The following is a 114,168-nucleotide window of genomic DNA, read 5'->3' as shown; positions in this document are numbered from 1 at the left end:
CTCGCGCACCGTGCCCTTCGTCGCCAAGACCATCGGCGCGCCGATCGCCAAGATCGCCGCCCGCGTCATGACCGGCGAAGCGCTCGACGTTGCGATTGCCGCCTATGGCGAAAAGCCGGATCCGCGCAACCTCAAGCACATCGCGGTCAAGGAAGCGGTCTTCCCGTTTGCGCGCTTCCCCGGCGTCGACACTCTGCTCGGCCCGGAAATGCGTTCGACCGGCGAAGTCATCGGCCTCGACACCGACTATGCGCTGGCCTTCGCCAAGTCGCAGCTCGGCGCCGGCGTCGACCTGCCGCGCGATGGAACGGTGTTCGTTTCGGTGCGCGACGAGGACAAGACCCGCGTGCTTCCGGCGATCCGCATCCTTGTCGACATCGGCTTCAAGGTGATGGCGACGGGCGGCACGGCTCGCTTCCTCGGTGAACACGGCATTGCCGCCACCAAGATCAACAAGGTCCAGGAAGGCCGTCCGCATGTCGAGGACGCGATCCGTAACCGTCACGTCCAGCTCGTCTTCAACACCACCGACAGCAACAAGGCGATCTCGGACTCCAAGTCGCTACGCCGCGCGACGCTGATGCAGAAGGTGCCCTACTACACGACCATGTCGGGTGCGGAAGCGGCTGCCCATGCCATCAAGGCTCTGAAGGCCGGCAGCCTCGAAGTGCGCCCGCTGCAGAGCTACTTCAAGGCCTAAGAACGAGAGCGGCGCGCGAAACCTTCGCGCGCCGCCGCCATGCTCGAGGACTGTTGCGCTTCAACAGCCCGCTCGCCGCTGAACGCCGCATGAACGACCGGTTCAGCCTGCATTCCCGCAGCACATGTTTCTATGACCCTGCGCACAGAGAGATCGGCGGCTTCGCCGGCGGGCGCGACATGGGGCAAGATCGTGCAACTCTATTTCTTTGATTTGTTGTGGGGCGACGAGCACTTCGTCGACGAAGACGGTATCAGCCATTTCGACGAGGGATCGGCCCTCTATTACGGCCAGCGCATCGCAGACAAGATCGGCCGCGATGCCGACTATGGTTCGCTGAAGGTCCATGTCCTCTCCAGCAACCGCAAGCTGCTGGCAACGATCGTGCCTTCCATCGGCCGGGGCATCGAACAGCGAGCGCTGCTTGGCCGCTGCCACGTCGGGGCGTCGCTCCGCGCTGCTGCCTGAGTGATCTAATCCGCCGCAAACACCTCGACCGCGCTTCCGCCCCGACCGCGCCGCGGGCTCTTGGATGCGAGCCGCACGGTTCTGAGGCCAAGATAGAGGGACGCCGTCGAGATCACGCAGGCGACGACGAAGACGGTGAACAGGGCGCCATGCATGGTCGCGATGTCGGCATTTTCATCGAACCCGCGAAGATTTGCAGTCAGTCCACAGATCGCGGCGCCGATCGCATAACCCGCCGATTGCAATGTCGGCAGAAATGCCGAGGTCTTGTCCCGCTCGCCACGCGGCGAGACGTCCATCATCAACTGGCTGAGCGTTCCCCAGGACAGGCCGAAACCGGTCCCGACCGCGATCTGGCTCGGGAAGACAAGCCGAAACTCGTCGATCGCGAAGGCGATCATCAGGCCTGCAAGCCCAAGGCTGAGGAGTGCTGGCCCCACCGGGATGAGCTTCACGCGCAGGTCATGCGAGCGAAGGCTTGCGACGAGAATAGCGGCCGTGCTCCAGGAGATCGCCATCAGCGCACCGGAAAAGCCGGCGGCCGTGGGGCTGAAGCTCCAGACATGCTGCAGGCCATAGATGAGGTAGATCGAGCCGGACGCCTGTGCCAGTGGCATCAGCATGACAACCCATAGACCGGTGCCGAGTGGCTTCGCCAGCGCGAAGGCGCCGGTCGGCAGGATCGGATGTTCTGCCCGCCGGTCGGTGGCGAAGGCCGCCCACAGGATCGTCAGCGCCGTTGCAAGCGCGGCGATCATCAGGGGCATGGTGGTTGCCGTATTTGACAGCGATATCAGCAGGATGCCGGTTCCGACGACGATCAGGCGCAAGAGCGGGATCGGGCGCGGCTTTTCAGTGGGCGCCGCCTTCTGCCGCGGCACGATCGCCAGTACGAGCGCGACGAAGATGGCTGTTGCGGGAATGTTGACAGCGAACGCCGCGCGCCAGGACCAATGCTCGGTCAGGAAGCCGGACACCAATGGACCGCCGAAAGCCGCTGTTGCCCAGACGATCGCCTCGGCTCCGAAGATCTTCGGGACCAGCCGGGCAGGAAAGAGTTCCGGGATGAGCGCGTAACAGACCGCGGCAATGATCCCCTCGCCGAACCCCTGGAACACGCGACCCGCAAGGACCTGAGGCATGCTGCCGGCAGTCGTTGCGATCATCGTTCCGACGACAAAGACAAGCGCGGCCGTAATCAACGTGCCGCGCGCGCCGAACCGTGCCTTGAGCGTGGCAGCAACGGCGCCACCGAGGATGGCAAAGATGAGATAGAGCGTGACAGCCCAGGACAAAAGCGTGGCGCCGCCGATCTCCTCGACCGCGGTGGGCAACGCCGTCGCCACGAAGAACTCATTGAAGGCAAACAGCGCGACGCCGAGACAGAGGGCGGCGGTCGTTGCCAGATAGTCCGGCCGAAGCAATTCGCTCCAACGGCCGTCCTCCTCGGGCGCCGTCTTGCTTTCGCTTGCCTTGGTATCGTCGTTCGTCGGGACCACGTGGAATGTTCCGTCATCGTTAGCTGGGACAGGCACCTGTGTACGACCTCAACCGCAGTTGAGGTAAAGCGCTTTTTTCTCAGCTTGCCAGCCATCCGCCTCCCCCACAAGTTGCAGCGGCATTTCAGGGTTCGGTGGACGACGGCGAAATATCTGGCTTTCGCGCTTCCGTTTCTGCTATAACGAGGGTTCGAAGTTTCGGACGGTTCCGGCGTTTGCGCGCCGGAGACCGTTTTCTTTTGCGTTGGCGCCGCCCAAAGGGCGGCGCCTCGTGCTTGATGAAGGACATTGAAATGGTCGAAAAAGTGCCGATGACCCAGGGCGGATTCGTCAACCTGCAGGAGGAGCTGCGCTGGCGCCAGCAGGAAGAACGACCGCGAATCATCGAGGCGATTGCCGAAGCCCGTGCACATGGCGACCTGTCGGAAAATGCCGAGTACCACGCTGCCAAGGAAGCGCAGAGCCACAACGAAGGCCGCATCACCGAGCTCGAAGACTTGATCGCCCGCGCGGAAGTCATTGATCTCTCGAAGATGTCCGGCTCCAAGATCAAGTTCGGCGCCAAGGTGAAGCTCGTCGACGAAGACACCGAAGAGGAAAAGACCTACCAGATCGTTGGCGACCAGGAAGCCGACGTGAAGGCCGGCCGCATCTCGATCTCGTCGCCGATCGCCCGCGCGCTGATCGGCAAGGAAGTTGGCGATTCCATCGAAGTGAACGCCCCCGGCGGCTCCAAGGCCTACGAGATTCTCGCCGTCAACTGGGGCTGATCAGCCCCAGTAGGGGCGAAGTCTCCCTTCGCCCCATTTCTCTTTCTCCCAAAGACGATCATTGCTCGCGCAAGGAGTGCGCTTTCGTGGCCGATATCCGGAACGTCGAGGTCATCGCTCCCAATTTCAAGCGCCGTCTCTCGGGCGTGACGTCCACCATCATCCAGTTGATTCCGATCCAGCACGCGCTCGGCGAAAAGATCGCCGTGCTTGGTCCGGGCCTGCCTGACACCCTGCCCTCGATCCGCTTCCGCGATCTTCTGCGTCTGTGGAGTGCTCCGGACGGCCGGCCTTGCCGCGTCTGGCATGCGCGCCGCAATGTCGAGATGCTGCCGGCGATCGTGCTGCGCGACCTGCTTGGCATGAAGCTGAAGATTGTCTTCACCTCCGCTTCGCAGCGCCGCCACACCGGCTGGAGCCAGTTCCTGATTTCGCGCATGGACGCGGTGATCGCGACGAGCGGCAAGACCTCCGCCTATCTGCAGGTGCCGAACACGGTCATCCTTCACGGCATCGACACCAAGCGCTTCCAGCCACCGACCGACGCAAGTGCGGCAAAGGCCGCGCTCGGGCTGGATCCGGCGCAAAAATATGTCGGCTGCTTCGGGCGGGTGCGTAAGCAAAAGGGTACGGATCTCTTCGTCGACAGCATGATTGCGCTTTTGCCCTGCCGGCCCGGCTGGAGCGCCATCGTCGCCGGTCGCGCGACCGGCCCGCATTTCGCATTCGAGAACGAGCTGAAAGAGCGGGTCGCAAAGGCCGGGCTTACCGACCGCATCCGTTTCGTTGGTGAACATACCAACATTCCGGACTGGTACCGCGCGCTCGACCTTTTCGTTGCGCCGCAGCGCTGGGAAGGTTTCGGGCTGACGCCGCTCGAAGCGATGGCAACAGGCGTTCCTGTTATCGCGACCGACGTCGGCGCATTTTCGGAACTGGTCGTCGTCGGCGAGCAGGAAACCGGCACGGTGATCGCCGCCAACGATCTGCAGGCCATGGTCGAGGCGACTGCTGGCTTCATGGACGATGATCACCGCCGGGCCTTGGCTGGCGCCAACGGTCTGGGCCTAACCCGCGCATCCTTTGCGATCGAGGGCGAGGCCCGCGCGATCAATGCCGTCTATGAACGCCTGATGCGTACCTGACAGGCTGCCACCGCGTGGCAGCCTCGCACTAAACTCTCTTAGCGCTTCGAAGCGAAGAGCTTCAGATAGGCGTCGGTGATCGCCTGCTTCGAGAACTGGTTCATCAGCGTCTCATGGCCGCGTTCGGCAAGACGTTCGCCCAGCGAGGGATCGCCCGCGATGCTGTCGATCGCCTGGGCAAAGCCGTCGGTGTCACCGATATCGACCATCAAGCCGTTTTCGCCGTCGCGCATGAACCATTGCGGTCCTTCCGACCGGCTGGACACGACTGGCGTACCTTGCGCCCAAGCTTCGAGGATAACGTTGCCGAGCGGCTCATGGCTCGATGCCATGACGAAGATATCCGAAGCAGCAAGGAAAGGCCGCGTGTCCTTCTGCCAACCGGCAAAGCGCACGCGCTTCGACACGCCGAGGTCGGCAGCGAGCTTTTCCAGGTTTTCCCGCTCTTCGCCGTCGCCCACCAGCCAGAGATAGGCATCCGGCACCTTGGCGATCGCCTGGATCAGGGTGTGGAAGCCCTTGCGCGGGACGAAGCGCCCCATCGACATGACGACAGGCACGTTTTCAGGCGTGTCGAGCGTGGCGCGGCTGATCGGAGCGACCCGCTCGGTTCCGGTGAAGTTGGAAATCACCTCGACGTCACGCTTCCAGCCGATCTTGCGCACATGCTCGGCAATACCCGGCGTGTTGCAGACGAGGCAATCGGTGTTGCGGAAGTAGTCAAGCCGTAGCGGATAGTCGCCGAGACGCGAGATCTTGATGCAGCCCTTGTAGTTGGGCATCAGGCGGCTGGCGCGCGGCATCCAGGCAAAGAGCGCGTCGGGCTTCTCGCGCCGCGCCATGCTGCTGACCTTCATCGGCAAAAGAATGCGGTCGAGCGACAGGTTGCGGAAGTTGCTTTCGATGATGCGCGTCGCGCCCTCAATGTCCTTCCGCCAGATGCGACCCGGCCGGATAACCGAGGTCTGCTCGACGCCGCGCTCGCCGAGCGCGTTGACCAGGTGGACGAAAAAGCGCTCAGCGCCGCCGTCCTTGCCGAAGTGAAAATGCATGACTTTCATGGAAACCTCACCGCTGGTTCTGCCGCCGATCCATGTCGTCATGGTTCGGGTGGCGTTTCAGCGCGTGCCTCTGATAGATCTTGGCGGCAGTCAGGAAAGCGTAGACCGCCCCCGTCATCGCCTCGATGAAGCCTGGAAAGCCGCAGCGCCACAGGCCGTTACGGAAATAGAGCCGGAGGAAATAGAGCGGCGGGCTGAACAGCATCTTGTAGGGCCTCGCCGACTTGCCGGCGGCGAATTGCTGGTCGGCCTTCAGCGTCGAGTACTTGTTTTCCTTGAGGATCTGCTCGTCGATGATCAGCGGCCGGTAGTGCAGCAGGCTGCCCTTGGGGGCGGCGCCGACCGCGCCATCCGGCACGATGCCTTCGTGGACCTTCTGGTTAAGGTCGTAGCGGCCCCTGCCCTGGCGGATAAGCCGCAGGTTCCGTCGCTCGTGCGCGCGCTCCGGCGTGTAGCCGTAGCCGATCAGATAAGGCCTGCGCGCGACGCGCCAGCCAACCGTCTCCGGTGGCGCATCGAGCAGCGACGGCAGCAGCGCCTTCAGCGGTTCGTCTAGGCGTTCGTCGGAATCGATGTTGAAGCACCAAGGCTGCGTGCATTGATCAAGCGCGAACTGCTTCTGGCCGGCATAGCCCCGCCACGGCTCACGCAGGAAGCGGATCGGCCAGCCCTTGTCGATGTAGGACTGCACGAGTGCTGCCGTTCCGTCGGTCGAGCCGGAATCGACGATGACGATTTCTGAGCATTGCTCGAGGCTCTCGATGCAATTGCCGAGATAGGCTTCTTCGTTCTGGCAGATGATGAAGGCGGACAGCGGAAGCTTGTTCATGGGCGGGCCTTAGATCTGGACGAGGCCGATATCCTTGACCTGGCGAATGGTCAGCATCGTGCGCACCGTGTCGACGCGTTCGTTGGCCGTCAGCACTTCGATGACGAAATCCTGGAAAGTCGTGAGGTTTTCGGCGACACAATGCAGCAGGAAATCGCTTTCGCCGGAAACCGTCCAGGCCTGCCGGACGATCTGCCATTCGGCGGTGGCGGCGGCGAAGGCCTTCAGATCGGCTTCTGACTGGCGCTTCAGGCCCACCATGCAGAAGGCGACGAGATCAAAGCCGAGTGCCGGAGCGTTCAGCAGCGCGTGATAGCCCTTGATGACGCCCGTCTCTTCGAGCTTGCGCACGCGCCGCAGGCACGGCGGCGCAGAGATGCCGACCCTTTGCGCGAGATCGACATTGGTCATCCGGCCATCACGCTGGAGCTCGCGAAGGATCTTGAGATCGATAGCGTCGAGCTCGACTTGTTTCGTCATGAACGTTCGTCCTTTTCGTGGTGACTTTGAGCGCGAGGCAAAGTCGAAAACTTGTGTCTGCCGATGGTGAGGTTGCCCCGATCGTGGGCGACGTCGACTGATGCGTCCCTATCCCGGCGCTGCCGCGATCGTCTCGGTCGAGATTTTCGGCAAGGCGCGCTCGTCAAGGGCAAGGTCGTCTCGAGTCGGTGCGTGGCCGAGCGCAGCGCGTTCGCAGTGCAACCATGCACGGCCGGCATTCAACCCCATATGCTTCTCCAGCAAAGTGAATCCGCGTGAAATATCGTCAAACCCGCTGGACAACAAGGAGCCCGGCCGACTATTCGCGGGAAAATGGCGTTGGCGATGCCGGCAGATGTGCAAATAGAGGTGGACATCGTCAGAAGCGACACGAAGTGCGCTCCACTGCCGTCGCGCGCCCCGGCGCGAGACGCGGATCGATGCCGGGCCGACGCCTGTGCCTTAAGCGCGTCATCTGGTGGCAAAACCGGGCTTCAGGCTCAAGCACTTGTGTGTATCAGGCTGTGCGCTCTTGAAAGTCATGGTGGGGAATACCTAAAGTATGGAACGATTTCCCATTGACGCAATGGAATCGGATGGGGACGCAATCCTCTCCGATGAACGAAGGACAAGATTATGACTGCCCGTCACGTGAAAGTGCTGATCATCGGCTCCGGCCCGGCTGGCTACACCGCCGCCATCTATACGGCGCGCGCCATGCTCGAGCCCGTGTTGATCGCCGGCATGGAACAGGGCGGCCAGTTGATGATCACGACGGACGTCGAAAACTACCCGGGCTATGCCGATCCGGTCCAGGGCCCGTGGATGATGGAGCAGATGCTGAAGCAGGCGACCCATGTCGGCGCCGAGATCGTCAACGATCTCGTGACCGATGTCGACCTGTCGGTTCGTCCGTTCCGCATCAAGACCGACAGCGGCAACGACTGGACGGCGGACGCGCTGATCATCGCCACCGGCGCCAAGGCAAAGTGGCTCGGCATCGAGAGCGAACCGACCTTCATGGGCTTCGGCGTCTCGGCCTGCGCCACCTGCGACGGCTTCTTCTATCGCAACAAGGACGTGATCGTCGTCGGCGGCGGCAACTCGGCCGTCGAGGAAGCGCTCTACCTGTCGAACCTCGCCAAGACCGTGACCGTCGTTCACCGCCGTGATTCCTTCCGCGCCGAAAAGATCCTGCAGGAGCGCCTGTTCGCCAAGCCGAACGTCAAGGTGATCTGGGATCACGAGGTCGTCGAATATTTGGGTGCGCCGGCCAAGCCGCCGATGCCCGCTTCCGTCAACGGCGTGAAGCTGCGCAACACCAAGACCGGCGAAACCTCCGACATGGTCACCGACGGCGTGTTCGTCGCGATCGGTCATGCACCTGCGGTCGAACTTTTCAAAGGCAAGCTTCGGCAGAAGTCCAACGGCTATCTCTGGACCGCAGCCGATTCGACGGCGACCGACGTGCCCGGCGTTTTTGCCGCAGGCGACGTTACGGACGACATTTACCGTCAGGCGGTTACGGCGGCCGGCATGGGCTGCATGGCAGCACTTGAGGCCGAGAAATACCTGGCGGGTCATATGCCCGTCGCAATTGCAGCCGAATAGAAGCTGCGAATCGGGGTGGTGTCGCTGAGGCACCTCGCCCGTGTGGGAACAGATGCATCAGCCACGCCCGGAAGACAGGACCCCGTCTTCCGGAGTGGTTTCTTATGGGGGACTTCATGTCGCTGGACTGGGACAAACTGCGCATTTTTCACGCGGCGGCCGAGGCTGGGTCGTTCACCCATGCGGCAGACAAGCTTCATCTTTCGCAGTCCGCGATCAGCCGGCAGGTCAGCTCGCTGGAGCAGGATGTCGGCATCAAGCTGTTCCACCGTCATGCGCGCGGCCTGATCCTCACCGAACAGGGCGAGATCCTCTATCGCACCGCGCATGAAGTGCTGATGAAGCTCGAAAGCGTCAAGGTCCAGCTGAGCGAGACCACCGACAAGCCGAGCGGCAAGCTGCGCATCACCACCACCGTCGGTCTCGGCCAGGGCTGGCTCACCGACAAGATCCAGGAATTCATGTCGCTGCACCCGGAGGTGCAGGTTCAGCTCATCCTCGACAACGAGGAACTGGACGTGAACATGCGCCATGCGGACTGTGCCATCCGCCTGCGTCAGCCGCAGCAGTCGGATCTCATCCAGCGCAAGCTCTTCACCGTGCACATGCACGTCTATGCAGCTCCGTCCTACATCAACAAGTATGGCGAGCCGCAGTCGGTCGAGGATCTCGACAACCACCGCATCATCACCTTCGGCGAGCCGGCGCCGAACTATCTGCTCGACGTCAACTGGCTCGAGATCGCTGGCCGCGATTCCGACAATCCGCGCGTGTCGCATTTGCAGATCAACAGCCAGACCTCGATCAAGCGCGCCTGCCTGCTCGGCATCGGCGTCGCCATGCTGCCCGACTACATCGTCGGCCGCGACCCTGGCCTCATCCAGCTGCCGATCAGCGCCGACATCCCGTCCTTCGATACCTATTTCTGCTATCCGGACGAGATGAAGAACGCGGCCAAGCTCAAGGTCTTCCGCGACTACATCGTCGCCAAGGCCCGCAACTGGAACTTTTAGCGCGCTCCGCGCGAATGCTCATTTTCCGAGCATTTTCGCGAAAGACTGCCAACCTTCTGTTTTTACGTCGATATTACCAATGCGCCGGCTAAATTGTGCGGCGCATTTTTATTGTGCGCCGCAGAAATAGGCAGGGATGCGTGCATGACATGGCTGTCATGCACAGAAAATGATTGTTGCGCGCCCAAAAAAGCAGCATACCAAACTCAGCTGATGCATCTTTGGTGGCTTCTCCTCCCAGTGCCACCGCAGCAGCTGTTCCCCTCTGGAGGTTTAATTACCTTCACAACTTATAAGGGCCCAAGTCATCTTGTGGCCCTCTTTTTTTGTCTACTGTTAGATACAGGCGAACCGTGATGAAAATCACAGCCGGCTATTGAAAGCCGATACTTCGCTTCCCATATCAAAATGCAGCTGATGCATTCTTGGTGGCTTCTCCTCCCCGCCACCGCATTAGCTGTTCCCCTCTGGAGGTTCTTATTACCTTCACAACTACAAGGGCCCAAGTTTTCTTGAGGCCCTCTTTTTTTGCCTGCACCACGCTCACGGTCTTGTGATTTGAATATCGTGTTTTAGCGATACATTTATCGATAAAACACGATACGGCGATATACAATGGACCGAGACGAAATCCTCAAGGCGCTTGCCCATCCCGTGCGGGTCAACATCCTCGCCTGGCTGAAGGAGCCGCAGCACCATTTTCCGAGCCAGGAGCATCCGCTCGATCTCGGCGTATGTGCTGGCCAGTTCGAACGCTGCGGCCTGTCGCAGTCGACCGTTTCCTCGCATCTCGCTGTGCTTCAGCGCGCCGGCCTGGTGACCACCCGCAAGGTTGGCCAATGGATTTTCTACCGCCGCGATGAAGAGACGATCGCCGCCTTCCTCAAGAGCCTCGGCGATCTCTAAGACGCACCTTCTCCCCAAGCAGACCTCCTCCCTGAAAGGACCTCCCATGGCCTCGCTTTTCGACCCCATCACCATCGGCGACATCGCGCTGAAGAACCGCGTCGTGATGGCGCCGCTGACCCGCAACCGGTCGCCGGGCGCTGTTCCGAACACCCTGAACGTGACCTATTACGAGCAGCGTGCGACGGCCGGCCTGTTGATCACGGAGGGAACGGCAATCACCCAGCAAGGCCAGGGCTATGCCGACGTGCCGGGCCTCTATACGCCGGAAGCGCTCGACGGCTGGCGCAAGGTGACGGACGCAGTGCATGCCAAGGGCGGCCGGATCGTCGTCCAGATGTGGCATGTCGGCCGCATTTCGCACGATTCTCTGCAGCCGGGCGGCGGCAAGCCCGTGGCGCCGTCGGCCATTCGCGCCAAGTCCAAGACCTATCTGGTCAATGCCGACGGTACCGGTTCCTTTGCCGAAACCTCCGAGCCGCATGCGCTGGAGATCGCCGAGATCAAGGCGATCGTCGAGGACTACCGCAAGGCCGCACGCGCCGCGATCGACGCCGGCTTCGACGGCATCGAGATCCACGCGGCCAACGGCTATCTCGTTGACCAGTTCGTGCGTTCGGGTTCGAACCACCGCACGGACGCCTATGGCGGCTCGATCGAGAACCGCGCCCGCTTCCTGTTCGAGGTCATGGATGCCGTGACGAATGAAATCGGCGCCGGCCGGGTCGGCATCCGCCTTTCACCCGTCACCCCTGCCAACGATGCCTTTGATCCGCAACCGCAGCAGGTCTTCGGCCATGTAGTCAAGAATCTCGCTCGATATCCCCTCGCCTATATCCACATCATCGAAGGCGCGACCGGCGGCCCGCGCGACCACCAGCAGGGCGACCAGCCATTCGACTACGACGCGCTGCGTTCGACCTATGTGGCCGCTGGCGGCAAGGCTGCCTGGATGACCAACAATGGCTATGACAGGGCGCTCGCGGTGAAGACGGTCAAGGACGGCGAAGCCGACCTCGTCGCTTTCGGTAAACCGTTCATCGCCAATCCGGATCTCGTCGAGCGGTTGAAGCGCGATGCGCCGCTCAACACGCCGGATCAGGCAACCTTCTATGGCGGTGGCGCCAAGGGCTATACCGACTATCCGGCCCTTGAACAGGTCGCCTGACACTCCCACATGGCAATGCTCCGCCTCCTTGGCGGAGCATTTGTCCTTGGGAATGAAGAGCTTATGTTTTCGCTATATTCAGAAAAATGGTCATTGCATCCTGACGGCGACGTCATCGTAACCCCCTCCAGCCGTCTTTACCCCGTCCGCTATCGCGGCCATCAGGCGATGCTCAAGGTCGCCGAGGACCCGGAAGAGAAGTATGGCCGCCTGCCGCTGCTCTACTGGAACGGGCAAGGCGCTGCAAAGGTCTTTGAAGCCGATGGCGACGCGGTGCTGATGGAGCGCACCGACAGCCGGCGCAACCTCTTCCACATGGCAATGACCGGAAGCGACGAGGACGTGACACGCATCATCTGCCGCACCGTCGCCGCGCTTCATGCGCCGCGCCTAACACCGGTTCCTGGCGATCTCGTGCCGCTCGACAGGTGGTTCGCCTCTCTGGAAACGGCTGCTCCCGCTCAAGGCGGGCTCTTTGCCCGCGCGCTCGAGGCGGCGAAAAGCCTGTTTGCCGATCCCGAACCGCCGGTCGTGCTGCATGCCGACGTCCACCACGCCAACATCCTCGATTTCGGCGACCGCGGCTGGCTGGCGATCGACCCGAAACGCGTGCTCGGCGATCGCGGCTACGACTACGCCAACCTCTTCTGCAATCCGGAACTGCCCCTGGTTACCGCTCCGGGCCGGCTGCAGCAGCATCTGCCCATCGTCGCCAAGGAGACCGGGCTTCACCCACACCGTATCCTCAACTGGGTGCTTGCCTATGCCGGGCTTTCCGCAGCCTGGTTCCTGGAAGACAACGACGAATTCGGTGTCGAGAACGACCTCGCAATGGCGCGGATCGCCATCGCCGAACTCGACCGCTAAACTCAACCCGTCCGCAACAGGACAACGGCGTAGATACAGGCATCTGCGCCGGCGTTGCGGAAGACGCAATCCTGCGGCGGGCCGAGCTCCAGGCAATCCCCGATGCCAAGCGTATGGGTCTCCAGCCCTTCCACGAAGGTCAGGCGCCCTGCACTTACCCATATCCACCGGCGATGAAGCGCATAGGCGGATGCCGGGATCGGCACCTCGGCGCCGGCCGGAAGCTCGACCTCGACAAGCTCGAGCGGCAGATCCGACATCGGCGAGACGTGGCGCCGGAGGTAGCCGGTTTGCGGATCGCGCCACACCGCCTGATCCTGGCGTCGCGACAGCCTGCCCTGGCTCATCTCGGCCCGCGCGATCAGGCTGGACATGGTGAGCCCGAACGCACCGGCGAGCTTTGCCAGCAGCGTCGCCGTCGGGCTGCTGTCGCCCCGCTCGACCTTGTGGATCATCGCGCGCGAGACGCCCGAGCGTTCCGAAAGCTCGCTCAGCGACCAGCCGCGCGCCTGTCTTTCCAGACGAATTCGTTCACTGAGCCGTTGATCCAGACTGGCTACTTTAGTATCCATTTCGTAGTCATATAGTGAACGAATGCGAGGAGCAAGCATGCTGATCCGGGCGGCCATTCAAGACGATCTGCCAATCATCTGCGACATCTACAACGACGCCGTGGCGAACACGACGGCGATCTGGAACGATACCCTGGTCGATGTCGCCAATCGAACGGCCTGGCTGAAGGCGCGCACGGACGCGGGCTATCCGGTGCTGGTGGCGGTCTCGGACGAAGGCGATGTCATAGGCTATGCGTCCTTCGGCGATTGGCGCGCCTTCGATGGCTACCGCCACACGGTCGAGCATTCCGTCTATGTTCACAAGGATCGGCGCGGTGGCGGCATTGGCCGGAAACTCATGGAAGCGCTGATCGCCGAGGCCGAGCGGCTGGGCAAGCATGTGATGATCGCCGGGATCGAGTCGGAGAACGCAGCCTCGATCCGCCTTCATGCCCAACTGGGTTTCGAGGATACCGGCCGACTGCGCGAGGTCGGCACGAAGTTCAGCCGCTGGCTCGACCTGACATTCATGCAACTGGTGCTCCAGACGGGCTCGCCGCGCTAAGCCGCGGCGCCGCCTCGACAATGGTGGTTTGTCGAGCCGGCACGAGATGCTATGAACCTTCAAGGACTGTTTCTGGAAACATTTTGACGTGGGTCTTCGGCAGCAGGTCAGATCGGGCGCCTGGGCACGTGTCGCGAAAGCGGCACTGGCGCTGGCTGTCAGCATCCCGTCGTTGAGCGCCTTCCCCGCGGCGGCCCGTATCGATGATCTCGCCCCACAGCCCAAATGCGTCTATTCCGGCCCGTCGGCCACCGACCCTGCCAAGTCGCTCTGCATCAGCAAGGAAAACTTCGCTCGCGATATCTGCGGCGTGATCGACCACTATGCGGCCGTCAACGACCTGCCCGCGGCTTTCTTCGCCCGCCTGATCTGGCGCGAAAGCCTGTTTCGGCCCAATGCCGTCAGCCCCAAGGGCGCTGAAGGCATCGCGCAATTCATGCCGGGAACGGCGAAGATGCGAGGGCTCAACAACAGCTTCGATGTGGTCGAGGCGCTCGGCAAGTCGGCGGAGTATCTGAACGAACTCAAGTCGCGCTACGGCAATCTCGGCTATGCGGCTGCCGCTTACAATGCCGGCGAGAACGGGCTCGAACGTTTTCTCGAGGTCGATTGGCTGCCGGCGGAAACACGCAACTACGTGCTTGCGATCACCGCCTACAGCGTCGAGGACTGGCGCGACAATCCACCAAAGATCCTCGACCTGACGCTCGACAAGAACAAGAACTTCATCGACGGTTGCGTGGCACTCGCCAGCACCCGCAACCTGCGCGACATCGAGGTGATCGACGAGGCGGAATGGGCGCCCTGGGGCGTGCAGCTTGCCGCGCATTTCCAGAAGTCGGTGGCGCAGCGATTGTTCGTCAGCGCCGTCAAGCGCCTGCCGGAGCCGATCCGCAGTGAGAAGGCGCTTCTCCTGCGCGAGCGCAATGCCAGCTTTGGCCTCAGAATCCGCTACGCCGCACGCATCGGCCGCGAGACCCAAGCGGACGCAAACAAGCTTTGCGCCACGATTCGCAAGAGCGGCGGTGCTTGCCTCGTCTTCCGGAACTGACCGGTATCAGAGCCCAGCCGAAATCGATCCTGGACATGGGCGCGCCCTAGCCTGCGGCACCCCCTTGTAGAAGCGCCGGCCGGTCGTTCAGGCAACCAAGCCCGCGGAGCGTCGTTGCGACTGCCTCGTCGATCGGCGTGTGCGGCTCTTCGCCGAGCACCGCGAGCAGCCGTTCGTTCGGCATTCTCAAGGGTTCACGCCAGAGATAACGCATCTTGCGCAACTCCCTGAAGAGCGGAACGAAGGGCGACGCCAGGTCGATCAGCCACCACGGAAAGGCGCGAACGGGAAGCGCGGGCTTGCCAACGACCCGGCGGATCGCCGCGATCATCTCGGTTCCATTGCGATCCAGGAAGCCACGCATGTGATAAACGGCGAAAAGCGGCAGGTCCTCGGCGCGCTCGACAAGGCGGATCATGGTTTCGGCCACATCGGGCAGATAGGCCCATTGGTGGCCGATGCCTTCGCGGCCCGGGTAGGAAATTGCGCCCAACTGTTTGCCCGGTTTCACCAGCCCTTGCGAAAACCAGTTATTGGCCGCACCGGGACCGAAGAAGTCGCCTGCCCTGACGATGACGACGTCGACACCCGCCTCCGACGCATCCTTCAAGCGACGCTCCATCTCCTTGCGAATCTGGCCCTTGTCGGTGTCCGGGTTCTGCGGTGCGTCCTCCGTCAGGACGGGAAAGGCGTCGCGGCCGAAATTGTAGATCGTTCCTGGCAAAAGAATAAGTGCGCCGGTGGCCTTGGCGGCGGCGATCGTATTGTCGAGCATCGGCAGCACCAGGGTGCCCCAATTGCGGTAGCCGGGCGGATTGACCGCATGCACGATCAGATCGACGCCTTCGGCAGCAGTGCGAACGTCGCTCGCGTTCATGGCATCGCCTTGCCGCCAGTCGAACGCCGGCTCGGTCTGCACCGCCGTCGCAGCGTTTCGGTTCAAGGCACGCACCTGCCAGCCACGCCTTTTGAGCCCGCGCGCGACGGCGCTGCCGATACCGCCCGTCGCACCGAGCACCAGCGCGCGTCTTGTTTTCTGCTGCATCTCGGTCATGTCACGCTCCATCCGTTTCGATGAAGGGAAGATCACGCTTTCACGGGTTAAACGCAATTGCCGAACAATATTGCACCGCTATACTGAAATGCATGAGCAAGATGGATTTGAGCTGGGATTTCTATCGTACGTTCCTCGCGGTTCTTGACGAGGGATCGCTGTCGGCCGCTGCTCGCGAGCTTGGCTTGACGCAGCCAACCGTTGGCCGGCACGTGGACGCCATGGAAGCCGCGCTCGGCTATCCGCTCTTCGTGCGCTCCCCGCACGGCCTGTTGCCGACCGATGCCGCGCTGGCGCTCAAGCCCTATGCCGAGACGCTCGCTGCGACATCGGCCGCGCTCTTGCGCGCCGCGTCGAGCCAGCGCGATACAGTCAGCGGCACAGTCCGCATCAGCGCCAGCGAAGTCATCGGCATCGAGGTGCTGCCGCCCATCCTCACAGAACTGCACGAGACCTATCCGGAGCTGACAATCGAACTTTCCGCTTCGGACACGGTCGAAGACCTCTTGCGGCAGGAGGCGGATATCGCCGTGCGCATGGTGGCGCCCGTTCAGGATGCGCTGATCGCCCGCCATCTCGGCGCGGTTCCCTTAAGCTTTCACGCCCATCGCCGCTATATCGAGAGACACGGCATGCCGCAGACATTGGCCGAGCTTAGCGATCACAGCCTGATCGGTTTCGACCGCGAGACGGCGGCGATCCGAGCGATCATCGCCCGCTCGCCGGAACTGCCGGCGACACGTTTTACGCTGAAGGCCGACAGCAACCTTGCCCAACTGGCTGCAATCCGCGCCGGCTTCGGCATCGGTATCTGCCAGAACGGGCTTGCGGCGCGCGATCCCGATCTTCTCCCGGTGCTGCCGGAACTGTTCGAGATGAAGCTCGACACCTGGCTGGCGATGCACGAGAACCTGAAGACGGCGCCCCGCTGTCGCGTCACTTTCGACGCACTTGCCGCGGGGCTGCGGGCCTATATTCGTGGCACTGCGCTCGCAGACGCGAATACCGAAATCTGATTTCAGGCACCTCCCGCTAACGGCTCTATACTGGTGCCGACCCACGAAAAAGCCCGCCAAAATGGCGGGCTTTCTGTTTACTTGGCACTTCAAGTGGAGCGCTTAATCCTCGGATTCGACTGGCGTTTCCGGCGCACCGTTCTCGACGACTGCCTCTTCGCCTTCCTCTTCATCGCTCTCCGGCTCGCTGATGCGCTCGACCGACACGACCTTCTCATCCTTGGCGGTCGAGAAGATGGTGACACCCTTGGTCGCGCGGCTCGCTAGCCGGACGCCATTGATCGGCACGCGGATCAGCTGGCCGCCATCGGAGACGAGCATGATCTGGTCGTTGTCTTCGATCGGGAAGGCAGCAACAAGAACGCCGATTTCCGTCGTCTTCGAGGTGTCGGTGGCACGGATGCCCTTGCCGCCACGGCCCGAGGTGCGGAAATCGTAGGACGACGAGCGCTTGCCGAAGCCCTTCTCCGAGACCGTCAGCACGAACTGTTCGCGTGCCTTCAGCTCCTCGAAGCGTTCGTTCGACAGCTCTCCGCCGTCAGCGACTTCCTCGCCGACCAGAGCGATTTCTTCCTCGTCGCCATTCGTCGCCCGACGTTCCGCCGCGGCGCGCTTGAGATAGGCTGCACGCTCCCACGGTTCGGCCTCGACATGGCCAAGGATCGCCATCGAGATGATGCGGTCGCCGTCGCCGAGGTTGATACCACGAACGCCGATCGAGTTACGGCCGGCAAATACGCGCACGTCGTCGACCGGGAACCGGATGCACTGGCCGAGCGCTGTCGTCAGCATGACGTCGTCACGCTCCGTGCAGGTGTCGACGGAGAGGATCTCGTCACCCTCTTCCTCGAGCTTCATCGCGATCTTGCCGTTGCGGTTGACCTGGACGAAGTCCGACAGCTTGTTGCGGCGAACCGTGCCGCGGGTCGTCGAGAACATGACGTCGAGGTTTTCCCAGGTCGCCTCGTCCTCAGGCAGGGGCATGATCGTCGTGATGCGTTCGCCGGGTTCCAGCGGCAGCATGTTGATCAGAGCCTTGCCGCGCGATTGCGGCGTGCCGATCGGCAGGCGCCAGACCTTCTCCTTGTAGACGATGCCACGCGAGGAGAAGAACAGAACCGGCGTGTGGGTATTGGCAACGAATAGCCGGGTAACGAAATCCTCGTCCCGGGTCGCCATGCCCGAGCGGCCCTTGCCGCCACGGCGCTGCGCGCGATAGGTCGTCAGCGGCACGCGCTTGATGTAGCCGAGATGCGAGACGGTCACGACCATGTCTTCACGGGCGATGAGATCCTCATCGTCCATGTCGGGGCCGCCCTCCATGATCTCGGACCGGCGCGGAGTGCCGAACTCGTCCCGGATGGCGACGAGCTCGTCCTTGACGATGCTCATGATGCGCAGGCGCGACGACAGGATGTCGAGGTAATCCTTGATTTCCTCGCCGATCTTGTTGAGTTCGTCGCCGATTTCGTCGCGGCCGAGCGCTGTCAGGCGCTGCAGGCGCAGGTCGAGAATGGCGCGGGCCTGCTCTTCCGAGAGGTTGTAGGTGCCGTCCTCGTTGATGCGGTGACGCGGGTCGTCGATCAAGCGGATGAGGCTCTCGACGTCATGGGCCGGCCAGCGGCGCTCCATCAACTGCTCGCGCGCCGTCTGCGGGTCCGGCGCATGGCGGATGAGCTTGATGATTTCGTCGATGTTGGCAACCGCGATGGCAAGGCCGACGAGCACATGGGCGCGGTCGCGTGCCTTGCGCAGCAGGTACTTCGTGCGCCGGCTAACGACTTCCTCGCGGAACGAGACGAAGGCGCGCAGCATGTCGAGCAGCGTCATGTGCTCCGGCTTGCCGCCGTTCAACGCCACCATGTTGCAGCCAAACGAGGTCTGCAGCGGCGTGTAGCGGTAAAGCTGGTTCAGGATGACGTCGGCATTGGCGTCACGCTTGAGTTCGATGACGACGCGGTAGCCCTGGCGGTCCGATTCGTCGCGCAGGTCCGAGATGCCCTCGATACGCTTCTCGCGCACCAGCTCGGCCATCTTTTCGATCATCGTCGCCTTGTTCACCTGGAACGGGATCTCGGTGATGATGATCTGCTCGCGGTCGCCGCGCATCGGCTCGATATGGGCGCGGCCGCGCATGATGACGGAGCCGCGGCCGGTCTCGTAGGCCGAGCGGATGCCCGAGCGGCCAAGGATCAGCGCGCCAGTCGGGAAATCCGGGCCGGGGATGATTTCCATCAGTTCCGGCAGTTCGATCGCCGGATTGTCGATCAGCGCCATGCAGCCGTTGATGACTTCGACCAGGTTGTGCGGCGGAATGTTCGTCGCCATGCCGACGGCGATGCCGCCGGCGCCGTTGACGAGCAGGTTCGGGAACTTCGCGGGAACGACTGCCGGCTCCTGCAGGGTGCCGTCATAGTTGTCGCGGAAGTCGACCGTTTCCTTGTCGAGGTCGTCGAGCAGCGAATGGGCGGCCTTCTGCAGGCGGCATTCGGTGTAGCGCTCGGCTGCCGGCGGGTCGCCGTCGACGGAGCCGAAGTTGCCCTGGCCGTCGATCAGCGGCAGGCGGAGCGACCAGTCCTGCGCCATGCGCGCCAGCGCGTCGTAGATCGCGGCGTTGCCGTGCGGGTGGTACTTACCCATCACGTCCCCGGTCACGCGGGCGCATTTGACGTATTTCTTGTTCCAGTCGATGCCGAGCTCGCTCATCCCGTAGAGGATGCGGCGGTGCACGGGTTTCAGACCGTCACGCACGTCGGGAAGCGCGCGGCTGACGATAACGCTCATCGCGTAATCGAGATAGGACCGCTGCATTTCCTCGATGATGGAAATCGGCTCGATGCCTGGCGGAGTTTTTCCGCCGCCGGGGGTGCTTTGCTCAGTCAATGGTGATCACGATCTTTGTTCAGAATCAGTCGGATATTTATAGCGGATTGCCATCGGAAGCGCCAATTTGCGGCCTTTGGCGCCACTTGCCCGCCGGACTGTGAAGATGTCCTTGTAATGCCTTGATTCGCTGTGCGATTCACGCGGTTATCCCAGCAGGAACCGATGAGCCGCACGGCAGTTGTGAACAGTCTTTTGCCGCCGGAGCAGGCTTTTGTAGGGCATGGCGCGCGAAATCGGAAGAGCCTGGCCGCCAATGACGTCCACGGCGCCCGTTTGCGCCCCACCTGGGCGCAGCGATTGCTCATTAAGCCCTTGCTGAGACTTTGTTTGTCGCCCCCTTCCCAAGCCAGCGCCGCTTGCCTAACAATACCTCATGCCACCGGGAAAACCCGGGGCGAAATCCGGAAGGGGAACTTGCCTAACAATACCTCATGCCACCGGGAAAACCCGGGGCGAAATCCGGAAGGGGAAACGGATGTTCAATGTCGATCTGCTGGTCAATGCGCTTACAACGCTTCTCGTCACGCTCGATCCGCCCGGCCTTGCGCCGATCTTCCTAAGCCTCACGGTCGGGCTCAGCCGCCAGGAGCGCTTTCAGGTGGCCACGCGCGGCTCGCTGATCGCCTTCTTCATTCTCGCGGCCTTCGCACTCTTCGGCAACAGTATCCTCGGCCTGCTCGGCATCTCGATCGGCGCCTTCCGCATCGCCGGCGGCCTGCTGCTCTTCTGGATCTCGTTCGAGATGATTTTCGAGAAGCGGCAGGAGCGCAAGGAAAAGACCGGCGAGAACGCGACGGTCAAGGATCACATCCACAACATCGCGGTCTTCCCGCTCGCCCTGCCACTGATTGCCGGTCCCGGTGCGATCTCGGCGACCATCCTGCTTGCCGGATCGTTCCCGACCGCCGTCGAGCGTACCCAGCTCATCATCGTCATCGCGCTGTCGATCGTCAGCCTATTCCTGGCGCTCGTCATCGCCGAGCGCATCGACCGCTTTCTCGGCGTCACCGGTCGCGCCATTCTCACCCGCCTGCTCGGCGTGATCCTGGCGGCACTCGCCGTGCAGTTCGTCGTCGACGGCGTCAAATCCGCGATGGCGAGCTGAGGTCGGACGGCCGCGCGCATTCTTCGCCCGACGCCGTCGACAAAGACCGGAAACAAAAAACGCCACGTCCTTGGGACGTGGCGTTTTTCGTCAAAAGGATCCGCTTGCGATCAGAACGGAATATCGTCGTCCATATCGCGCGAGAAGCCACCACCCTGGCCGCCTTGACCGCCCTGGCCACCGCCCGAACGGCCACCGCCGGAAGACTGGCGCGGCTGGTCGTAATCGTCGTAACCGCCGCCGCCATAGTTGCCGCCGCCGCCGAAGTCACCGGCTCCACCGCCGCCGCCACGGCTTACACCGGAGCCGCCGCCTTCGCCGCGGCCGTCAAGCATGGTCAGCGTCGAGTTGAAGCCCTGCAGGACCACTTCGGTCGAATAGCGGTCATTGCCGTTCTGGTCCTGCCACTTGCGGGTCTGCAGCGCGCCTTCGATATAGAGCTTGGCGCCCTTCTTGACGTACTGCTCGACGACCTTGCAGAGGCCTTCGTTGAACACCACCACCTGGTGCCACTCTGTCTTTTCCTTGCGCTCGCCGCTGTTGCGGTCGCGCCAGGTTTCCGAGGTTGCGATGCGCAGGTTGGCGATCGGCCGGCCGTCCTGCGTGCGCCGGATTTCCGGGTCTGCCCCGACATTTCCGATCAAGATCACCTTGTTGACGCTTCCAGCCATGTTGCTTTTCCCGTGGTTTCACCGGACCGTCGGCCCGGCTTGGAATTTCAAGAGCGCGCATCTTAGCGGTCTGAACCCGCCGATACGCCCCGCCTCACACATAATCCACAACAGTTTTGGTCGTTTTATGGACGATTTGTTCTTTATTTGTTCTAGTATTTGACTATGATCCTGTCAACCGACTCGAATTGGCCGCCTGTTTTGCCGATTGCGCCTCGACATGGGCGTTAGCGTCATTACATAGGGGGCTTTCAACCGACATGCAAAAGCTGGCTTCCGATGAGTGAACTCAAGACCATCTCCATTCGTGGTGCGCGCGAGCACAATCTGAAAGGCATCGACCTCGATCTGCCGCGCAACAAGCTGATCGTGATGACCGGCCTTTCCGGCTCGGGCAAATCGTCGCTTGCCTTCGATACGATCTATGCCGAAGGCCAGCGCCGTTATGTCGAAAGCCTTTCGGCCTATGCGCGCCAGTTCCTCGAGATGATGCAGAAGCCGGATGTCGACCAGATCGACGGCCTGTCGCCGGCAATCTCGATCGAGCAGAAGACGACCTCGCGCAACCCGCGCTCGACGGTCGGTACGGTCACCGAAATCTACGACTATATGCGCCTGCTCTTTGCGCGCGTGGGCGTTCCCTATTCGCCGGCGACGGGTCTGCCGATCGAAAGCCAGACGGTCAGCCAGATGGTCGACCGGGTGCTCGAATTCGGCGAAGGCACCCGTCTCTATATCCTTGCGCCGCTCGTGCGCGGCCGCAAGGGCGAGTACAAGAAGGAACTCGCCGAGCTGATGAAGAAGGGCTTTCAGCGTGTCAAGGTCGACGGCACCTTCTACGAAATCGCCGAGGTTCCGGCACTCGACAAGAAGTACAAGCACGACATCGACGTCGTGGTCGACCGCGTCGTCGTCCGCCCCGACCTCGCCTCGCGCCTTGCCGACAGCCTTGAGACCTGCCTGACGCTCGCCGATGGCCTTGCCGTCGCCGAATTCGCCGACAAGCCGTTACCGCCAGAAGAAACCGCCGCTGGCGGTTCGGCCAACAAGTCGCTGAACGAAACCCACGAGCGCGTGCTGTTTTCGGAGAAGTTCGCCTGCCCGGTTTCCGGCTTCACCATTTCCGAGATCGAGCCGCGGCTGTTCTCGTTCAACAATCCCTTCGGCGCCTGCCCGACCTGCGACGGTCTCGGCAGCCAGCAGAAGATCGACACGGCGCTGATCGTGCCGGAAGAGCATCGGACGCTGCGCGACGGCGCAATTGCGCCCTGGGCGAAATCCTCGTCGCCCTACTACAACCAGACTCTGGAAGCGCTCGGCAAGGTCTTCGGCTTCAAGCTCGGCAGCCGCTGGAACGAGTTGTCGGCTGCGGCGCAGAACGCGATCCTGCACGGAACGGAAGAAAAGATCGTCTTCCATTACGAGGATGGCGCCCGCTCCTATAACACCACCAAGAACTTCGAAGGCATCGTGCCCAATCTCGAGCGCCGCTGGAAGGAAACCGACAGCGCCTGGGCGCGCGAGGAGATCGAGCGCTATATGTCGGCTGCGCCCTGCCCGGCCTGCGCCGGTTTCCGCCTGAAGCCGGAAGCGCTGGCGGTCAAGATCGACAAGCTGCATATCGGTCAGGTGACCGAGATGTCGATCCGCATCGCCCGTGACTGGTTCGAGGCCCTGCCGGAACGTCTGAATGCCAAGCAGAACGAAATCGCCGTCCGCATCCTGAAGGAAATCCGCGACAGGCTGCGCTTCCTCAACGATGTCGGTCTTGAGTATCTGAGCCTGTCGCGCAATTCCGGAACGCTTTCAGGCGGTGAAAGCCAGCGCATCCGGCTGGCCTCGCAGATCGGCTCGGGGCTGACAGGCGTTCTTTACGTGCTCGACGAGCCGTCGATCGGCTTGCATCAACGCGACAACGCCCGCCTGCTCGACACGCTTCGGCATCTGCGCGACATCGGCAACACGGTGATCGTCGTCGAGCATGACGAAGACGCGATCCTGACATCCGACTACGTCGTCGATATCGGCCCGGCTGCCGGCATCCACGGCGGCGAGGTCATCGCACAGGGGTCGCCGTCGGACATCATGGCCAATCCGAAATCGCTGACCGGCAAATATCTGTCCGGCGAGCTTTCGGTCGCCGTTCCCTCCGAACGCCGCAAGCCGAAGAAGAAAAAGGAAATCACCGTTGTCGGCGCCCGCGCCAACAACCTGAAGAACGTCACCGCCTCGATCCCGCTCGGCGTCTTCACCGCGGTTACCGGCGTCTCCGGCGGCGGCAAGTCGACCTTCCTGATCGAGACGCTTTACAAGGCCGCCGCCCGCCGCATCATGGGCGCGCGCGAAAACCCGGCCGAGCACGACCGCATCGATGGCTTCGAGCATATCGACAAGGTGATCGACATCGACCAGTCGCCGATCGGCCGTACGCCGCGCTCGAACCCGGCGACCTATACCGGCGCCTTCACGCCGATCCGCGACTGGTTCGCCGGCCTGCCGGAGGCCAAGGCGCGCGGCTATCAGCCGGGCCGTTTCTCCTTCAACGTCAAGGGCGGCCGCTGCGAGGCCTGCCAGGGCGACGGCGTCATCAAGATCGAGATGCACTTCCTGCCGGATGTCTACGTCACCTGCGACGTCTGCCATGGCAAGCGCTACAACCGCGAAACGCTCGATGTGCATTTCAAGGGCAAGTCGATCGCCGACGTGCTCGACATGACCGTCGAGGAAGGCGTCGACTTTTTCGCCGCGGTTCCTTCGGTGCGCGACAAGCTCGTCACGCTCAACCAGGTCGGTCTCGGCTATATCAAGGTCGGCCAGCAGGCCAACACGCTTTCGGGCGGTGAAGCCCAGCGCGTCAAGCTCGCCAAGGAACTGTCGAAACGCTCGACCGGCCGCACGCTCTATATCCTCGACGAGCCGACCACCGGCTTGCATTTCCACGATGTAGCCAAGCTTCTTGAAGTCTTGCATGAGCTGGTCAACCAGGGCAATTCGGTCGTCGTCATCGAGCACAATCTGGAAGTCATCAAGACCGCCGACTGGGTGATCGACTTCGGCCCTGAAGGCGGCGACGGCGGCGGCGAGGTCATCGCCAACGGCACGCCGGAAGACATCGTGAAAGAGAAGCGGTCCTATACCGGCCAGTTCCTGAAGGAGCTGCTGGAGCGCCGGCCGATGAAGAAGGTCGAAGCGGCGGAGTAGGTTCGCCGAACTGGTCGGCGCGCTTTAGGAGTGTTGGCATGATGCGGCCTGCTCGTCTCAAAGATCTGGCCGCCGTGCAGAGCGTGACGGAGGCGGCCTATGAGCCCTATCAGGCGCTGCTTGGTGGGCCGCCGCTCCCGGTCACCGAAGACTACGCGCCTCGTATCCTTCGTGGCGAAGTCTGGCTTCGGGAGCGAAATGAGGCTGTCTCGGCGCTTGCCGTTGTCGAACGGCACGCCGATCACCTTATGATCTTCAGCCTGGCGGTTGCCCCGGCCTATCAGCGCCAGGGGCTCGGTATCGAATTGCTGCGCTTCGTGGATGCCAAGGCGGCCGAGTGGGGCTTGCCGGAGGTGCGGCTCTACACCAATTCACGCATGGAGCGAAACATTGCGCTCTATCGCGCCTATGGATTTCAAGAAACGGGTCGCCGACCCAATCCCTATCGTCCAGGGTGGACACTCGTGGACATGACGAAATCGATCAAAGAGTAAAAAGTAGGCGGTCAAGCGATGGCCGTCGTTGAGGAGGATGGCATGGCAAAATCCGGAAAGATCCGCGTTGGTATTGGCGGCTGGACCTTCGAGCCCTGGGAAGGCACCTTCTATCCCGACACGCTGGCAAAGAAGCGGCAGCTTGAATTTGCCGGCAAAGAGCTTCGGGCGATCGAGGTGAACGGCACCTATTACTCGTCGCAGAAGCCTGCGACCTTCGCCAAGTGGGCGTCGGAGGTGCCCGATGATTTCATCTTCTCCCTGAAGGCGAGCCGCTTCGTCACCAACCGCAAGGTTCTGTCGGAAGCCGGCGAATCCATGGAGCGTTTCCTGACGCAGGGACTGACCGAGCTTGGGGCCCATCTCGGCCCCATCCTCTGGCAGTTCGCGCCGACGAAGAAGTTCGAGCCCGACGATTTCGAAGGCTTTTTGAAGCTTCTGCCGGAGAAACAGGACGGCTTGCCACTGCGCCATGTGGTCGAGGTCCGCAATCCGACCTTCCAGTCTCCGGATTTTGTCTCGCTGCTGGAGAAATACGGCGTCGCCGTCGTGCTCGCCGAGCATGCTGACTATCCGATGATCGCCGATGTCACCGCCGATTTCGTCTATCTCCGCCTGCAGAAGGGCAGCGACGAGATCAAGACCTGCTATGCCGCCGACAAGCTCGACCTCTGGGCCGATCGCGCCAAGGCGTTTGCAGCCGGCGACGAGCCGAGCGGCCTTGAGAAAAGTGCGCCTGATCGCAAGGCCAAGAAGGAACCGCGCGACGTGTTCGCCTACTTCATCACCGAGGGCAAGGTGAATGCACCGAACGGCGCACGCGAGCTGCAAAAGCGCGTCGACTGACATGAGCGGGCCAGATTGCGCGCAGACGCGTCTGGCCCGCTTGGAGCGCATCGGCGCCCCCGAACCATACCACTCGCTTTAGTCCCAGGCCTGTCGCAGAGCGTCGATGATCCGCCCTCCCGCGGGCTGCGCCGACGTCGGCTGCGAACCGATACCGGTGCTTACGGGACCGTTAATAAACGAATCACTGCCCCACCCCATATCGCTTTCACTGATGCAACCGAGCCTGCCGTAAGGGACACTTTTTATGCGGGTTTTTACCCGTCAAAATTTCGTTTGGGCGCCGACCGTTGCGTCAGTCTCACAGGCAACCTCCGGAAGTGCCTGATTTTCATGGCATTGGCCGATGTCCCCGTTTTCCACAGCTGACCCACACAACATCTAGCGCTCAAACTTCCGTCACAAACCACCCCTTGACGCCCCCGGACGATTCACGGTTAATGGATTTCACGTTGCAACGGCGGCGGACCGGATTGTTCAAGTCCCGGTTCCTCTCCCAAAATCGGCGGTTCTGAAAGGCGGCAGTCATGGATTTCACCATGGGGTCGCCCTGAGGATTTCTGTGCGATTTTTCGGGTCCACCGGGGCAATATTTGGCTGGCTTGAAGAAGTTGTTGATACTATATTTAGTATTTGCAGCCAGCCTATCTCACAAGATACAGGGTCACCCAGTTGTGGGTTTCTCTCCAAGGACGGAAGCTGAGACTGGCTGCGGGATGCCCCTCGCGGCCGGGCGGGGACAATTGCGCCTGTGGCGGGCGCTAGGCAACACGAAGGACCAGGGACAATGAAGATCGAACGTCGTTTCACGAAAGCCGGGCAATCCGCCTATGCGGAGATCGAATTCCGCAAGGCTACGAGTGAGATCAAGAACCCCGATGGTTCGATCGTTTTCCGCCTTGCCGATATCGACGTACCGGCTCAGTTCAGCCAGGTTGCCGCCGACATTCTCGCGCAGAAGTATTTCCGCAAGGCCGGCGTTCCCGCCAAGATGAAGCGCGTCGAGGAGAACGATGTCCCCTCCTTCCTCTGGCGCGCGGTTCCCGACACGGATGCGCTGAAGGCGCTGCCGAAGGATGAGCAATACGGTTCCGAAACCGATGCCCGTCAGGTCTTCGATCGCTTGGCCGGCACCTGGGCCTATTGGGGCTGGAAGGGCGGCTACTTCGATACCGAGGAAGACGCCTCCGCCTTCCAAGACGAACTTGCCTACATGCTCGCCACGCAGCGCGTCGCGCCGAACTCGCCGCAATGGTTCAACACCGGCCTGCATTGGGCCTATGGCATCGACGGCCCCGGCCAGGGCCACTTCTATGTCGACCCCTTCACCGGCAAGCTGACGAAGTCGAAGTCGGCTTACGAGCACCCGCAGCCGCATGCCTGCTTCATCCAGTCGGTCGGTGACGATCTTGTCAACGAAGGCGGCATCATGGATCTCTGGGTGCGTGAAGCGCGCCTGTTCAAGTACGGCTCCGGCACCGGCTCCAACTTCTCCTATCTGCGCAGCGAAGGCGAAAAACTTTCGGGCGGCGGCAAGTCCTCCGGCCTGATGTCGTTCCTGAAGATCGGCGACCGCGCCGCCGGCGCGATCAAGTCGGGCGGCACCACCCGCCGCGCCGCCAAGATGGTCGTCGTCGACATCGACCATCCGGATATCGAGGAATACATCAACTGGAAGGTCAAGGAAGAGCAGAAGGTTGCTGCGCTCGTCACCGGTTCCAAGGTCGTCGCCAAGCACCTGAAGGCGATCATGAAGGCCTGCGTCAACTGCGAAGGCACGGACGACGCCTGCTATGACCCGAAGCAGAACCCGGCGCTGAAGCGCGAGATCCGCGCCGCCAAGCAGGCGCTGGTTCCGGAAAACTACGTCCAGCGCGTCATCCAGTTCGCCAAGCAGGGCTACAAGGACCTCGAGTTCAAGACCTACGACACCGACTGGGATTCGGAAGCCTACCTCACGGTTTCAGGCCAGAATTCCAACAACTCGGTCTCGATCAAGGACGACTTCCTGCGCGCCGTCGAAGGCGATGGCGACTGGCACCTGACCGCCCGCAAGGACGGCCGCGTCATGAAGACGCTGAAGGCACGCGACCTCTGGGAATCGATCTCCTACGCCGCCTGGGCGTCGGCCGATCCGGGCCTGCACTTCAACACGACGATGAACGACTGGCACACGAGCCCCGCCGCCGGCCCCATCCGCGCGTCGAACCCGTGCTCGGAGTACATGTTCCTCGACGACACCGCCTGCAACCTCGCCTCGCTGAACCTGATGACGTTCAAGGACGCAGCGACCAAGCGCATCAACATTGCCGACTACGAGCACGCCGTCCGCCTGTGGACCATCGTTCTCGAAGTCTCGGTCATGATGGCGCAGTTCCCGTCCCGCGAGATTGCCGAGCTTTCCTACGAATACCGCACGCTCGGCCTCGGCTACGCCAATATCGGCGGCCTGCTGATGTCCTCGGGCATTCCCTATGACAGTGCCGAAGGCCGCGCCATTGCCGGTGCGCTGACCGCGATCATGACCGGTGTCTCCTACGCCACCTCGGCCGAGATGGCCGAGAAGCTCGGTCCGTTCCCGGGCTTTGCGCCGAACCGCGACAACATGCTGCGTGTCATCCGCAACCACCGCCGCGCCGCCTATGGCGAGACGACCGGTTACGAAGCTCTCTCGGTCAACCCGGTTGCGCTCATCCATGGCGACAATCCGGACCAGGACCTCGTCATCCACGCCATGAGCGCCTGGGACAAGGCGCTGGAACTCGGCGAAAAGCACGGCTACCGCAACGCCCAGGCAACGGTTATCGCGCCGACCGGCACGATCGGCCTCGTCATGGATTGCGACACGACCGGCATCGAGCCTGACTTCGCGCTTGTGAAGTTCAAGAAGCTCGCCGGCGGCGGCTACTTCAAGATCATCAACCGCGCCGTTCCGGAAGCCCTGCGCTCGCTCGGCTACGGCGAGAGCCAGATCGCCGAGATCGAAGCCTACGCTGTCGGCCACGGCAACCTGAACCAGGCGCCGGCGATCAACCCGTCGACGCTGAAGGCCAAGGGCTTCACCGACGAAAAGGTGGAAGCGGTCAACGCCGCTCTGAAGAGCGCCTTCGACATCAAGTTCGTCTTCAACCAGTGGACGCTCGGCGCCGACTTCCTCAAGGGCACGCTGAAGGTCACCGACGAACAGCTCGGTTCGATGGACTTCAACCTGCTCGACCACATGGGCTTCTCCAAGAAGGACATCGAAGCGGCGAACATCCACGTCTGCGGCGCGATGACGCTGGAAGGCGCACCGTTCCTCAAGAACGAGCACCTGCCGGTCTTCGATTGCGCCAACCCCTGCGGCAAGATCGGTAAGCGCTACCTGTCGGTCGAAAGCCACATCCGCATGATGGCCGCCGCCCAGCCGTTCATCTCGGGCGCCATCTCCAAGACGATCAACATGCCGAACGAGGCGACCGTCGAGGACTGCAAGAACGCCTACATGCTCTCCTGGAAGCTGGCGCTGAAGGCAAACGCCCTCTATCGCGACGGCTCCAAGCTGTCGCAGCCGCTGAACGCCTCGCTGATCGAGGACGACAAGGACGAGGATGCGCTGGAGGATCTGATCCAGGCGCCTGCCGCCGCCCAGGCCGTCACCATCACCGAGAAGATCGTCGAGCGCGTCATCGAGAAGGTGATCCGCGCCCGCGAAAAGCTGCCGAACCGTCGCCAGGGCTACACCCAGAAGGCCGTCGTCGGCGGTCACAAGGTGTATCTGCGCACCGGCGAGTTCGGTGACGGCCGGCTCGGCGAGATCTTCATCGACATGCACAAGGAAGGGGCCGCCTTCCGTGCGATGATGAACAACTTCGCGATCGCCATCTCGCTCGGCCTGCAATACGGCGTGCCGCTCGAAGAATATGTGGAGGCCTTCACCTTCACCAAGTTCGAGCCGGCCGGCATGGTCCAGGGCAACGACGCGATCAAGAACGCGACGTCGATCCTCGACTACGTCTTCCGCGAACTGGCGGTTTCCTATCTCGGCCGTCACGATCTTGCTCACGTGGATACGTCCGATTTCGGCAACACCGCACTCGGCAAGGGCATCCAGGAAGGCAAGACCAACCTGATCTCCACAGGTTGGACGCGCGGCTACAAGCCGACGATCGTCGGCGGCACCGGCGACCGGGCCTCCAGCGAACCCAAGGGCTCGTCGACGGGTGCCCCCGCTCGCGCCTCCTCGGGTGCGACCGTGACGGCGATCGCCGGCAACACGGTGCGCAAGCTGGAAACAACGACCGCGATCGCCACTTCGGAAATCGTCGCTTTCAAGCGCGACTATGAAGAGCGGGCTGCGGAACTGGCAGAAGAGATCGCCGACGAAGTCGAGCAGGAAGTCACCGCCCTCTTCTCCGACAAGGCAGCCGCCGAAGCGGCATCGGCCAAGTCGGATGCCAAGAAGGTGGAAGCCGAACGCCGCGCCCGCTCGATCATGCAGGGCTACACCGGCAACATGTGCACCGAGTGCCAGAACTTCACGATGGTGCGCAACGGCACCTGCGAGAAGTGCGACACCTGCGGCGCAACGAGCGGCTGCAGCTGAGCCACGTCGTCGTCGCCTTTGACGACGACGACTGAACGAAGGCCACGATCATTGCCAACCCGAGGTTTTCCTCGGGTTGGAGTGCTTTATAGAACAAAACGCGAATATACAGACCGAGCCACCATTTGATTGGGTTCCCTTGAAGCCTGTTCCGATCATCGACATTATTCTCGAAGACCCGAACCGGGAGGACCTCAGCGGCATCGTTGCGCCGCTGGATGCCTACAACCATGCCCATAGCGGCATGGCCGATCTGCCCGGTTTTGCCATCGTCCTTCGCGATCCGGAGACGAAAGTCGCGACGGGTGGGCTCTATGCGACGGATGGATATGGCTGGGCCTTTATCCGTTACCTCGCCGTTCCCGATGAATACCGCGGCCAAGGCCTTGGCCGACGCCTGATCGAGGAAGCGGAGAAGATCGCGCGCCAGCGCGGCTATGTCGGCCTTTGGCTCGACACCTTCGAATTCCAGGCCCGGCCCTTCTATGAAAAGCTCGGCTTCGAGTTCTTTGGTGAACTCGAAGGCGGTGAAGGGGCGATTGCGCGCTACTTTCTGAAGAAGCGGTTCTGACGTCGGAAAGTCACGCTCCGAAGAAGCAACCGCGTTTTCTGCCCTCCGAAAGCAGCAGCATGCGGCGGCGACACGATTCACGACCGCCGACGCCGCCGGACAGCGAGTGCCTTGTTGCCCTACAACGCGTTTAGGGTCACCCGAATCGCCGGCTGCTGTTGACGTCCTTGCCGATGATCTCCCGGATAATGGTCAAGCTTTCCTTGGCCGCTTCTTTAGGTGCAAGTGCGGTATCGGCGACGTTGCTGACCAGCTTCGTCATGTCGTGATCGATGTCCTTCTCCGCCCAGCGCTTTCCTTTGGCGACGGTGATGTACACGGAGTAGGCATGGTGCATGGTCCCGGGCCGCTCGCCGATGATGTGGAGAATTCCTCGAAACGTGCTGGGATCGGCCTCGGCAAACAACGTCTCGCCGATCCTGTAGCCGGCCCGCACTCTGCCGCTGGTCACCAGGATGTTCTTGTCACTCACCGAGACGCCGGCATCGCCGAGCAACCTGCGCATTTCCTCCAGATAGGGCGAAAGATGGCCCTCATCCATGATGGCCTTGGCGTTCAAACCATCTGAAATGACGGTTGGCGTGTACCGCCGACACTTCAACGAGGCTCACGGAGCGCCATCGTCCGGTTGCAGGGTAAACCCGCCGGCAGAGTTCGACAATGGGTGGAGTGCGCAAGCGGTTCAGAGAACGACGCCGCACTTCGCCTAGCCGGATCGGGCAACGACGTTCGAGCGTGCGTGCTGGCGCGCGTCTATTGACAGGCTTGGCGGCCGTCGTGTTGACTGGATGGCACGGGGCCGTAGCTCAGTTGGGAGAGCGCCGCAATCGCACTGCGGAGGTCGAGGGTTCGACTCCCTTCGGCTCCACCAAGGCAAACAGAATTGAGCCAATTGCCGAAGCACTGGATCAGCGGCTGATTTGTAAGCAGATCGCAAGTTCGCGTTACTCTGGGGATACCACTCGTCCCGGCCACCGCCCGGCCTTCGCGCAACAACGCCCGCTCACGCGCCCCTGTTTTCAGAGGCTGAACGGATCCCGTGCCGAGCGTTTCTCGCTCGGTGCATTGAACGGATCCGCCTTCTTCTCCTTGGACTTGCGGCCTTCGTCGGCGATGATCTCGTCGACTGCCTTCTGGCACTTCATCAGCTCTTCGGCCGCGGGGCCAGTGCCGCGCAGGCTGAGATTGGCGATCACGCGATCTTCGAACGCGATGGCCAGGCCCCGCTTGCGCACGAAGCCCGTCAGGAACTCGGCGTCGGTGACGTTCACGAACAGAAACTTTCCGCTCGCATCGCCAGCAGCGGTCGCCGAAGCGCTCCAGGGCTCGGTCTTGTCGAAGCGGAACGTCAGGTCGTATTCCTTGCCGACCTCGAGCGACCGCCAGTCGTCGCTGGCAAAGCTCATGTAGAGCGGCGACTCGGAGCCCTTGGGATAGAACCCGAGCCGCAAGGTGACGCCGCCGTCGAATTCCGACGATATGAAGCAGGAGCCCTCCATCGAGGTGTCGGATGCAACGGTCCAACCGTCGACGTCCTTCCACTTGATGATTTCGGACTCCTCGGCCGCGGCCGATCCCGCGGCGATCAGACAGCTTACCAATCCGACCAGCAATCTACGCATGCAAAACCCCCGTTTGCCCGCATTTTGATAGGTACCCGCGCCGCTGTCGAGGGTACCGAGCCCGATACCAGCAACATTTTAGGAATATTCACCTCTCTGCGGAAAGCGGACGCGCCCATCACATGGCGAAAGGATCTTTCGACGACTTGGTCTGGCCGCCACCGGCAAAGGGATCGTTGTTCGGGCCAGTGCCACCGGCGCCGGCAAAGGGATCGTTCGCTGCCCCCTGCCCGCCGTTCGGGATCAAGGCGCTAACCGCCTCCTGACATTTGAACATCTCGCTCACCGCCTTCATCGAATCGCGCAGGCTGAGGCTCGCGACGACGCGTCCCTCGAAGGCCAGCGCCAACGTGTTCTTGCGAACGAATTCGGTAAAGAAGTCGGTGTTGGAAAAGTTCACGACGAGGGCCTTGGCGCCGGTAAGATCGACGCCGAATGCAACGGCCGGCCACTGGCGACCCCGGTCGAGCTGCAAGGCGACGTCATATTCCCGCTGCGGCTCGATGGATTTCCACTCGGCATTGCCGATCGAAAGAAACGCCAGGTTCGCCGACCCCCGCGGATAAAAGCCGATACGAAGGATTGCGCCTGCATCATAGCTCGTCGCGGCGTAACACGAGCCTCCCAGGGATGGATCGGAACCCACCGTCCAGGCGTTGATCCGCTTCCAGATGTTCGAACGCCCATCTTCAGCAGACGCCGCTCCGGCCGTGAGCAACAGACCGAGCACCACCAACGACAATCTACGCATGCAATTACCCCACTTTCCACGCAAAGTTATCTTTTTTTGACCTCCTGTCGAGACGGTGAAGCCCCTTCCTCGCAGGGATTTTTGCGCATCCCCCACCCCCGACCCTAGAGCCGATACTGCCGGTGCGTTCTTCGCGCGTCGCAAGAGGAACGGTCAAGATGAACTCGAGGTGGAGCGGCTGGCGCAAATCGGACACAGCCTGCAGGCAAAGAGCTGTTGAACACGGCAGAGTGATCGCCATGCTTGCTGGACTTCGGAACGAAAGCACGGTTCACATCGTTTCCCACCATGTAGTGCCACCCCTTCATCAAGTGGACGATTCCCGTGCTTGCCGCCCTGCTTCTCGCTTCGATAGTCGCATCGCCCAATATGCCTGACGTCAAGCTCAGCGCCGCGACGGTGGATGAACTCCAGACCGATTTCGAACGGGCCGTGCCGTGCCATCAGATCGATGGACGCAACGTGTGGAAGGGCGCACTGGCGTTCTACATCCAGTCCTTCGTTTATGACGGCGACACGCCCGTCGCGACCGACGCCGCCGACGCGGTGCTGCCGGAAGACAACAGCGCAGAGACGGTGAAGGAGTTCGAGGACGCCTGCTCGACCTCGCAAGCGACCTAAATCTCTCCTCATAGAGCCCCGTGATTCGCTCGAATCAGCTGCGCGACTGGCGTCATCCGGCGCGATTTTGGCACGCAACCGTCGCCGATAAGCGCCCTGCTCCCGCAAAAGTGACCGATCGGCACCCGCAGAAGCGGCCAATCGCCTGAATTCACGGAATTTTAGGCACTTGCGGAACACATATGGAACAGATAGTGTCTGTTCTTGATTTGTTTCACGCCTCTGGAGCGACGTGCCATGCTGACCCGCAAGCAACAGGAATTGCTTCTGTTCATTCACGAACGCATGAAGGAGTCGGGCGTACCGCCGTCATTCGATGAAATGAAGGATGCGCTCGACCTGGCGTCGAAGTCTGGCATCCACCGTTTGATCACCGCGCTCGAAGAACGCGGCTTCATTCGCCGGCTGCCGAACCGGGCGCGCGCGCTCGAAGTCATCAAGCTTCCGGAAGCCTACGCCGCCGGCCAGCAGCAGCCGCGCAGGGGCTTCTCGCCGAGCGTGATCGAAGGCAGCCTTGGAAAGCCGCCGGCGGCCGCTCCTGCTGCGCCGAAGCCCGCCCCGGTTGCCGAAAGCACGTCCGTTTCCGTCCCGGTGATGGGGCGCATCGCTGCAGGCGTTCCGATCTCGGCGATCCAGAACAACACCCATGACATCACCGTGCCGCTCGACATGATCGGCAGCGGCGAACATTACGCCCTTGAAGTGAAGGGCGATTCGATGATCGAGGCCGGCATCTTCGACGGCGACACGGTGATCATCCGCAACGGCAACTCGGCCAATCCCGGCGACATCATCGTGGCGCTCGTGGACGACGAGGAAGCGACGCTGAAGCGCTTTCGTCGCAAGGGCGCGTCGATTGCGCTCGAAGCCGCCAACCCCGCCTACGAGACGCGCATCTTCGGACCAGATCGCGTGAAGATCCAGGGCAAGCTCGTCGGGCTGATCCGCCGCTACCATTGAATTCCAGGCAGAACGCCGAATCAAAAAAGAGCCTCGCCAAGGAAATTGGCGAGGCTCTTTCCATTTCGGGTGACCTGAAATCCAGATCGCCTATTCGTGGATCGTATATTCGCCGAGCTCGCAGAGATCCTGCGTGTCCTCGGTCGTATCGAGGGCCGAGCCCTCCTCGAATTCGAATCGCATGTCGTATTTGCAGACGTCCCGCCCGTCGGCAATGGTGATCTCCATGCTCTCGCCAGGGTTCAGGACCTGCCGACCGAAAACATCGTCTTCCCACTCATTGACGCCGACCGGCGACGTATAAAAGTTCGTCAGGACCACGCTGGTGTTGTTCTTCAGCTGGAAAACCAGGTCGTCCGCGTGCGCCTCAATAGCGGTCGCCGCAATACACGCCAACGCCGTCAGGATCAGTCTCTTTTTCATTGATGCCATTGCCTCCGTTCTTAATGTTGACGGACGCTACCGATGCGGCTGATCTCAGCGGAGTCATCGTTCCCCCTCTACCGATTTCACCGAAGCGATAAGATCCGACGGAGGCATAGGAGACGTGGCTTGCGCGGACGTGGGGTCGCGAAACGACCCGCGCTGCCCCAGGGCAGAACGTCGAACCAATTTAAACGAGGTGAAAATATTGGAGGCCTCGCCCGGAATTGAACCGGGGTACAAGGATTTGCAGTCCTCTGCGTCACCACTCCGCCACGAGGCCTCACAGCTCGGATAACCAAGCGTTGGCGCGGATTTAGAATGATTGCAGAAAAACCGCAAGAGGCATTTTCTGAAAAACGCGCCGTCGATTTGTTGGATAGATACTTTCCACAGAACGATCGCCGATGTCCGCCGATCGGCTCCCAGTTGATCTCAGCACCAGGGCGTCGGGCGTCCATCCCACGGGCGCACGAGCCCCTCGGAGACAAGCACGCGTCCAAGAGATTGATCGCCACGGGTAACCAGGCGCAGTTTTTCGCCGGCCTTGGCGTCTGATCGCCCGCCTGCCGAAACCAGCTTGAAGTCGCCCGCGTTCAGCAGCTCTCGCAGGCGCTGCTTGGCGTAGAAGCCGCGCGAACGCTCCTTGTCGCAGCTTGCCTGGCGGATTCGCGGCGCGTCGACGTCGGCGACGCGGATCGTCTCGCCATGAAAGACGAAAGTGGCGCCATCGATCACGCAGTTGTCGTTGCGAATGCCACAGAAATAGAACTGGTCGGTGCGGATGGACGCCGTCTTCACCTCTTCATTCGGCCGCACGACAGGGGTAGGCGGCGTGACCCCGACATTCACCGACGGCACGGGTGCGGCCAGAGCGACCTTGGTGACCGGGTCGGGCTTCGGATTCGGCTTGTGCCTGTCCGCCTGATGCGCGACGCGCTCCTGCGCTTCAGGAACGGCACGCGGAGGCTTCGGCTTCGTTTCCGTTCGCGACGCAAATGCCACGACATCGGAAACCACGGGCCAGTGCCGCAACTCGGCGCGATGGTCATAGGCCATGACGCCGCCAAGGGTGAGCGCTGCGGCCAGATACCATGGCGCCATGCCGCCCTGCTTGCTGCTGCTTCTGCCCGAACTGCGGCGTCGACGTTTCGTAGTGGCTTTGGCCATCGGTCCCCATCCTGATTCGAGACCGCATTATGCGTTTGATGCGTTGCCGAAAAGTTTTCGAGGGCACCCCAACAGAAGGGAAGACGGCGACGAACCGGTCATTCGCCTGCGCGGCCACGGCCCTTGTTGAGAGATTCGGAATTGATGCGGGGCGGCCGCGAGGTTTCGAAACCGCCGACCACCCTGCCCTCGACAACAAGATCGATAATTCTGCGCCCGGCTCAGGAACCCTTCGAGGAATTGGTCTTCCCGCGCCATCGCGCCCACCAGACGGCCAGGCGACGACGACGGCGGCGAACCGAGGGAATGTCGTGGGAAAGCACGATCAGGCCCAGCGGTATCATCCAGAAGCCCAGCACGGGCAAGAAGCCTAGAAAACCGCAGAACACCAGCAGCGAACCCAGCAGGATGCGCAAGAGCGGAGAGTCGGGCAGCGCTATGCGCCATTTGCCCAGCACGATCTGTCGTGTCTGCGGATCAATGCCGAAATGCATCTGCTTCCTGTTTTTATTCATCATTCCCTATCCGGCGTGTTTTCCCACAATTGGGGACTTCTCCACAGCCTCGCAACGGAACTTGTCATTTTTTTTGAAAAAAGCGCTTGGCAAATCAGAAAAGCATGCGTATTAGCAGCCTCACTTCTGAAGCGCACAGCACAACAGCGGCGCGGATGATCCCTGGTAGCTCAGCGGTAGAGCATTCGACTGTTAATCGACAGGTCGCCGGTTCGAATCCGGCCCGGGGAGCCACTTTCTAAAAGAGCCATTTGCAGCGATGCGAATGGCTCTTTTTCATTTTGCGCCTATGTTCCATAGGTGATCAATCCCCAACCTCCTGATGGTTCTCCATGACAAAGGCCGCGGCGCCGCCCATCATCGTCTGGTTCCGCAAGGATCTTCGCCTGGCCGACAATCGCGCTCTTTCGGCCGCTGCCGGCGAAGCCGCGGTCATTCCCCTCTATATTCGCGAACCCGCCGACAGCGGCAACGGCCCGCTTGGCGCGGCTCAGGAGTGGTGGCTGCACCATTCGCTTGAAGCTTTGGGCGCAAGTCTTGCCGAGCGCACTTCAAGCCTCGTTCTTCGATCAGGCACGCCGCTGGACGTGATCGTCGAGATCGCGCGCGCAAGCGGCGCGGAGCGCATCTACTGGAACCGTCGCTACGACCCGAGCGGCATCGCCACGGATACCGCGCTCAAGAAGGCGCTGGCAGAACGGGGCATCACCGCCGAGAGTTTTGCTGGGCAGTTACTGCACGAGCCCATGCGGCTGCTGACGACCACCGGCGGCCCCTACCGCGTGTTCACGCCGTTCTGGCGCGCGCTCGTGCTGAAAAACGAGCCGGCACCGCCGATCGACCGGCCGCACCATGTTGCAGCACCGGAAACCTGGCCGCGATCGGAGCGCCTCGACGACTGGTCGCTGTTGCCGACGAAGCCGGACTGGGCAGCAACATTCGGCGAGGTGTGGACGCCGGGCGAAGACGGTGCCTCCGCCCGCCTCGAAGAATTCATCGACGAAAAGCTCGACGCCTACAAACGTCGCCGCGACTTCCCCGACGCGGATGGCACATCCCTGCTCTCACCCCATCTGGCGTTTGGCGAAATCTCGCCGGCGCAGGCCTGGCACGCGGCAGCGGGCCCCCAGGCCGACAGCGGCGAAGGGGCTGCCACCTTCCGCAAGGAGCTCGCCTGGCGCGAATTCTCCTACCATCTGCTGTTTCATTATCCTGAGCTCCCCCGCCGCAACCTCGACCGTCGATTCGACCGCTTCCACTGGCTGAACGACGACGACGATTTCACCACCTGGACCAAGGGGCTCACCGGATACCCGATCGTCGATGCCGGCATGCGCCAGCTGTGGCGTCACGGCTACATGCACAATCGCGTCCGCATGATCGTCGCCTCCTTTCTCATCAAGGACCTGCTCGTCGACTGGCGCAGGGGAGAAGCTTGGTTTCGCGACACGCTGGTCGACGCGGATCCGGCCAACAATGGCGCAAGCTGGCAATGGGTCGCCGGATCGGGCGCGGACGCCGCACCGTTCTTCCGGATCTTCAACCCGCTGATCCAGGGCGAAAAATTCGACCCCGACGGTCTCTATGTGAAGCGCTTCGTGCCGGAACTCGAGCGCCTTTCCCCGCGCTATGTCCATCGCCCCTTCGCAGCCCCACCCGCAGCCCTTGCGGAAGCCGGCATCGAACTTGGCACGACCTACCCCAAACCGATGGTCGACCATGCCGTTGCGCGGGACCGGGCACTGGCGGCTTTCCGGCAGATCACAAGCGCGCCGGGAGATTCCGAAGGCCCATAGAGCCTCCGGTAGAATTCCTCAGTTGGCGTCTCGCCCGATTGCGGCTAGGCTCACCTTACGGATGCAACAGCTGAGGGGGTGGTGTATGCGTAATCTGGAAGCCGATTTTGCTGCATTAGCCGATGCCGTGGAGCTATCTTCCGACAACCTGGCAACGGTCGTGCGGGATTTTCCGCTCAAGGCGCGCATGGTGCTTGGCGCGCTGGTGCACCTTCAGGTGGGAACGCTGATGCTCGCCACGCCAGATGGCCGCCGGCTGGTGATCAAAGGCGCCAGGGCCGGCCCCAGCGCCATCCTCAATCTCAACAACTGGAACCTGCCCCAGCGCGCCATTTCAGGCGGCACCATCGGGGCCGCGGAAAGCTACATCGACGGCGACTGGGACAGTCCCGATGTCGGCGCCTTTCTCGAACTCTTCCTCGTCAACGCCGAAATCGGCAACAACTTTCCGAACCGCGCGCGCGGGCTTCTGCGCCTCTTCGACAAGTTCCTGCACTGGCGCAATGCCAATACCCGCTCCGGTGCCCGCCGCAACATCCAGGCCCACTACGACCTCGGCAATGCGTTTTACAGCGAATGGCTCGATCCGAGCATGACCTATTCGTCCGCGCTCTACGCCACCGGCGCCAATGATCTCCGCTCGGCGCAGAAAGCCAAGTACCGCGCGCTGGCCGAGGCGACGAATCTGCGTGCCGGCGACCACGTGCTCGAGATCGGCTGCGGCTGGGGCGGTTTTGCCGAATTCGCGGCGGCGGAAATCGGCTGCAAGGTCACCGGGCTGACGATCAGCCGCGAGCAACTGGCCTTCGCGCGCGAACGCATGCAGCGGGCCGGCCTTGCCGACCGTGTCGAACTGAAGTTCCAGGACTATCGCGAGGAAAGAGGCGCCTATGACCGCATCGTCTCCATCGAGATGTTCGAGGCCGTCGGCGAAAAATTCTGGGCAACCTATTTCTCGCAGCTGAAGCGGTGCCTGAAACCCGGCGGCAAGGCCGGACTGCAGATCATCACGATCAAGCCCGAATCCTATGAGGAGTATCGCTCCAATCCGGATTTCATCCAGAAATACGTCTTCCCGGGCGGCATGCTGCCGACGCGCGAGCATCTGGTCGAGCTTGGCCGCAATGTCGGCCTGCGGATGATCAACGACTTCGGCTTCGGGGTCGACTATGCCCGCACGCTCGGCGAATGGCGGGAGCGGTTCTGGGCGGTCTGGAGCAGGATTGAGCCGCTCGGCTTCGACCTGCGATTCAAGCGGCTGTGGGAGTTCTACTTCTACTATTGCGAGGCTGGGTTCCGCGCCCGCAACATCGATGTCCGGCAGATCGTCTTCGAGTGAAGCGTACGCCGCGTCTTTACCGCGTCACCCGTAGCGCTTAATAGGCGGTCGATCCAAGTTTCTGTTCAAAGGTACAGCATGCGTCTTGCATGGTTTTTCCTCGCGCTCGCCATCGCGACTGAAGTGGTGGGCCTGACGGTGATGAAGGCCGCTTCCGAAAGCGGCTCCTACCTCGGCCACATCGTCATGTATGTCTCGATCGCGCTCTCCTACGTCTTCCTGGCGAAGGCCGTGAAGACGATATCGGTGGGCGTCGCCTACGCGATCTGGGAAGGTTCGGGCGTCGCCATCATCACACTGGTTTCGGTTTTCGTGTTCGGCCATGTGCTGACCGGACGCGAAATGCTCGGACTTTCGATGGCGATCGTCGGCATCCTGCTCGTCAATGCCGGCGAGTACCACGAAGAGGACGACGCGATGAACGAAGGAGCCGCCGATGAGCGCGCCTAGCATCTACTTCGTTCTCGCGGTCGTGGCCGGCATCCTCGATATTGGGGCCAACCTTGCATCGACGAAATCGGAGGGGTTCGCCCGCCGTGGCTGGGGCATCCTCTCGATCCTGCTGGTGCTCGCCGCCTTTGCCTTCCTGGCGGAAGCCACCAAGGGCATGGAGCTCGCCATTGCCTATGCCGTGCTTGGCGCAACCGGGATCTTCGGAACGGCTATTTGTGGCCGTTTCCTGTTCGGCCAGAAGCTGAAGCCGATCGGCTGGGTCGGACTGGCTCTCATCTTCGGCGCGGTGCTGGTGCTTCACACCGCCTGACGCGGGTGCCCGCCGGGTCCGGCGTGCTTCTTGCCTTCCATGGCCTCCGCCTTGCTGCAGGTCAGCCAGTTCAATACGCGGAAATAGAGGCTGTAGGGCAGCAGGTCCATGAGCTTCATCGCGTAGGCAAAGCGGCGCGGAAAGGCAATCTCGAACCGTCGCGACTTCAGGCCGGCGACGATACGCCTTGCCGCCTCCTCGCTGGTCACCGGCGCCGGTCTCAGAAATCGGATATGTGCGGTCCCGGGCGTATCGACGAAGCCGGGACTGATGATCTGCAGCCGGATGCCGAGCCGGTCGAGATCGAACTTCAGGCTTTCAGCCATATTGATCAGCGCGGCCTTGGTGGCGCCATAGGCGGCACTGGTCGGCAATCCGCCATAGCCGGCGACCGACGAGACGATGGCGATGTGTCCGTACCCCTGCGCCTTCATATGCTCCACCGCCGGCAAGAGACAGTTGACGACGCCGTTGAGGTTGACGGCAAAGCTCTTCTCGAAGGCCTCGCGGTGAAGCTCGCCTCCCCGCACCGGCAGCGCGACCCCGGCGTTCAGCACCACGAGCGAAAGATGCCCGTGATCGTATTCGATCGCCGCCATCACCCGCTCCATGTCGGCGGGGTCGGTGACATCGCCGTCGAGCACGGTGATCCGCCCTTCACTTGCCGCTTCATGCTGCAGATCCACGAGCCTGTCGTGGTTTCTCGCCGTCACGACGACGGAGTAACCTTCGCGCACCAGCGCAAGCGCCAGTGCCCGCCCGGTTCCCGAGCTTGCGCCCGTTACCCAAGCCAGTTTCTGTTCCGATTTCGTAGATTGAATACTCATCACTCACTCCTCGGCACGCGCCGGGAAACACGTACGCATCTCCTTCTGTGGGCGAAAAATGACTTGCCCGGCCCTTCTTCGCGGCAGCGCTCCTTGCCGCCGGCTCTCGCAGTCCCTGGAGACGATTTTTGTTCGGGACAGAGCGACGGCGAAACGCTATTTCTTGCCTGAAGTGCAGGCTGAGCCGAAAACACGCCAACATTTCGGCGGTACCGGAACGTTGTCGATATTCGCTGGCCGCCATTCGTTTTTACCTGGTACGTGCCGCCTTGCCGCGGTGCCTGTCCTCAAACACGAGGTTCTGAAAATGGCCATTCTCCCGTCCGTGCTCGAAGCAATCGGAAACACGCCCCTGATCCGGCTGAAATCCGTTTCCGACGCGACAGGCTGCACGATCCTCGGCAAGGCCGAGTTTCTGAACCCCGGACAATCGGTGAAGGACCGGGCGGCCCTTTCGATCATCCGCCATGCGGAACGCACCGGGCAGTTGCGGCCGGGCGGCGTCATCGTCGAAGGCACGGCCGGCAACACCGGCATCGGGCTGGCGCTCGTCGGCCAGGCGCTCGGCTACCGCACCGTCATCGTCATCCCGGAAACCCAGAGCCAGGAAAAGAAGGACGCCCTCCGGCTGCTTGGCGCCGAGCTCGTCGAAGTGCCCGCCGTTCCCTATAAGAACCCCAACAACTACGTGAAGATTTCCGGCCGCCTTGCTGAGCAACTGGCGAAGACCGAGCCGAACGGCGCCATCTGGGCCAACCAGTTCGACAACGTTGCCAACCGCGACGCCCATGTGGAGACCACGGCGCCCGAGATCTGGCGCGACACGGATGGCAAGGTCGACGGTTTCATCTGCGCCGTCGGCTCCGGCGGAACGCTGGCCGGTGTCGCGCAAGGGCTGAAGGCGAAGAACCCGGCAATCAAGATCGGCCTTGCCGATCCGCAAGGGGCCGCACTCTACAATTTCTACACCAATGGCGAACTGAAGTCCGAGGGAAGCTCGATCACCGAAGGCATCGGCCAGGGCCGCATCACTGCCAACCTCGAAGGCTTCACGCCCGACTTCTCCTACCAGATCCCCGATTCGGAAGCGGTGCCATACGTCTTCGATCTGATCGAGCGGGAAGGCATCTGCGTCGGTGGTTCGACGGGCATCAACATCGCCGGCGCGGTACGGCTCGCCAAGGATCTCGGACCGGGACATACGATCGTGACGATCCTGTGCGACTATGGTAACCGCTATCAGTCGAAGCTCTTCAACCCGGACTTCCTCGCCTCCAAGGGGCTGCCGGTTCCAACATGGTTGAAGATGGCTTCCAACATTGCAGTGCCATACGAATCAGTTGGATAGGAATGCGATGACCAGGACCGTGACCGCGCTCTTCCGTGACGACTTCTACCTCTCGACCTGCGAGGCCAGCGTCACCGGAATCCTCGAAGACGGCGGGATCGAGTTTGATCAGACCTGCTTCTATGCCACCTCCGGCGGCCAGCCCGGCGACAAGGGCTTTCTGGAGCGCGCCGATGGCAGCCGCATCGACATCGCGGTCGCCCGCCACGGGGAGACCAAGGACATCATCGTCCATGTGCCGGCCGAGGGCCAGCCGGCGCCCGAGATCGGCGAGAAGCTGGTTCTGCACATCGACTGGCCCCGCCGCTACCGGCTGATGCGTATGCACACGGCCTGCCACCTCCTTTCGGTCGTCTGTCCCTTCCCGATTACCGGAGCATCGGTCGGCGAGGACGAGAGCCGTGTCGATTTCGACATGAGCGAGACGATCGACCGGGACGAGGTCACGGCAGCGCTGATGAAGCTCGTCGACGAAAACCACCCCGTTTACGTCCAGTGGATCACCGACGACGAACTCGCCGCCAACCCCGGCATTGTCAAGTCGAAGAATGTTCGCCCGCCGATCGGCCTTGGGCGCGTCAGCCTTGTCTGCATCGGCGAGAACTCGGCGATCGACAGCCAGCCCTGCGGCGGCACGCATGTGTCGGAAACGCAGGAAGTCGGCGCCATCCATATCGCCAAGATCGAGAAAAAGGGTAAGGAGAACCGCCGGTTCCGTATCCGCTTCGGCACCCCCGAAGACCGCGCATCAGTTTGAGTAAGGAGTTGCGACCGTGACCAACAACAAGAGCGCCTTTGTCGTTTCCGCCGATTGGCTGCAGGAGCGCCTTGGCGATCCCTCGATCCGGATCCTCGACGCGTCGTGGTATCTGCCGGCACAGAAGCGCAACCCGAAGGCGGAATACGACGCCGGCCACATTCCCGGTGCGGTCTTCTTCGACCAGGACGCTATTGCCGACCATACGAGTGGCCTGCCGCACACCCTGCCTTCGCCGGAAGCTTTTGCCGAAGCCGTCGGCGCGCTCGGCGTCAGCGAGACGGATACGATCGTCGTCTATGACGGCCCCGGCATCATGACGGCGCCGCGCGTCTGGTGGGAATTGCGCATTATGGGCGCCAAGAATGTCTATGTGCTCGATGGCGGTATGGACGGCTGGAACCGGGAAGGCCGACCCGTGAGCACGGACGTGCCTTCGCCCAAGCCAGCCACGTTCAAGCCGAGCTTCACGCCGGCCGCGGTCACGTCTCTCGCGGGGATGAAGCAGATCGTCGCCGATGGAGCGATCCAGATCGCCGACGCCCGTGGCGCCCCGCGCTTTTATGGCGAGGAAGCCGAGCCGCGCGCCGGTCTTCGTTCGGGCCACATGCCGGGCGCCTACAGCCTGCCGTCCGGCGTCTTTTCGGAAAACGGGAAGCTCAAGGATCTCGAGAGCCTCCGCCAGACATTCGCCGCTGCCGGCGTCGATCTTTCAAAGCCCGTGGTCACCACCTGCGGATCGGGCGTGACTGCCGCCATCATCACCCTGGCGCTGCAATCGCTCGGCCACACCGACAACACGCTCTATGACGGGTCCTGGTCGGAATGGGGCGGACGCGCTGACACCGCTGTCGTCACGGGTCGCGAGTGACGCCATGCGCACTCCGAAGCTCACCTCACTGACGGCGCACGTCACCGAACTCGAAATGACGGCTCCGCCGAAGCAGAGCCTGCCGATGCCGGTCAATATCCAGACCGCGATCCTGCGCGTCTCCGACATTCCGCTCGGCTACTATCGGTTTCTCTATCTGCGCGTCGGACGCCGCTGGCATTGGACCGAACGGCTGCGAATGAGCGACGAGGATCTGGCAGCCCTGCTTGGAGACAAGCGGCGGAGCGTAACGGTCCTCTACGTCAACGGCGCGCCGGCCGGCTTCTTCGAGCTGCATCAGGGCGACGACGACGTGGTCGAGCTTGTGCATTTCGGGCTGATGGAACACGCACTCGGCCTCGGGCTCGGCAAATGGTTCCTGCTGCAAACGCTGTTTGCCGCCTGGGCGCTGAACCCGAGCAAGCTTACGGTGACCACCAACAACCTCGACCATCCCCGCGCGCTGCAGCTCTATCAGCAATTCGGCTTCTCGCCGGTCGCGACCCGCGAAGCCACAGTCAAGCCTTTGACCGATGCCGAACTTCTGACGCTGGTGAAGAACCTCTGAAGAACACCATCCGGCAAGTTCCGGGTGTCCCGATGGCTGCTGCCGGTGCAGTCTCCTGATCGAACAACAGAAGCCGATCAAGGAGATCCACCATGTCGTTGCGCTATATTCCTATGTCCGACGCGGAAGCCCGCCGGATGAGAGAAGGTGGGCTGGACGCCTATGGCAATGCGCCGGAACGACAGGTCTCCGATGGCGGCGGCGTACCCTGCCGTCATTGCCTGGATTATGTCGAGGCCGGCGCACCCTATCTGGTTTTCGCGCTTCGGCCGTTTGCCTCGTTGCAGCCCTATGCGGAAACCGGGCCCGTGTTCATGCACGCCGAGGCCTGCCCGGCGCATGATGGCGACGCATTGCCGCCGATCCTGAACTCACGCGCCGACTACCTGCTGCGCGGCTACGGCGCGGACGAGCGCATCGTCTATGGAACAGGCGACGTCGTTGTCAGGGAAGAAGTGGAAAGTCGCGCGACCGAGTTGCTGGCGAGATCGGACGTTGCCTCCGTGCACGTCCGTTCCACCCGGAACAATTGCTACCAGTGCCGGATAGAGCTGGCCTGAGACGAAATCGGCCCGGCATTGCTGCCGGGCCGAACCGATTGTCAGGCGACGTTCAGCACTGCCTCGGGCGCATAGGCATCATAGCCGAGCGCTTCGGCGACGGGCGCGTTGGTGACTCGACCGCGGTGCACGTTGAGGCCGGCGCGCAGATGCCGGTCTTCGGCGATCGCCTTCAGGCCCTTGTCGGCGAGTTGCAGACCATAATGCAGCGTGGCGTTGTTGAGCGCATGCGCCGAGGTCACTGGCACCGCACCCGGCATGTTCGCAACGCAGTAGTGCACGATGCCATCGACCTCATAGGTCGGATCGGAATGGGTCGTCGCGTGCGAGGTTTCGAAGCAGCCGCCCTGGTCGATGGCGACGTCGACGATGACCGCTCCCTTCTTCATGCCGGTCAGCATTTCGCGGGTCACGAGCTTCGGTGCCGCAGCGCCCGGGATCAGCACGGCCCCGATGACGAGATCGGCCGAGAAGACTTCCTCTTCCAGGGCGTCGATGGTCGAATAGCGCGTGTGCACGCGGCCGGCGAAGAGATCGTCGAGCTGGCGCAGACGCGGGATCGAACGATCGAGGATAGAGACATCGGCGCCGAGGCCCGCCGCCATGCGCGCAGCATGCAGGCCGACTACGCCGCCACCGATGACGGTCACCTTGGCCGGCAGCACGCCGGGCACGCCGCCGAGCAGGATGCCGCGGCCACCATTGGCTTTCTGGAGCGAGGTCGCACCGGCCTGGATCGCCAGGCGCCCGGCAACTTCGGACATCGGCGCAAGCAGCGGAAGGCCGCCGCGATCGTCGGTGACGGTCTCGTAGGCGATCGCCGTGACGCCGGAATTGAGCAGGCCCTTGGTCTGTTCCGGATCGGGCGCAAGATGCAGATAGGTATAGAGAATTTGGCCTTCGCGCAGCTGCGCCCATTCGGAGGGCTGCGGCTCCTTGACCTTGACGATCATGTCCGATTTTTCGAACACGTCCTTTGCCGTCGCGACGATTTTCGCGCCAGCGGCACGGTACGCATCGTCGTCCGCGCCGATCCCTGCCCCGGCCTTGGTTTCCACGATTACCTCGTGGCCATGGGCAACATATTCACGCACCGAGCCGGGCGTCAGGCCGACACGATATTCATGGTTTTTGATTTCCTTCGGGCAACCGACACGCATCCTTGCGTTCCTCTCCTGTAATGGGCTTTGCGCCGCTTTTGACGAGGCAATCAGCAAAACACGCGGACAATCGAATGTCCTTGCAAAGACGAAAGCCAACGCGCATTGATTTCGAAAAATATTGCGGCATTTGGAGCAATATCGAGGGAAATCACCAATGAGCGAACTTGACGCCATCGATCATGCGATTCTGCGCATTCTTCAGCAGAACGGGCGGATCTCCAATGCCGACCTCGCGGCCAAGGCCGGGCTCTCGCCGTCGGCCTGCTCGCGCCGGGTCGACATCCTGGAAAAATCGGGAACGATCGCCGGATACCATGCCCGGATCGCCCACAAGGCGCTCGATTACCAGATCGTGGTCATCGTGCACATTTCGCTCTCGGGGCAGTTCGCCAAGACGCTCGCCGAATTCGAGGCGGCGGTAAAGCTCTGTCCGAACGTGCTCGTCTGCTACCTGATGTCGGGGGAATACGACTATATCCTGCGGGTGGCGGCCAAGGATCTGCAGGACTACGAGCGCATTCACCGCGACTGGCTTTCGGCCCTGCCCCACGTGGTGAAGATCAACTCGAGCTTCTCGCTGCGCGAAATCATCGACCGGCCGAATGTCGGCATCTGAAGGCGGCCGAAGACTCTACCGGCCGACGACGCAATCGCGGCCGCGTCCCTTGGCAGCATAGAGCCTCAAATCGGCCTGCGCCAGCAGATGCTCGACCGAGCCCCCATCGGCCGGCGTCGAAGAGAGCCCGATGCTCGCCGTCACCGGGCGCCCATCCGGCGTCGACAACTGGCTCGATATCGCGATCCGGATTTCATCGGCGCGCCGCAGCCCATCCGCCTGGTCCATCTCCGGACAAAGGATGACGAACTCCTCGCCACCGTAGCGGAACAGGCGATCGACGGGGCGAATCTTCGATTTCACCGTTTCGACCAGCTGTTGCAGCACGCGGTCGCCCTCGAGATGCCCGAAGCGATCGTTGACGCCCTTGAAGTGATCGACGTCAATGATCATCAGGGTAACGGCAGCGTTCGCGCCGGTGGCCATACGCAGCATTTCCGGTGCTTCGACCTCGAACCGGCTGCGGTCGAGCGAGCCCGTCAGCGTGTCCTGCCCGGACCGCGACAACAGATCCTCGTAGCGCTCGCGGAAGGTCAGCGTGTTGAAGATGTCGCCGAGCGGCCGGTCCGACATGGCAAGCGACGGGTGGCGCGAGAGGTTGAGATAAAGGCCGACGGCAATGGCATAGAAGGGTGCCGCCAGCATCTTCGCCATCCAGCCGCCCCAGAAGACCTCCGCCGGCGCGCCGTTCCACCAGCGCAGCGCCGCATAGAAGGCGGCCTGATCGAATGTGAGCACCACGACACCGCAGATGAGGAAACGGACGGTCACGAAGTGACGCAACCACTGACCGAGGCGCTCGTAGAGCAGGATGATCATCAGCGCATCGAAGTAGAGGATCGTCGTCCCCCAGACCATCAGCCATCCCATCTCGTCGATGAAGACGAGGTCGGCGGAGCGCTCCGCGACGATCGATACCGTATCGTGCTGCCGCAGCAGAAGGCTGAGCGCTACGGTGAGGAAATTGCCGGCGAGCAGACCATAGATCGGTTGGCGCACCGTTGCTGCGTCCTCCTTCACATAGAGGAGGAGGATCATCATCAACTTGCCGGAAAACAGGACGGCCGATCCCGGCGAGATCACGCCGAACGGCAGTTGCACATAGAAGACCGCTGCAAGATAGGTCTCGATGAAGTGCATGACGCCAAGGGCGGCGACAAATACCCCGAGCCCCAGTCGGGCACGAAGGTGCAACAGCCCGATCATCGCCGTCACGTAGACCAGCGCCTCGCCGACGAAGAGAAGAAGGTTGGCGTTTGGCATGTGCTTGAGAAAGTTCCGTTTCGTGGAGCACCGTTAACCAGGAAACTTGAAGAAAACTTTACCAGGTGTCCGCTGTTGCTCGACCTTTTCAGTGCGAAAATCTGCCGCTTTCGGAAACGGCGGCTTTCCGGCATAGTCGGCGCCAACCCACCGTCGTTCGCTGACCAGCGAACACAACTCCCAATTGTATTCCTTTTCCATGAAGACCCGCATTCTTGATAAATGGAGGACCGCATGACATCGATGACTTCCCCGCTTCACCTCACGCGCCGCTCGCTTCTCGCGGGGGCCGCGGCCTCGTCGGCACTCGTCATGCTGCATCCATTCTCGGCGCGCGCCGCCGCGAATCAGGCGCATCTCAGGATCATGGAATCGACGGACTTGCACGTCCACGTGTTCCCCTACGACTACTACGGCGACAAACCTAACGACACGGTCGGCCTTGCGCGCACCGCTTCGATCATCGACGCCATCCGCGCCGAAGCGACGAACTCCATCCTCGTGGATAACGGCGACTTCCTGCAGGGCAATCCGATGGGCGACTACATCGCCTATCAGCGCGGCATGAAGGATGGCGACATCCACCCGATCGTCGCCGCCATGAACGTGCTCGGCTATGACTGCGGCACGCTCGGCAACCACGAATTCAACTATGGTCTGGACTTCATGTTCAAGGTGCTGAACGGGGCCAATTTCCCCGTGGTCTGCGCCAACCTGACGAAAGGATCGCTTGCCGCCAATGCGCGCCAGGACGAACTCTTCCTGAAGCCCTATGTCATTCTCGACCGCAAGGTGAAGGACGGTTCCGGCCAGGAGCATTCGGTCCGCGTCGGCCTCATCGGCTTCGTACCGCCGCAGATCATGACCTGGGACGCCAAGCACCTGGAAGGCAAGGCCAACGCCCGCGACATTGTCAAGGCGGCCGAAGCCTGGGTGCCGCAGATGCGCGAAGAAGGCGCCGACATCGTCGTGGCGCTCTCGCACTCCGGTATCGGCCAGCAGGCCTATGCGGAGAACCTCGAGAACGCCTCCGTGCCGCTGGCCGCAATCGAAGGCATCGATGCGATCGTGACCGGCCACAGCCACCTGGATTTCCCCGGACCGAAGTTCAAGGAGATTGCCGGCGTCGACAACGAGAAGGGACTGATCTCCGGCAAGCCCGGCGTCATGGGCGGATTCTGGGGCTCGCATCTCGGCCTGATCGACCTGTTGATCGAGCGCGACGGCGGCAAATGGCGCGTCGTCAGTTCGACGAGCGAGGCACGCCCGATCTATCGCCGCGAGGACAAGAAGGTCATCGCCGAGGTCGCCGACAAGCCGGAGGTCCTGGCGGCCGCCCAGAAGGACCACGAGGCGACGCTTGCCTATGTGCGCACGCCCGTCGGCAAGACCAGCGCGCCGCTCTATTCCTACTTTGCCCTGGTTGCTGACGATCCGTCGGTGCAGATCGTCAGCCAGGCGCAGGCCTGGTACATCAAGGAGATGCTGAAGGAGACCGAGCACCGCGACCTGCCGGTACTTTCGGCGGCTGCCCCCTTCAAGGCCGGGGGTCGCGGCGGCGCCGACTACTACACCGACGTTCCGGCCGGCGACATCGCCATCAAGAACGTCGCGGATCTGTACCTCTATCCGAACACGGTGCAGGCCGTGGTCATTACCGGCGAGCAGGTACGCAACTGGCTGGAAATGTCGGCCGGCATCTTCAACGAGGTCAAGCCGGGCGCTTCCGACGCGCCGCTGATCAACGGCGGTTTCCCGTCCTACAATTTCGACGTCATCGACGGGGTCACCTATCAGATCGACCTTTCCGTACCGCCGAAGTTCGACAAGGACGGCAACACGATCAATGCCGCCTCGAACCGCATCAAGAACCTGCAGTTCAACGGACAAGCGATTGATCCGGCCCAGAAATTCGTCGTGGCCACCAACAACTACCGCGCCGGCGGCGGCGGCAACTTCCCCGACATCGGCGCCGACAAGGTGGTCTTCGTGGCCCCCGACACCAACCGCGATGTGGTGGTGCGCTACATCATCGACCAGGGCACGATCAACCCGTCGGCCGACGCCAACTGGACCTTCGTCCCGCTCGCAGGCACCAGCGTGACATTCGACAGCGGACCGAAGGCGCGGCAGTTCCTGGCGCAGGTGAAGGGCGTGACGATCGAGGACGCTGGAGACGCTGCCGAAGGTTTTGCGCGTTTCCGCATCAAGCTCTGAGCCACGAACCGATCAGTGGGCTGCCGCTTGCGGCGGCCCACACACTGGCGCGTGGCCGATCCAGCAGGCGAAACCGCAGACACAAGCCCACGTCATTCCTGCCGCAGAACATGAGCTGCGGCAGACAATGTTCTGTTTATTTTAGATTATCTTGAATGTAGGTGCGCGGCTCAGACCTGGCGCGACGGGGCGTCGTCGGAAAACAGCGACGGGCCGGTCTGGTCGATGATCTGGCGCCCCTTGCGCAGTGCCGCGTCGATCGCGTCCTGCTCGGACGTGAAGAGATCGGCGCGGATGAAGCTGCGGACCTTGGCGCCGCCTTCGGCCGAGACTTTCTCGATGTTGCCCGCCAGACGAAACTGGGAGCCCTCGCGCATCGGCGTCGCGCGGATGGTGCATTCCGCATAGGACTCGGATTTCCCCGGTGCTGCCTGCGCCTGGTCTTCAGAGTTGCCGGAGCGGCCGAACAATTTCGAGAAAAACGATGCCATGCCCAAGACTTAGACGCCGCGGTCGACACTGTCAAAGCTTAAGTGCCGATATTCGACCGCGACGCCCTCACGCCGATCAGATGATAAGGTTCGAGAGGATCTCGTTCTCGGTAATGTCCTGGTAGCGCAGCCCGGCAGCGTCGAAGCGAGCCTTCAGCACCGGGAAGTTCTCCGCATGTTTCGTTTCGATGCCAATCAGGATGGAACCGAAATTGCGGGCTGACTTCTTCAGATACTCGAAGCGCGAGATGTCGTCTTCGTCTCCAAGCAGGTTGAGGAAATCGCGAAGCGCGCCCGGCCGCTGCGCCATACGCAGGATAAAGTATTTCTTGAGACCGGCATGGCGCATCGCCCGCTCCTTGACGTCGGGCAGACGCTCGAAATCGAAGTTGCCACCGGAAACGACCGCCACCACCGTCTTGCCCGCAAGCACCTCGGGGCCTAGCGCTTCGAGCGCCGAGATCGAAAGGGCCCCAGCCGGCTCTAGCACGACGCCTTCGACATTCAGCATGTCGACGATCGTCCGGCAGATGGCATTTTCAGCGAGCAGCATAACCTGGTCAGGCGAGAAGCGCCGCAACGCAGCAAAGTTCAGATCGCCGATCCGCCCGACGGCGGCACCGTCGACGAAGTTGTCGACCTGGTCGAGGGTCACGACGCTGCCGGTTTCCAGGCTTTCCCGCAGGCTCGGCGCACCCGACGGCTCGCAGAAGATGAAATGATCGGCCGCGACCTTGTCCTTGAGGTAGCCGGTGACGCCGGCGGCAAGGCCGCCACCGCCGACCGGCAGCACGACGAGATCAGGAATGACACCTTCCGGCAGTTGCCAGGCAATTTCCGCCGCGACGCTTGCCTGCCCCTCGATGATGTCGGCGTGATCGAAAGGCGGCACCATGACGCCGCCGATCGCTTCCACGTGGTCGCGGGCAGCCTTGTAGCATTGGTCGAAGATATCGCCGACCAGTTTGATGGTGATGAACTCGCCGCCGAACATCCTGGTCTTGTCGATCTTCTGCTGCGGCGTCGTCACCGGCATGAAAACGACACCCGGAACGCCGAAATGGCGGCAGACGAAGGCGAAGCCCTGGGCGTGGTTGCCGGCCGAGGCGCAGACGAAAGTCATCCCCGAGGCACCGGCACCGATCGCCTTGCGGAAGAAGTTGAAGGCGCCCCTGATCTTGTAGGAGCGAACTGGCGAAAGATCCTCGCGCTTCAGATAGATGTTGGCGCCGTAGCGTGCGCTCAGGTGTTCGTTGAGCTGCAGCGGCGTCGGCGGGAAGATCTCCCGCAAGGCTTCGGTTGCGGTTTCGACATCCTGCTTCATCACGTGCGGTCTTCCGTTGAGTTGGTCGCTGGCGGTCGCTATTGCACATCGCAACGCCCGAAGCCATGGCTTTGACTCGAATCGGGCCGACGTTGAAAATGGCGCACCGCCCAATCCACCGGCACGCCCACACTGTTCTTCCGGGAAATGAACGCTTGAACGCAACCCTGATCCGGCATGCCGTGCACATTTCGGCGATCCTCGGCATATACCTCGCCTGCGCCATGCTGGTGCCGGCGATGGTCGACCTTTATTACGGCCATCCGGATTGGCGCATTTTTGCCGCGTCCTCCTTCATGGTCGGCGGCCTCTCGCTTGCGACCTTCATGGCCACGCGCATGGGCCCGCCGCCGTTTTCAAAGAAGTTCGGCTTTGTTCTCGTCAACATGCTCTGGGCCGTTTTTTCGGTGGTCGGCGCGATCCCGCTCTGGCTGTCGTCCATGAAGCTCGACTTTGCCCAGGCGCTGTTCGAATCCGTCTCTGCCATCACCACGACCGGCGCGACCGTGATCGTCGGTCTCGACGATGCGCCGCCGGGACTCCTGCTCTGGCGGTCGCTGCTCTGCTGGCTAGGCGGCATCGGCATCGTCGTGCTTGGCCTGTTCATCATCCCCTATCTCAGGGTCGGCGGTATGTCGTTCTTCAAGATGGAGTCCTCCGACACCAGCGACAAACCCTTTGCTCGCCTCGCAAGCTTCAGCCGCGCCTTCCTGGCGGTCTATGTGGTCATCACCCTTCTCTGCGCGATCGGCTATTTCCTGACCGGCATGAACCGCTTCGATGCGATCAACCATGCGATGTCGACGGTGGCGACGGGAGGCTTTTCCACCCATGACGCATCCTTCGCCTATTTCGGCAGCATTCCGCTGCTCTGGACCGCCACCTTCTTCATGGCGCTTTGCAGCCTGCCCTTCTCGATCCTGATCGTGCTCGTCGCTCGCGGCAGGCTCGATGCCCTGCGCGACCCGCAGATCATCGTATTTCTCGGTTATCTCTCAGCCTTCTCGATTGCCGTCGCCATCTACCACCGGCTCGCCAATGGCGTCGAATTCCATCTGGCGCTGGCGCACTCCTTCTTCAACATCACCTCGATCCTCTCGACGAGCGGCTATGCCAGCCAGGACTACACCCTCTGGGGGCCTTTCGTGATCATCGCCGCCTTCATCGCCACCTTCATGGGCGGGTGTTCCGGCTCGACCGCCGGCGGCATCAAGGCCTATCGCTTCATCGTGCTCTTCAACGCGATCCGGTCGGGACTGAACAAACTCGTCTATCCGAATGCGATCTATGCGGTGCGCTACGGCAAGAACACGGTCGATGCCGACACGCAGCGCGCCATCTTCCTGTTCTTCATCACCTATATCCTGCTCTGGGTACTCGGCAGTCTCGCCATGGGCGCCCTCGGCTACGATCTGGTCACGGCGACCTCGGCGGTCATTACCTGCCTCTCCAATGTCGGCCCGGGCCTTGGTCCTATCATCGGCCCGGCCGGCAACTTCTCGACGCTCGGCGATCCCGAGCTCTACCTGCTGTCGCTGATGATGCTGCTCGGTCGTCTCGAAGTGCTGACCGTGTTGGTAATCCTGACGCCGGTCTTCTGGAAGCATTGACCATTCGCCTCGCGGCCCTATCGTCTTGACTCGGTGCAGCAGATGCCGAATGTCGGTCGAAACCGGCGATGGGGGAACGTCATGGTGAAACATATACGTCGTCTGGCGGTGCTGACCACCGCCATGGCGCTTTCGGCGGGGCTCGTCGCCCATGCCGGCCCGCTTGCCGACGCAGCGGTGCAAGCCGAAAAGCTCGCGGCATCCGGCGACGCGGCGAAGGCCCATGAGCTGCTCCGCCAAGCGATAAGCGACTTCTCGCAAACGCTGCCGCTGGCGATCGGCAAGGCGGTTTTCGTGACCAAGGCGCCGACCGGCTACGCCATGTACGACCCGCGCGAGGGCGCGGTCTTCAAGGAGGGAGAGTCGCTGATCTCCTATATCGAGCCGATCGGCCTCACCTGGAAGGATTCGGCGACGAAGGGCCAACTCGAAAGCCACTTCACCGTCGACTTCGATATTCTCAACCCGAAGGGCGACGTGCTCGCGGGCCAGAAGGCGTTCGGTGATTTCACCTTCACCGGCCACCTCAGAAACCAGGAAATCTATTCGACGCTGACCATCGACGTCTCCGGTGCTCCCGCCGGCGACTATGTGCTGCGCTTCCACTTCAACGACGTCAACAGCGGCAAAACCGCCAGCGTCGACCAACCATTCAAGATTGCCGGACCGTAATACCATGCCCCACGCAGTAACGACCGTCGGCTTCGATGCCGACGATACACTCTGGCAGAACGAACAGTTCTTTCGGCTGACGGAAGCGCGCTTCGCCGAGCTTCTGAGCGCCCACACCGACACCGAACACCTGTCGGAGCGGCTGCTTGCGGCGGAGAAGCGCAACCTCGGCCTCTACGGCTTCGGCATCAAGGGCTTCGTGCTCTCCATGGTCGAAACCGCCGTCGACGTCACCGATGGCAAGGTGCCCTCCTCAGTCATCGCCGAGATCCTCGCCGCCGGGCGCGACATGCTCGTGCACCCGGTTGAGCCGCTGCCGCATGTCAAGGAAACGCTCGAAGCACTTCACGGCCACTTTCGCCTTGTCATGATCACAAAGGGCGATCTCTTCGACCAGGAGCGCAAGCTCGCCGCCTCCGGCCTTGGCGACTATTTCGACGCCGTCGAGATCGTCAGCGACAAGACCGTCGCCACCTACGAGCGCATCTTCAAACGTCACGGCGACGGCGCCACCAAAAGCCTGATGGTCGGCAATTCTCTGAAATCGGACATTGTACCGGCCCTTGATGCGGGAAGCTGGGGTGTCTATGTCCCACACGCGCTCACCTGGTCTTTCGAGCATCACGACAAGCCGGAGACGCATCCGAGGTTTCGCGAGATCGAGCATCTCGGCGGGTTGAGCATGATCCTGGAACGATTGACCCCTTAAGAGCCGGTAACAAGTGCCCGAGCGATCAACAAACACAGGCGGAAACATTTAGCTACCGCATGCGAATCATCATATTTTCACGCATTGTTTTCAGTTTAGGGGAAGACCGTTCGCGCAATTGGTTGGTGCAGCGATTTCGATGGTGCTGGTGGGCATGCTCATTGGATGGCTGCTGCGGAAGGTTTCGGCTTTGAGCGTCTTTTCCTCGCGCCTCGCGGGTTTGGCGGTTCTGTTGTTTGCCGCACCCGCCATCTACTCGTTCAATTCGGGCTCGCCGTTTGTCGACGCGTTTATCGTCTACGGCCTTGGGGCACTGATTGCCGCGGCCGTCTTTCGCTTCATGAAGACGAGAGAACGCGCCTAAGCGCATTGTCCACCCCGATCACCCTTGACTGTTTGGCCTAAGTGTTTGATCTAGGCTGCATGCGGGCGTGGCGAAACTGGTAGACGCAAGGGACTTAAAATCCCTCGGCCTTGGCTGTACGGGTTCGACCCCCGTCGCCCGCACCAGACAAACGGATTTCAGGATCAATAGTTAGCGCACGTCAGACTGTCACTCTGGAGTGACAGGCTTACGCGGCAAAGAGCGACCGCTCAGTTGTTGTAGTAATAACAATCGCATTCCGCCTGGTAGGCGTCGTCGTGCCAGACGCGGACGGCGAGTTTCGTTGCGCATCCCTGGTTTTCCAGCCTGAGGCCGAGAAGCGAGACCGCTGCCGCCTTCGAATTGGGGGCGTCCACCTCGATTGCCGATCCGACCTGGTGGACACCCTGCCGCGGGGTCCAGGTGAAGATCTGAACGCTGTAGTGCATCGAATATCCTCCGTGGGAGAGATGGTGTGCACGCAATACTAAACGCTATGTGTTCGCAATGAGCCGGTCGCCTTGACCGTTTCAGCCGTCTTCGACGGTTGCTTCAGGACGATCGCCGCCATCCGTGTGTTCGAAGTGCCAGTGGCCCTCTTCGTCCTGGAAGCTGATCTCCTCGTCGTCGCCGCCGACCTGCTGTTCGGCGGCGGCGGCCTTGGCGGCGGCAAGCGCCGTTTCGCGGCTGGGAAAGGGTTCCGAATAGGCGTCGGCGGCCTTGTAGGCCCATCCGCCGTCATGAGGAACGATGGTGTAAGTAATCCGCGCCATGCTTCCCTCCCAATAGTCCGAAAGACGTTCCCGTCTTCGGCGGGCCGTTGCCGCACAGCCCCGCATTCCTCCTCGTCAAAGGCATACTCAATGCCGAACGCCGCGGATATTAGCACAAGTGTGGTACGAATTGCCACATTCGCGAATCACCCGGAAAGGCTAGCCGTCAAACAAAAAGGCGGCCCCTTGCGGCGCCGCCTAAACTCTTGAAACGATTGCGTCGAGATGATCAGGCCGAAAGCTTGGCGGCGATCTTGGCGACGTGCGCGCCCTGGAAGCGGGCAGCCTGGAGCTCGACCTCGGACGGCTGGCGAGAGCCGTCGCCATCGGTGATCGTCGAGGCGCCATAGGGCGAGCCGCCCTTGATCTCGTCGAGGCCCATCTGACCCTGGAAGGCATAGGGAAGACCAGCGACGACCATGCCGTGGTGCATCAGCGTCGGGATGAAGCCGAGGATGGTGGATTCCTGACCGCCATGCTGGGTGGCCGAGGACGTGAAGACCGAACCGACCTTGCCGACCAGCTTGCCAGACGCCCACAGGCTGCCGGTCTGATCGATGAAGTTGCGCATCTGCGAGGCAACGGTGCCAAAGCGCGTGCCGGCGCCGAAGATGATCGCGTCGTATTGGGCAAGCTCTTCGACATGGGCGACTGGCGCGGCCTGGTCGAGCTTGAAGTGAGAGGCCTTGGCGACCTCGGCCGGCACCAGTTCCGGAACGCGCTTGACGTCGACTTCGGCACCCGCAGACTTGGCACCTTCGGCCACAGCGTAAGCCATGGTTTCGATATGTCCGTATGCCGAATAATAGAGAACGAGAACCTTGGCCATAATTGCTCCTTTGGATACAAGCGATCCCACTTGATCACTGCTGCGCGGAAGATTTATCAAAATGCAGCCGCATGCCAGGAGCCGTCCGGGAAACAGACTGTTCTCGCAATGTGAACAATAATAATTCACTGTTAAATGACTGACTAAACAAACAGGATCACCCGATGAGCAGCATAAAAGTCGTCACTGCCGCCATGGTCGCCATCGGCGACGAACTTCTGTCGGGGCGTACCAAGGACAAGAACATCGGCCACCTCGCCGACATGATGACGATGGTCGGCATCGACCTCAAGGAAGTGCGGATCGTCGCCGACGACGAAGTGGCGATCGTCGAGGCGATCAATGCGGTGCGCAGCCGCTACGATTACGTCTTTACCTCCGGCGGCATCGGCCCGACTCATGACGACATCACCGCCGACGCGGTGTCGCGCGCCTTCGGCGTCGAATGCGTCTACGAGCCGGAGGCGATGGCGCTGCTCGGCGCCATGTACGAACGCCGCAACATGGAGTTTACCGACGCGCGCAAGCGCATGGCGCGCATGCCACTCGGTGCACGCCATATCCCGAACCCGGTATCGACAGCGCCGGGCTTCGCCATCGGCAACGTGCATGTCATGGCCGGCGTTCCGCAGGTCTTCCAGGCCATGCTCGACGCGCTGCTGCCCGGTCTGAATGTCGGCTCACCCCTCCTCTCCCGCACCGTGCGCTCGCCCTTCGGCGAAGGCGATATCGGCAGCCCGCTGACCGACGTGCAGAAGAACCATCCGGAAACGAGCATCGGCTCCTACCCGAAATTTGACGGCAAGACCTTCTCGACGGATATCGTCGTGCGGGCCCGCGATCCGGAAGCGCTTGCTGCAGCGGAGGCTGATGTCCAGGCGATGATTCAGGCAATCGCCGACGCGCGGGCAAAGGGATAGCGCGAAGCCCTTGCACTCAAGGCCTCAATGCCGTTATTGCATGTCGGCAAATCAGGATGACGCGTTCCCGCCTGCCCGATCTGCCGGACGCTTCGCCTTACCCTCGTTCAGACAAGCCGGAGCCCACCCATGTCGCTGCCCGATAAAGCCTTTCCCGTTTCCTGGGACCAGTTCCACCGCGATGCCCGGGCGCTTGCCTGGCGGCTGGCCGACAACGGCCAGGAATGGCGTGCCATGGTTTGCATCACCCGTGGCGGCCTGGTTCCGGCTGCGATCATTTCGCGCGAACTCAATATCCGGATGATCGAAACCGTCTGCGTCGCCTCCTACCATGACTACGACACGCAGGGGCAGATGAAAGTGCTGAAGGGCATCACGCCTGAAATCACCAAGGACGGCGGTGAAGGCGTGCTGATCGTCGACGACCTGACGGACACCGGCAAGACCGCGGCCGAAGTACGGGCAATGCTGCCGAAGGCGCATTTCGCTGCCGTCTACGCAAAGCCGAAGGGCCGACCGCTCGTCGACACCTTCGTGACCGAAGTCAGCCAGGACACCTGGATCTATTTCCCCTGGGACTTGGGCTTCACCTACCAGGAGCCGATCGCCAAGGGCACGCGCGGCTAATAGCACTATGTTCCTTCCGGACGCGGTGCCCCTTCTCGGGAGGCGACTTTCGGTCCGTGAGTTTTCGATCAACTGATCGGCGGTATCGCGCCGATCAGCGTTTCAGCGGTCAAGCCTGGCCCTGCCTTGGCCCCGGCTGCGCCATGGCGCCAGACCGCTGCGGTCGCCGATTCGAAGGCCGGCATTCCTTTCGCCAGATGTGCGCCGACGATGCCGGCAAGTACGTCCCCCGATCCGGCGGTTGCCAGCCACGGCGGCGCATTGTTGTTGACGACCGCCCGCCCGTCCGGCGCGGCAACGACGGTGTCGGCGCCCTTGTAGACTATCACGGCATGGCTCGTCCGCGCCGCGGCCTGCGCCTTCTCGATCTTCGAAAGCCCATGGTCTCCGGCAATCTCCGAAAAGAGGCGAGCGAACTCGCCATCATGCGGCGTCATGACCACCTGGCCCCTGCCTTTCGCCAGTGCCGCGAAAAGTTGGCCGGGCCTTGCCTGGAACGAGGTGATGCCATCGGCGTCGAGCACCAGCGCGCGATCGCAGAGTGCAAGCGCAAAGTCCCTCGCCTTCTTGCCGATGCCGAAGCCCGGCCCAAGGACGAAGCTGCCCAGGCGTTGGTCCTGCAGCCATTTGATAAGCTCTCGCTTGCCGTCTACCTCCTTCACCATCACCGCCGTCAGATGAGACGCATTGATGCCGAGCGCGGCCTTGCCGGTGGCGACGGTAACCAGGCCAGCGCCAGCCGCAAGGCCCGCTGCCGCCGAAAGTCGCGCCGCGCCCGTTGCCTGGCGGTCGCCTGAGAAAACGACCAGATGCCCGCGCTTGAACTTGTGCGTCGAGGCCGCCAGGTCACCTCCCCAGCCCGCCCAGAGGAACGGCGCGTTGAGGCGCAGCGAACCTGCGCCGGCACGCACAATGCGCGCGGGAATGCCGATATCGAACACCTCGAGCGTGCCGCAGAGGGATCGCCCGGGCAGAAGCCAATGACCGGGCTTTGGCGCCATGAACGTGACGGTGTGGCGAGCGGCAAAGGCGGCGCCCCGGATCTCGCCCGTCCGGCCGTCGATGCCGCTCGGCAGGTCGATCGCAACGACCGGAACGCCGCTGGCATTGACCCGTTCTATGAGGTGAGCGACGTCGTCAGGGAGGTCGCGTGACAAGCCCGCCCCGAAGAGCGCATCGATGACGACATCGCCAGCCTGTGGTTCGAATGCAGAGATTGGCGCAGCAGGACCACTCCAGTCGGACCAGGCCCGCGCTGCATCGCCTTGAAGGCTGGCGGGATCGCCGAGGACGAACACGGCGACATCCGCCCCGCTTTCGGCAAGGCCGCGGGCTGCGATGTACCCGTCGCCGCCATTGTTGCCTGGACCGCAGAGCACGACGAAGCGGCGGGCATCCGGAAAATATCGCAGGGCCGCCGCCGTTACCGCCAGTCCGGCGTTGCGCATCAGCGTAAAGCTATCGATGCCGGATTGGGCCGCCGCCCGGTCGATTGCCGTCATTTCGGCGGGCGTGATCAACAGGTGCTGAAGGTCGGAGCGCATGCGCCAGACTTATCCATGCCCGCGCGCGTGAAGCAAGGCCTCAGCCCCAACGCCATGATTGCCTTAAAATAAGGCATTTGCATATAATTATTGCTCAAATAACAAGCTTCGCCTCTGCCATGACGTAGGGGCCCTGAAAGAAGCGGGCATCTTTCGATCGGAAATCATAAAAAATAGGCAGATCGGGTCCGCCGAAGGTATGAAATCCCGCAATCGGCGCGCCGACAGCAGATTTTTTGTCGTTCTGACAGATTTTCGCAGAAAAACTGGCATGCAACGTGCATATTCAGGGCGAGCGGGCATGATCCTGCTATCAAGGGAGAAGCGGAGAGACATTTTCTCATGAAAAAGATCGAAGCGATCATTAAGCCCTTCAAGCTCGACGAAGTGAAGGAAGCCCTTCAGGAAGTCGGCCTGCAGGGTATCACCGTCACGGAAGCCAAGGGCTTCGGGCGGCAGAAGGGCCACACGGAGCTGTATCGCGGCGCCGAATACGTGGTGGACTTCCTGCCGAAGGTAAAGGTCGAAGTGGTGCTGGCGGATGAAAACGCGGAGGCCGTCATCGAGGCGATCCGCAACGCCGCGCAAACCGGCCGCATTGGTGACGGAAAGATTTTCGTTTCCAATGTGGAAGAAGTCATCCGAATTCGCACGGGCGAAACCGGCCTCGACGCCATCTGACATCACGGGCCGTTCGGCCCGGTTCTTTTCAAATCCTCGTCATCTCACACAGGGAATAACGGCAAATGACGACTGCAAGCGATATTCTGAAGCAAATCAAGGACAACGACGTCAAGTTCGTCGACCTGCGCTTTACCGATCCCAAGGGCAAGCTGCAGCACGTAACGATGGATGTGGTCTGCGTCGACGAAGACATGTTCGCCGATGGCGTCATGTTCGACGGCTCCTCGATTGGCGGCTGGAAGGCCATCAACGAGTCCGACATGGTGCTGATGCCCGATCCGGAAACAGCGCATATGGACCCGTTCTTCGCGCAGTCGACGATGGTCATCATCTGCGACATTCTCGATCCGGTTTCGGGCGAATCCTACAACCGCGACCCGCGCGGCACGGCCAAGAAGGCTGAAGCCTACCTGAAGGCATCCGGCATCGGCGACACCGTCTTCGTTGGCCCGGAAGCCGAATTCTTCGTCTTCGACGACGTCAAGTACAAGGCCGACCCGTACAACACCGGCTTCAAACTCGACTCCTCGGAACTGCCGTCGAACGACGACACCGACTATGAGACCGGCAACCTCGGCCACCGTCCGCGCGTCAAGGGCGGCTATTTCCCAGTTCCACCGATCGACAGCTGCCAGGACATGCGCTCCGAAATGCTGACGGTCCTGTCCGAGATGGGCGTGACGGTTGAAAAGCACCACCACGAAGTGGCGGCCGCCCAGCACGAGCTCGGCGTCAAGTTCGACGCGCTGGTTCGCAACGCCGACAAGATGCAGATCTACAAGTACGTCGTGCACCAGGTCGCCAATGCCTATGGCAAGACGGCAACCTTCATGCCGAAGCCGATCTTCGGCGACAACGGCTCGGGCATGCACGTGCACCTGTCGATCTGGAAGGACGGCAAGCCGACCTTCGCCGGCGACGAATATGCCGGCCTGTCGGAAAGCTGCCTCTACTTCATCGGCGGCATCATCAAGCATGCCAAGTCGCTGAACGCCTTCACCAACCCGTCGACGAACTCCTACAAGCGTCTCGTCCCAGGCTATGAGGCTCCGGTTCTGCTCGCCTACTCGGCGCGCAACCGCTCGGCTTCGTGCCGCATTCCGTTCGGCACCAACCCGAAGGCCAAGCGCGTCGAAGTCCGCTTCCCGGATCCGACCGCCAACCCCTACCTCGCCTTCGCAGCCATGCTGATGGCCGGCCTCGACGGCATCAAGAACAAGCTGCACCCGGGCAAGGCGATGGACAAGGACCTCTATGACCTGCCGCCGAAGGAACTGAAGAAGATCCCGACCGTCTGCGGCTCGCTGCGCGAAGCGCTGGAAAGCCTCGACAAGGACCGCAAGTACCTGACGGCTGGCGGCGTGTTCGACGACGACCAGATCGATTCCTTCATCGAACTGAAGATGCAGGAAGTCATGCGCTTCGAAATGACCCCGCATCCGGTCGAGTACGACATGTATTACTCGGTCTAAGACCGTGCGACCGGCGGCATCGACCACCGGTCCAAGCCGTGCTTTGGGCCGGCGGCTCCCTAAAAGGAGCTGCCGGCCTTTTCGTTAGCGCGCACGGATTGCAAGCGCTTCCGCGCAGGGAGCGGCACGAAACCGTCGAATTGTGTGATATTATGTTGCCAACAACTTTTGCGCGTCCGCGGGACACGCATGGCGAGATCGATCAACGGAGGGCAGAAGGGAAGTCCCTATTGATGTTTTGGGTTCGCCAACCCAGATAATCTCCTGAAAGGATGTGTTGCGTCATGAAACAGAGAAACGCCAAATTCGAGATCGGACAGGTGGTTCGCCATCGGGTTTTCCCGTTCCGCGGCGTCATTTTCGACGTCGACCCGGAATACGCCAACACCGAGGAGTGGTGGAACGCCATTCCACAGGAGATCCGCCCAAGCAAGGATCAACCCTTCTATCACCTGTTCGCCGAGAACGACGACAGCGAGTATGTCGCCTACGTCTCCGAGCAGAACCTGGAATTCGACGACAGCGACCGGCCGATGCGCCACGCGCAAGTCGATGCCCTGTTCGATAAGGATGGCGTCGGTCACTACAGGCCCAAGGCAACGTTTCGCCACTGAGGCCGCTTCGCTCTCGAACAAATGAAAACGCCCGGACCGCGAGGTCCGGGCGTTTCTTTATGCGTTTGCGGAGGACCGCTTAGTTCTGCTTGGCAGCCTTCTGGGCTTCTTCAAGCTTCTTGCGTGCGTCCTCGGCCTTCTTCTGCATTTCTTCCTGCAGCAGGCGCTGGCGCTCTTCGAGCTGCGACTGCTCGATCGGCTCGCCGTCGTAGACACCGGTGAAGCCCGTGAGGGCCATCTTGATCGGGTTCGGAGCGCGCTGGAAGTTGACCGAAGTGAAGACGACCTCATTGCCCTTCTTCAGGCTGGCGATCAGCTGGTCGGAAAGCGGCGCTTCGGCAACGCACTTGTCGGGCATGCAGATGGCGTAGTCGAGCTTGACCGGCTTGCCGCCGTCGATCTGCATCTGAACGCCGGTCGGGATGAGGCGCGCCGACGGTACCGAAACCTGCATGATCTTGCGGTTGACCTTGCCGGAAACGGTGATGAGGCCGACAGCGGTCACGAGCTGGCCGTTGTTGGCGGTCAGCAGGTTCTGCACGATGCAGACATCGTTGTCTTCCTGCTTGGTGCAAACCTTGAACCAGCCCTGCGGCGGCTTGCCGCCAGCCTGCTGTGCAGACGCAACGCTCGGAACGCCCGCAGCAGCTACAGTGAGCGCCAGCGCTGCCATGCCCGAACGTTTTGCAATATTCGACTTGAACATCATTGTGATTCCGTCTCCTGAAATCCGGTAACGGAACAGTTGTTCCGCAGGTGAGTATCGTCAGCCGCCGTTGTCCTGTTGGCCAAATAAGGCAAATGCATGACCCCGTTTCCGGAAACACCTGTTACATTGGCTCGCTTCGATTATCCAGTGTTTCCTGTCATTTTTTGACTTCATAGTGGGCGGAATTTGGACCGCGGATCGGTTGGATTCATCCGTCGGCATTGGTAACGTTCGGGGAATCGGCCTGTTGATACCCCTCACGGGAGGTGACCTTGCGTGCAATTCTTTCCGGTCTGGCGCTGATCCTGACCACCACTTCATTCGGTACTGCTGCGGTAGCCGCTCCTGTCCATGCGATTGCCATGCACGGAGAGCCGGCGCTGCCTGCCGATTTCAAGAACTTTCCCTACGTCAATCCGGACGTGAAAAAGGGTGGAAAGATCTCCTACGGCGTCGTCGGCAGCTTCGACAGCCTCAATCCCTTCATCCTGAAGAGCATGCGCACGACCGCGCGCGGCATGTGGGATCCGGAATACGGCAACCTCGTCTACGAATCGCTGATGCAGCGCTCGCGCGACGAAGCCTTCACCATGTACGGCCTGCTCGCCGAAACCGTGGAGTGGGACGACGACCGCACCTTCATCCAGTTCAATCTCAACCCGAAGGCCCGCTGGGCCGACGGGCAGCCGGTGACCGCCGAGGACGTGATCTTCAGCTTCGAGCTGCTGCGCGACAAGGGACGTGTCCCCTTCAGCAACCGCATGGCCAAGGTGGCGAAACTCGAGAAAGTCGGCGAGCGCAGCGTGCGTTTCACCTTCACCGAGGATGCCGACCGTGAGCTGCCGCTTCTGCTCGGCCTGTCGCCAGTGCTGCCGAAACATGCCATCGACCTTGCGACCTTTGACCAGACGACGCTGAAGCCGCCGCTCGGCTCCGGCCCCTATCGCGTGGCCGAGGTGAAGCCGGGCGAGCGCATCGTCTACAAGCGAAACCCGGACTATTGGGCGAAGGACCTGCCCTCGAAGGTCGGCCAAGACAATTACGACGAGATCTCTGTTGAGTATTTCCTCCAGGAGAACTCGTTGTTCGAAGCCTTCAAGAAGGGCGAGATCGACATCTATCCCGAAGGCAGCGCAACCAAATGGGCGCGCGGCTACGATTTCCCGGCCGTTCGCTCCGGCGACGTCGTCAAGGAAACCTTCACGCCAAAGACGCCGTCGGGCATGCTCGGCATTGTCTTCAATACCCGCCGGCCGATGTTCGACAATCTGAAGCTCCGCCAAGGTCTGGCGCTGGTGTTCGACTTCGAGTGGGTCAACAAGAACCTCTTCGACAGCGCCTATACGCGCACCCAGAGCTACTGGCAGAACTCAACGCTGAGCTTTCTCGGCGCACCGGCCGACGACCGAGAACTCGGCCTGATCGGCGACGCCCGCGATCGAATCAACCCGGCGATCCTCGACGGCACCTACCGCCTGCCGGTGACCGACGCGTCCGGCCGCGACCGTAACGTGCTGCGTGTCGCCGTCTCATTGATGCGCGAGGCCGGCTATCAGATCAAGGACGGCAAGATGGTCGATCCGCAGGGCAAGCCGCTTGCCTTCGAGATCATGAGCCAGAATGCCGGCCAGGAAAAAATTGCGCTCGCCTACCAGCGGTTTCTCGCCCCTCTCGGCATCCAGGCGACCGTGCGCACCGTCGACGATTCGCAGTACCAGCAGCGCAGCCAGTCCTTCGATTACGACGTGATCATCAAATCCTTCCCCTCGACGCTGTCACCCGGCATCGAGCAGGCCGGGCGCTGGACCTCGCAGGCGCGCGACCGGCAAGGCAGCGACAACTTCGCTGGCGTCGCCGACAAGGACGTCGATCGGATGGTCAACAACATCCTGCAGGCCCGCACGAGCGAAGATTTCACGGCGGCCGTGCGCGCGCATGACCGGTTGCTCGTCAACAACTCCTACCTGGTGCCGCTCTACCACCTCGACGCCCAGTGGGTGGCGCGGCGCAAGCATATCGGCCGGCCGGACGTGATGCCGCTCTACGGCTACCAGCTTCCGACCTGGTGGGATCAAGACGCGCAATAGAGGGTCGGTTCCCTTTTGGTAACGCATTGAAAGCCGGTTCAAACCGGCTTATCTCGCCGTCATACCGGAAAAAGGAAAGGCACCCACACCATGCAAACCGTCAGCATCGATATCGTCTCGGACGTCGTTTGTCCCTGGTGCTATCTCGGCAAGGCTCGGCTCGACCAGGCGATTGCCAACGTTCCGGACGTGCTTGTCACGGTCAACTGGCGCCCCTACCAGCTCAATCCAGACCTACCGCCCGAGGGGATCGATCACAAGCGTCATCTTGCCGAGAAGCTCGGCGGCCAGGCGGCCGTCGACCGCGCTCACGACACGCTGCGCGAACTCGGCAATGCCGACGGCATCGCCTTCGATTTCGATGCGGTGAAGATCAGCCCGAACACGCTTGACGCTCATCGGCTTGTCCGCTGGGCCGCAACCAACGGCGAGCAAGCGCAGTCGGCCGTCGTCGGCCTGCTGTTCAAGGCCAATTTCGAAGAAGGCCGAAATGTCGGCGACCACGCCGTGCTTCTCGATATCGCCGAGCAGGCCGGCCTCGACCGCCCCGTCATTGCAGCACTGCTTGGTTCCGATGCCGACAAGGACGCGGTCAAGGAGGAGGTCGGCATGGCCCGCGAAATGGGCGTGACCGGTGTCCCCTGCTTTATCCTCGAAGGACAATATGCGGTGATGGGCGCCCAATCGGTCGACGTCTTGACCAATGCGGTACGTGAAATCGCCGAGATGAAGGCGAGCGGCAAGCCGAACTGATCGCGCGGCGAGCCGAAACAGATCTGCTTCGACAGACCTGACCGTACTGCCACACTGCGCGGCAGTACGGTTTTTTGTTACTTCGCGAGGCCGGCGAGCTGGGTCATCACCATTGCTGCACCCGACAGGCGCTTTTCCGGTGTTGCCAGTTCGCGCTGGAAGAAGATGCTTTGGTCCGGCCGGATCTTCGAAAGCGTGCCCTGCTTGGCGATGTAGCCGACGAGTGCCGCCGGGTTCGGGAATTCCTTGTTGCGGAACTGCACGACGACGCCCTTCGGGCCGGCATCGAGCTTCTCGACATTTGCCGTGCGGCAGAGCGACTTGATGTAGACGATCTTCAACAGGTGCTGGACCTCGATCGGCAGCGGGCCGAAGCGGTCGATCATCTCGGCGCCGAAACCGTCGATCTCCTTGAGGTCCGTCAGTTCGCCGAGGCGGCGATAGAGACCGAGCCTCAGATGCAGGTCCGGCACGTAGTGTTCCGGGATCATGACCGGCGTTCCGACCGAAATCTGCGGCGACCAGCCGGTGTCGTGGATCTCTTCCTCGCCCTTGAGTTCGGCGACGGCTTCCTCGAGCATCTGCTGGTAAAGCTCGAAGCCGACTTCCTTGATATGGCCCGACTGTTCTTCGCCCAGCAGGTTTCCGGCGCCGCGGATATCGAGGTCGTGGCTCGCCAGCTGGAAGCCGGCGCCAAGCGTATCCAGCGATTGCAGCACCTTCAGCCGGCGCTCTGCCATGCCCGTCAGCGTCTTGTTGACCGGCAGCGTGAACAGCGCGAAGGCGCGCACCTTCGAGCGGCCGACGCGGCCGCGAAGCTGGTAGAGCTGGGCAAGACCGAACATGTCGGCGCGGTGTACGATCAGCGTGTTGGCCGTCGGCACGTCGAGACCGGATTCGACGATCGTCGTCGAAAGAAGCACATCGTAACGCCCGTCATAAAAAGCGTTCATGATGTCTTCGAGCTCGGTTGCCGGCATCTGTCCGTGGGCAACCGCCACCTTCAGCTCCGGAACGTCCGACTTCAGGAAATCGTGGATTTCCGACAGATCACTCAAGCGCGGGCAGACATAGAAGCTCTGGCCGCCGCGATAGTGCTCGCGCATCAACGTTTCGCGGATCACCAGCGCGTCGAAGGGCGAGATGAAGGTGCGCACCGCCATGCGGTCGACCGGCGGCGTGGTGATCAGCGACAGTTCGCGGACACCCGTCAGCGCCAGTTGCAGCGTGCGCGGGATCGGCGTTGCCGAAAGCGTCAAGACGTGGACGTCCGACTTCAGTTCCTTCAGCCGCTCCTTGTGCTTGACGCCGAAGTGCTGCTCTTCGTCGATGATCAAGAGGCCGAGATTGGCAAAGTTGACCGACGTGCCGAGGAGCGCGTGGGTGCCGACGACGACATCGGTCTTGCCATCGGCCACTTCCTTCTTCGTCAGCGCCAGTTCCTTGGAGCCGACGAGACGGGATGCCTGTTGGATGCGGATCGGCAGGCCGCGGAAGCGTTCGGAAAATGTCTTGAAATGCTGGCGGGCAAGCAGCGTCGTCGGCACGACGACCGCCACCTGCACGCCGTTCATGGCGGCAATGAAGGCTGCACGAAGCGCCACTTCGGTCTTGCCGAACCCGACGTCGCCGCAAACCAGCCGGTCCATCGGACGGCCGCTGCCGAGGTCTTCGCGCACGGCCTCGATCGAGTTCAGCTGGTCTTCGGTCTCGTCATAGGGGAAGCGGGCGGCAAACTCGTCATAGACGCCGTCCTGCGCGGCCAGTACCGGCGCGCGGCGTGTATGACGTTCGGCAGCGATGCGGATCAGGCCGCCGGCCATATCGAGCAGCCGCTTCTTGAGCTTGGCCTTGCGCGCCTGCCAGGCAACGCCGCCGAGCTTGTCGAGGATCGCATCGGTACCTTCCGAGCCGTAGCGCGACAGAAGCTCGATGTTTTCGACCGGCAGGAACAGCTTGGCATCGTCGGCATAGACGAGCTCGAGGCAATCATGGGGCGCGCCGACCGCCTCGATGGTGCGCAGGCCGACGAAACGGCCGATGCCGTGTTCGGCGTGCACGACATAGCTGCCCTCGTCGAGGCCTGCGACTTCGGCGATGAAGTCGGCACCGCGCTTGCGCCGCTTCGAGCGGCGGACCATGCGGTCGCCCAGAATGTCCTGCTCACCGATGATGACGAGATCACCCGTCTCGAATCCGGCCTCGATACTGAGCACGGCCGCGGCCGCTTCACCCGGCTTCAGCGACTTAACCTCGGCGAGCGCCTTGATCGGCTTGACGTTGCCGAGACCGTGTTCGGCAAGCACCTGGAGCAGGCGGTCGAGCGAGCCTTCGCTCCAGCCTGAGATCACCACCTTGGCGCCCTTCGAGCGCCGCTCGGCGATGTATTTGACCGCCTGATCGAAGACGTTGACGCGTTCGCTTTCGGCTTCGCCCTCGCCCGCCGACTTCGCCCAGCGCATGCCCTGGCGCGCATCGACCGAGATGACCTGGCGGGCCTCGCCCTCGTGCTCGTTGAAGGGCGAGAGGCGAATGGCATCGCGTGAGCTCAGGCCGGCGTTGAAGCCCTGCGCGCTCAGATAAAGCAGTTCCGGCGGAACGGGCTTGTAGGGCGTGCCCTGGGTGGCCTGCGCCTTCCCCGGAGACGCCGAGGCCAGACGGGCGTCATAATAGTCGAGAATGAGCTTCGAGCGCTCGGCCGCGGCCTCGCGCGCCAGATGATCGGTGACGATACGGAAGCCGTCGAGATAGTCGAAGACCGTCTCCAGCCCGTCATAGAACAGCGGCAGCCAATGCTCCATGCCGGCATAACGCCGGCCTTCGGAGACAGCCTGGTAAAGCGCGTCGTCGCGGGTCGTCGCACCGAACAGCGATAGGTAGTGCTTGCGGAAGTGGCTGATCGTTTCGGGCGTCAACGACACCTCGCTCATAGGATTGAGATCGAGGGAGCGGACCTGACCGGTGGTGCGCTGGCTTGCCGGATCGAAGGAGCGGATGGTTTCGAGTGTGTCGCCGAAGAAATCGAGGCGCAGCGGCTCGCCGCTTCCGGGCACGAAGACATCGAGGATGCCACCACGCACCGCGTATTCGCCAACCTCGCGCACGGTCGCAACGCGCTCGAAGCCGTTGCGCTCCAGCCGCAGCGCGATGTCGTCCATGCGCACCTGATTGCCCGGACGAGCCGAGAACGCCAGGCTCTGGATCACGTCCTGCGGCGAGATCTTCTGGAGCGCGGCGTTGACCGTGACCAGCACGATCGCCGCATGCGGCTTCTTCTTGTGCGCAATCAAGGCACTCAGCGCCGCCAGCCGCCGTGCCGAGGTGTCGGCGCTCGGCGAGACGCGGTCATAGGGAAGGCAGTCCCAACCGGGAAGCGTCAGCACCGGAATGTCGGGCGCGACGAATGAGAGGACCTGTTCCAGATCGGCGATCCGCTGGCCGTCCGAAAGAATGTAGGCGACCGGCTGGCCTGCACGGGCCAACTCGGCGAGGATCAGCGCCTCGGCACCGGAAGGGACCGGCCCGATCGTGATCTCTCGCTGTGCTTCGACAATCTTCTTCGGATCAAGGCCAGCCAGCATCATCGGTCTATTTCATCTCTTCGGGAAGCTTGTCGAAATCCGGACGGTAGGCAGCGATGCGCTGAAACATCTGCGTCTGATAGTGAGCCGGCACCGGCTGTTCGCCGATGATCCACTTGACGAGATCGTTGTCTTCCTCGCCCATGATCGTCTCGAGTTCGTCGAGCTGTGCTTCAGAAAGCGTCGAGAGCTCGGCCTCGGCAAACTGCCCGAGGATCAGATCCATCTCGCGAATGCCGCGATGCCAGGCGCGAAACAGGATCCGCCGTCGACGCGGATCGAGATCGGCGCTGGTGCGAGAGATTCCGGTCATGGGAAATTCCTTCCTGCCGCCCGCGATGACGCCCGCACACTCGGACGAACGCGCAAGGCTTTGGGGTACGGTTTGTCGTCAACGGCTCTATAAACTCTGAATAGCCGATTGTCAGCCTTGCCAAAGCCCGAATTATCGTCGCAATTTCATCGCCATGCGCCCCACCCTGCTCGATCCGCTCTTCTCTCCGCTCGACACGCTTCCGGGCATCGGCCCGAAGATCGGCGAACTCTATGCCCGTTTGCTCGGTCGCGAGACGATCGAGGACTGTCGGGTGGTCGACCTCGTTTTTCACGCGCCGCATTCGCTGATCGACCGGCGCCAGCAGCCGGGCATCGCCCACGCGCCGCAAGGAGTGATCGTCACCATCACCGGTCGGGTCGATCGCCACCAGCCGCCGCCGCGCGGCAAGCCCAACCTGCCCTATCGCGTCTTCCTGCATGACGAGACCGGGGAACTGGCGCTCACCTATTTCCGCGTCAAGGGCAACTGGTTGGAAAAATCGCTGCCGGTCGACGAGACGGTCATCGTCAGCGGCAAGGTCGATTGGTTCAACGGCCGCCCGTCCATGGTTCACCCGGATTATGCGGTTCGGGCCAGCGAGGCGGAAAACCTGCCGCTGGTCGAGCCGGTCTACGGGCTAACGGCAGGACTTTCGCCAAGGATATTGCGTAAGTCGATCGAGGCAGCGGTCGCCCGCGTCCCGGAAATGCCGGAATGGATGGACGATGCGCTGCTGACGAAGCAGGGTTTCGGCACCGCGGCCGAGAGTTTTCGCGCGCTGCACGATCCGCGCGACGCGACCGACCTCGATCCGCAGGCACCCGCCCGCCGCCGCCTTGCCTATGACGAGTTTCTCGCCGGGCAATTGTCCCTGGCTCTCGTTCGCCAGCGCCTGCGCAAGGTCGCGGGAGTACCGGTTCACGCGACCGGCGTGCTTTCTCGTCCGGTCATCGACGCCCTTCCCTTTTCGTTGACGAACAGCCAGTCGACGGCAATCGCCGACATCCTGAAGGACATGGCCGGGACGGACCGCATGCTGCGGCTGCTGCAGGGCGATGTCGGCTCCGGCAAGACGATGGTGGCACTGATGGCCATGCTGGCAGCCGTCGAATCCGGCGGGCAGGCGGTGCTGATGGCGCCGACGGAAATCCTCGCACGCCAGCACCATGCGACGCTTGCCAGAATGGCCGCCCCTGCCGGCATCGCCATCGACGTTTTGACCGGCCGCACGAAGGGCAAGGAACGCGACGCCATTGTCGAACGGATCGCCTCCGGTGAGACCCGGATGGTGATTGGCACGCATGCGCTTTTCCAGGATACGGTGAGCTACAAGGAGCTGACGCTGGCCGTCGTCGACGAACAGCATCGCTTCGGCGTTCACCAGCGCCTGCGCCTGACCGCCAAGGGCATCTCGCCGCATATGCTGGTCATGACCGCAACGCCCATCCCGCGCACCCTCGTGCTTGCCGCCTTTGGCGACATGGATGTGTCGAAGCTCACCGAAAAGCCCGCCGGACGAAAGCCGATCCAGACCGTGACGATCCCAACGGAACGCGTGGACGATATCGTCGATCGGCTCGACGCCGCACTACGCGAGGGCAAGAAGGCCTACTGGATCTGCCCGCTCGTGGAAGAGTCCGAAGCCGTCGATGTCATGTCGGCCGAAGAACGATACGAGAGCCTTGCCAAGCGCTTCGGCAACAATGTCGGCCTGGTGCACGGCCGCATGAACGGCGTGGAGAAAGACGCCGTCATGCTCGCCTTCAAGAACGGCGAGATCCGCCTGCTGGTCGCGACCACCGTCGTCGAAGTCGGCGTCGACGTGCCGGACGCGACGATCATGGTGATCGAGCATGCCGAACGCTTCGGCCTTGCCCAGCTTCACCAGCTGCGCGGCCGCGTCGGCCGTGGCGACGAGGCATCCACCTGCATCCTGCTCTACAAGGGTCCGCTCGGCGAAACCGGCCGTGCCCGGCTCTCGATCCTGCGCGACAGCGAAGACGGCTTCCTGATCGCCGAGGAGGACCTGAAGCTGCGCGGCGAAGGCGAGTTGCTCGGCACACGCCAGTCAGGCACGCCCGGCTTCCGCATCGCCAGCCTCGAAGCCCACGGCGATCTGCTCGAAATCGCGCGCAAGGACGCCGCCTACGTGATCGAGCGCGACCCCGACCTCACCTCGGAGCGCGGCGAAGCGCTCCGCACGCTGCTCTATCTCTACCGCCGCGACGAGGCCATCCGCTTCCTGCGCGCCGGCTAAAGCATCCTTTGTGCGTTCATTGGAACGCACGGCGCTCTAGGCGTCAGGCGGTCTCCTGCTGGGTGATTTTCAAGGGGGCGTTGGCGAGCGGCTTCTGGTCGGGGGTCACAAGGCCACCCGAGATCAGAAGCTTCGCCGCGTCCTCCGCGCTCATGTCGAGCGGGATGATCTTGTCGCGCGGGATGAACAGCAGGAAACCCGCCGTCGGGATCGGGGTCGGCGGAAGGAAGACGGCCACCATGTCCATGCCGCGTTCCTTAAATTTCGAGGCGATCTCGCCCTTCACATCCGTTGCGATGAACACCAGCGACCAGATGCCCGGGCTCGGATACTCGATCAGCCCGGCCTTCTTGAAGGAGGAGGACTGCTCCTGCAGCACCGTCTGGAAGATCTGCTTGGTGGACTTGTAGATCGTGCGGACCAACGGGGTGCGATTGACGAGCGACTCGGCGAGATTGACGATTGACCGACCGACGAGGTTTGCGGTCATGAAGCCGACGAAGGTGATCACGAAAATGGCGACGAGCAGGCCGAAGCCGGGAATGGCAACCGGCGAATAGGTATCCGGATTGTAGAAGTTCGGCAGATAGGGCTTAACCCAGCCGTCGGCCCAATCGATGAAGGTGCGCACGAGCCAGACGGTGATCGCAACCGGCGCACAGATGATCAAGCCGGTCAGAAAGTAATTGCGCAGCCGCGTCGCGATATAGCCGCGTTTGGAATGTTCCGTCATGCTTCTTCCGTCTCAACCTCACTCGACGCCGAAGGCCGGATGATAGGCGACCGTGCCGGCCGCCATCGCGCCGGAAAGAGCCAGCGCCATGAAATATTGCGGCGCACAACCGGGGAATACAAGAGCCGATTCGTTGCGGAAGCCGAACTTTTGATAGAGGGCCGGATCGCCGACGACGACGCAGCCCGAGGCGCCTTCCGCCCGCAGCCATTCGAGGCCCTCGAGGATCAGTTGCCTGCCGATGCCCTGGGCCTGAACGTCCGGCTTAACCGAGACCGGACCGAGACCGAACCAGCCGCTTTCCGCCGGGTCGAGCGTTACTGGCGAAAAGGCGATGTGCCCGACGATTTCCTCGTTCATCTCGGCGACCAGCGAGACGGTCAGCGCGCCGGCCTCACGCAGCCGCTCGATGATGAGGGGCTCGCTCTGGTCGCTGTGCGGATGCCCTTCGAAGGCGGCCGCGGTGACGTCGCGGATCGCCTTCTCATCTCCCGGGCGCTCATGCCGGACATAGATCATTCGACGGTCACCGATTTGGCGAGGTTGCGGGGCTGGTCGACGTCGGTGCCCATGAACACCGCCGTATGATAGGCAAGCAGTTGGATCGGCAGCGAGAAGATCATCGGTGCGATGACTTCGTCGACATCAGGCAGCACGATCGTTGCCATGGTCTCGAGCGTGGAAGCGGCAGCGCCCTTCTCGTCGGTGATGAGAATGATCCGACCACCGCGGGCCGCCACTTCCTGCATGTTGGAGACGGTCTTCTCGTAGAAGCGGTCGTGCGGGGCGATGACGATGACCGGCATGTTCTCGTCGATCAGCGCGATCGGCCCATGCTTCAGTTCGCCGGCGGCATAACCTTCCGCATGGATATAGGAGATCTCCTTGAGCTTGAGTGCCCCTTCCATCGCCAGCGGGAAGCTGGTACCGCGGCCGAGGTAGAGCACATCGCGGCACTTCGACAGCTCGCGCGACAGAAGCTCGATCTTCGGCTGAACGGCGTTCAGCACCTGGCCCATGATGCGCGGCATTTCGGCGAGAAAACGAACCAGGACCTGCTCTTCCTCGGCACTCACCGTGCCGCGGGCGCGACCGGCGCCGATCGCGAGCGAAGCCAGCACGGCGAGCTGGCAGGTGAAGGCCTTGGTCGAGGCAACGCCGATTTCGGGGCCGGCAAGGATCGGGAAGACCGCGTCGGATTCACGGGCGATGGTCGATTCGCGCGTGTTGACCACGGCGCCGATCTTCAGGCCGAGCTCCTTGCAGTAGCGTAGCGACGCCAGCGTATCGGCGGTTTCGCCGGATTGCGAGATGAACAGCGCGGCCGCATCAGAAGGCAGCGGGATCTCACGGTAGCGGAACTCGGACGCAACGTCGATTTCCACCGGCAAGCGGGCGTAACGCTCGAACCAGTACTTGCCGACGAGACCGGCGAGATAGGCAGTGCCGCAGGCGGAAATCGCAAGGCTCGGAACCTTGGCGAAATCGATCGTGCCCGGCAGCGCCTTGATGCGGTTGCCGGCAAAGTCGATGTAGTGGCTGAGCGCATGCGCGATCACCTCCGGCTGCTCATAGATCTCCTTCTCCATGAAGTGCCGGTGGTTGCCCTTGTCGATCATGTAGGCGGCAGCTGTCGAGAGCTGCTTCGGCCGGTCGACGACGTTGCCATCGAGATCGAAGATATGCACGCCGTTCGCGCCGATCACCGCCCAGTCGCCATCGATCAGATAGGTTATCTCGTTGGTGAAGGGCGCAAGCGCGATCGCGTCGGAGCCGAGGAACATTTCGCCGCGGCCGTGACCGATCGCAAGCGGCGGGCCGTTGCGCGCCGCCATGATCGTCGAAGGATCGTCCTGGAACAGCACCGCCAGCGCATAGGCACCGGTGACGCGCTTCAGCATCGCGTGCATGGCCTCGCGCCGGCCAAGCCCGTCGCGACGGAACTTGGAGAGCAGATGCGCCACGACCTCGGTGTCGGTGTCCGTCTCGAACTTGGCGCCGCCGGCGATCAGCTCGTCCTTCAGCGCGGCAAAATTCTCAATGATGCCGTTGTGCACGACAGCGACGCCGTCGGTGAAGTGCGGGTGCGCGTTGCGCTCGGTCGGCGCGCCATGGGTTGCCCAGCGGGTGTGGGCAATGCCGATCGTGCCGGCGAGCGGCTCTTCGCGCAGCCTGATCTCCAGATTGACGAGCTTGCCTTCGGCGCGCCGGCGCTCCAGCTTGCCGCCAATGACGGTGGCGACACCGGCGGAATCATAGCCGCGGTACTCCAAGCGCTTCAGCGCATCGACCAGTCGTTCCGATACCGGCTGGTTGCCAACGATGCCTACAATACCGCACATAGTCGTCTCCGAATTCGTCCCCGCGCCGTGATCGGCGCCCCTGTTCAACGAGGGCGAAAGATGCCGCCCGGCGCGCTGCCTTGGTAAAGCATTTGCGGATCGAGGCAATCCGCCCCGATTTCACTTTCGATTTCAATGTTTAACGCCGCCGCATGTTCCCGCGAATCCAACCCGATCCAAGGAGCGTGCGACAATCCGAAGTGCTCGGCGCCCGCACGCGTCAGCGCGCGGGCATCATAGGCCTAGCTGTCAGCCTTCGCCGCCTTCTTGGCCGCCTTCACCGCCTGGTAGCGCTCACGCAGCAGCCGTGCCCGGCCGGGCTTGATCTCCTGGCGCGCGCGGCCGAAGGCGACGGCGTCGGCCGGCACGTCCTCAGTGATCACACTGCCGGAAGCAACCAGCGCGCCGTCACCGATCGTAACCGGCGCAACCAGCGACGAATTCGAGCCGATGAAGGCATTTTCGCCGATCCGCGTCTCGTGCTTGTTCACGCCATCATAGTTGCAGGTGATCGTGCCAGCGCCGATGTTGGTGCCCGCGCCGACGAAGGCATCGCCGATATAGGTCAGGTGATTGACCTTGGCGCCGGCGCCGATCTCCGCCTTCTTGACCTCGCAGAAATTGCCGACCTTGGACTTTTCACCGAGATCGGCACCCGGGCGTAGGCGTGCATAAGGGCCGACCGTCGCACCGGCGCGCACCGTCGCACCCTCGACATGCGAAAAGGCGTGAATGATCGCGTCGCTTTCGACGCGCACGCCCGGGCCGAAGACGACGTTCGGCTCGACCAGGACATCCTGCTCCAGCACGGTATCCCAGGCGAGAAATACGGTTTCCGGCGCGATCATCGATACGCCCGACAGCATCAGCTCGTGACGACGACGCTGCTGCCAAAGGCGCTCGATGAAGGCGAGTTCGGCGCGCGTGTTGCAGCCGGTCAGCTCCTCTTCGGGGGCCTCGACGGCAATCGCCTGCCCGCCGATCTCGCGAACGATCTCGACCAGGTCGGTCAGGTAGTATTCGCCCTTGACGTTTGCGTTGCCGATGCGGCCGAGAAGGTCGAGCGCCTTGCGACCGTCGATCGCCATCAGGCCGCCGTTGCAATAGGTGATGCGGCGCTCTTCTTCCGTTGCGTCCTTGTGCTCGCGAATGGCAAGCAGCGCACCGTCCTTGACGATCAGGCGGCCATAGCCCGACGGGTCTGCCGCCTCGAAGCCGATCACCACCACCTCATTGCCGGCCGCAAGTCCCTCGCGGGCGGCTCGAAGCGGCTCCGGCTTGATCAGCGGTGTATCGCCGAAGACGACGAGAATGTCGTCGTAACCCTTTGCGATGGCATCGCGGGCCGCAAGCACCGCGTGACCGGTGCCGAGCCGTTCCTTCTGCAGATAGGAGGAAACCGAAACGCCACCGATGTCGGCGGCAGCCGAGACCGCGTCGGCGTCTCGGCCGACGACGAGAGCGATATCGGAGATGGAAGCATTTGCGAGCGCCTCGACGACGTGGGCGATCATCGGCCGGCCGGCCACCGGATGCAGCACCTTCGACATGGACGATTTCATCCGCGTGCTTTCACCCGCAGCCAAAACGATGGCCAGGCACGTCCGTTCCATATATCTCTCCTTGGTCTCTTCCAGGCTCACGCCCTCTGCGCAATTCCTTAGATTGGAATCGGCTCAAGTACAAAATCGCCGTTCGATTCGGCGCGGTGCTAGCAGCAACATATTGCGAGAAGCATAATTCTCACAATCACGTCGCATTAACCGGCTTAAAACCGGATGATGGCATAAGAAGGCGCGGAGCCTGTGTCAGCAAAACCGTGCGGGTGCATCGCTCCTTCGGGGGATCAAGCCGCAATGCACAGCCGCACTGACATCGACACACCGGCAAAGCCTACCGGCGCGGTTGTTCTTCTCGCCCGATCTCCGCTTCTGCTGCTGGCCCTTGTACTTGGCGTACTCGCGGTTCTGGTGAGCTTCACGATCCCGCAGCCGATCGGCCCGATGTTCTGGGACCACTATCTCTATCTCGATGCTGCCAACCGCATCCGCGACGGCCAGATCCCGTCAGTCGATTTCTTCACCCCCGTCGGCGCCCTCGGCTACTATCTCTTCACCGGCCTGCAGGGCATCTTTCCGAACGGCCAGCCGCTGCTCCTGGCAAGCTGGTGCCTGCTTCTCGCCACGGGACCGCTGATCGCGCTGGTGGTCGTCGATGTCCAGAAGCGTTCGACGGCACTTGCCTATGCGATCCTGCTGCCGTTCCTGGTGTTTTCGGTGCTGCCGTTCAACACCGGCGACTTCTACCCCTACCCCGGCTCCGACGGTTTCGGCATCTACAACCGCCAGGTCTGCCAGCTTCTCTATGTGCTTGCAGCCGCACTCATCCATGTGCGCGATCGCCGGCTGCTCGTCGCAACGGTCGCCGGCGCCATGGCGGCACTCTTCTTCGTCAAGATCACCGGCGCGGTTGCCGGCACGCTCATGTGCCTCATGGCCTTTGCTGCAGGACGCCTGCCGTTCCGCTCGGCTATTACAGCCGGGCTTGTGGTCATTGCTGTCCTCGCCACCGTCGAAGTCGCCTTCAGCGGCGTCTCCGCCTATCTTTCGGATATCCTGGCGCTGCTTTCCGTCAATGACGGCAGCTTGCTGCCGCGCCTGCTGCAGGCCGCCTCGCTCAATGCCGGCCTTTTGATCCCGGCCGGACTGCTTTGCCTGGTGCTTTTCGGAAGCCACCTTTCGTCCTTCGCCCAGTCGCTACGCCAACTTGCGAGAAGTCCGTCAATGACGGCGATTGGCAGGACGTTCGACAAGCCGTTTCTCTGGCTGGCGGCCTTCGTTGTTGCCGGCATCGTCTTTGAGAGCCAGAACACCGGCAGTCAGGCGTTCATTTTCCTGTTGCCGCTGCTCCTCAAGCTTGCGATCGACGAGGTCGCGACCGCCAAAACAAGATCCACCGCAATCGCCGTCGCCATTCTTGCCTTGGCGGCAGCCTTGCCGCCGGTCACGGCCGTCGCGCAAAAGAGCGCCCGCGCCTGGATCGGGGCCGTCAACAACGTGCCGCTGGAAAGCCGCAACCTCAAAACCATGGGCGCCGTCAATGTGCGGCCCATACTGGCACTGCGCGCCGAGCGCCTGCGCACCCTCTACGCGACCGAGCGCTCCGCTTTCGACGCCTTCGCCAAGGCCGGCGAATTGCCGTCGTTCCTCCTCTATAGCGATTTCGATTTTCAGGCGGCATGGCTGATGAATGTCGACGACGCGGTCGATGCGCTCAGGGCCTACGAAGCTTCAAACCGCGTGCGCTTCGAGACGATCTTCAACGTCGACTTCACCAATCCCTTTCCGTGGCTGATGGACCGCAGCGCGCCTCGGCATGTCGCGATCGGCGCGGATCCGTTCCGCGCCATTCCGCCGCCGGACGAAGATGTTCGCGCCGCCATCGCTGCTGTCGACATCGCGCTGGTACCGACCTGCCCGGTGACCAACGTCAACCGGACGCTGCTGTCGCTCTATCTGCCGAGCCTCGAGACGGGACACAGCCGGATCACGCTGACACGCTGCTACGACGCCTTTGTCCGCAACGGCCTGAAGCCTGCGGCCAACGTCGGCGGCTGACGGACGCCGATGACTAAGCGCCCGGCCGCAAGCGGCTCTCGCTGAGCAGCCCGTTTTCCTCAAGGATGGGATAGGCGACGGAAGCGATATGCGCGTTGACGCGCTTCAGATCCCTGAGCATGTCGAGATGCAGGGAGCTCGTCTGCAGGCTCTGGACCAGTCCGTCGCGTAACCGCTCGATATGGCGCTCGGCGGAGCGTTTTTCCATGTGGCGAACGTTGACCTTCACCTCGATGAGCTGCTTTGCGAGATCGGCGTTGCGGGTGACGAATATGGTCTGCGCGACACGCAGATTGTCGATGGTCAGATTGAAGAGGCTCTTCAGCTCCTGATAGCCCTCCTCCGAGAACTTCAGGCCGTTGCTGACCTTCTTGGCGATCTGCTCGCACAGCCCCTTCTCGATGATGTCGCCCATATGTTCGAGATTGATGGCGTAGTCGATGATGACGATCGAGCGGCGGCCGTCGTCGGCGCTCAGGCCATCGCGGCCCAATCGCGACAGGAAGATCTTCACCTCCTGCTGCAGCTGATCGACCTGTTTTTCGAACTTGCCGATATCGCGGATGTCCGAAAGATCGTTGTTGTTGAAGGCGTTCGCGGCGCGCATCAACATCGCCTCGACCAGGTCGCCGACGCGCAAGACCTCGCGAGTGGCGCCCGAAAGCGCCATGACAGGCGTATTCAGCGTGCCCTCGTCGAGATAGCGCGGGCCGGTTTCCTCCGCTTCTCCATCCGGAATGAACCGGGCCATCAGCTGCGACAGCAATCCGGCGAAGGGCCAGGCAAGAATGGCGACCGCAAGGTTGAAGGCCAGGTGAATGTCGACCGGCAGGTTCTGGCGCGGCAGCGGCAGGCTCTGCAGAAACTCCACGCTCATGCCTGTCAACGGCAGCGCGATTAGGCAGCCAATGGCACGAACGACGAGGTTGCCGATGGTGACGCGGCGCGCCGACGGCGCGGAACCGAGCGTCGCCATGACGGGCGGAACAGCGCCACCAAGGTTGGCGCCAAGCACGAGTGCCACGGTCAGCCCGACGCTGAGGATGCCTGTCGTCGAGAGCGACAGCACCAGCATCACCACAGCGAGGCTCGACGACGACGCAAAGGCAAGTCCCGCGGAAATGAGCAGCGCCACCGGCCAGGCGCTATCGAGCATCGACAGGAACGCCCCGAGGGCCGGACTGTCGCGCATCGGCTCCGTCGCCGCGCCCAAGAGTTGCAGCGACAGAAGCATGAGGCCGATCCCGACGAAGGCAGCACCCAGGCCCTGGCGGGCGTTCGACCGGCTGGCGCGGTGCAAGACCACGCCGATGAGAATGACAAGCGGCGACAGCCACTCGATGCCGGTCGCCACGATCCAGGCGGTCATGGCGGTGCCGAGATTGGCGCCTAGCAGGACGATCTGCGCCATGCGCGAACGGATAAGCCCCTTCTCTACGAAGGATGCCGTCATCAGTGCCGTCGCCGTGGAACTTTGCAGCGCAAGCGTTGCGACAAGTCCGGTCACGAAGGAACGGAGAGAGCCGTCGGTTCCCTGAGCGAGGCCGGCGCGCAACCGCGCCCCGAAGGCACGGGTCACCCCGTCCTTGACCAGGGACAGGCCGAAGAGAAGCAGCGCCACTGCTCCAAACAGGTTTACCATCACGATTGTCGACTGCATGGAATCTTCCCGCGGAAGCTCGAGAGAATCGCTCCGCCCCTGCAACAGAACCACAGAACAGCGGCATGTTCGAGCCAATGCGACAGATATTTTTCGGTTGCCGGCTAATGAATCCGACATCAACTTCAACGTTCGCGCCGGCCCGTAAGGCGCACGCGTTTCGCAAGGTCCTCGCTTGCCGTGATCGTGTCGCGGCGGGCACCGAAAAAACAGGTGCACCACCGGGATCAACGATCCCGTGAGCGCGCGCAATTTGCGGCAAACAACCCTTCATTTCCTGTTTCGTTTGTTTTAAGGAACGATCTCGTTTGGCCGATGGCCACCGCATTGCAACGAGGTTTCTGCCCCCATGCTCGAATTTCTGAGAAGCGCCGCCCAGACCTGGGTCGTCAAAGGCCTGCTAATCGTTCTCGTTCTGTCGTTCATGGTGTGGGGCGGCTCGTCGCTGACGATGACCAACCAGTCGGACGCGGTGGTCGTCGTCGGTGACGTCAAGGTCAAGCCCCCGGAGTTCCGGCTCGCCTACGAGACCATGCTGGCACAAGCCTCCCGCCAGCTCGGCACGCGGCTGACGCCGCAGCAGGCGCGCGCTTTCGGCATCGAACAGCGGGTCTATTCGCAGATCGTCGCCGGCGCCGCTCTCGACCAGCTCGCCAACGACATGAATCTCGGCCTGTCGCAGGATCGGCTCGCAAAGCTCATCGCCGACGATCCGGCATTCCACAGCGTCAACGGCCAGTTCGACCGAATGACGTTCACGAGCGTGCTGCGCAATGCGGGCCTGCGCGAACAGGATTACATCAACAGCCAGAGCCAGACCGCGATCCGCTCGCAGATCGTCGACGCGCTGTCGGATGGCTATGTCGCTCCGAAGGTTCTCACCGACGCGATCGGCGCCTACCGGCACGAGAAGCGCACGATCGATTACCTGCTGCTCTCGAATGCCAACATCGATCCCGTCAAGGTGCCCGGCGACGACGTGCTTTCTCCCTGGTACGACAGCCGCAAGGCGAACTACCGCGCGCCGGAGTATCGCAAGATCACCTACGTGAAGCTCGAGCCGACCGACGTCGCCGATCCGACCGTTGTGACCGACGACGAGATCCGCGCCGAATACGAACGCCGCAAGGAAAGCTTCCGCAGCGCTGCCGCGCGGACCATCGAACAGCTCTCCTTCACCTCGCGTGAAGCCGCAGACGCAGCGTCGGCAAAGCTTGCTGCCGGAACCAGCTTCGACGATCTCGTGAAGGCCGAAGGCAAGTCCTCCGCCGACGTACTTCTCGGCGAATTCACCAAGGATCGCGTTCCCGACGCCAAGATCGGCGAAGCCGCTTTTGCGCTGCAGGCCGACGGCGTGACCCCGGTTGTCGACGGTGCCTTCGGTCCCGTCATCCTGCGCGTGACGAACATTCGCCCGGAAACCGTCCGCAGCCTCGACGAAGTGAAGGAAGAACTGCGCAAGGACATCGCCCTGTCCACGGCGGGCGAGGAAGTCATGCGCCTGCATGACAAGATCGAAGACGAGCGCGCTTCCGGCGCGCCGATCAAGGAAGTCGCCGACCAGCTCAAGCTGAAGTTCGTAACCGTCGATGCGGTGGACGCGACCGGCAAGGACAAGAACGGCGATGACGTCGTCGGCCTGCCGGAACAGGCAGCTCTTCTCCAGGAAGTCTTCAAGGCCGACGTCGGCGCCGAAACCCTGCCGGTGAATGTCGGCCGCGAAGGTTACGTCTGGTTCGACCTCGATGAAGTCATTCCAGCGCGCGATCGCACGATGGACGAAGCCCGCGACGAAATCGGCGCCGACTGGATGGCCGAGCAGCAGCGTGCAGCCCTGGCCAAGAAGGCCGGTGAACTGAAGCAGCGCGTCGAACAGGGCGCAAAGCTCGCCGACGTCGCGACCGAACTCGGCCTCGTCGTCGAAACCAAGGCAGGCCTGACGCGCGCAACCGCGGACGTCGCTCTCAGCCCGGCGGCCGTCGCCGCCGCCTTCTCCGGCGCGAACGGCTTTGTCACCAATGCTCCCGGCATCGGCGGCGAAGGTCAGATCCTTCTGCAGGTCACCTCGGTCGACACCGCCGGCCCGGCAGACGTGCTGCAGGACGACAGCCGCCAGATCGAGGCCCTCGCCCGCGTCAGCGGCGAGGACATCCTGGACCAGATGGTCGCCACGCTGCAGGCCGCCTACGGCGTTTCGATCAACCAGACGCTCGCTGAAACCGCCATTGCGCAACGATAGGCCCAAGGAAACCATGGATGAGTGATCTGAAGCCATTCGTCGCCAAGGTCGCCGCCCGCGAGGCGCTGAACCGCGAAGACGCACGTGCCGCCTTCGAAATCATCATGTCGGGTGCCGCAACGCCGTCGCAGATCGGCGGCTTCCTGATGGCATTGCGGGTGCGCGGCGAAACCGTCGATGAAATCGTCGGCGCGGTAGGCGCGATGCGCGCCCGCATGCTGCCGGTCGATGCCCCGGCGGACGCGGTCGATATCGTTGGTACCGGCGGCGACGGCGCCGGCACCTACAACATCTCGACGCTTGCATCGCTGATCGTCGCCGGCGCGGGCGTGCCGGTTGCCAAGCACGGCAACCGCGCGCTGAGCTCGAAGTCGGGCACGGCCGACGCGCTCTCCTGCCTCGGCGTCAAGCTCGACATCGGTCCGGAAGCGATCTCGAAATGCATCCGCGAGGCCGGTGTCGGCTTCATGTTCGCCCAGCAACACCATTCCGCCATGCGCCATGTCGGCCCGACGCGGGTGGAGCTTGGAACGCGTACGATCTTCAACCTGCTCGGTCCGCTCTCGAACCCCGCAGGCGTCAAGCGCCAGCTCGTCGGCGTCTACGCGCCGCAGTGGGTGCAGCCGCTCGCCGAAGTGCTGCGCGATCTCGGCTCGGACAATGTCTGGGTCGTTCACGGCGACGGCCTCGACGAGATCACCACCACTGGCACGACCGAGGTCGCCGAACTCAAGGACGGCAAGATTTCGACCTTCACGCTGACGCCGGCGGATTTCGGGCTTCCGACGGTGACGATCGATGCGCTCAAGGGCGGCGACGGTGCGCACAATGCGGTCGCGCTCCAGGCGGTGCTCGACGGTGCCGAGAACCCCTATCGGGACATTTCCCTTGCCAATGCGGCCGCATCGCTGATGATAGCCGGACGGGCAAAGGACCTCACCGAAGGCATGGCGCTCGCGCGCCAGTCGCTTTCAAGCGGCGGCGCGAAGACCGCCCTGCAGCGCCTGATCAGCGTTTCGAACGCGGCCTGAGGAAGGATCGGCACATGACGGATATCCTGCGCAAGATCGAAGCCTACAAGCGCGACGAGATCGCCGCCGCCAAGTCGCACGTCGCGCTCGACGAGCTCAAGGCGCGCATCGCTGACCAGTCCGCCCCGCGCGGCTTCCATGCGGCGCTCGCCGCACGCAAGGCCGCCGGCACGTTTGGACTGATCGCCGAAATCAAGAAGGCAAGCCCGTCGAAGGGGCTGATCCGCCCGGATTTCGATCCGCCGGCACTCGCCAAGGCCTATGAGGCCGGTGGCGCGGCCTGCCTGTCCGTGCTGACGGACGCCCCGAGCTTTCAGGGCGCGCCTGCCTTTCTCGAAGCGGCGCGCGCGGCCTGCGCCCTGCCGGCGCTGCGCAAGGACTTCATGTTCGACACCTACCAGGTGTTCGAGGCACGTGCCTGGGGCGCCGACTGCATCCTTCTGATCATGGCTTCGCTCAGCGACGACGACGCCCGCCGCCTTGAAGAAGCATCTTTCGAACTCGGCATGGACGTGCTGATCGAGGTGCATGACGCCGAAGAGATGGAACGGGCGCTGAAGCTCGCCTCGCCGCTCGTTGGCATCAACAACCGCAACCTCAGGACCTTCGAGGTCGATCTCGCTGTTTCCGAGCAGCTTGCGGGCATGGTGCCTGCCGACCGTCTGCTCGTCGGCGAAAGCGGCATCTTCACGCATGCGGATTGCCAGCGGCTGGAAAAGAGCGGCATCACGACCTTCCTCGTCGGCGAGAGCCTGATGCGCAAGAGTGACGTCGAATCAGCAACACGCGCACTTCTGACGGGCGTTGCGACCACGCTGGCGGCCGAGTGATGAGCAAGCCGACGCTCACGCATATCGGTGGCAGCGGCGAAGCGAACATGGTGGATGTCGGCGACAAGACCGAGACGGTGCGCATCGCCGTCGCCGAGGGCCATGTGCGGATGAAGGCGGAAACGCTGACGCTCATTCTTGAAGGCGACGCCAAGAAGGGCGACGTCATCGGCACGGCGCGGCTGGCGGGCATCATGGCTGCCAAGCAGACCGCCAACCTCATTCCACTCTGCCACCCGCTGATGCTGACCAAGGTCACCGTCGACATCACGCCGGATCCGACGCTTCCTGGCCTTCGGGTCGAGGCGCTTGCCAAGCTGACGGGGCGCACCGGCGTCGAAATGGAAGCACTGACGGCTGTCAGCGTCGCCTGCCTCACCATCTACGACATGGCGAAAGCCGCGGATCGCGAGATGGAAATCGGCGGCATCCAGCTGGTAAGCAAGTCCGGCGGACGATCCGGCGACTACCGACGCGAAGGGAACTGAGGCCATGGCGTTGCTGTCCGTCGAAGACGCGCTCGAGCGAATCCTCCACGGCGCCACGCCACCGCAATTGACGGAACTCGTCGGCCTTCATGACGGGCTTGCCCGCGTGCTGTCTCAAGATATTCCGGCGCGCGTCACCCACCCGGCCTTCGACAATTCGGCGATGGACGGCTACGCCGTGCGCCACCGGGACATCGAGACCATCGGCTCCGAACTGACCGTGATCGGCCAATCGGCGGCAGGCCACGGCTTCAAGGGCGAGATGAAGGCGGGCGAAGCCGTGCGCATCTTCACCGGTGCGCCAGTGCCATCGGGCGCCGATACGGTGATCATCCAGGAAGATACCGAGCGGTTGCCGGGCAACCGGATCCGCACCACATTCGTGCCCGGCAAGGGGCGACATATCCGAACCGCAGGCCAGGACTTTATCGCCGGCGAAGCGGGACTTTCGGCGGGCGACGTGCTCGATGCCGGGCGCTTGACGCTCGCTGCCGGGATGAACCATGCCAGCCTGCCGGTCTTCAAACGCCCGCGGATCGCCATCCTGGCGACGGGCGACGAGCTGGTGGCTCCGGGCAGCAAGCCGGGCGACGATCAGATCATCGCCTCCAACAGCTTCGGAGTCGCGACGATCGCGCGCGACAACGGCGCGGAGGTCATCGATCTCGGGATCGTCCGCGACGATCGGGACGCGATCAGTGCGGAGATCAGGCGAGCTCAGGACGCCGATGTCGACGTAATCGTCACGCTCGGCGGCGCTTCTGTCGGCGACCATGACCTGGTGCAGTCGACGCTCATTGCCTGCGGCATGACGCTCGACTTCTGGCGCATCGCCATGCGGCCGGGAAAGCCGCTCATGGTGGGACAACTCGGAAAGACCACGGTGCTCGGCCTACCGGGCAATCCGGTCTCCAGCCTCGTCTGTGCCCTGCTCTTCCTAGAGCCGCTGACCCGTAAGCTCGCCCGCTTGCCATCGCGCGACCGATTGACGACCGCGCGGCTTGCAAACCCGCTTCCGGGTAACGATGTCAGGCAGGACTATGTGCGCGCGCGCCTGACGAGGGACAGCGACGGCGCATTGCTTGCCCATCCCTTCTCGCGGCAGGACTCGTCGATGATGAAGGTTTTCGCGCAGTCCGATTGCCTGATCGTGCGGCCGCCGCACGCGGCCGAGGCGCCCGCGGGCACGACCTGCGACATTCTCAGGATTCGCTGAACAAACCAAGCGCGAGCCATCTGGGCCCGCAAAAGCAAAAGGCCGGGCAGAACCCGACCTTTGTTCCCGTTCGATCTCGGCGATGATCACGTGGCTTCGTCATAGAGCGCCATGTCAGCGTGGCGCTGTCACTGTTTTACAGCATCAGGCCGGGATGCGAATCAATTGACCGTCTCATCCGAGCGGCTGACCAGGATCTTGTCGATACGGCGCGCGTCCATGTCGACCACTTCAAAGCGGTAGCCATGGGCAATCGCGACATCGCCCTCTTCCGGCGTCTTGCGCAGTTGCTGGACGAGGAAGCCGGCAATGGTCTCGAAATTGCCATCGGCGTCGATGCCTTCGATGCCGATTGTCAGGTGGATTTCGTCGATCGGCGTGCGGCCGTCGACAAGGTAGCTTCCGTCTTCGCGCTGGCGGATCAGGGCATGCTCGATGTCGTCGTAGTTCGACGGCAAGACGCCAACGATCGCTTCGAGAATATCGGCGATGGTGATGATACCCTCGGTGCTTCCGTACTCGTCGACGATCATTGCCATGTTGATGCTCGACGACTTGAAGGCTTCCAGTGCCTTCAGGCACGACGCCGTCTCCGGCAATGTGTGGATTTCCTTGATGTACCTGCGGACATCGAACGGTCCGGAGGTCGGAGCGTTTAGAATTTCCTTTGCCAGAACCGCGCCGAGAACGTCGCCGCTTGGACCGTCAACCACCGGGTAGCGGGAATGGCCGAACTGATCGATCTTGCGGCCAACCGTTTCGAGGCTGTCGTTGACGTCGATAAAGCTCACCTCGGTGCGGTGGGTCATGATCGACTTCACGTTGCGGTCGCCGAGGCGGATGATTCGCCGAAGCATCTCGTGCTCCGACTTTTCGATCGCGCCGCTTTCGACGCCTTCGGCCATGATCGCGTGGACTTCCTCTTCCGTCACATGATCCGGATCGTCGGGGCGGATGCCGAGAAGACGCATGGCGAGCGATGCCGCCGTCTCGAAGAGGTAGACGACCGGCGCTGCGATCCGTGACAACAGATGCATCGGGCGCGCGACGAACATCGCCAGCACCTCGGAATTCTTCAGCGCCAGCTGCTTCGGGATAAGTTCGCCGATAACCACCGACAGGAAGGTGATGAGGGTAACGACAAGCACGAGGGCAACCGTGTTGCCGTAAGGATTGATCCAGGCGATCTCATCGAGCAGCGGCGCAAACTTCGCAGCGATGGTCGCGCCGCCGTAGGCGCCGGCCAAGGTGCCGACGAGCGTGATGCCGACCTGAACCGTGGAAAGAAACTTGCCGGGGTCTTCAGCAAGGCGCAGCGCCACCTCGGCGCGGGCATTTCCCTGTTTTGCCATCTGGCGAAGCATGGGCTTGCTTGCCGAGACGATTGCCATTTCCGAGAGAGCAAAAAATGCATTGATCAAAAGCAGGACGAAAATGACAAAAAACTCGGACATGGTCTCCAGGTCACCGTTGACGAAAGTCGCTCCGCAAGGAGCGAGCCTTCACCAAATAAGGCCAGCGCGCGATCCGAGCAAGCACAAGCAATGAAATCGCTGCAATCTTCTGAACATTGGAAGGGTCGAGCGCTGTTTTGTTGAACAATCTCGACCGCAGGCAGCATCAACTGCGGCTGTGCAGGGCGCTGTGAACGCGCTCGCGTCCGATCTTGATCACGTTTTCCATCGCAAGGCGCGCGCCGACCTCGTCACGCCTGCCGATTTCCTCGACGATCCGAATATGGTTGCGGGCGACTTCGTCTATACCGCCCTTTTCGGCGACCGGGGAGCTCAGCTTGAAGACACCGACCAGCGCCGCTTCGATCAGCCCGCCGACCGTGCGCATGAAGGGGTTGCCGGAGGCCTCGGCGACAGCAAGGTGGAATTTCAGGTCAGCGCCGGCGAGGCTCTCGGCACTGTGGCCTTCCTCGCCCATCGCAACCGCGAGCCGCATCATGCGGCTGATTTCGGCCTCCGACGCGTTTCGCGCCGCGAGCGCGGCGGCATGCGGCTCGAAGGCCAGGCGCACCTCGCTGAGGTGATAGAGGAACTCTTCGTCGACACCGCACTCGAAATGCCAGGTCAGGATATCGTTGTCGAACAGGTTCCAGTCGTTGCGGGGCGTCACGCGGGTGCCGATTCGCGCCCGCGGCACGACCAGCCCCTTGGCGGCGAGCGTCTTCATCGCTTCGCGCAGAACGGTTCGCGACACCTTGAAACGGGCCGCGAGTTCCGGGTCACCCGGAAGAATGGAGCCGACTGGAAATTCGCCGGATATGATAGCCTTGCCGAGTTGATCGACAACATGTGCGTGGCTCGTGCGCTTGCGCGAGCCGGACACAACGGTTTCCAGCACACTCCTGTTCAATCCATCTCCTCCAGGCACTCCCCTGCCTGACTTCATACGGCGCGCTGCGCCACAACGCCTTCGTGCGAAGCACGGAGGTCACCCCTAAACCTGTGCAAATGAATGTAGTTTGAACGGTCGATTCCGGAAAGCCCCAGGGCGGGTGCAAAACCGTAAACCGCGCACCGCCGAACGGACAAGCAACCCTTACGCGATCTCCCAACGACAAACCCCGCCGAAATGGCGGGGTTTGCATTGTGTTTCGTAGACGCTTGCTTACTTCGGCAGCTGGTCGTCGACACCTTCGACGTAGAAGTTCATGCCGAGCAGCGTGCCGTCGTCCGACGACGCGCCGGCTGCGAGCCATTCGCTGCCGTCCTGCTTCTTCAGCGGGCCGGTGAAGGGCTTCAGTTCGCCCGACTTGATCTTGGCTTCGGCGTCTTCCGCGAGCTTCTTCACATCGTCAGGCATGTTGGTGTAGGGCGCCATCGTCAGGATGCCATCCTTCAGGCCGTCCCAGCTCGACGTCGTTTCCCACTTGCCGTCGAGGAAGGCCTGCGTGCGCTTGATGTAGTAAGCGCCCCAGGTATCGACGATCGCCGTCAGCTGCGTTTCCGGGCCGGCCTTGATCATGTCGGAGGCCTGGCCGAAGGCCTTGATGCCACGCTCGGCGGCAACCTGCATCGGAGCCGTCGTGTCGGTGTGCTGCGTCAGGATATCCACGCCCTGGTCGACCAATGCCTTGGCAGCATCGGCTTCCTTGCCTGGGTCGAACCAGGTGTTGGCCCATACGACCTTGATCTTGAAGTCCGGGTTGACCGAACGCGCACCGATGACGAAGGAGTTGATGCCCATCACCACTTCCGGGATCGGGAAGGAAGCGATGTAGCCGGCGACGCCCTTCTGCGACATCTTGGCGGCGATCACGCCCTGGATGTAGCGGCCTTCATAGAAGCGGCTGTTGTAGGTCGCGACGTTCGGCGCGGTTTTGTAGCCGGTCGCATGCTCGAACTTCACGTCCGGGAACTTCTGCGCGATCTTGATCGTCGCATCCATGAAGCCGAAGGACGTCGTGAAAATCAGGCCGCAGCCCGAGCGTGCCAGACGCTCGATCGCGCGCTCGGCATCCGGGCCTTCCGGCACGCTTTCCAGATACTGCGTCTCGATCTTGTCGCCGAGCGCCTTTTCCAGCTCCTGGCGGCCGATGTCGTGCGCCTGGGTCCAGCCGCCGTCGGTCTTTGCACCAACGTAGACGAAGCAGACCTTGGCCTTTTCCTGGGCGCTTGCGCCGGTGGCAAAGCCGAGCGCGGCCGCGGAGCTTGCGAGAACGAGCAGTAGTTTTTTCATTTTCTTGACCTCTGTCGGTTTGAGAAACGTCAGTATGAAATGCTTGCGATCACCGGTCCGGCACAAACGGTTTGCCGAGCGATGCCGGCGTATTGATCAGGGTCATGCGCCGGTTATGCGAAATGAGAATGAGGACGACGATCGTCGCGACATAGGGCAGCGACGAAAGGAGCTGCGAGGGAATGCCCAGACCGAAGGCCTGCGCGTGCAACTGGCTGATCGAAACCGCGCCGAAGAGATAGCCTCCGGCCACCAGCCGCCACGGACGCCAGGACGAAAAGACCACCAGCGCCAACGCGATCCAGCCGCGACCGGCCGACATGTTCTCCACCCATTGCGGCGTGTAGACGAGCGACAGCTGTGCGCCGGCAAGGCCGGCGCAGGCGCCGCCGAACATCACGGCGAGATAACGGGTGCGAATGACGTTGACGCCGAGCGCGTGTGCTGAGGCGTGGCTGTCGCCGACCGCACGCAGCTTGAGGCCAGCGCGGCTCTTGAACAGGAACCAGTGAACGCCTGCGACGATCGCGATCGAAAGATAGAAGATGATGTCCTGCCGGAAGAGCAGCGGCCCAATGTAAGGGATATCGGCGAGAAGCGGGATCGCGATCGGCTGAAGCTTGACGCCCTGCATACCGAGGAAACTCTCACCCATCATGCCGGAGACGCCGATGCCGAGCAGGGTCAAAGCCAGGCCCGTCGCCACCTGGTTTGCCACCAGGCTCAGCGTGAGGAAGGCAAAGAGCTGCGAGAACAGCGCGCCGCAGGCGATGCCTGCAAGCATGCCCAGATAGGGCGAACCGGTGATCTGGGTGATTGCGAAGGCGGAGACCGCCCCCATGATCATCATGCCCTCGACGCCGAGGTTCAGCACGCCGGACCGTTCGGTCACCAGTTCGCCGATTGCGGCCAACACCAGGGGCGTTGCGGCCGTGATGACGCTCAAAAGGATCGCTTCGACGATACCCATCAGCGGCTCCCCTCGCTGTTAGTCGCGGTCAACCGGTCGAAGACCAGCTTGATGCGATAGTGGATGAGCGTGTCGCAGGAGAGCACGAAGAAGAGCAGGAGACCCTGGAAGACGCGCGTGACTTTTTCGGACACGCCGATCGACAGCTGCGCCGCCTCACCGCCGAGATAGGTGAGCGCCAGCACCAGGCCAGCGGCGACGATGCCGAGCGGATTGAGGCGGCCGAGGAACGCAACGATGATGGCGGTGAAGCCGTAGCCGGGCGAGATGACCGGGCGCAACTGCTGGATCGCGCCGCTGACCTCGGAAATGCCGGCCAGGCCGGCAAAGGCGCCGGAAAGCAGCATCGAGAACCAGATCATCTTACGCGAGGAGAAACCGGCAAAGCGCCCTGCCCGCTCCGATTGGCCAAGCACGGAAATCTCGAAGCCCTTCAGCGTGTAACGCATCATGAACCAGACGAGGATCGCCGCTATGATGGCGAAGGCGAAGCCCCAGTGGGTACGGCCGGAGGCAAGCATTTCCGGCAGGATCGCATCGACGGCAAAGGTGCGCGTCTCCGGAAAGTTCATGCCGCCCGGATTGCGCCAGGGTCCACGCACCAGCCAGTCGAGGAACAACTGGGCGACATAGACCAGCATCAGGCTCGTCAGGATCTCGTTGGTGTTCATATGCGCTTTGAGGAAGGCGGGGATGGCGGCAAACAGCGCACCACCGAGCATGCCCATCAGCATCATCAGCGGCAGCACCAGCGGCGACTGCCAGTCGTAGAAGACCACCGGCAGGATCGAGCCAGCAATCGCGCCCATGATGAACTGGCCCTCGGCGCCGATGTTCCAGTTGTTGGAACGGAAGCAGACCGACAATCCGACGGCAATCAGGATCAGCGGGGCCGCCTTGATCGCCAGTTCGTGCAGCGACCAGACCTCGCTCAGCGGCTCGACGAAGAAGCTGTAGAGCGCCATCACAGGATTCTTGCCGAGCAGCGCGAACATGATGCCGCCGAAGACGATCGTCAGCAGGAAGGCGATGAACGGCGACAGGATCGAAAACAGCGTCGAGACCTTGGCGCGCTTTTCCAGTTCAATGCGCATGTGCGGCCTCCGTGCCTTCCGTCTTGCCGTACATGCCGCCCATTAGCAGGCCAATCTTTTCACGCGAAAGCTCCTTGGCCGGATAGGGATCGGAGAGCTTTCCGTCGCTGATGACGGCGATCTCCGTCGCCACTTCGAAGATCTCATCGAGATCCTGGCTGATGACGAGCACGGCAGATCCGGACTTGGCGAGATCGACGAGCGCCTGGCGGATGCGGCTGGCAGCACCCGCATCGACGCCCCAGGTGGGCTGGTTGACGACGAGCACGCTCGGCTGGCGGTCGAGTTCACGCCCGACGATGAACTTCTGCAGGTTGCCGCCGGAAAGCGAGCCGGCCGGCGGATCCTCGCCACTCTTGCGCACGTCCATCGCCTCGGAGATGCGCTTCGTGGCGCTCGTCACCGCATCGCGACGGATGATCTTGAGGAAGCCGCCGCCGAGGAACGCCTTTGCGTCCGAGCGACTGCGGGCAAGCACGAGATTGTCCGAGAGCGGCAGCGCCGATACCGCGGCGTGGCCTTGGCGCTCCTCGGGAACGAAACCCGCGCCCATCAGCCGGCGGGCGTTGATGTTACGGTTGCCGACCGGCTTCTGGCGGATCTGCACCGCATTGTCGTCGGCAACCGGATATTCGCCCGAGAGCGCGTCGAAGAGTTCGCCCTGGCCGTTGCCGGCAACACCGGCAATCGCCAGCACCTCGCCGGCATGCACCTTGAGACAGATGTTCTTCAGCGAAACGGCGAAAGGCGTGCGCGCCGGCACGCTCAAGTGCCGCGCTTCCAGCTGCACCTGACCCTTGGCGCTGGTGCCTTCGGCCGTCACCGCCGCGACGTCGCCGCCAACCATCATGCGCGCCAGCGACGAGGGGGTCTCCGTCTTCGGATCGCAGGCGCCGGTCACCTTGCCGTGGCGCAACACTGTTGCGCGGTCGCAGATGCGCTGCACCTCTTCCAGCCGGTGACTGATATAGAGAACCGAACGGCCTTCTGCCTTCAGCTTGTAGAGTGTTTCGAACAGGCGATCGGCTTCCTGCGGCGTCAGCACCGAGGTCGGCTCGTCAAGGATGATGAGGCGCGGGTTCTGCAGGAGCGCGCGCACGATCTCGATGCGCTGGCGCTCGCCGACCGAGAGATCCGCCACATGCGCCTTGGGGTCGAGCGGCAGGCCATAGGCGTGCGACAGACGGGACGCCTCTTCCGCCACCCTCGCCAACGAGATGTTCGCATCCATGGAAAGCGCGATATTCTCTGCGACCGTCAGTGCCTCGAACAGCGAAAAATGCTGGAAAACCATGCCGATGCCGAGCTTGCGCGCAGCCGCGGGATTGGCGATGCGCACGCTCTGGCCCTGCCAGAGTATCTCTCCGGCCGTCGGCGACAATACGCCGAACAGCATCTTGACCAGGGTCGATTTTCCGGCGCCGTTTTCGCCGAGAAGGGCGTGGATTTCGCCCGGTTCAATCTGCAGATTGATCCCATTGCAGGCCGCGAAGCTGCCAAACAATTTCGTCAGGTTGCTCACAGCCAATAGATGACCGTTCGCCGCTACTCCCTCAACAGGCACGCTGCCCTCTTTCCCCTCTGTTGATCCGCGTCCGCCTTAAGGCTTCGATCACGGAATCAGCAGTGTTGTTCCACTTGTTTTTCTTGTCTCGAGATCCGTATGCGCTCGCCCCGCATCGGCGAGCGGATAAGTCTGATTTATATTGATACGCACTTTGTTGCTTTGCACAATATCAAACAGGGAATTTGCACACGCTTCCAGCGCAGGCCGCGTGGCAACGTAACCAAAGAGTGTCGGACGCGTCGCAAAAAGCGAGCCCTTTTGAGCCAGGATGCCGATGCTGAAGGCATCCACCGGACCGGACGAATTGCCGAAGCTGACCCAGAGGCCGCGCGGCTTGATGCAATCCAGCGACGCCGGATAGGTGTCACGCCCGACGGAATCGTAGACGACATCGACGCCGCGGCCGTCGGTCAATTCCTTGACCCGTGCGACGAAATTGTCGGTGCGGTAGTTGATCACGTGGTCGTAGCCATGCGCCAGCGCCAGATCGATCTTGTCCTGCGAGCCCGCGGTACCAATGACAGTCGCGCCAAGCGCCTTCGCCCACTGGCCGGCAATGAGCCCGACGCCGCCGGCTGCGGCATGGAAGAGGATCGTCGTGCCCGGCCCGACCTGATAGGTCTGGTTGAGCAGATATTGCGCCGTCATGCCTTTCAGCATCATCGCGGCCGCGGTCTCGAGACTGATGCCGTCAGGCACCTTCACCAACTGCGCGGCATCGACATTGCGTTCGCTCGCATAGGCGCCAGCGGCCGACGCATAGGCGACGCGGTCACCGACGGAGAACAGGCTGACGCCGTCGCCAACCGCAGTGACGATACCGGCGCCTTCCTTGCCCGGCACGAAGGGCAAAGCTGACTTGTAGAGGCCGGTGCGGAAGTAGACGTCGATGAAATTGAGTCCGACGGCCACCTGCCGGATCTGCACCTCACCCGGCCCCGGCGGCGAGAGTGTCACGCCTTCGAGCTTCAGGACCTCCGGTCCTCCGAGTTCGCGTACCACAATCGCCTGTGCCATTGCCTGCTCCTATTTCCGGCCGAGACTTGGGAAAATCTGCAGCACGAAGCCAATCACGTAGAGATAGATGCCTGTGACGACGAAACCGGTGACGACCCATGCCGGCGTCGCAAAATGCAGGAGCAGCGCGTAGATGCCGAGCGCCGACCACAGAAGGAAGATGCCGAGGTTCAGCGGTCGCAGGCGCTGGACGCGAACCGGATGAAGGAAGTTGATCGGCAAGAAGGTCAGGACCACCGACACGAAGACGACGATCGACGCCGTCAACTCGCTCGCCTGGATGACGAACAGCGTGAAGACGACCATGTTCCAGACGACGGGGAAGCCGGAGAAGAAGTATTCGTCCGTCTTCATGCCCATGTCGGCATAATAGATCGCGCTCGAAACCACGATCGCGCCGGCCGCGACGAACGACCAGGGCTCGCCGATCATGCCGCTCTGGTAGAGCGCAAAGGCTGGCAATAGCACATAGGTCACGTAGTCGATGACGTTGTCGAGCGTGTCGCCCGACCAGTTGGGCAGCACTTCCTTGACGCGCACCTTGCGGGCGATCGGCCCGTCGATGCCATCAACGAGCAGCGCCAGCCCCAGCCACCAGAACATGTCGACGAAACGGTGCTCGGCCGCAGCCACGACACCCAGGAAGGCGAGAAACGATCCCGATGCGGTCAAGATATGCACGGAGAAGGCGCGAATCTCGGCGTAGGGAACTCGTCTGTAGTTAAAGAACTTCATCTGCGGACGCCGCCCACCCCTGCTGTTTTCCCCGTGCGGGCCTTGACCCGCCTCGACCGCTGTGCGGCGCGTTGCCCGTAATATGCACCCTTTGCAACGCATCGCCACTAAAATTCAAGTATTACAGCCTCCCCTCGCCCCATTGTCCTGTGGACACCTGCAAATTGCTTCTGCGCTGATTCTACCCATTTATTTCGCATGCGCCGACGACTAGAGGTATGATCGAGGCTGGGCCAAGACGCCTCACAGCTTGCGCGAAAGGGCTTTTGCATCATGGACCACTTCGACATCGCCATTATCGGTGCGGGCCTTGCCGGATCCCTCGCGGCCATCGCGCTTGCGGATGCTGGCTACCGCGTGGCCTTGATCGGACCGGAGCCGGCGGTTGCCGACGGACGCACTACGGCGCTGATGGACCAATCGATCGAATATCTGAAGACGCTCAATCTTTGGGAAAAGGTCGAGCCGCTGACCGCGCCGCTTTCGACCATGCGCATCCTCGACGGCACCAACCGGTTGTTGCGCGCGCCACCAGTCAATTTCCGCGCTTCCGAAGTCGGGCTCGACGCCTTCGGCTACAATATTCCGAATGCCCCTTTCATCGATATTCTCCGCCACCGCGCCGAAGAGAGCCCGACGCTGACGCGTATCACCACGTCGGCGATCGGCTTTGAACTTTCGGACACGGTCGCAACGATAGAGCTTGCAAACGGCAGCCAATGCAGCGCGCATCTGCTCGTCGGCGCCGATGGCCGTCGGTCGCCGGTGCGCGAAGCGGCGAAGATCTCCGTCAGCACCTGGTCCTATCCGCAGACGGCGGTCGTCTTGAACTTTGCGCACGAGCTCCCGCACCAGAACATCTCGACCGAGTTCCACACCGAAAGCGGCCCCTTCACGCAAGTGCCCCTGCCGGGCAACCGCTCCAGTCTTGTCTGGGTGCGCAAGCCCGAAGATGCCGCGCAAACGCTGACGCTCGATCTTGCGGCGCTCTCTCGCGCCGTCGAAGACCGGATGCAATCGATCCTCGGCAAGGCAACGGTCGAAGGCGCGCCGCAATCCTTCCCGCTTTCGGGCATGACCGCCCAGCGCTTCGGCAAGGGCCGCGTCGTGCTTCTTGGCGAAGCGGCGCACGCCTTCCCGCCGATCGGCGCGCAAGGGCTAAATCTCAGCCTTCGCGATGTGATGACGCTCGTCAATATCATCGGCGCATCCGGCGGCGAGCCGCTTGCCGGCGATATCGGTGATCGCTTCGACAGCCGCCGCCGGCCGGATATCATCAGCCGTACGGCGAGCGTGGATCTCCTCAACCGCTCGCTACTTTCCGGATTCCTGCCGGTGCAGGCGCTTCGCGCGCTGGGGCTGCATGTGCTTTCCGCCGTCGGGCCGCTGCGCAGCCTCTTGATGCGCGAAGGCGTCCACCCCGGCAGCGCGCTCAATGCCTTCAAGGAAGGCTTACGGGAAAAGATCGGGCGGAAGAGCGCCTGAGCGGATCAGGTAAAGCAGACCGGTGACGGTCGCGACCGAAAGCGTCGTGGTGATGAGGATCGTCGCCGAGGCCCGCTCCTGCCACACGCCATATTGATGGCCGATGACGAAGACGTTCGTCGCCGTCGGAAGGGCTGCGAGCAATACGGCCGTCTGCACCCAGATCGGATCATAGTTCCCCGTCAGGCTCATCGCCGTGAACATGACCAGCGGGTGCAAGAGCAGCTTGGCCGGGACGATGTAGCCGATCTCGACGGGAATGCGCTTAATCGGGCGCAGCGCCAGCGTCACACCCATGGCAAAGAGCGCGCAAGGTGCCGCACACTGCGCAAGATAGTCGATCAATCTTTGCACCGGCACCGGCGGCTGTACCGCGAAGAAGGCGGCGACCACGCCGGCAAGTGTGGCGAGAATGAACGGGTGCAGGATGATCTTGCGTGCAACGCTGGCTGCAAGCACCAGCGGCTTTTCCTGCCGGCCGCCTGATATCGCCATCATCGCCGGTGCGACCGCGAAATGCGCGGCATTCTCGAAGCTGAAGATCAGCGCCACCGGCACAGCAGCTGCATCGCCCAAGGCGAGAAGCGCAAGGCCGGGCCCCATGTAGCCGATATTGCCATAGGCAGCGCCAAAGCCCTGAATCGTCGCTTCGGCAATCGAGTTGCGCCTGACATAGACGCCGATGAGAAAAATCAGCGAGAAGACGATGTAGGTCGCCCCGACGGTCGTGAGGATGAAGTCGGCGCGCGCCAACTGTTCGATCGGCGTGCGCGAGACGAGCTTGAAGAACAGCGCCGGCAGAGCGAGGTAGATGATGAAGGTGTTCAACCACCCCATCGCCTCGCCCGGATGGTGGACAAAGCGCGCCGTCAAATAACCGAGGAAGATCAGGCCGAAGAACGGCAGCACCAGGCCCGCGATTTCCGTCATCTTGTCCCCCGCATCCTTCACCTTCCCGCGCCGACGCCCGCACGCCTAGCGCATCAACCGCCCTGACGATTAGGCCGGTCCGGCCAAAAAGTGATTCTAAAATACGAGGGTATGCCCTAGCCGATTTTCATCAGGATCGGGAAGGTCGTCTGGAACCAGATGGCGACGGAACTGATGAAGCCGAAGAGAAAAGCAAGGCCTGCCAGCACAAGGAGGCCGCCCATGAGCTTCTCGACCAGACCGAGATGGCGGCGGAAGCGGAAGAGGAAGCGCATGAAGGAGCCGGAAAACGCAGCAGCGATCCAGAAAGGCACGGCAAGGCCCAGCGAATAGATCGCCAGCAGCATCGCGCCATCGGACACGGTGTCACGTGCGGCAGCGACGCCAAGGATCGTGCCGAGGACCGGGCCGATGCAGGGCGTCCAGCCGAAGGCGAAGGCCAGACCCATGATGTAGGCGCCCGAGAGCGTCGCCGGCTTGCCGCCGCCCTGGAAACGGGCTTCGCGCGCGAGCAGCCCGATCTTGAACACGCCAAGGAAATGCAGGCCCATGATGATGATGATCACGCCGCCGATGCGCGACAGCAGGTCCATGTGCTGTCGAAGCACCATGCCGATCGACGAGGCCCCCGCCCCGAGCGCCACGAAGACGGTGGCAAAGCCGAACGTGAACAACAGTGCCGCCGGCAAGACAGCACGTCTCGTGCTGCCGATGGTCGCCGCGTCGCCGCTGCGGAACTGATCGACCGAGACGCCGGCCATATAGCAGAGATAGGGCGGTACGAGCGGCAGAACGCAGGGAGAAAGGAACGAAAGGGCGCCGGCAAGGACGGCGGTCCAGATGGAAATATCGGCGATCGACAACGGCAAGAACTCCGGCACGCGGCATTTGGGCCATTCCTTAGCCGCAGGATCATGATGATACCAATCACCTTTTGGCGATCATTGCGCCATGCACCGTTTCTTCACAAAACCCGCAATTTTTCGGTTGACCGGGGGGAAACACGCGTGCATATGTCCGCCCACTTCCGCCGGGCTTCACCGCCGCGGCCAGGGAGCGCGTAGCTCAGCCGGTAGAGCAACTGACTTTTAATCAGTAGGTCCAGGGTTCGAATCCCTGCGCGCTCACCACGAAAACCCCAATGAAATTTGTTATTTATCAGCGTTTCCGACGCTGAGTTTCATCATCATTTGCGCGTATTGGCTCCAACTTTCGGTGCGCGCCGCGCCCCATCTTTCGCCTGTTGCATTCCGTGCTATCGACAATTCGTCGCGTTGAGTAGATGCTGAGGCTCTCGCTGAGGATGCAAAGCGGTGAACTGCCCAGTTTGGTATAGAGCAAAGGGATGAAGGCATGAGAAAGCTTGTCATTGCGGTTCTGATGATTGGTACGCTTGCTTCCTGCACGCAGACCGAGAAAGGCACGGCGATCGGCGCCGGCACCGGTGCGATCATCGGCGGGGCGGTCAGCGACAGCTGGGGCGGCGCGGCAATCGGCGCGGTCGCCGGTGGCGTTATCGGCAACCTGATCGGACGCTCCCAGGAGCGCCAGGGCTATTGCATCTATCGCGACCGCTATGGCCGCCGCTACGAGGCCCGCTGCCGGTAGCGGCAGAACCATTCACCAAGGTAACAGGCGCGTTCCGGTCCAAACCTTCGTAGAGACGATCGGATGTGCCTGTGTGCCCGGCTAAAGCTGCGAGCAGCATAGTCGAGGCCGAACATAGCAGGACGCCCTCAAGCAAGCGTGTTACACTTCGGAAATGACTGACGAAGAACAGAACTACGAGTTTTCGGAATTTTCCGGCCAATTCAGTGACGACGGCGTCGTCGTGGAATTGCGGATCTACCGGGAGGCAGGCACGAATCGCGACTGGACCCTCGAGGTCATCGACGAGGAGGGCTTCTCGACGACATGGGAGGAACCCTTCCCGACCGACAGGGAAGCTTTCGAGGAGTTTATCGCCACGGTGCAGCGCGACGGCATCCAGGCCTTTACCGACGAGCCGCCACAAACGGTTCATTAGCGTCTGGTTGCCCCGCCACTGCACCCGGCCGGCTCAGCCCAGCGACGCCTGGCCGTCAAACCGCTTCACACGCCATGCATAACGAAAGTCAATGATGCGGTCGGAAGGCGAATGGGTCAAAACACCCGAACAACCCGGATCGACGACGCCGTAAGCAGTTCGCGATCCCCCTCGCCCCGGCCTTCCCAATAGTCGCGCGCCTGACGGCGATAGGAATCCAGGAGGGACATGTTCTGGTTCTCATCCAGCAGGCTCAGCGCACCGGCATGTTACGACGCACCGAGTTTCAACAATCTCCACCTCGTGAAGCACTTGTAGGAAGTGAGGATCGTAGGCCGCCTGATATCGCATGGCGTCATCATAGGTCGGACACATGAAGCAGGCATTCAGCCGCGAGGAAGCTTTGGGAGCGTAGGCCTCGCGGGCCTGCTCGAAGAGCAGTTCCCGGGCCAACCGCCAGCCGTCGCCAAACTGATCTGGCCGGTAGCGCCTGATCATGCGCCCGAAATTGCCGGGCTCGACGATGCTGCCTTCTCTCAAACGGATTGGCGACCAGTGAAACATGCGGAGCCCTCTCTTTCTCGTTGCACGACGAGACCGATGCGGCCCTAAATTGTCGATGACCTCTAACGGGATGCGCTGACTATGCCTCCGCTCCTCTGCGGGCCAGTCGCATCTTCAGCGGACTCATTCCATACTCGCGGCTATAGGCGCGCGAAAAGGCGGACAGGCTGTCGAAACCGCATCGAAGGGCAATCTCTCGGATCGGGGTAGCAGAATCTCGCACCAGTCGATGGGCGAACTGAAGACGCAGGCGAAGGTAATAGGCGCCGGGGCTCGTCGATAATCCTCGCGCAAACAGCAACTCCAGCTTGCGCTGCGAGATCGACAGCCGCTTTGTCAGTGCCGCGATCGTCAAGGGACGCTCCAGCGTGCGCTCCATCAGGCGGATCGCCTCGGCGAGTTTCGGGTCGCGCGTCTCGATCCGCCCGAGAGAAACATAGGGCTGCACGTCGGCTGCATTGTGCGTTTGGTCGTAGACGAAGATGCTGGCGACATCGAGCGCCAGGGCAGACCCCAGCCGCTGCGTGATCCAGTGCAGCATCATGTCGAAGGTCGGCGAAGCGCCGCCCGAGGTCCAGAACTTGCCGTCGACGACGAAACGGTCGCCAAGTACGGCCAACTCTGGAAACGCCTGACTGAAATCCTCCAGTTCCTCCCAATGCGCCGTCGCCTTGCGGCCATTGAGGAGACCACTGCGGCCGAGCAGCCAGCAGCCTGATTCGATGCCGGCGACGATGTCGAAGTGCCGTGAGCACTCCTGCAGCGCGCCGATGAATTTCTTGCTGGCGTGACGATCAAGGTTGAAGCCGCCGATCACCAGCAGCGCGTCGCCGGCAAGCGGCGGGTGCAGCATCCCCTCGACCGCGATCGGCACACCGCAGGTCAAGACCACCGGCTTGCCATCGGCCGAAAGCAGCCGCCAGCGAAACACATCGCGGCCCGAGATGCGGTTTGCAGCGCGCATCGGATCCAAGACGGAGGCAAGCGACATGATCGACGACTCCGGCAAGATGACGACAGAAACTTCGATCACAGATTGCAGACGTCCATCGGAAGGCATGCGGGAAATGTCAAATTTCAAGCGGGAAATGTCAATTCCAATACTGCCTTTCGGGCATTATCGAACCGTATCGATCTCCCTACGCGCGGCGCTGCAGCCCCGCGCAGAGACGTTCCCCTTTCCGCCTTTTGCCGGAACGGGCCGGTCGGAAACCATCCGCCGGCCCGTTTTTTTGGGGAGCGACCACTTCAGGGCTGACGGAATTACACTTCCACGTGGAGACACGGCGTGCTCCTTCTGTTCTACAACGATTCGCCTCACCACGACGCAAGAGCCGAATCCAGGTCGTGCAAAAATTCCGGTCCTACTTGCAAGGGAAGCGCTCGTATCTCTATGCGCTGACGATCCATCGGCCTGGCCGCATGTACACCAAGGGCCATAGGCTCTTGTTCAAGCCCGTTACCGCTCTTCTTTCCTGCTTCCGGAAACGCGCGTAGCCTTCTCCTCGAGTGTTGCGGAGCAAACGCCGGACCTATCCGCCGCGTGCTGACGTACCGGAGATCTGCCGCTCATGGCGGATGAGAAATCGACACTGAGAAGACAAGCCGGCGATGACGCAGTCTCGCAGATCATCATGTAATGAGTTCTGTAAACGGTAGCGAGGGAACCGTAAACGGCGCACTTTTAAGCGATCAAAGCACCAGCTAAGCGCTTGAAATTATTGGCGACCCCTGCAGGATTCGAACCTGCGACAACCTGCTTAGAAGGCAGGTGCTCTATCCAACTGAGCTAAGGGGCCGTCCCGGGCTTTGCCCGTCGAATGCGGCTGAAGGACCTTAGTGGGTCCAGGGCTGCATCCGGTTGAAACGGAAGTTGTCCGGATAGGACACGCTCTTGCGTGTCGCTTCCTTCGGCGCGATCACGCGGTATTCGATGCCGTTGCGCTCGGCGTATGCGATTGCCTGCTCGGCGTTTTCGAACGTCAGCCGCAGCTGCTGCTTCATGTCGCCGGAGCTGGTGTAGCCCATGATCGGGTCGATGGTGCGCGGCTTTTCCTGATCGAACTCCAGCACCCACAGGTTCGTCTTGGCCTTGCCAGACTGCATGGCGGTCTTTGCTGGACGATAGATCTTTGCGGACATGGTTTCGAACGGCTCCATACTTTCGCTGGCAACGTTCACGGGCGCCAGCATTCCGTCTTCCCATAACGCAGAATGATTTAAAACGGAATGACTTTTGGCCGGATAAATTTGGCTTTCCGGTAGGAGATGAGCGAACTTATGCGTTTGTCCCAATCGTAGATGTGGCTTTGGGAAACTTTGCTGTTGCAGCCCTGCTACGAAGCGTGTATCTCCGGCGCCGTTGGCACGGAGTGTAGCGCAGTCTGGTAGCGCATCTGGTTTGGGACCAGAGGGTCGGGAGTTCGAATCTCTCCACTCCGACCATTCATCGAGACGGAAGCGTCACTTTCCCTTTTTTCAATCCGTTCGTGATCTGCAGGCTAAACATCGCCATAAGATCGCTCGTTTGCATTGGCAATCGATCGAGTTGTCCCGAATTGGGACAAGAATGCCTATTTGTCATAAGAATTTAGGAAGCGCTCAATCCATTGTGGATAGAGCGGACCGGCGGGCTTTCCAGCCCTGCCCGCCTCCCAAGCCCGCCCGAGCGATCCAATGACTGCCCAACTCGACCTTGCCACCGTTCTGTTACTTCACAAGTCGTCGTTCCTGATCGGCGCCTTCTGCTTCCTCTATGCGCGCTGGCAATCGCCGCGGGACGAAGGGCTTGGTATCCTGGCGAGCGGCTTCCTCTTCCTGGCGCTCGCCTCGACGCTCGCGGGCTATGGCGAGCAAAAGCTGTTACCGCCCACTCTGTGGAGGCTTTCCAGCTTCACGCTCGGGATCGGCGGATACGCCCTATTCTGGATCGGCGTGCGGCGCCTCAGCGGCGGCCGGCGCCGGCTGGCGGACTGGCTGGCGCTTCTTGTGCCGCTTGCCGGCGCGCTCACCGGTCTCGCCACGCATTTCCACATGGTCAACGTCGTCAGGGCCAGCGTCTTCAACGCCGCCGCCTTTCTTTTCCTCGCGGCTTCGGCTGCTGCCGTCATCGCCGACCGCTCGAAGGAGCCGCTGCCGGCGCGCTCCATGCTGGCGGCCGCCATGGCCGTCGGGGCAAGCCTTTGTCTTGCGGTGGTCATTGGCCTCCTCAAGCCCGGCATCGTGCCGATCACCACGACCTACGCCTTCTTTCTCTCGATCATCTGCCACTTCGCCATCGCGCTCTTCGCGCTCGTGCTCGTCAAGGAGCGGGCGGAAGCGGAGTTGCGCCGATCTGCGCATACCGATGCGCTAACCGGCGTCGGTAACCGGCGATGGTTTCTGGCGCAACTGCCTCAGGCGAGCTGGCAGGGCGATTGCCTGATCGTGATGGACCTCGACCATTTCAAGCGCATCAACGACCGCTACGGCCACCATACGGGCGATCAGGTGCTCGTCGCCTTCGCCGATCTGGTCCGGAAAAATCTGCGTAGAGGCGACAGCTTCGCGCGTCTCGGGGGTGAGGAATTCGGGCTCTATCTCCCGCGGACAAGCGAGACACAGGCATTTGCAATCGCCGAGAGGTTGCGCCGCGCCGTGGAGGAACTGCGGGTCGCAAGCAGCGGGCGAACCGTTGCGGTCAGCTTCAGCATCGGGCTTGCTACCGCCAGCGGCGCGGAGCGTTCCTGGGAGGCATTGTTCAACAGGGCGGATGCCGCGCTCTATGCTGCCAAGCGAGACGGGCGCAACCGCGTCGCGTCCGATGCGCAACCTGCGGTTTCGGAACCGCCTGCTGTGATCCTTCACCGCGCCAGCTAATCAGGCGGGGCTTCGACGCAAGCCACCTTCAAAAAAGAGAAGCGGATCCAAGCATTTCCGATCCGCTTCGGATTGGAGGTATAAGGCTTATTCTAGCTCAATGCGCCGAATTCGCTTGTGGCCAAATTTTGCCTAGCGCGCCACCTTGGCGCGAACCTGTGTCTTCGTTGCACTTTTCGGCATGCGTGCAAGCGTGTAGGACGCACAAGCAGCCACCATCGCGCTGTCTCTCCTGGAGTTTCGCTTTGCCTTTGTAAAATCCGGTCTCGCTAGTTTCACCCAGTACGCCCGATAGCGCTCCCGCTGTCGGATTGAATTTTCATGCGTTCGTTGAGGTGGCGGTTCGAGACCGGAATGGCATTGCCGATCTCAAGCCCGACGTACCTTCGTCAGGCGGAACCATCACGCCCAACAGCTGCCAGACCGCGTCCCCGGAACGGGTACTCAAACCGTCGTCTCGATGGACTTCCAATTGGAAGAACCAGACGACATGTCTCATACATTGACGGTCCAGTGGACCATCGAACCCCAAACCGCACCCCGCCCCTGGCTTGCATGCAGCCGCTGCGGCGGCCAACGCCCCTTCGTCTGCAGCGGCAAGACGCGGCTGAACGCCAACGGACGGCGGCTCGACGCCTGGCTGATCTATCGCTGCGCCGTTTGCGAAGACACCTGGAACCGCCCGATCTTCGAACGGCGGACTGTCACAAGCGTCGCGCCGGACGCACTCGCAGCGCTACAAAGCAACGATCCCGCCTGGATCCGCCAGGTGGCGTTCGACATCGAGGGTCTTCGCCAATGCACGGACCGGATCGAGGATCTGTCCGATTCCAACGTGGAACGGCGCGTGTTGAGCGGGACCGTAGATAGCGCACGGCTTGAGATCGTCGTTGTCGCGCGCCTGGCAAACAGCCTGCGCGTCGACCGCCTGCTATCGGCGGAACTCGCGCTCTCACGCGCCAGGCTGACCAAGCTCGAAACCGCGGGGCGAATCACCCTTCTGCCCGAATCGCGAAAGGCCCTGCAACGCCCGATCAGAGACGGCAGCCGCATCGTCCTCGATCTCACGGCGGAAGATGACCGGGCCGAGATTGCCCAGCGTGCCCGCGGGGGCCCGTAGTCGAAGGGCATCATGGAGCGACCGGCACAGCGCCGGCGCTCCATGATGCCAATGGTTGCTGGTCAGAACTTTACGCCGACACCGACGGTGAACTGGTGCTGGTCGAGATCGACATTGACGCCGCCGAAGTCCTTGTCGCCATAGTCGTTGTAGCGGTACTCGGCGCGGCCGAAGAGGCTGTCGGTGAATGAATAGTCGACACCGGCACCGATCGTCCAACCGTTGAAGGTTTCCTTTTCCTTCGATGCGCCGGGCACATCGACGAAACCGCGGGTCACCGCCCAGCCGCCGGCGCCATAGAGCAGCGCCTTGTCGTTCAACAGATAGCCGACGCGGCCGCGTATTGCGCCCGAAACGTCGGTACCAACTTCCGTCGAGGTTCCACCGACATCGAACGTCTTGTCGTTCCAATTGTAGTTGACGTCACCCTCGATGCCGTAAACCCAGTCGCCCTGCTGAAAGTTGAAACCGGCAAAGGCGCCGAGCAACCCACCATTGAAATCTTCCGAAGCGCTGCCGCCAGGCGCACTGAAATCTCCGTTGAGCCATCCGCCGCCGCCCTGTAGGCCGACATAGCCGCCGGTCCAGACGAACCCCGGCGTTGGCTGCACGACCGGTGCCGGCGGCTGGCTCAGATCGGCCGCCAGGTCCGCTGCCATCGCGGTTTGCGCAACGGCGCAGGTCGCTACGATTGCAACAAGCACACTCCGGAACATCACGGATGCCTCCTGTTGTCGCCAGAAGAATATTAGTAACTCGTTAGCACGCAGTCTGCCCGAAAGGCTTCACGATCTCAACCATGAAACCCGTGGGGTTCAGAGACATAATTTAGGAAATGATCGGGGAAGGACAAGGACGGCCGCGACGTGGCCCCGGCGCCTACGGCTTCGAAGACGGCATGCGGGCGCCTTCCAGCCGGTCTCCAGGACGGATATTCAGCCGCTTGACCGCGCCGGCATTGAGCTCAAGCACGAAAGCCACCGGTTCTTTCGAATCAATGATCGCTTCGGAAAAAGGCACGGCACCTTCATGGATCGTGCGAACGACACCCTTGTTGTCGATGAACAGCATGTCGAGCGACAGATAGGTGTTCTTCATCCACATCATCACGCGGCGTGTCTCGCCAAAATCGAACAGCATGCCGTGATCCGGCGCCATGGATGTGCGAAACATCAGGCCCTGCTCTCGCTGGGCCGGATCGACGGCGAGTTCGACCGTCAGCTCGTGCACCGCCTTGTCGGCATTGACCAGGCGCATCTTGTCCTTGGTGAACTGGACGTCGGCAAACGACGATACCGTCAGTGCAAGCAACAAAAAAAGCGCCAGGAGGGCGCTTTTTCCGAAAAGGTCTCGAACCGCGACCATCAGTGCGACCGGCTCGTCGGCGACGGACCGTCGGGATGGATCTCTGCGGCCATCAGGCCCTTTTCGCCATCGCCGAACCGGACGAGCACCACCTGGCCCGGCCGCAGCTCGGTCAGACCGAAACGCCTGAGCGTTTCCATGTGCACAAAGATGTCTTCCGTTCCCTCGCCGCGGGTCAGGAACCCAAAACCCTTGGTGCGGTTGAACCACTTGACGAGTACGCGCTCTAGGCCGCTCGTCGGCGTCACCTGGACGTGGGTGCGGACCGGCGGCAGCTGCGACGGATGCACCGCCGTCGACTGGTCCATCGAGAGGATACGGAACGCCTGATAACCGCGGTCCCGCTTCTGGATGAGCGCAACGACCCGCGCGCCCTCAAGAACCGTCTGGTAGCCATCGCGGCGCAGGCAGGTCACGTGCACCAGCACATCCTGCATACCGTTGTCCGGAACGATGAAACCGAACCCCTTGGCGACGTCGAACCACTTGATCACGCCGGTGATTTCGATGAGGTCGAGAGCATCGCTGCCAAAGTCGTCACCATGCATGACGTCTTTCGAAGATGTCCTATCCGCCATTCTCTCCCAGCCCCTCGTTTACGCGCGACTACCGATACGGTTAACTGATTCTTATTGACCAGAATAACATCGTCCCGCCGCGGATACGCAAGACCCTCGGCATATTTTGGCCGAGAACTAATATGGGGACGCAGCCTTGCCTCTGGCTTGCTGACGGACCACTATACGCCATCTTCTGCAAAACAGGGACATTGCAATGCGCTATCTGCACACGATGGTTCGCGTCAAGAATCTGGACGAGGCCTTGAACTTCTACGGCAAGATTTTCGGCCTGATGGAAATCCGCCGTTACGAAAACGAAAAGGGCCGGTTCACGCTGGTGTTTCTGGCCGCTCCCGGCGACATCGATCGCGCCCGCGCCGAACTCTCGCCCTGTCTCGAACTCACCTACAACTGGGATACGGAAGACTATACCGGGGGACGGAATTTTGGCCACCTCGCCTACGAAGTCGACGACATCTACGGCTTCTGCCAGCACCTGATGGAAAACGGCGTGACCATCAACCGGCCGCCGCGCGATGGCCACATGGCGTTCGTTCGCTCTCCCGACGGCATTTCGATCGAGATCCTGCAGAAAGGCGAAAACCGTCCGCCGCAGGAACCTTGGGCATCAATGGCCAATACGGGCGTCTGGTAAGCTCCGCACAATTCTCGCGAACGAAGATGGCCCCGTGCTGTCGGTGAAATCCGGCAAGCATGGCCGAGCCGTCGATCAGCAGCAGCTATGAATGATCCAGGGCCCGGTCTATCCGGGCCTTTGCATGTTGGAAACATGCGGGCTCAAGGTTAGCGCCGGTTTACAAATCGCGTATCGTTGAGTACTTTTTCGCGCGAAACGTTGATGCCGGGTCCTATCCGCGATGTCTCGTGGCGGCGACCCCCTTTTGTACTTGGCCTGATCTTTTCCCGTGGTGCTCATTCCGGTCGCCGCGAGAAGCATGAGTTTGTTTGTTCTGAGCGATGTTTCGGAGCTGAGACTTAATGCATGACAAGGCGAGGCTTCGCCGGTCATGCACGGAGAGCGGGGATAGGACGTTGCAACATCCGGAAACGAAGAGCGCGGTGCTCGTCACCATTGCGCGGGCTGCAGCTTTATCCGTTTCGCTGCTGGCCTTGAGCGGCTGCATGTCGGCGGTCGGGGAAAACGATGCCGCGACCGCGCTGAAGGCCGAGGGGCAGGCAGCCCCGGCGCAAACCGCAGAATCGGAGGCCACGGTCCAGGACGGACAGGTGGTCGCGCTAGGCAGCGATGCGCAGGCGCAACAGGCAGCGGGCAATGCCATAGTTCCCCAGGATGCCGGACAGCCGCAATCGCTGACGATGCAGGGAACCGGCCTGCGCGCCGCCTCATCGAGCATCTATGGTCAGGCGCCTGCCGCGCAGGCAGCGACGACCGGCCAGGCGCAGGCGACGGGAACTGTTCCGCTCCCCGCCGGGCAGCCCGGCATGAACGCAACCAACAACAGTCTTTTCAGCGGCACCCAGCGACAGCCGCTACCAGTTATCGCGCCGCAACAGGGGGCCGCCAACATGGCCACCGACGTCGTGACGGACACCGCCGTCGCCGCCTATGCTCCGTCCGCGGCGCAGGACGCCACCCTCCCCGTTGCCGTTCCGGTGCCGCTGAGCGCCGAGGCTGCCGCCGGCGGCCAGACCTCTTCGACGCCGCAGGCGGTTGCCAATGCCGAAGCCGCGCCGGTAGCGACCGAGGTCGCAGCCGTGCAGCAGGCGGCAGCCGAAGCAACACCAGCGGACGATAACAAGGACACGTCCAAAACCTGGACGCTCGCGGCCCTTTTTGCCGGCAAGCGTAAGGAGAAGCCGCAGCAGGTGGCACTTCGCTCGGCTCCGCCGGCGGAAAAGAAGACGATTACCACCAGCAATGCGAGCCAGCCGAAAACGGCCTCCCTCGCCTACACGCTTCCGGGCGTCAAATTGAACTCGCTCTACAACTACGAGCACGAAGAGCATCTCGGCGATGACGACGACGGCGCGCCGGTTCAGGTCGCTTCGCTCTCGGGTCTCGCCCGACTGGCGCCGAGCGGGTTGATTCTGCAGACCGAAAAGGTCGATGCCGGCTGCTTCAAGCCGGAGCTCATGCAGATGCTGAAGAAGGTGGAAACTCATTACGGCAAGCAGGTCATGGTGACCTCGGGCTTGAGGCCGATCAAGGTCAACCGCGCCAAGCAGTCGCTGCACACCCGTTGCGAGGCGGCCGACATTCAGGTTCAGGGCGTCAGCAAGTGGGATCTCGCCGAATTCTTGCGCAGCGTTCCCGGCCGCGGCGGCGTCGGCACCTATTGCCACACGGAGTCAGTCCATATCGATATCGGTGCACAGCGGGATTGGAACTGGCGCTGCCGACGCGCCAAGGGTTGAAGGCAACCATTTGTTTCCATGGAGGATTCGACGAGAAGCCTCCAATCCCTCAGGCCTGTGGAATTTTTACAGAAATATGAAAATTGCCGCTTGCGGTTCTGAAATCCTCTGGCTATAAGGCGGCCACACAGCGAGTGCGCCCTTCGTCTATCGGTTAGGACACCAGATTTTCATTCTGGGAAGAGGGGTTCGACTCCCCTAGGGCGTGCCACTGTGTTGATATCCTCTCCCCCCCCCAAAATCAGCGCTTTCAGAAATTGATCAGCCGTTCACTGCGTCGAACGCATCTCCGATTCCGGCCGTTCAGTCGCCGAATTTTTCTCGGTGATTTTAACAGGAAAAGCACAAAAATCGTGCGATTGGCGCTTGCGGTATCCAGAGTCGCTGGCTATAAGGCGCCCACACAGCGAGTGCGCCCTTCGTCTATCGGTTAGGACACCAGATTTTCATTCTGGGAAGAGGGGTTCGACTCCCCTAGGGCGTGCCACTGTGTTGAACTCCTCCCCCAATTCGAAATCGATTTTCTGTCGTTGAAACAGCTATTTAACGCGCGTTTCGACACCCGCCTTTCCGCCTTGTGCCGGCGTGAATCTTTCCTGGTATTTTGAACAGGAAAATCACAAGAATCCTGAGATTGGCGCTTGCGGTATCCAGAGTCGCTGGTTATAAGGCGCCCACACAGCGAGTGCGCCCTTCGTCTATCGGTTAGGACACCAGATTTTCATTCTGGGAAGAGGGGTTCGACTCCCCTAGGGCGTGCCACTGTGTTGAATTTCTCCCGCACATTCCTAATATCAAGCAATGCTCTCCGCAGGGCTGCAGCTCATCTTCCTGTCGTGATTTGCGCTGAACGAGCGTAATATCTGGCAGCGAACTGCAACGCATGTGCGCCCATCGTCTAGCGGTCAGGACGCCGCCCTCTCACGGCGGTAACACGGGTTCGATTCCCGTTGGGCGTGCCAAGCTCCGACAACCCAACACACACCGGCAACAACCCGAACGTGTAATATCACACGATTGCACCGCTATGCGGTTCCGCTACCATCCATTGCATCGCTGCACTGCGGCTCGGAGTTTTGATGATCCAAATTTCCAAATCGAGAACCTGCCCGCGCTGGGCAGATACGATTGCTGATCGGGCCTGGAATGCCTGGTGGACTGATACAGACGTGTCCTTGGCGGCCTATCGCGCACATCTCGATCCGATGATCGACGGACGTGGCATCCCGTTTGCCTTGGTGGCACACCGGCGGGGGCATACCTCGGATCGGTCTTCATCATCGAGAACGACCTTGATGAACGCCCACACTATGCCCCGTGGGTTGCGGCTCTTTGGGTCGAACCTGAAGCCCGCCGGCAAGGAATTGCCGCCAAGCTGATGGCAGCCGCCCTCAAGCAGGCTTCATCTCTGGGGCGCGAGACCTGCTTTCTGTGCGCGAGCCCTGAAAACTCGCCCTATTATCTTGCCCGTGGCTTCAAGAAAATCGAGAGCGACGTATCCGGCCTGAACGTCTTTTCGATCAGTTCGGCGGACGCGATCATCACTTGATCAGTCCCGTTGCGGATTCCGCGGGTTACAACGTCGAAACCAGCCGATCAAAGCGCCTTGGCGGCATCCGTTACGCGAAGCTGCACGCGACGCTGGCCTTGCCAGAGATCCGCCGAAACGGAGCCTGCGACGTGAATGGACGTGCCCCGGCTCGACAGCAAGAAGTCGCCGAGCGGCGTCTCGGTCGCCCGGAAGGCTATCCCGTCGAGACGGCTGCCGTCCTGGCCCTCCAGCGTCACCTTGACGTGGTTGGCGCCGACCTGGCGGCTGTCGCGCAGGCGATGCTGCGGGAAGGCAAAGACGGGCTGCGGGTGGGCTGAGCCATAGGGGCCTGCCTGCTCCAGGAGGTCGATGAGTTCCAGCGTGGCACCGGATGCTGCAAGCGCGCCATCGACCTTCAGCGTCTGGATGGCGACAAGCTCACGCACGGCGGCTTCGGCACGTTCCTCGAAGAATTGCCGGAGCTTTCCGAGTTTCGCGCGCTCGACGGTGAGGCCGGCAGCCATGGCATGGCCACCGCCCTTTACCAGCAGACCACCGTCGACGGCAGCGCGGACCATCTTGCCCATGTCGAAGCCGTTGATCGATCGACCCGAGCCGGTTCCTCTGCCATTGGGATCGAAGGCAATGGCAAAGGTCGGCCGGCGGAATTTTTCCTTGATGCGGGCTGCAAGCAGCCCGACGATACCCGGGTGCCAGTTTTCGCGCGCGGTGACGATCACCGAAGCGCCCTCGCCCGTGCCGTATTCGGCCAGAACCTCAGCTTCAGCCTCAGCCAGCATGACGGCTTCCATCGCCTGCCGCTCGCGGTTGAGCTCATCGAGCTGCGCCGCGATCTTCTCCGCCTCGGCGGCGTCTTCCATCGCCAGCAGCCGGCTGCCGAGTGCCGCATCGCCAATGCGTCCGCCGGCATTGATTCTCGGGCCGACGAGAAAGCCCAGGTGATAGGGCGTGACCGGGCCACCGATCGCAGCCTTCCTTAGCAGTGCCGAAAGCCCGACATTGCCCATATGGCGCGCTGCGATCAGTCCCTTGACGACGTAGGCGCGGTTCAGCCCCTTGAGCGGCACGACGTCACATACGGTTGCCAGTGCCACGAGATCGAGCTGGGCCAGCAGGTCGAAAGAAGCGACGCGGCTGTCGCCGGCGTTGCGCAACACACGCAAGGTATTGACGAGAACCAGATAGACGACGCCGGCGGCACAGAGGTGCCCCTGCCCCGAGAGATCGTCCTCGCGGTTGGGATTGACCAGCGCATGGCAGGGCGGCAGCGATGCGCCGACCTGATGGTGGTCAATGACCACGACATCGACGCCGCGTTTCTCGGCAACGGCAAGCGACTCATGGCTGGTCGAGCCACAGTCAACGGTGACGATGAGATCGGCGCCGTTGTCGATCAATTGCTCGATCGCCGTCGGGTTCGGGCCATAGCCCTCAAAAATCCGGTCAGGAATGTAGATTTCCGCATCGACGCCGAAATGGC

105 protein-coding genes, 11 tRNA genes and 2 pseudogenes (2 of these 118 only partly in view) are annotated in these 114,168 nt (G+C 62.1%); 66 read left to right on the top strand and 52 right to left on the bottom strand.

The features are described from left to right. Positions 1-700 carry the 3' portion of a carbamoyl-phosphate synthase large subunit gene (gene carB, locus IB267_RS01730; RefSeq protein ID WP_192446152.1) on the top strand. Its footprint begins 2,792 nt before the window's first position, so 700 of the gene's 3,492 nt are visible here — the last part of the coding sequence; its start codon lies off the left edge, out of view; the stop codon is at positions 698-700. 132 nt (positions 701-832) lie between these two features. Next, the gene (locus tag IB267_RS01725) at positions 833-1,168 is read left to right on the top strand and encodes a hypothetical protein (protein ID WP_192446151.1); all 336 of its coding nucleotides are present in this window, start codon (positions 833-835) and stop codon (positions 1,166-1,168) included. 5 nt (positions 1,169-1,173) lie between these two features. Here the strand turns inward: IB267_RS01725 and IB267_RS01720 are convergent, their stop codons facing one another. Next, positions 1,174-2,667, bottom strand: coding sequence for an MFS transporter (locus IB267_RS01720; RefSeq protein WP_192446150.1), 1,494 nt, complete (start codon positions 2,665-2,667; stop codon positions 1,174-1,176). A 293-nt stretch (positions 2,668-2,960) separates the two neighbouring features. Here IB267_RS01720 and greA point away from each other — a divergent pair, with 293 nt between their 5' ends. Both greA and IB267_RS01710 read left to right on the top strand, forming a co-directional pair. Continuing rightward, entirely contained in the window at positions 2,961-3,437 is a 477-nt protein-coding gene (greA, locus tag IB267_RS01715) for a transcription elongation factor GreA (RefSeq protein WP_034791305.1), read from the top strand. A gap of 86 nt (positions 3,438-3,523) precedes the next feature. Further along, positions 3,524-4,582, top strand: coding sequence for a glycosyltransferase family 4 protein (locus IB267_RS01710; RefSeq protein WP_192446149.1), 1,059 nt, complete (start codon positions 3,524-3,526; stop codon positions 4,580-4,582). A 38-nt stretch (positions 4,583-4,620) separates the two neighbouring features. Here the strand turns inward: IB267_RS01710 and IB267_RS01705 are convergent, their stop codons facing one another. The 3 genes from IB267_RS01705 to IB267_RS01695 are packed head-to-tail and all read right to left on the bottom strand — an operon-like array spanning position 4,621 to position 6,952. After that, positions 4,621-5,643: a glycosyltransferase gene (locus tag IB267_RS01705; RefSeq protein ID WP_192446148.1), complete on the bottom strand. Its 1,023-nt coding sequence runs from the start codon at positions 5,641-5,643 to the stop codon at positions 4,621-4,623. A 7-nt stretch (positions 5,644-5,650) separates the two neighbouring features. Continuing rightward, the gene (locus IB267_RS01700; protein WP_192446147.1) at positions 5,651-6,472 is read right to left on the bottom strand and encodes a glycosyltransferase family 2 protein; all 822 of its coding nucleotides are present in this window, start codon (positions 6,470-6,472) and stop codon (positions 5,651-5,653) included. A gap of 9 nt (positions 6,473-6,481) precedes the next feature. Then, complete coding sequence (locus IB267_RS01695; RefSeq protein ID WP_043614306.1) at positions 6,482-6,952, bottom strand: Lrp/AsnC family transcriptional regulator; 471 nt, start codon at positions 6,950-6,952, stop codon at positions 6,482-6,484. A gap of 636 nt (positions 6,953-7,588) precedes the next feature. On the opposite strand from IB267_RS01695, the gene trxB reads away from it, so the two are divergent. The 5 genes from trxB (at position 7,589) to IB267_RS01670 (ending at position 12,517) form a co-directional block, all read left to right on the top strand. Continuing rightward, positions 7,589-8,563: a thioredoxin-disulfide reductase gene (trxB, locus tag IB267_RS01690; RefSeq protein ID WP_192446146.1), complete on the top strand. Its 975-nt coding sequence runs from the start codon at positions 7,589-7,591 to the stop codon at positions 8,561-8,563. Positions 8,564-8,679: 116 nt separating this feature from the next. Then, the gene (locus IB267_RS01685) at positions 8,680-9,576 is read left to right on the top strand and encodes a LysR family transcriptional regulator VtlR (RefSeq protein WP_043614622.1); all 897 of its coding nucleotides are present in this window, start codon (positions 8,680-8,682) and stop codon (positions 9,574-9,576) included. Positions 9,577-10,191: 615 nt separating this feature from the next. Beyond that, the gene (locus tag IB267_RS01680; RefSeq protein ID WP_192446145.1) at positions 10,192-10,482 is read left to right on the top strand and encodes a helix-turn-helix transcriptional regulator; all 291 of its coding nucleotides are present in this window, start codon (positions 10,192-10,194) and stop codon (positions 10,480-10,482) included. 46 nt (positions 10,483-10,528) lie between these two features. Beyond that, positions 10,529-11,650, top strand: a complete 1,122-nt coding sequence (locus tag IB267_RS01675) for an alkene reductase (protein ID WP_192446144.1) — start codon at positions 10,529-10,531, stop codon at positions 11,648-11,650. A 63-nt stretch (positions 11,651-11,713) separates the two neighbouring features. Continuing rightward, the gene (locus IB267_RS01670) at positions 11,714-12,517 is read left to right on the top strand and encodes an aminoglycoside phosphotransferase family protein (protein ID WP_192446143.1); all 804 of its coding nucleotides are present in this window, start codon (positions 11,714-11,716) and stop codon (positions 12,515-12,517) included. A 2-nt stretch (positions 12,518-12,519) separates the two neighbouring features. On the opposite strand, the gene IB267_RS01665 is transcribed toward IB267_RS01670, so the two are convergent. Then, the gene (locus IB267_RS01665) at positions 12,520-13,089 is read right to left on the bottom strand and encodes an XRE family transcriptional regulator (protein ID WP_192446142.1); all 570 of its coding nucleotides are present in this window, start codon (positions 13,087-13,089) and stop codon (positions 12,520-12,522) included. A gap of 37 nt (positions 13,090-13,126) precedes the next feature. On the opposite strand from IB267_RS01665, the gene IB267_RS01660 reads away from it, so the two are divergent. Together IB267_RS01660 and IB267_RS01655 are read left to right on the top strand one after the other, a co-directional pair. Next, positions 13,127-13,636 (top strand): GNAT family N-acetyltransferase, encoded by a 510-nt coding sequence (locus IB267_RS01660; RefSeq protein ID WP_192446141.1) that lies wholly within the window; start codon positions 13,127-13,129, stop codon positions 13,634-13,636. An 88-nt stretch (positions 13,637-13,724) separates the two neighbouring features. Continuing rightward, the gene (locus IB267_RS01655) at positions 13,725-14,687 is read left to right on the top strand and encodes a lytic transglycosylase domain-containing protein (protein WP_192446140.1); all 963 of its coding nucleotides are present in this window, start codon (positions 13,725-13,727) and stop codon (positions 14,685-14,687) included. Between the two features lie 46 nt (positions 14,688-14,733). Here IB267_RS01655 and IB267_RS01650 read toward each other — a convergent pair whose 3' ends face one another. After that, entirely contained in the window at positions 14,734-15,741 is a 1,008-nt protein-coding gene (locus IB267_RS01650) for an NAD(P)H-binding protein (RefSeq protein ID WP_192446139.1), read from the bottom strand. Positions 15,742-15,842: 101 nt separating this feature from the next. On the opposite strand from IB267_RS01650, the gene IB267_RS01645 reads away from it, so the two are divergent. Then, complete coding sequence (locus IB267_RS01645; RefSeq protein WP_371742511.1) at positions 15,843-16,757, top strand: LysR family transcriptional regulator; 915 nt, start codon at positions 15,843-15,845, stop codon at positions 16,755-16,757. A 102-nt stretch (positions 16,758-16,859) separates the two neighbouring features. Here IB267_RS01645 and gyrA read toward each other — a convergent pair whose 3' ends face one another. Beyond that, complete coding sequence (gene gyrA, locus IB267_RS01640; protein WP_192446137.1) at positions 16,860-19,640, bottom strand: DNA gyrase subunit A; 2,781 nt, start codon at positions 19,638-19,640, stop codon at positions 16,860-16,862. Between the two features lie 478 nt (positions 19,641-20,118). Here gyrA and IB267_RS01635 point away from each other — a divergent pair, with 478 nt between their 5' ends. Then, the gene (locus tag IB267_RS01635) at positions 20,119-20,748 is read left to right on the top strand and encodes a MarC family protein (RefSeq protein WP_192446136.1); all 630 of its coding nucleotides are present in this window, start codon (positions 20,119-20,121) and stop codon (positions 20,746-20,748) included. Between the two features lie 110 nt (positions 20,749-20,858). Here the strand turns inward: IB267_RS01635 and IB267_RS01630 are convergent, their stop codons facing one another. Further along, a complete protein-coding gene (locus IB267_RS01630; RefSeq protein WP_192446135.1) occupies positions 20,859-21,419 on the bottom strand; it encodes a single-stranded DNA-binding protein in 561 nt (186 codons plus the stop codon). 279 nt (positions 21,420-21,698) lie between these two features. On the opposite strand from IB267_RS01630, the gene uvrA reads away from it, so the two are divergent. The 5 genes from uvrA to IB267_RS01605 all read left to right on the top strand — a co-directional run bounded on the left by uvrA (position 21,699) and on the right by IB267_RS01605 (position 31,116). Beyond that, the gene (gene uvrA, locus IB267_RS01625; protein WP_192446134.1) at positions 21,699-24,620 is read left to right on the top strand and encodes an excinuclease ABC subunit UvrA; all 2,922 of its coding nucleotides are present in this window, start codon (positions 21,699-21,701) and stop codon (positions 24,618-24,620) included. 41 nt (positions 24,621-24,661) lie between these two features. Then, positions 24,662-25,114, top strand: a complete 453-nt coding sequence (locus IB267_RS01620) for an N-acetyltransferase (protein WP_192447150.1) — start codon at positions 24,662-24,664, stop codon at positions 25,112-25,114. Between the two features lie 42 nt (positions 25,115-25,156). Then, positions 25,157-25,960, top strand: a complete 804-nt coding sequence (locus IB267_RS01615) for a DUF72 domain-containing protein (RefSeq protein ID WP_192446133.1) — start codon at positions 25,157-25,159, stop codon at positions 25,958-25,960. Positions 25,961-26,747: 787 nt separating this feature from the next. Continuing rightward, positions 26,748-30,545, top strand: coding sequence for a vitamin B12-dependent ribonucleotide reductase (locus tag IB267_RS01610; protein ID WP_192446132.1), 3,798 nt, complete (start codon positions 26,748-26,750; stop codon positions 30,543-30,545). A 139-nt stretch (positions 30,546-30,684) separates the two neighbouring features. After that, a complete protein-coding gene (locus IB267_RS01605) occupies positions 30,685-31,116 on the top strand; it encodes a GNAT family N-acetyltransferase (RefSeq protein ID WP_192446131.1) in 432 nt (143 codons plus the stop codon). Between the two features lie 136 nt (positions 31,117-31,252). Here IB267_RS01605 and IB267_RS01600 read toward each other — a convergent pair. Further along, positions 31,253-31,690: pseudogene (locus IB267_RS01600) on the bottom strand (ethanolamine ammonia-lyase light chain EutC); the annotation flags it as partial. A gap of 221 nt (positions 31,691-31,911) precedes the next feature. Between IB267_RS01600 and IB267_RS01595 the strand changes: the two are divergent. Continuing rightward, positions 31,912-31,987, top strand: a tRNA-Ala gene (locus tag IB267_RS01595). 148 nt (positions 31,988-32,135) lie between these two features. Here the strand turns inward: IB267_RS01595 and IB267_RS01590 are convergent. Together IB267_RS01590 and IB267_RS01585 are read right to left on the bottom strand one after the other, a co-directional pair. Beyond that, complete coding sequence (locus IB267_RS01590; protein ID WP_156134020.1) at positions 32,136-32,738, bottom strand: hypothetical protein; 603 nt, start codon at positions 32,736-32,738, stop codon at positions 32,136-32,138. A 118-nt stretch (positions 32,739-32,856) separates the two neighbouring features. Further along, entirely contained in the window at positions 32,857-33,585 is a 729-nt protein-coding gene (locus IB267_RS01585; protein ID WP_192446130.1) for a hypothetical protein, read from the bottom strand. Positions 33,586-33,813: 228 nt separating this feature from the next. Here IB267_RS01585 and IB267_RS01580 point away from each other — a divergent pair, with 228 nt between their 5' ends. Then, on the top strand, positions 33,814-34,110 hold the full coding sequence (locus IB267_RS01580) for a hypothetical protein (RefSeq protein ID WP_043614248.1): 297 nt from the start codon (positions 33,814-33,816) through the stop codon (positions 34,108-34,110). A 237-nt stretch (positions 34,111-34,347) separates the two neighbouring features. Next, on the top strand, positions 34,348-35,070 hold the full coding sequence (gene lexA / locus IB267_RS01575; protein ID WP_043614246.1) for a transcriptional repressor LexA: 723 nt from the start codon (positions 34,348-34,350) through the stop codon (positions 35,068-35,070). Positions 35,071-35,160: 90 nt separating this feature from the next. Here lexA and IB267_RS01570 read toward each other — a convergent pair whose 3' ends face one another. From IB267_RS01570 to IB267_RS01555, 4 genes are all read right to left on the bottom strand, one after another. Beyond that, on the bottom strand, positions 35,161-35,493 hold the full coding sequence (locus IB267_RS01570; RefSeq protein WP_192446129.1) for a hypothetical protein: 333 nt from the start codon (positions 35,491-35,493) through the stop codon (positions 35,161-35,163). Between the two features lie 209 nt (positions 35,494-35,702). Continuing rightward, a tRNA-Cys gene (locus tag IB267_RS01565) sits at positions 35,703-35,776 on the bottom strand. Between the two features lie 152 nt (positions 35,777-35,928). Continuing rightward, entirely contained in the window at positions 35,929-36,663 is a 735-nt protein-coding gene (locus IB267_RS01560; protein WP_192446128.1) for a thermonuclease family protein, read from the bottom strand. A 221-nt stretch (positions 36,664-36,884) separates the two neighbouring features. Continuing rightward, positions 36,885-37,178 carry a hypothetical protein gene (locus tag IB267_RS01555; RefSeq protein ID WP_043614612.1) on the bottom strand — a complete coding sequence of 98 codons (294 nt, stop codon included), beginning with the start codon at positions 37,176-37,178 and terminating at the stop codon, positions 36,885-36,887. Between the two features lie 159 nt (positions 37,179-37,337). Here IB267_RS01555 and IB267_RS01550 point away from each other — a divergent pair. The 5 genes from IB267_RS01550 to IB267_RS01530 all read left to right on the top strand — a co-directional run bounded on the left by IB267_RS01550 (position 37,338) and on the right by IB267_RS01530 (position 41,076). Then, positions 37,338-37,412: transfer RNA gene (locus tag IB267_RS01550), tRNA-Asn, on the top strand. A gap of 98 nt (positions 37,413-37,510) precedes the next feature. Further along, positions 37,511-38,974, top strand: a complete 1,464-nt coding sequence (locus IB267_RS01545; protein WP_192446127.1) for a deoxyribodipyrimidine photo-lyase — start codon at positions 37,511-37,513, stop codon at positions 38,972-38,974. Positions 38,975-39,059: 85 nt separating this feature from the next. Further along, positions 39,060-40,313 (top strand): cyclopropane-fatty-acyl-phospholipid synthase family protein, encoded by a 1,254-nt coding sequence (locus IB267_RS01540; protein ID WP_192446126.1) that lies wholly within the window; start codon positions 39,060-39,062, stop codon positions 40,311-40,313. A 78-nt stretch (positions 40,314-40,391) separates the two neighbouring features. After that, positions 40,392-40,763, top strand: coding sequence for an SMR family transporter (locus tag IB267_RS01535; protein WP_192446125.1), 372 nt, complete (start codon positions 40,392-40,394; stop codon positions 40,761-40,763). After that, complete coding sequence (locus IB267_RS01530; protein WP_043620407.1) at positions 40,750-41,076, top strand: SMR family transporter; 327 nt, start codon at positions 40,750-40,752, stop codon at positions 41,074-41,076. Before IB267_RS01535 ends, IB267_RS01530 begins: the two co-directional genes overlap by 14 nt. On the opposite strand, the gene IB267_RS01525 is transcribed toward IB267_RS01530, so the two are convergent. Continuing rightward, on the bottom strand, positions 41,064-41,903 hold the full coding sequence (locus IB267_RS01525; RefSeq protein WP_192446124.1) for an SDR family oxidoreductase: 840 nt from the start codon (positions 41,901-41,903) through the stop codon (positions 41,064-41,066). The two genes, IB267_RS01530 and IB267_RS01525, sit on opposite strands and share 13 nt — an antisense overlap. Before the next feature lie 307 nt (positions 41,904-42,210). Here IB267_RS01525 and IB267_RS01520 point away from each other — a divergent pair, with 307 nt between their 5' ends. The 5 genes from IB267_RS01520 (at position 42,211) to IB267_RS01505 (ending at position 46,007) form a co-directional block, all read left to right on the top strand. Further along, on the top strand, positions 42,211-43,251 hold the full coding sequence (locus IB267_RS01520; protein WP_192446123.1) for a cysteine synthase A: 1,041 nt from the start codon (positions 42,211-42,213) through the stop codon (positions 43,249-43,251). A 7-nt stretch (positions 43,252-43,258) separates the two neighbouring features. After that, positions 43,259-44,008 carry an alanyl-tRNA editing protein gene (locus IB267_RS01515; protein ID WP_192446122.1) on the top strand — a complete coding sequence of 250 codons (750 nt, stop codon included), beginning with the start codon at positions 43,259-43,261 and terminating at the stop codon, positions 44,006-44,008. A 16-nt stretch (positions 44,009-44,024) separates the two neighbouring features. Continuing rightward, positions 44,025-44,879 (top strand): 3-mercaptopyruvate sulfurtransferase, encoded by an 855-nt coding sequence (gene sseA / locus IB267_RS33190; protein WP_371742482.1) that lies wholly within the window; start codon positions 44,025-44,027, stop codon positions 44,877-44,879. Between the two features lie 4 nt (positions 44,880-44,883). Beyond that, positions 44,884-45,447 (top strand): GNAT family N-acetyltransferase, encoded by a 564-nt coding sequence (locus tag IB267_RS33185; RefSeq protein WP_246810532.1) that lies wholly within the window; start codon positions 44,884-44,886, stop codon positions 45,445-45,447. Positions 45,448-45,539: 92 nt separating this feature from the next. Further along, entirely contained in the window at positions 45,540-46,007 is a 468-nt protein-coding gene (locus IB267_RS01505; RefSeq protein WP_192446121.1) for a DUF1203 domain-containing protein, read from the top strand. Positions 46,008-46,048: 41 nt separating this feature from the next. On the opposite strand, the gene ald is transcribed toward IB267_RS01505, so the two are convergent. Beyond that, the gene (ald, locus tag IB267_RS01500; protein WP_104664003.1) at positions 46,049-47,167 is read right to left on the bottom strand and encodes an alanine dehydrogenase; all 1,119 of its coding nucleotides are present in this window, start codon (positions 47,165-47,167) and stop codon (positions 46,049-46,051) included. Between the two features lie 157 nt (positions 47,168-47,324). On the opposite strand from ald, the gene IB267_RS01495 reads away from it, so the two are divergent. Next, positions 47,325-47,786 carry an Lrp/AsnC family transcriptional regulator gene (locus tag IB267_RS01495; protein ID WP_192446120.1) on the top strand — a complete coding sequence of 154 codons (462 nt, stop codon included), beginning with the start codon at positions 47,325-47,327 and terminating at the stop codon, positions 47,784-47,786. 15 nt (positions 47,787-47,801) lie between these two features. Here IB267_RS01495 and IB267_RS01490 read toward each other — a convergent pair whose 3' ends face one another. Together IB267_RS01490 and IB267_RS01485 are read right to left on the bottom strand one after the other, a co-directional pair. Further along, complete coding sequence (locus tag IB267_RS01490; RefSeq protein WP_192446119.1) at positions 47,802-49,049, bottom strand: diguanylate cyclase; 1,248 nt, start codon at positions 49,047-49,049, stop codon at positions 47,802-47,804. A gap of 33 nt (positions 49,050-49,082) precedes the next feature. After that, on the bottom strand, positions 49,083-49,250 hold the full coding sequence (locus tag IB267_RS01485) for a hypothetical protein (protein WP_192446118.1): 168 nt from the start codon (positions 49,248-49,250) through the stop codon (positions 49,083-49,085). Positions 49,251-49,292: 42 nt separating this feature from the next. Here IB267_RS01485 and IB267_RS01480 point away from each other — a divergent pair, with 42 nt between their 5' ends. Beyond that, positions 49,293-51,266: a bifunctional 2',3'-cyclic-nucleotide 2'-phosphodiesterase/3'-nucleotidase gene (locus tag IB267_RS01480; RefSeq protein ID WP_192447149.1), complete on the top strand. Its 1,974-nt coding sequence runs from the start codon at positions 49,293-49,295 to the stop codon at positions 51,264-51,266. A 170-nt stretch (positions 51,267-51,436) separates the two neighbouring features. On the opposite strand, the gene IB267_RS01475 is transcribed toward IB267_RS01480, so the two are convergent. Together IB267_RS01475 and ilvA are read right to left on the bottom strand one after the other, a co-directional pair. Further along, positions 51,437-51,757: an HlyU family transcriptional regulator gene (locus IB267_RS01475; RefSeq protein ID WP_192446117.1), complete on the bottom strand. Its 321-nt coding sequence runs from the start codon at positions 51,755-51,757 to the stop codon at positions 51,437-51,439. A 76-nt stretch (positions 51,758-51,833) separates the two neighbouring features. Next, a complete protein-coding gene (gene ilvA, locus IB267_RS01470; protein WP_192447148.1) occupies positions 51,834-53,081 on the bottom strand; it encodes a threonine ammonia-lyase in 1,248 nt (415 codons plus the stop codon). 155 nt (positions 53,082-53,236) lie between these two features. On the opposite strand from ilvA, the gene IB267_RS01465 reads away from it, so the two are divergent. From IB267_RS01465 to IB267_RS01445, 5 genes are all read left to right on the top strand, one after another. After that, on the top strand, positions 53,237-54,691 hold the full coding sequence (locus tag IB267_RS01465; RefSeq protein WP_192446116.1) for a TrkH family potassium uptake protein: 1,455 nt from the start codon (positions 53,237-53,239) through the stop codon (positions 54,689-54,691). 123 nt (positions 54,692-54,814) lie between these two features. Beyond that, complete coding sequence (locus IB267_RS01460; protein WP_371742510.1) at positions 54,815-55,363, top strand: hypothetical protein; 549 nt, start codon at positions 54,815-54,817, stop codon at positions 55,361-55,363. A 4-nt stretch (positions 55,364-55,367) separates the two neighbouring features. After that, complete coding sequence (locus IB267_RS01455) at positions 55,368-56,072, top strand: HAD family hydrolase (protein WP_192446114.1); 705 nt, start codon at positions 55,368-55,370, stop codon at positions 56,070-56,072. Between the two features lie 139 nt (positions 56,073-56,211). Then, on the top strand, positions 56,212-56,436 hold the full coding sequence (locus IB267_RS01450) for a hypothetical protein (RefSeq protein ID WP_192446113.1): 225 nt from the start codon (positions 56,212-56,214) through the stop codon (positions 56,434-56,436). 61 nt (positions 56,437-56,497) lie between these two features. Then, positions 56,498-56,582 (top strand) — tRNA-Leu (locus IB267_RS01445). Between the two features lie 84 nt (positions 56,583-56,666). On the opposite strand, the gene IB267_RS01440 is transcribed toward IB267_RS01445, so the two are convergent. From IB267_RS01440 to wrbA, 3 genes are all read right to left on the bottom strand, one after another. Next, positions 56,667-56,885 (bottom strand): hypothetical protein, encoded by a 219-nt coding sequence (locus tag IB267_RS01440; protein ID WP_034791089.1) that lies wholly within the window; start codon positions 56,883-56,885, stop codon positions 56,667-56,669. An 81-nt stretch (positions 56,886-56,966) separates the two neighbouring features. After that, a complete protein-coding gene (locus IB267_RS01435) occupies positions 56,967-57,209 on the bottom strand; it encodes a DUF2188 domain-containing protein (RefSeq protein WP_043620362.1) in 243 nt (80 codons plus the stop codon). Positions 57,210-57,438: 229 nt separating this feature from the next. Further along, complete coding sequence (gene wrbA, locus IB267_RS01430; RefSeq protein WP_192446112.1) at positions 57,439-58,038, bottom strand: NAD(P)H:quinone oxidoreductase; 600 nt, start codon at positions 58,036-58,038, stop codon at positions 57,439-57,441. Between the two features lie 164 nt (positions 58,039-58,202). Here wrbA and IB267_RS01425 point away from each other — a divergent pair, with 164 nt between their 5' ends. Both IB267_RS01425 and gpt read left to right on the top strand, forming a co-directional pair. Next, a complete protein-coding gene (locus IB267_RS01425) occupies positions 58,203-58,958 on the top strand; it encodes a competence/damage-inducible protein A (protein WP_192446111.1) in 756 nt (251 codons plus the stop codon). A gap of 129 nt (positions 58,959-59,087) precedes the next feature. Beyond that, positions 59,088-59,585, top strand: coding sequence for a xanthine phosphoribosyltransferase (gene gpt, locus IB267_RS01420; RefSeq protein ID WP_034791068.1), 498 nt, complete (start codon positions 59,088-59,090; stop codon positions 59,583-59,585). A gap of 68 nt (positions 59,586-59,653) precedes the next feature. On the opposite strand, the gene IB267_RS01415 is transcribed toward gpt, so the two are convergent. After that, on the bottom strand, positions 59,654-61,129 hold the full coding sequence (locus IB267_RS01415; protein WP_192446110.1) for an NAD(P)H-hydrate epimerase: 1,476 nt from the start codon (positions 61,127-61,129) through the stop codon (positions 59,654-59,656). A gap of 94 nt (positions 61,130-61,223) precedes the next feature. Further along, entirely contained in the window at positions 61,224-61,406 is a 183-nt protein-coding gene (locus IB267_RS01410; RefSeq protein ID WP_192446109.1) for a hypothetical protein, read from the bottom strand. Positions 61,407-61,471: 65 nt separating this feature from the next. Between IB267_RS01410 and IB267_RS01405 the strand changes: the two genes are divergently transcribed. The 3 genes from IB267_RS01405 (at position 61,472) to hspQ (ending at position 63,899) form a co-directional block, all read left to right on the top strand. Beyond that, the gene (locus IB267_RS01405; protein ID WP_003528058.1) at positions 61,472-61,810 is read left to right on the top strand and encodes a P-II family nitrogen regulator; all 339 of its coding nucleotides are present in this window, start codon (positions 61,472-61,474) and stop codon (positions 61,808-61,810) included. 65 nt (positions 61,811-61,875) lie between these two features. Beyond that, positions 61,876-63,285, top strand: coding sequence for a type I glutamate--ammonia ligase (gene glnA, locus IB267_RS01400; RefSeq protein ID WP_034791062.1), 1,410 nt, complete (start codon positions 61,876-61,878; stop codon positions 63,283-63,285). Between the two features lie 284 nt (positions 63,286-63,569). Beyond that, positions 63,570-63,899 carry a heat shock protein HspQ gene (hspQ, locus tag IB267_RS01395; protein ID WP_034791060.1) on the top strand — a complete coding sequence of 110 codons (330 nt, stop codon included), beginning with the start codon at positions 63,570-63,572 and terminating at the stop codon, positions 63,897-63,899. A 79-nt stretch (positions 63,900-63,978) separates the two neighbouring features. Here hspQ and IB267_RS01390 read toward each other — a convergent pair whose 3' ends face one another. Beyond that, complete coding sequence (locus IB267_RS01390; protein WP_043620346.1) at positions 63,979-64,608, bottom strand: invasion associated locus B family protein; 630 nt, start codon at positions 64,606-64,608, stop codon at positions 63,979-63,981. Between the two features lie 272 nt (positions 64,609-64,880). Here IB267_RS01390 and IB267_RS01385 point away from each other — a divergent pair, with 272 nt between their 5' ends. Both IB267_RS01385 and IB267_RS01380 read left to right on the top strand, forming a co-directional pair. Further along, positions 64,881-66,695 carry an extracellular solute-binding protein gene (locus tag IB267_RS01385; RefSeq protein WP_192446108.1) on the top strand — a complete coding sequence of 605 codons (1,815 nt, stop codon included), beginning with the start codon at positions 64,881-64,883 and terminating at the stop codon, positions 66,693-66,695. A 90-nt stretch (positions 66,696-66,785) separates the two neighbouring features. Then, positions 66,786-67,448: a DsbA family oxidoreductase gene (locus tag IB267_RS01380; protein ID WP_192446107.1), complete on the top strand. Its 663-nt coding sequence runs from the start codon at positions 66,786-66,788 to the stop codon at positions 67,446-67,448. Between the two features lie 77 nt (positions 67,449-67,525). On the opposite strand, the gene mfd is transcribed toward IB267_RS01380, so the two are convergent. Both mfd and IB267_RS01370 read right to left on the bottom strand, forming a co-directional pair. After that, positions 67,526-71,029: a transcription-repair coupling factor gene (mfd, locus tag IB267_RS01375; RefSeq protein ID WP_192447147.1), complete on the bottom strand. Its 3,504-nt coding sequence runs from the start codon at positions 71,027-71,029 to the stop codon at positions 67,526-67,528. A 7-nt stretch (positions 71,030-71,036) separates the two neighbouring features. After that, the gene (locus tag IB267_RS01370) at positions 71,037-71,342 is read right to left on the bottom strand and encodes a succinate dehydrogenase assembly factor 2 (RefSeq protein ID WP_192446106.1); all 306 of its coding nucleotides are present in this window, start codon (positions 71,340-71,342) and stop codon (positions 71,037-71,039) included. A 154-nt stretch (positions 71,343-71,496) separates the two neighbouring features. On the opposite strand from IB267_RS01370, the gene recG reads away from it, so the two are divergent. Then, positions 71,497-73,602, top strand: coding sequence for an ATP-dependent DNA helicase RecG (gene recG / locus IB267_RS01365; RefSeq protein ID WP_192446105.1), 2,106 nt, complete (start codon positions 71,497-71,499; stop codon positions 73,600-73,602). A gap of 43 nt (positions 73,603-73,645) precedes the next feature. On the opposite strand, the gene IB267_RS01360 is transcribed toward recG, so the two are convergent. The 4 genes from IB267_RS01360 to glmU form a co-directional block, all read right to left on the bottom strand. Further along, entirely contained in the window at positions 73,646-74,335 is a 690-nt protein-coding gene (locus tag IB267_RS01360) for a DUF502 domain-containing protein (protein ID WP_043620334.1), read from the bottom strand. An 18-nt stretch (positions 74,336-74,353) separates the two neighbouring features. Further along, on the bottom strand, positions 74,354-74,851 hold the full coding sequence (locus tag IB267_RS01355) for a GNAT family N-acetyltransferase (protein ID WP_043620505.1): 498 nt from the start codon (positions 74,849-74,851) through the stop codon (positions 74,354-74,356). After that, positions 74,851-76,677, bottom strand: a complete 1,827-nt coding sequence (glmS, locus tag IB267_RS01350) for a glutamine--fructose-6-phosphate transaminase (isomerizing) (RefSeq protein ID WP_192446104.1) — start codon at positions 76,675-76,677, stop codon at positions 74,851-74,853. The genes IB267_RS01355 and glmS overlap by 1 nt, the downstream gene beginning before the upstream one ends. Before the next feature lie 242 nt (positions 76,678-76,919). Beyond that, complete coding sequence (glmU, locus tag IB267_RS01345; protein WP_192446103.1) at positions 76,920-78,290, bottom strand: bifunctional UDP-N-acetylglucosamine diphosphorylase/glucosamine-1-phosphate N-acetyltransferase GlmU; 1,371 nt, start codon at positions 78,288-78,290, stop codon at positions 76,920-76,922. 243 nt (positions 78,291-78,533) lie between these two features. Between glmU and IB267_RS01340 the strand changes: the two genes are divergently transcribed. After that, complete coding sequence (locus IB267_RS01340; RefSeq protein ID WP_192446102.1) at positions 78,534-80,294, top strand: hypothetical protein; 1,761 nt, start codon at positions 78,534-78,536, stop codon at positions 80,292-80,294. A gap of 13 nt (positions 80,295-80,307) precedes the next feature. On the opposite strand, the gene IB267_RS01335 is transcribed toward IB267_RS01340, so the two are convergent. Further along, positions 80,308-81,954 (bottom strand): Na/Pi cotransporter family protein, encoded by a 1,647-nt coding sequence (locus IB267_RS01335; protein WP_192446101.1) that lies wholly within the window; start codon positions 81,952-81,954, stop codon positions 80,308-80,310. A gap of 349 nt (positions 81,955-82,303) precedes the next feature. Here IB267_RS01335 and IB267_RS01330 point away from each other — a divergent pair, with 349 nt between their 5' ends. The 5 genes from IB267_RS01330 to glp are packed head-to-tail and all read left to right on the top strand — an operon-like array spanning position 82,304 to position 87,758. Beyond that, on the top strand, positions 82,304-84,193 hold the full coding sequence (locus IB267_RS01330; RefSeq protein ID WP_043620320.1) for a peptidylprolyl isomerase: 1,890 nt from the start codon (positions 82,304-82,306) through the stop codon (positions 84,191-84,193). Positions 84,194-84,210: 17 nt separating this feature from the next. Continuing rightward, positions 84,211-85,224, top strand: coding sequence for an anthranilate phosphoribosyltransferase (gene trpD, locus IB267_RS01325; protein ID WP_192446100.1), 1,014 nt, complete (start codon positions 84,211-84,213; stop codon positions 85,222-85,224). Between the two features lie 14 nt (positions 85,225-85,238). Next, positions 85,239-86,054, top strand: a complete 816-nt coding sequence (trpC, locus tag IB267_RS01320) for an indole-3-glycerol phosphate synthase TrpC (protein WP_192446099.1) — start codon at positions 85,239-85,241, stop codon at positions 86,052-86,054. Continuing rightward, positions 86,054-86,542: a cyclic pyranopterin monophosphate synthase MoaC gene (moaC, locus tag IB267_RS01315; protein ID WP_192446098.1), complete on the top strand. Its 489-nt coding sequence runs from the start codon at positions 86,054-86,056 to the stop codon at positions 86,540-86,542. The genes trpC and moaC overlap by 1 nt, the downstream gene beginning before the upstream one ends. Before the next feature lie 4 nt (positions 86,543-86,546). Then, the gene (glp, locus tag IB267_RS01310) at positions 86,547-87,758 is read left to right on the top strand and encodes a gephyrin-like molybdotransferase Glp (protein ID WP_192446097.1); all 1,212 of its coding nucleotides are present in this window, start codon (positions 86,547-86,549) and stop codon (positions 87,756-87,758) included. 161 nt (positions 87,759-87,919) lie between these two features. Here the strand turns inward: glp and IB267_RS01305 are convergent, their stop codons facing one another. From IB267_RS01305 to pcsA, 8 genes are all read right to left on the bottom strand, one after another. After that, entirely contained in the window at positions 87,920-89,212 is a 1,293-nt protein-coding gene (locus IB267_RS01305; RefSeq protein ID WP_192446096.1) for a hemolysin family protein, read from the bottom strand. 166 nt (positions 89,213-89,378) lie between these two features. Beyond that, positions 89,379-90,158, bottom strand: a complete 780-nt coding sequence (locus tag IB267_RS01300; RefSeq protein ID WP_192446095.1) for a FadR/GntR family transcriptional regulator — start codon at positions 90,156-90,158, stop codon at positions 89,379-89,381. A 219-nt stretch (positions 90,159-90,377) separates the two neighbouring features. Further along, positions 90,378-91,448 (bottom strand): BMP family ABC transporter substrate-binding protein, encoded by a 1,071-nt coding sequence (locus IB267_RS01295; protein ID WP_192446094.1) that lies wholly within the window; start codon positions 91,446-91,448, stop codon positions 90,378-90,380. Positions 91,449-91,497: 49 nt separating this feature from the next. Then, entirely contained in the window at positions 91,498-92,418 is a 921-nt protein-coding gene (locus IB267_RS01290) for an ABC transporter permease (RefSeq protein ID WP_043620304.1), read from the bottom strand. Next, positions 92,418-93,512, bottom strand: a complete 1,095-nt coding sequence (locus IB267_RS01285; protein ID WP_060517054.1) for an ABC transporter permease — start codon at positions 93,510-93,512, stop codon at positions 92,418-92,420. The genes IB267_RS01290 and IB267_RS01285 overlap by 1 nt, the downstream gene beginning before the upstream one ends. Then, positions 93,502-95,076 (bottom strand): ABC transporter ATP-binding protein, encoded by a 1,575-nt coding sequence (locus tag IB267_RS01280; protein ID WP_192446093.1) that lies wholly within the window; start codon positions 95,074-95,076, stop codon positions 93,502-93,504. Before IB267_RS01280 ends, IB267_RS01285 begins: the two co-directional genes overlap by 11 nt. A gap of 48 nt (positions 95,077-95,124) precedes the next feature. After that, positions 95,125-96,096: a quinone oxidoreductase gene (locus IB267_RS01275; RefSeq protein WP_192446092.1), complete on the bottom strand. Its 972-nt coding sequence runs from the start codon at positions 96,094-96,096 to the stop codon at positions 95,125-95,127. A 9-nt stretch (positions 96,097-96,105) separates the two neighbouring features. After that, the gene (pcsA, locus tag IB267_RS01270; RefSeq protein ID WP_034790952.1) at positions 96,106-96,831 is read right to left on the bottom strand and encodes a phosphatidylcholine synthase; all 726 of its coding nucleotides are present in this window, start codon (positions 96,829-96,831) and stop codon (positions 96,106-96,108) included. Positions 96,832-97,104: 273 nt separating this feature from the next. Here pcsA and IB267_RS01265 point away from each other — a divergent pair, with 273 nt between their 5' ends. Then, positions 97,105-98,316 carry a UbiH/UbiF family hydroxylase gene (locus IB267_RS01265; protein WP_192446091.1) on the top strand — a complete coding sequence of 404 codons (1,212 nt, stop codon included), beginning with the start codon at positions 97,105-97,107 and terminating at the stop codon, positions 98,314-98,316. Here the strand turns inward: IB267_RS01265 and IB267_RS01260 are convergent. Beyond that, positions 98,284-99,246: an AEC family transporter gene (locus tag IB267_RS01260; RefSeq protein WP_192446090.1), complete on the bottom strand. Its 963-nt coding sequence runs from the start codon at positions 99,244-99,246 to the stop codon at positions 98,284-98,286. The genes IB267_RS01265 and IB267_RS01260 overlap by 33 nt on opposite strands. Positions 99,247-99,362: 116 nt before the next feature. Continuing rightward, positions 99,363-100,109, bottom strand: coding sequence for a cytochrome c biogenesis CcdA family protein (locus IB267_RS01255; protein WP_192447146.1), 747 nt, complete (start codon positions 100,107-100,109; stop codon positions 99,363-99,365). A 191-nt stretch (positions 100,110-100,300) separates the two neighbouring features. Between IB267_RS01255 and IB267_RS01250 the strand changes: the two genes are divergently transcribed. The 3 genes from IB267_RS01250 (at position 100,301) to IB267_RS01240 (ending at position 101,272) form a co-directional block, all read left to right on the top strand. After that, a tRNA-Lys gene (locus tag IB267_RS01250) sits at positions 100,301-100,376 on the top strand. A 223-nt stretch (positions 100,377-100,599) separates the two neighbouring features. Continuing rightward, positions 100,600-100,854, top strand: a complete 255-nt coding sequence (locus IB267_RS01245) for a YMGG-like glycine zipper-containing protein (RefSeq protein WP_034790944.1) — start codon at positions 100,600-100,602, stop codon at positions 100,852-100,854. 154 nt (positions 100,855-101,008) lie between these two features. Further along, positions 101,009-101,272 (top strand): hypothetical protein, encoded by a 264-nt coding sequence (locus IB267_RS01240; RefSeq protein WP_043623603.1) that lies wholly within the window; start codon positions 101,009-101,011, stop codon positions 101,270-101,272. A gap of 240 nt (positions 101,273-101,512) precedes the next feature. Here IB267_RS01240 and IB267_RS01235 read toward each other — a convergent pair whose 3' ends face one another. The 4 genes from IB267_RS01235 to IB267_RS01220 form a co-directional block, all read right to left on the bottom strand. Then, the gene (locus IB267_RS01235) at positions 101,513-101,836 is read right to left on the bottom strand and encodes a hypothetical protein (protein ID WP_192446089.1); all 324 of its coding nucleotides are present in this window, start codon (positions 101,834-101,836) and stop codon (positions 101,513-101,515) included. Positions 101,837-101,915: 79 nt separating this feature from the next. Further along, positions 101,916-102,896, bottom strand: a complete 981-nt coding sequence (locus tag IB267_RS01230) for a GlxA family transcriptional regulator (protein WP_192446088.1) — start codon at positions 102,894-102,896, stop codon at positions 101,916-101,918. Positions 102,897-103,558: 662 nt separating this feature from the next. Further along, a tRNA-Arg gene (locus IB267_RS01225) sits at positions 103,559-103,635 on the bottom strand. Positions 103,636-103,672: 37 nt separating this feature from the next. Next, entirely contained in the window at positions 103,673-104,029 is a 357-nt protein-coding gene (locus IB267_RS01220; RefSeq protein WP_082006169.1) for an ETC complex I subunit, read from the bottom strand. A gap of 175 nt (positions 104,030-104,204) precedes the next feature. On the opposite strand from IB267_RS01220, the gene IB267_RS01215 reads away from it, so the two are divergent. From IB267_RS01215 to IB267_RS01205, 3 genes are all read left to right on the top strand, one after another. Further along, positions 104,205-104,281 (top strand) — tRNA-Pro (locus IB267_RS01215). Positions 104,282-104,512: 231 nt separating this feature from the next. Next, positions 104,513-105,694 (top strand): GGDEF domain-containing protein, encoded by a 1,182-nt coding sequence (locus tag IB267_RS01210; RefSeq protein ID WP_192446087.1) that lies wholly within the window; start codon positions 104,513-104,515, stop codon positions 105,692-105,694. A gap of 490 nt (positions 105,695-106,184) precedes the next feature. Continuing rightward, positions 106,185-106,814 carry a DUF1062 domain-containing protein gene (locus IB267_RS01205; protein ID WP_246810531.1) on the top strand — a complete coding sequence of 210 codons (630 nt, stop codon included), beginning with the start codon at positions 106,185-106,187 and terminating at the stop codon, positions 106,812-106,814. Between the two features lie 62 nt (positions 106,815-106,876). On the opposite strand, the gene IB267_RS01200 is transcribed toward IB267_RS01205, so the two are convergent. From IB267_RS01200 to IB267_RS01190, 3 genes are all read right to left on the bottom strand, one after another. Continuing rightward, positions 106,877-107,530, bottom strand: a complete 654-nt coding sequence (locus IB267_RS01200) for an outer membrane protein (protein WP_192447145.1) — start codon at positions 107,528-107,530, stop codon at positions 106,877-106,879. 163 nt (positions 107,531-107,693) lie between these two features. Next, a complete protein-coding gene (locus IB267_RS01195; protein ID WP_192446085.1) occupies positions 107,694-108,179 on the bottom strand; it encodes a DUF192 domain-containing protein in 486 nt (161 codons plus the stop codon). Then, positions 108,179-108,757 carry a cold-shock protein gene (locus tag IB267_RS01190; RefSeq protein ID WP_043623636.1) on the bottom strand — a complete coding sequence of 193 codons (579 nt, stop codon included), beginning with the start codon at positions 108,755-108,757 and terminating at the stop codon, positions 108,179-108,181. Before IB267_RS01190 ends, IB267_RS01195 begins: the two co-directional genes overlap by 1 nt. Before the next feature lie 196 nt (positions 108,758-108,953). On the opposite strand from IB267_RS01190, the gene IB267_RS01185 reads away from it, so the two are divergent. From IB267_RS01185 to IB267_RS01155, 7 genes and pseudogenes are all read left to right on the top strand, one after another. Further along, entirely contained in the window at positions 108,954-109,394 is a 441-nt protein-coding gene (locus IB267_RS01185) for a VOC family protein (protein ID WP_192446084.1), read from the top strand. A gap of 398 nt (positions 109,395-109,792) precedes the next feature. Continuing rightward, positions 109,793-111,136 (top strand): YcbK family protein, encoded by a 1,344-nt coding sequence (locus IB267_RS01180; protein WP_246810530.1) that lies wholly within the window; start codon positions 109,793-109,795, stop codon positions 111,134-111,136. A 136-nt stretch (positions 111,137-111,272) separates the two neighbouring features. After that, a tRNA-Glu gene (locus IB267_RS01175) sits at positions 111,273-111,347 on the top strand. A 201-nt stretch (positions 111,348-111,548) separates the two neighbouring features. After that, a tRNA-Glu gene (locus tag IB267_RS01170) sits at positions 111,549-111,623 on the top strand. Positions 111,624-111,823: 200 nt separating this feature from the next. After that, a tRNA-Glu gene (locus tag IB267_RS01165) sits at positions 111,824-111,898 on the top strand. A gap of 125 nt (positions 111,899-112,023) precedes the next feature. Next, positions 112,024-112,098, top strand: a tRNA-Glu gene (locus IB267_RS01160). Between the two features lie 260 nt (positions 112,099-112,358). Further along, positions 112,359-112,685: pseudogene (locus IB267_RS01155) on the top strand (GNAT family N-acetyltransferase); the annotation flags it as partial. A 47-nt stretch (positions 112,686-112,732) separates the two neighbouring features. Here IB267_RS01155 and recJ read toward each other — a convergent pair. Then, positions 112,733-114,168: the 3' portion of a single-stranded-DNA-specific exonuclease RecJ gene (recJ, locus tag IB267_RS01150; protein WP_192446082.1), read on the bottom strand. It continues 367 nt past the right edge of the window; the window shows 1,436 of its 1,803 coding nt (coding positions 368-1,803); its start codon lies off the right edge, out of view; its stop codon occupies positions 112,733-112,735.

It is taken from the genome of Ensifer sp. ENS09 (assembly GCF_014852425.1).
In the GTDB taxonomy this organism is placed as follows: Bacteria; Pseudomonadota; Alphaproteobacteria; order Rhizobiales; family Rhizobiaceae; genus Ensifer.
The sequence above is the reverse complement of the archived record's forward strand: the minus strand, read 5'-3'. Positions and strand labels throughout refer to the sequence as shown.

Coding starts and splice junctions, on each gene's coding strand:
- IB267_RS01460 (WP_371742510.1), top strand. CDS start 54,815: ATGGCGCTTTCGGCGGGGCTCGTCGCCCATGCCGGCCCGCTTGCCGAC.
- IB267_RS01370 (WP_192446106.1), bottom strand. CDS start 71,342: ATGACCGGAATCTCTCGCACCAGCGCCGATCTCGATCCGCGTCGACGG.
- IB267_RS01725 (WP_192446151.1), top strand. CDS start 833: ATGACCCTGCGCACAGAGAGATCGGCGGCTTCGCCGGCGGGCGCGACA.
- IB267_RS01380 (WP_192446107.1), top strand. CDS start 66,786: ATGCAAACCGTCAGCATCGATATCGTCTCGGACGTCGTTTGTCCCTGG.
- IB267_RS01675 (WP_192446144.1), top strand. CDS start 10,529: ATGGCCTCGCTTTTCGACCCCATCACCATCGGCGACATCGCGCTGAAG.
- mfd (WP_192447147.1), bottom strand. CDS start 71,029: ATGCTGGCTGGCCTTGATCCGAAGAAGATTGTCGAAGCACAGCGAGAG.
- IB267_RS01405 (WP_003528058.1), top strand. CDS start 61,472: ATGAAAAAGATCGAAGCGATCATTAAGCCCTTCAAGCTCGACGAAGTG.
- IB267_RS01265 (WP_192446091.1), top strand. CDS start 97,105: ATGGACCACTTCGACATCGCCATTATCGGTGCGGGCCTTGCCGGATCC.
- IB267_RS01570 (WP_192446129.1), bottom strand. CDS start 35,493: ATGAAAAAGAGACTGATCCTGACGGCGTTGGCGTGTATTGCGGCGACC.
- IB267_RS01645 (WP_371742511.1), top strand. CDS start 15,843: ATGGATTTGAGCTGGGATTTCTATCGTACGTTCCTCGCGGTTCTTGAC.
- hspQ (WP_034791060.1), top strand. CDS start 63,570: ATGAAACAGAGAAACGCCAAATTCGAGATCGGACAGGTGGTTCGCCAT.
- IB267_RS01615 (WP_192446133.1), top strand. CDS start 25,157: ATGGCAAAATCCGGAAAGATCCGCGTTGGTATTGGCGGCTGGACCTTC.
- greA (WP_034791305.1), top strand. CDS start 2,961: ATGGTCGAAAAAGTGCCGATGACCCAGGGCGGATTCGTCAACCTGCAG.
- IB267_RS01390 (WP_043620346.1), bottom strand. CDS start 64,608: ATGATGTTCAAGTCGAATATTGCAAAACGTTCGGGCATGGCAGCGCTG.
- IB267_RS01245 (WP_034790944.1), top strand. CDS start 100,600: ATGAGAAAGCTTGTCATTGCGGTTCTGATGATTGGTACGCTTGCTTCC.
- IB267_RS01335 (WP_192446101.1), bottom strand. CDS start 81,954: ATGCAGTCGACAATCGTGATGGTAAACCTGTTTGGAGCAGTGGCGCTG.
- IB267_RS01535 (WP_192446125.1), top strand. CDS start 40,392: ATGCGTCTTGCATGGTTTTTCCTCGCGCTCGCCATCGCGACTGAAGTG.
- IB267_RS01195 (WP_192446085.1), bottom strand. CDS start 108,179: ATGGTCGCGGTTCGAGACCTTTTCGGAAAAAGCGCCCTCCTGGCGCTT.
- pcsA (WP_034790952.1), bottom strand. CDS start 96,831: ATGAAGTTCTTTAACTACAGACGAGTTCCCTACGCCGAGATTCGCGCC.
- IB267_RS01450 (WP_192446113.1), top strand. CDS start 56,212: ATGGTGCTGGTGGGCATGCTCATTGGATGGCTGCTGCGGAAGGTTTCG.
- gpt (WP_034791068.1), top strand. CDS start 59,088: ATGTCGCTGCCCGATAAAGCCTTTCCCGTTTCCTGGGACCAGTTCCAC.
- IB267_RS01300 (WP_192446095.1), bottom strand. CDS start 90,158: ATGAAGTCAGGCAGGGGAGTGCCTGGAGGAGATGGATTGAACAGGAGT.
- IB267_RS01520 (WP_192446123.1), top strand. CDS start 42,211: ATGGCCATTCTCCCGTCCGTGCTCGAAGCAATCGGAAACACGCCCCTG.
- recG (WP_192446105.1), top strand. CDS start 71,497: ATGCGCCCCACCCTGCTCGATCCGCTCTTCTCTCCGCTCGACACGCTT.
- IB267_RS01360 (WP_043620334.1), bottom strand. CDS start 74,335: ATGACGGAACATTCCAAACGCGGCTATATCGCGACGCGGCTGCGCAAT.
- glmS (WP_192446104.1), bottom strand. CDS start 76,677: ATGTGCGGTATTGTAGGCATCGTTGGCAACCAGCCGGTATCGGAACGA.
- IB267_RS01590 (WP_156134020.1), bottom strand. CDS start 32,738: ATGCGTAGATTGCTGGTCGGATTGGTAAGCTGTCTGATCGCCGCGGGA.
- IB267_RS01705 (WP_192446148.1), bottom strand. CDS start 5,643: ATGAAAGTCATGCATTTTCACTTCGGCAAGGACGGCGGCGCTGAGCGC.
- IB267_RS01200 (WP_192447145.1), bottom strand. CDS start 107,530: ATGTTCCGGAGTGTGCTTGTTGCAATCGTAGCGACCTGCGCCGTTGCG.
- IB267_RS01620 (WP_192447150.1), top strand. CDS start 24,662: ATGCGGCCTGCTCGTCTCAAAGATCTGGCCGCCGTGCAGAGCGTGACG.
- IB267_RS01330 (WP_043620320.1), top strand. CDS start 82,304: ATGCTCGAATTTCTGAGAAGCGCCGCCCAGACCTGGGTCGTCAAAGGC.
- IB267_RS01630 (WP_192446135.1), bottom strand. CDS start 21,419: ATGGCTGGAAGCGTCAACAAGGTGATCTTGATCGGAAATGTCGGGGCA.
- IB267_RS01440 (WP_034791089.1), bottom strand. CDS start 56,885: ATGCACTACAGCGTTCAGATCTTCACCTGGACCCCGCGGCAGGGTGTC.
- glp (WP_192446097.1), top strand. CDS start 86,547: ATGGCGTTGCTGTCCGTCGAAGACGCGCTCGAGCGAATCCTCCACGGC.
- IB267_RS01260 (WP_192446090.1), bottom strand. CDS start 99,246: ATGACGGAAATCGCGGGCCTGGTGCTGCCGTTCTTCGGCCTGATCTTC.
- IB267_RS01480 (WP_192447149.1), top strand. CDS start 49,293: ATGACTTCCCCGCTTCACCTCACGCGCCGCTCGCTTCTCGCGGGGGCC.
- IB267_RS01275 (WP_192446092.1), bottom strand. CDS start 96,096: ATGGCACAGGCGATTGTGGTACGCGAACTCGGAGGACCGGAGGTCCTG.
- trxB (WP_192446146.1), top strand. CDS start 7,589: ATGACTGCCCGTCACGTGAAAGTGCTGATCATCGGCTCCGGCCCGGCT.
- IB267_RS01305 (WP_192446096.1), bottom strand. CDS start 89,212: ATGTCCGAGTTTTTTGTCATTTTCGTCCTGCTTTTGATCAATGCATTT.
- IB267_RS01485 (WP_192446118.1), bottom strand. CDS start 49,250: ATGGAAAAGGAATACAATTGGGAGTTGTGTTCGCTGGTCAGCGAACGA.
- IB267_RS01295 (WP_192446094.1), bottom strand. CDS start 91,448: ATGAAAAAACTACTGCTCGTTCTCGCAAGCTCCGCGGCCGCGCTCGGC.
- IB267_RS01515 (WP_192446122.1), top strand. CDS start 43,259: ATGACCAGGACCGTGACCGCGCTCTTCCGTGACGACTTCTACCTCTCG.
- uvrA (WP_192446134.1), top strand. CDS start 21,699: ATGAGTGAACTCAAGACCATCTCCATTCGTGGTGCGCGCGAGCACAAT.
- IB267_RS01660 (WP_192446141.1), top strand. CDS start 13,127: ATGCTGATCCGGGCGGCCATTCAAGACGATCTGCCAATCATCTGCGAC.
- IB267_RS01610 (WP_192446132.1), top strand. CDS start 26,748: ATGAAGATCGAACGTCGTTTCACGAAAGCCGGGCAATCCGCCTATGCG.
- IB267_RS01555 (WP_043614612.1), bottom strand. CDS start 37,178: ATGAATAAAAACAGGAAGCAGATGCATTTCGGCATTGATCCGCAGACA.
- IB267_RS01670 (WP_192446143.1), top strand. CDS start 11,714: ATGTTTTCGCTATATTCAGAAAAATGGTCATTGCATCCTGACGGCGAC.
- IB267_RS01685 (WP_043614622.1), top strand. CDS start 8,680: ATGTCGCTGGACTGGGACAAACTGCGCATTTTTCACGCGGCGGCCGAG.
- IB267_RS01240 (WP_043623603.1), top strand. CDS start 101,009: ATGACTGACGAAGAACAGAACTACGAGTTTTCGGAATTTTCCGGCCAA.
- wrbA (WP_192446112.1), bottom strand. CDS start 58,038: ATGGCCAAGGTTCTCGTTCTCTATTATTCGGCATACGGACATATCGAA.
- trpC (WP_192446099.1), top strand. CDS start 85,239: ATGACGGATATCCTGCGCAAGATCGAAGCCTACAAGCGCGACGAGATC.
- IB267_RS01220 (WP_082006169.1), bottom strand. CDS start 104,029: ATGCTGGCGCCCGTGAACGTTGCCAGCGAAAGTATGGAGCCGTTCGAA.
- glmU (WP_192446103.1), bottom strand. CDS start 78,290: ATGGAACGGACGTGCCTGGCCATCGTTTTGGCTGCGGGTGAAAGCACG.
- IB267_RS01540 (WP_192446126.1), top strand. CDS start 39,060: ATGCGTAATCTGGAAGCCGATTTTGCTGCATTAGCCGATGCCGTGGAG.
- IB267_RS01695 (WP_043614306.1), bottom strand. CDS start 6,952: ATGACGAAACAAGTCGAGCTCGACGCTATCGATCTCAAGATCCTTCGC.
- IB267_RS01475 (WP_192446117.1), bottom strand. CDS start 51,757: ATGGCATCGTTTTTCTCGAAATTGTTCGGCCGCTCCGGCAACTCTGAA.
- trpD (WP_192446100.1), top strand. CDS start 84,211: ATGAGTGATCTGAAGCCATTCGTCGCCAAGGTCGCCGCCCGCGAGGCG.
- IB267_RS01210 (WP_192446087.1), top strand. CDS start 104,513: ATGACTGCCCAACTCGACCTTGCCACCGTTCTGTTACTTCACAAGTCG.
- IB267_RS01425 (WP_192446111.1), top strand. CDS start 58,203: ATGAGCAGCATAAAAGTCGTCACTGCCGCCATGGTCGCCATCGGCGAC.
- IB267_RS01235 (WP_192446089.1), bottom strand. CDS start 101,836: ATGTTTCACTGGTCGCCAATCCGTTTGAGAGAAGGCAGCATCGTCGAG.
- IB267_RS01435 (WP_043620362.1), bottom strand. CDS start 57,209: ATGGCGCGGATTACTTACACCATCGTTCCTCATGACGGCGGATGGGCC.
- IB267_RS33185 (WP_246810532.1), top strand. CDS start 44,884: ATGCGCACTCCGAAGCTCACCTCACTGACGGCGCACGTCACCGAACTC.
- IB267_RS01190 (WP_043623636.1), bottom strand. CDS start 108,757: ATGGCGGATAGGACATCTTCGAAAGACGTCATGCATGGTGACGACTTT.
- IB267_RS01205 (WP_246810531.1), top strand. CDS start 106,185: ATGTCTCATACATTGACGGTCCAGTGGACCATCGAACCCCAAACCGCA.
- IB267_RS01635 (WP_192446136.1), top strand. CDS start 20,119: ATGTTCAATGTCGATCTGCTGGTCAATGCGCTTACAACGCTTCTCGTC.
- IB267_RS01545 (WP_192446127.1), top strand. CDS start 37,511: ATGACAAAGGCCGCGGCGCCGCCCATCATCGTCTGGTTCCGCAAGGAT.
- IB267_RS01290 (WP_043620304.1), bottom strand. CDS start 92,418: ATGGGTATCGTCGAAGCGATCCTTTTGAGCGTCATCACGGCCGCAACG.
- IB267_RS01185 (WP_192446084.1), top strand. CDS start 108,954: ATGCGCTATCTGCACACGATGGTTCGCGTCAAGAATCTGGACGAGGCC.
- IB267_RS01455 (WP_192446114.1), top strand. CDS start 55,368: ATGCCCCACGCAGTAACGACCGTCGGCTTCGATGCCGACGATACACTC.
- ald (WP_104664003.1), bottom strand. CDS start 47,167: ATGCGTGTCGGTTGCCCGAAGGAAATCAAAAACCATGAATATCGTGTC.
- IB267_RS01650 (WP_192446139.1), bottom strand. CDS start 15,741: ATGACCGAGATGCAGCAGAAAACAAGACGCGCGCTGGTGCTCGGTGCG.
- IB267_RS01285 (WP_060517054.1), bottom strand. CDS start 93,512: ATGCGCATTGAACTGGAAAAGCGCGCCAAGGTCTCGACGCTGTTTTCG.
- IB267_RS01680 (WP_192446145.1), top strand. CDS start 10,192: ATGGACCGAGACGAAATCCTCAAGGCGCTTGCCCATCCCGTGCGGGTC.
- IB267_RS01230 (WP_192446088.1), bottom strand. CDS start 102,896: ATGCCTTCCGATGGACGTCTGCAATCTGTGATCGAAGTTTCTGTCGTC.
- ilvA (WP_192447148.1), bottom strand. CDS start 53,081: ATGAAGCAGGATGTCGAAACCGCAACCGAAGCCTTGCGGGAGATCTTC.
- IB267_RS01495 (WP_192446120.1), top strand. CDS start 47,325: ATGAGCGAACTTGACGCCATCGATCATGCGATTCTGCGCATTCTTCAG.
- lexA (WP_043614246.1), top strand. CDS start 34,348: ATGCTGACCCGCAAGCAACAGGAATTGCTTCTGTTCATTCACGAACGC.
- IB267_RS01530 (WP_043620407.1), top strand. CDS start 40,750: ATGAGCGCGCCTAGCATCTACTTCGTTCTCGCGGTCGTGGCCGGCATC.
- IB267_RS01525 (WP_192446124.1), bottom strand. CDS start 41,903: ATGAGTATTCAATCTACGAAATCGGAACAGAAACTGGCTTGGGTAACG.
- IB267_RS01490 (WP_192446119.1), bottom strand. CDS start 49,049: ATGCCAAACGCCAACCTTCTTCTCTTCGTCGGCGAGGCGCTGGTCTAC.
- glnA (WP_034791062.1), top strand. CDS start 61,876: ATGACGACTGCAAGCGATATTCTGAAGCAAATCAAGGACAACGACGTC.
- IB267_RS01415 (WP_192446110.1), bottom strand. CDS start 61,129: ATGCGCTCCGACCTTCAGCACCTGTTGATCACGCCCGCCGAAATGACG.
- IB267_RS01505 (WP_192446121.1), top strand. CDS start 45,540: ATGTCGTTGCGCTATATTCCTATGTCCGACGCGGAAGCCCGCCGGATG.
- IB267_RS01560 (WP_192446128.1), bottom strand. CDS start 36,663: ATGGCCAAAGCCACTACGAAACGTCGACGCCGCAGTTCGGGCAGAAGC.
- IB267_RS01340 (WP_192446102.1), top strand. CDS start 78,534: ATGCACAGCCGCACTGACATCGACACACCGGCAAAGCCTACCGGCGCG.
- moaC (WP_192446098.1), top strand. CDS start 86,054: ATGAGCAAGCCGACGCTCACGCATATCGGTGGCAGCGGCGAAGCGAAC.
- IB267_RS01700 (WP_192446147.1), bottom strand. CDS start 6,472: ATGAACAAGCTTCCGCTGTCCGCCTTCATCATCTGCCAGAACGAAGAA.
- IB267_RS01665 (WP_192446142.1), bottom strand. CDS start 13,089: ATGGATACTAAAGTAGCCAGTCTGGATCAACGGCTCAGTGAACGAATT.